At 71.6% G+C, this 115343-nt stretch carries 77 protein-coding genes and 1 pseudogene (2 of these 78 cut by a window edge); 30 read left to right on the top strand and 48 right to left on the bottom strand.

Annotated features, from left to right (window positions below):
• From N8I86_RS28930 to N8I86_RS28920, 3 genes are all read left to right on the top strand, one after another.
• A protein-coding gene (locus N8I86_RS28930; protein WP_263279048.1) for a DUF4142 domain-containing protein crosses the window boundary here: on the top strand, positions 1-604 show its 3' portion. Its footprint begins 140 nt before the window's first position; the window shows 604 of its 744 coding nt (coding positions 141-744); its start codon lies off the left edge, out of view; it ends in the stop codon at positions 602-604.
• A 99-nt stretch (positions 605-703) separates the two neighbouring features.
• Positions 704-1483 carry a TIGR04222 domain-containing membrane protein gene (locus tag N8I86_RS28925; protein WP_263279047.1) on the top strand — a complete coding sequence of 260 codons (780 nt, stop codon included), beginning with the start codon at positions 704-706 and terminating at the stop codon, positions 1481-1483.
• A gap of 149 nt (positions 1484-1632) precedes the next feature.
• Positions 1633-3297, top strand: coding sequence for an alpha/beta hydrolase (locus N8I86_RS28920; protein WP_263279046.1), 1665 nt, complete (start codon positions 1633-1635; stop codon positions 3295-3297).
• A gap of 1 nt (position 3298) precedes the next feature.
• Here N8I86_RS28920 and hemQ read toward each other — a convergent pair whose 3' ends face one another.
• Both hemQ and hemG read right to left on the bottom strand, forming a co-directional pair.
• Positions 3299-4030, bottom strand: coding sequence for a hydrogen peroxide-dependent heme synthase (gene hemQ, locus N8I86_RS28915; protein ID WP_073897431.1), 732 nt, complete (start codon positions 4028-4030; stop codon positions 3299-3301).
• Positions 4031-4035: 5 nt separating this feature from the next.
• On the bottom strand, positions 4036-5505 hold the full coding sequence (gene hemG, locus N8I86_RS28910; RefSeq protein WP_263279045.1) for a protoporphyrinogen oxidase: 1470 nt from the start codon (positions 5503-5505) through the stop codon (positions 4036-4038).
• 190 nt (positions 5506-5695) lie between these two features.
• On the opposite strand from hemG, the gene N8I86_RS28905 reads away from it, so the two are divergent.
• On the top strand, positions 5696-6670 hold the full coding sequence (locus N8I86_RS28905; protein ID WP_263279044.1) for a DUF4349 domain-containing protein: 975 nt from the start codon (positions 5696-5698) through the stop codon (positions 6668-6670).
• A gap of 27 nt (positions 6671-6697) precedes the next feature.
• Positions 6698-8122, top strand: coding sequence for an FAD-dependent oxidoreductase (locus N8I86_RS28900; protein WP_263279043.1), 1425 nt, complete (start codon positions 6698-6700; stop codon positions 8120-8122).
• On the opposite strand, the gene N8I86_RS28895 is transcribed toward N8I86_RS28900, so the two are convergent.
• The gene (locus N8I86_RS28895; RefSeq protein WP_073897440.1) at positions 8106-8393 is read right to left on the bottom strand and encodes a hypothetical protein; all 288 of its coding nucleotides are present in this window, start codon (positions 8391-8393) and stop codon (positions 8106-8108) included. The genes N8I86_RS28900 and N8I86_RS28895 overlap by 17 nt on opposite strands.
• Positions 8394-8478: 85 nt before the next feature.
• Between N8I86_RS28895 and N8I86_RS28890 the strand changes: the two genes are divergently transcribed.
• Positions 8479-9303, top strand: a complete 825-nt coding sequence (locus N8I86_RS28890) for a rhomboid family intramembrane serine protease (protein WP_073897442.1) — start codon at positions 8479-8481, stop codon at positions 9301-9303.
• Between the two features lies 1 nt (position 9304).
• Here N8I86_RS28890 and hemE read toward each other — a convergent pair whose 3' ends face one another.
• Positions 9305-10372, bottom strand: a complete 1068-nt coding sequence (hemE, locus tag N8I86_RS28885; RefSeq protein ID WP_073897444.1) for a uroporphyrinogen decarboxylase — start codon at positions 10370-10372, stop codon at positions 9305-9307.
• Positions 10373-10470: 98 nt separating this feature from the next.
• On the opposite strand from hemE, the gene N8I86_RS28880 reads away from it, so the two are divergent.
• The 5 genes from N8I86_RS28880 to N8I86_RS28860 all read left to right on the top strand — a co-directional run bounded on the left by N8I86_RS28880 (position 10471) and on the right by N8I86_RS28860 (position 17170).
• Positions 10471-11142: a DUF3000 domain-containing protein gene (locus N8I86_RS28880; RefSeq protein WP_263279042.1), complete on the top strand. Its 672-nt coding sequence runs from the start codon at positions 10471-10473 to the stop codon at positions 11140-11142.
• A gap of 281 nt (positions 11143-11423) precedes the next feature.
• Positions 11424-12083, top strand: coding sequence for a response regulator transcription factor (locus tag N8I86_RS28875; RefSeq protein ID WP_073897449.1), 660 nt, complete (start codon positions 11424-11426; stop codon positions 12081-12083).
• Positions 12084-12229: 146 nt separating this feature from the next.
• Positions 12230-13519 carry a ribonuclease D gene (locus N8I86_RS28870; RefSeq protein ID WP_263279041.1) on the top strand — a complete coding sequence of 430 codons (1290 nt, stop codon included), beginning with the start codon at positions 12230-12232 and terminating at the stop codon, positions 13517-13519.
• 304 nt (positions 13520-13823) lie between these two features.
• Entirely contained in the window at positions 13824-15044 is a 1221-nt protein-coding gene (locus tag N8I86_RS28865; protein ID WP_073897453.1) for a thiolase family protein, read from the top strand.
• On the top strand, positions 15041-17170 hold the full coding sequence (locus N8I86_RS28860) for a 3-hydroxyacyl-CoA dehydrogenase NAD-binding domain-containing protein (protein ID WP_073897455.1): 2130 nt from the start codon (positions 15041-15043) through the stop codon (positions 17168-17170). The genes N8I86_RS28865 and N8I86_RS28860 overlap by 4 nt, the downstream gene beginning before the upstream one ends.
• Positions 17171-17228: 58 nt before the next feature.
• Here N8I86_RS28860 and N8I86_RS28855 read toward each other — a convergent pair whose 3' ends face one another.
• A complete protein-coding gene (locus N8I86_RS28855) occupies positions 17229-18749 on the bottom strand; it encodes a hypothetical protein (RefSeq protein WP_263279040.1) in 1521 nt (506 codons plus the stop codon).
• 94 nt (positions 18750-18843) lie between these two features.
• Between N8I86_RS28855 and N8I86_RS28850 the strand changes: the two genes are divergently transcribed.
• A complete protein-coding gene (locus tag N8I86_RS28850; protein WP_317633653.1) occupies positions 18844-19749 on the top strand; it encodes an endonuclease/exonuclease/phosphatase family protein in 906 nt (301 codons plus the stop codon).
• Positions 19750-20199: 450 nt separating this feature from the next.
• Here N8I86_RS28850 and N8I86_RS28845 read toward each other — a convergent pair.
• Positions 20200-23748: pseudogene (locus N8I86_RS28845) on the bottom strand (bifunctional glycosyltransferase/CDP-glycerol:glycerophosphate glycerophosphotransferase); the annotation flags it as partial.
• Between the two features lie 375 nt (positions 23749-24123).
• Here N8I86_RS28845 and N8I86_RS28840 point away from each other — a divergent pair.
• Positions 24124-25215, top strand: a complete 1092-nt coding sequence (locus N8I86_RS28840; protein WP_073897463.1) for an LCP family protein — start codon at positions 24124-24126, stop codon at positions 25213-25215.
• A gap of 85 nt (positions 25216-25300) precedes the next feature.
• On the opposite strand, the gene N8I86_RS28835 is transcribed toward N8I86_RS28840, so the two are convergent.
• Positions 25301-26404 (bottom strand): PLL family lectin, encoded by a 1104-nt coding sequence (locus tag N8I86_RS28835; RefSeq protein WP_107423790.1) that lies wholly within the window; start codon positions 26402-26404, stop codon positions 25301-25303.
• 152 nt (positions 26405-26556) lie between these two features.
• Between N8I86_RS28835 and N8I86_RS28830 the strand changes: the two genes are divergently transcribed.
• Positions 26557-26949: a PIN domain-containing protein gene (locus N8I86_RS28830; RefSeq protein ID WP_263279039.1), complete on the top strand. Its 393-nt coding sequence runs from the start codon at positions 26557-26559 to the stop codon at positions 26947-26949.
• Positions 26950-27116: 167 nt separating this feature from the next.
• Here N8I86_RS28830 and N8I86_RS28825 read toward each other — a convergent pair whose 3' ends face one another.
• The 10 genes from N8I86_RS28825 to ngcE form a co-directional block, all read right to left on the bottom strand.
• The gene (locus N8I86_RS28825; RefSeq protein ID WP_263279038.1) at positions 27117-28565 is read right to left on the bottom strand and encodes an ArnT family glycosyltransferase; all 1449 of its coding nucleotides are present in this window, start codon (positions 28563-28565) and stop codon (positions 27117-27119) included.
• Between the two features lie 72 nt (positions 28566-28637).
• The gene (locus N8I86_RS28820) at positions 28638-30158 is read right to left on the bottom strand and encodes an amino acid permease (protein WP_073897467.1); all 1521 of its coding nucleotides are present in this window, start codon (positions 30156-30158) and stop codon (positions 28638-28640) included.
• Positions 30159-30309: 151 nt separating this feature from the next.
• Positions 30310-32238, bottom strand: a complete 1929-nt coding sequence (gene dxs, locus N8I86_RS28815) for a 1-deoxy-D-xylulose-5-phosphate synthase (RefSeq protein WP_073897469.1) — start codon at positions 32236-32238, stop codon at positions 30310-30312.
• A 129-nt stretch (positions 32239-32367) separates the two neighbouring features.
• The gene (locus N8I86_RS28810; protein WP_073897471.1) at positions 32368-33678 is read right to left on the bottom strand and encodes a sugar ABC transporter permease; all 1311 of its coding nucleotides are present in this window, start codon (positions 33676-33678) and stop codon (positions 32368-32370) included.
• Complete coding sequence (locus N8I86_RS28805) at positions 33675-34475, bottom strand: ATP-binding cassette domain-containing protein (RefSeq protein WP_073897473.1); 801 nt, start codon at positions 34473-34475, stop codon at positions 33675-33677. Before N8I86_RS28805 ends, N8I86_RS28810 begins: the two co-directional genes overlap by 4 nt.
• 185 nt (positions 34476-34660) lie before the next feature.
• Entirely contained in the window at positions 34661-35764 is a 1104-nt protein-coding gene (locus N8I86_RS28800; protein ID WP_263280164.1) for a substrate-binding domain-containing protein, read from the bottom strand.
• Between the two features lie 133 nt (positions 35765-35897).
• Positions 35898-37097 (bottom strand): ROK family transcriptional regulator, encoded by a 1200-nt coding sequence (locus N8I86_RS28795; RefSeq protein WP_073897477.1) that lies wholly within the window; start codon positions 37095-37097, stop codon positions 35898-35900.
• 199 nt (positions 37098-37296) lie between these two features.
• The gene (locus tag N8I86_RS28790; RefSeq protein WP_073897479.1) at positions 37297-38220 is read right to left on the bottom strand and encodes a carbohydrate ABC transporter permease; all 924 of its coding nucleotides are present in this window, start codon (positions 38218-38220) and stop codon (positions 37297-37299) included.
• A gap of 14 nt (positions 38221-38234) precedes the next feature.
• Positions 38235-39170: a carbohydrate ABC transporter permease gene (locus N8I86_RS28785; protein WP_073897481.1), complete on the bottom strand. Its 936-nt coding sequence runs from the start codon at positions 39168-39170 to the stop codon at positions 38235-38237.
• Between the two features lie 123 nt (positions 39171-39293).
• Positions 39294-40745 (bottom strand): N-acetylglucosamine/diacetylchitobiose ABC transporter substrate-binding protein, encoded by a 1452-nt coding sequence (gene ngcE / locus N8I86_RS28780; protein WP_073897483.1) that lies wholly within the window; start codon positions 40743-40745, stop codon positions 39294-39296.
• 381 nt (positions 40746-41126) lie between these two features.
• On the opposite strand from ngcE, the gene N8I86_RS28775 reads away from it, so the two are divergent.
• Positions 41127-44924 (top strand): GH92 family glycosyl hydrolase, encoded by a 3798-nt coding sequence (locus tag N8I86_RS28775; protein ID WP_263279037.1) that lies wholly within the window; start codon positions 41127-41129, stop codon positions 44922-44924.
• Positions 44925-44998: 74 nt separating this feature from the next.
• Here the strand turns inward: N8I86_RS28775 and N8I86_RS28770 are convergent, their stop codons facing one another.
• On the bottom strand, positions 44999-48268 hold the full coding sequence (locus N8I86_RS28770) for a GH92 family glycosyl hydrolase (protein WP_263279036.1): 3270 nt from the start codon (positions 48266-48268) through the stop codon (positions 44999-45001).
• 499 nt (positions 48269-48767) lie between these two features.
• Between N8I86_RS28770 and N8I86_RS28765 the strand changes: the two genes are divergently transcribed.
• Entirely contained in the window at positions 48768-51491 is a 2724-nt protein-coding gene (locus N8I86_RS28765; protein WP_263279035.1) for a SpoIIE family protein phosphatase, read from the top strand.
• Positions 51492-51689: 198 nt separating this feature from the next.
• Here the strand turns inward: N8I86_RS28765 and acnA are convergent, their stop codons facing one another.
• Positions 51690-54407, bottom strand: coding sequence for an aconitate hydratase AcnA (gene acnA / locus N8I86_RS28760; protein ID WP_073897881.1), 2718 nt, complete (start codon positions 54405-54407; stop codon positions 51690-51692).
• A gap of 404 nt (positions 54408-54811) precedes the next feature.
• Between acnA and N8I86_RS28755 the strand changes: the two genes are divergently transcribed.
• Together N8I86_RS28755 and N8I86_RS28750 are read left to right on the top strand one after the other, a co-directional pair.
• Complete coding sequence (locus N8I86_RS28755; protein WP_263279034.1) at positions 54812-55009, top strand: DUF4236 domain-containing protein; 198 nt, start codon at positions 54812-54814, stop codon at positions 55007-55009.
• 64 nt (positions 55010-55073) lie between these two features.
• Positions 55074-56603 (top strand): helix-turn-helix domain-containing protein, encoded by a 1530-nt coding sequence (locus N8I86_RS28750; RefSeq protein ID WP_073897490.1) that lies wholly within the window; start codon positions 55074-55076, stop codon positions 56601-56603.
• An 82-nt stretch (positions 56604-56685) separates the two neighbouring features.
• On the opposite strand, the gene N8I86_RS28745 is transcribed toward N8I86_RS28750, so the two are convergent.
• The 3 genes from N8I86_RS28745 to N8I86_RS28735 form a co-directional block, all read right to left on the bottom strand.
• Positions 56686-57138: a hypothetical protein gene (locus tag N8I86_RS28745; protein ID WP_263279033.1), complete on the bottom strand. Its 453-nt coding sequence runs from the start codon at positions 57136-57138 to the stop codon at positions 56686-56688.
• A gap of 128 nt (positions 57139-57266) precedes the next feature.
• A complete protein-coding gene (locus N8I86_RS28740; protein ID WP_263279032.1) occupies positions 57267-63662 on the bottom strand; it encodes an RHS repeat-associated core domain-containing protein in 6396 nt (2131 codons plus the stop codon).
• Between the two features lie 142 nt (positions 63663-63804).
• Positions 63805-68154: a LamG-like jellyroll fold domain-containing protein gene (locus tag N8I86_RS28735; RefSeq protein ID WP_263279031.1), complete on the bottom strand. Its 4350-nt coding sequence runs from the start codon at positions 68152-68154 to the stop codon at positions 63805-63807.
• 588 nt (positions 68155-68742) lie between these two features.
• On the opposite strand from N8I86_RS28735, the gene N8I86_RS28730 reads away from it, so the two are divergent.
• Genes N8I86_RS28730 through sbnA form a run of 5 tightly spaced genes read left to right on the top strand, consistent with a single transcriptional unit; the run spans position 68743 to position 77793 of the window.
• Positions 68743-71334: a Pls/PosA family non-ribosomal peptide synthetase gene (locus N8I86_RS28730; RefSeq protein WP_404830838.1), complete on the top strand. Its 2592-nt coding sequence runs from the start codon at positions 68743-68745 to the stop codon at positions 71332-71334.
• Between the two features lie 13 nt (positions 71335-71347).
• Entirely contained in the window at positions 71348-74602 is a 3255-nt protein-coding gene (locus tag N8I86_RS28725) for a non-ribosomal peptide synthetase (protein ID WP_263279029.1), read from the top strand.
• Positions 74603-74656: 54 nt separating this feature from the next.
• Positions 74657-75661, top strand: a complete 1005-nt coding sequence (locus tag N8I86_RS28720) for a TauD/TfdA family dioxygenase (protein WP_263279028.1) — start codon at positions 74657-74659, stop codon at positions 75659-75661.
• A complete protein-coding gene (gene sbnB, locus N8I86_RS28715) occupies positions 75658-76728 on the top strand; it encodes a 2,3-diaminopropionate biosynthesis protein SbnB (RefSeq protein WP_123440035.1) in 1071 nt (356 codons plus the stop codon). Before N8I86_RS28720 ends, sbnB begins: the two co-directional genes overlap by 4 nt.
• Positions 76729-76767: 39 nt before the next feature.
• Positions 76768-77793, top strand: a complete 1026-nt coding sequence (sbnA, locus tag N8I86_RS28710) for a 2,3-diaminopropionate biosynthesis protein SbnA (RefSeq protein WP_073897520.1) — start codon at positions 76768-76770, stop codon at positions 77791-77793.
• 41 nt (positions 77794-77834) lie between these two features.
• Here the strand turns inward: sbnA and N8I86_RS28705 are convergent, their stop codons facing one another.
• The 9 genes from N8I86_RS28705 to N8I86_RS28665 form a co-directional block, all read right to left on the bottom strand.
• Positions 77835-79031: an MFS transporter gene (locus N8I86_RS28705; RefSeq protein WP_263279027.1), complete on the bottom strand. Its 1197-nt coding sequence runs from the start codon at positions 79029-79031 to the stop codon at positions 77835-77837.
• Entirely contained in the window at positions 79031-79561 is a 531-nt protein-coding gene (locus N8I86_RS28700; RefSeq protein ID WP_263279026.1) for a GNAT family N-acetyltransferase, read from the bottom strand. The genes N8I86_RS28705 and N8I86_RS28700 overlap by 1 nt, the downstream gene beginning before the upstream one ends.
• Positions 79558-80781: a type III PLP-dependent enzyme domain-containing protein gene (locus N8I86_RS28695; RefSeq protein ID WP_263279025.1), complete on the bottom strand. Its 1224-nt coding sequence runs from the start codon at positions 80779-80781 to the stop codon at positions 79558-79560. Before N8I86_RS28695 ends, N8I86_RS28700 begins: the two co-directional genes overlap by 4 nt.
• Positions 80778-82067 (bottom strand): DUF6271 family protein, encoded by a 1290-nt coding sequence (locus N8I86_RS28690; protein ID WP_263279024.1) that lies wholly within the window; start codon positions 82065-82067, stop codon positions 80778-80780. Before N8I86_RS28690 ends, N8I86_RS28695 begins: the two co-directional genes overlap by 4 nt.
• On the bottom strand, positions 82064-83095 hold the full coding sequence (locus N8I86_RS28685) for a phytanoyl-CoA dioxygenase family protein (RefSeq protein ID WP_073897530.1): 1032 nt from the start codon (positions 83093-83095) through the stop codon (positions 82064-82066). The genes N8I86_RS28690 and N8I86_RS28685 overlap by 4 nt, the downstream gene beginning before the upstream one ends.
• Positions 83096-83334: 239 nt before the next feature.
• On the bottom strand, positions 83335-84822 hold the full coding sequence (locus tag N8I86_RS28680; protein WP_263279023.1) for a glycoside hydrolase family 3 protein: 1488 nt from the start codon (positions 84820-84822) through the stop codon (positions 83335-83337).
• 8 nt (positions 84823-84830) lie between these two features.
• Entirely contained in the window at positions 84831-85661 is an 831-nt protein-coding gene (locus N8I86_RS28675; RefSeq protein WP_073897534.1) for a carbohydrate ABC transporter permease, read from the bottom strand.
• Positions 85658-86656 carry a carbohydrate ABC transporter permease gene (locus N8I86_RS28670; protein ID WP_263279022.1) on the bottom strand — a complete coding sequence of 333 codons (999 nt, stop codon included), beginning with the start codon at positions 86654-86656 and terminating at the stop codon, positions 85658-85660. Before N8I86_RS28670 ends, N8I86_RS28675 begins: the two co-directional genes overlap by 4 nt.
• Positions 86657-86776: 120 nt before the next feature.
• Positions 86777-88057: an extracellular solute-binding protein gene (locus N8I86_RS28665; protein ID WP_123440028.1), complete on the bottom strand. Its 1281-nt coding sequence runs from the start codon at positions 88055-88057 to the stop codon at positions 86777-86779.
• Between the two features lie 301 nt (positions 88058-88358).
• Here N8I86_RS28665 and N8I86_RS28660 point away from each other — a divergent pair, with 301 nt between their 5' ends.
• Complete coding sequence (locus tag N8I86_RS28660; RefSeq protein WP_123440027.1) at positions 88359-89192, top strand: GntR family transcriptional regulator; 834 nt, start codon at positions 88359-88361, stop codon at positions 89190-89192.
• A 36-nt stretch (positions 89193-89228) separates the two neighbouring features.
• Here N8I86_RS28660 and N8I86_RS28655 read toward each other — a convergent pair whose 3' ends face one another.
• Complete coding sequence (locus N8I86_RS28655; RefSeq protein WP_263279021.1) at positions 89229-89651, bottom strand: DUF6299 family protein; 423 nt, start codon at positions 89649-89651, stop codon at positions 89229-89231.
• A 235-nt stretch (positions 89652-89886) separates the two neighbouring features.
• Here N8I86_RS28655 and N8I86_RS28650 point away from each other — a divergent pair, with 235 nt between their 5' ends.
• Positions 89887-90081: a DUF5999 family protein gene (locus N8I86_RS28650; protein WP_073897544.1), complete on the top strand. Its 195-nt coding sequence runs from the start codon at positions 89887-89889 to the stop codon at positions 90079-90081.
• Between the two features lie 10 nt (positions 90082-90091).
• Here the strand turns inward: N8I86_RS28650 and N8I86_RS28645 are convergent, their stop codons facing one another.
• The gene (locus N8I86_RS28645; protein ID WP_263279020.1) at positions 90092-90490 is read right to left on the bottom strand and encodes a RidA family protein; all 399 of its coding nucleotides are present in this window, start codon (positions 90488-90490) and stop codon (positions 90092-90094) included.
• Entirely contained in the window at positions 90487-91623 is a 1137-nt protein-coding gene (locus N8I86_RS28640) for an acyl-CoA dehydrogenase family protein (RefSeq protein WP_263279019.1), read from the bottom strand. Before N8I86_RS28640 ends, N8I86_RS28645 begins: the two co-directional genes overlap by 4 nt.
• A gap of 250 nt (positions 91624-91873) precedes the next feature.
• On the opposite strand from N8I86_RS28640, the gene N8I86_RS28635 reads away from it, so the two are divergent.
• Both N8I86_RS28635 and N8I86_RS28630 read left to right on the top strand, forming a co-directional pair.
• Positions 91874-93466: an AMP-binding protein gene (locus tag N8I86_RS28635; RefSeq protein ID WP_263279018.1), complete on the top strand. Its 1593-nt coding sequence runs from the start codon at positions 91874-91876 to the stop codon at positions 93464-93466.
• A gap of 15 nt (positions 93467-93481) precedes the next feature.
• Positions 93482-94309 carry a PaaX family transcriptional regulator gene (locus N8I86_RS28630; protein ID WP_073897552.1) on the top strand — a complete coding sequence of 276 codons (828 nt, stop codon included), beginning with the start codon at positions 93482-93484 and terminating at the stop codon, positions 94307-94309.
• A gap of 3 nt (positions 94310-94312) precedes the next feature.
• On the opposite strand, the gene N8I86_RS28625 is transcribed toward N8I86_RS28630, so the two are convergent.
• The 3 genes from N8I86_RS28625 to N8I86_RS28615 all read right to left on the bottom strand — a co-directional run bounded on the left by N8I86_RS28625 (position 94313) and on the right by N8I86_RS28615 (position 97973).
• On the bottom strand, positions 94313-94717 hold the full coding sequence (locus tag N8I86_RS28625) for a hypothetical protein (protein ID WP_263279017.1): 405 nt from the start codon (positions 94715-94717) through the stop codon (positions 94313-94315).
• 122 nt (positions 94718-94839) lie between these two features.
• The gene (locus tag N8I86_RS28620; RefSeq protein ID WP_263280163.1) at positions 94840-97143 is read right to left on the bottom strand and encodes a bifunctional salicylyl-CoA 5-hydroxylase/oxidoreductase; all 2304 of its coding nucleotides are present in this window, start codon (positions 97141-97143) and stop codon (positions 94840-94842) included.
• A 2-nt stretch (positions 97144-97145) separates the two neighbouring features.
• Complete coding sequence (locus N8I86_RS28615; RefSeq protein WP_073897555.1) at positions 97146-97973, bottom strand: enoyl-CoA hydratase family protein; 828 nt, start codon at positions 97971-97973, stop codon at positions 97146-97148.
• A gap of 316 nt (positions 97974-98289) precedes the next feature.
• Between N8I86_RS28615 and N8I86_RS28610 the strand changes: the two genes are divergently transcribed.
• Entirely contained in the window at positions 98290-98742 is a 453-nt protein-coding gene (locus N8I86_RS28610; protein ID WP_263279016.1) for an ATP-binding protein, read from the top strand.
• On the opposite strand, the gene N8I86_RS28605 is transcribed toward N8I86_RS28610, so the two are convergent.
• The 3 genes from N8I86_RS28605 to N8I86_RS28595 all read right to left on the bottom strand — a co-directional run bounded on the left by N8I86_RS28605 (position 98702) and on the right by N8I86_RS28595 (position 102630).
• Positions 98702-100147 (bottom strand): amino acid permease, encoded by a 1446-nt coding sequence (locus tag N8I86_RS28605; protein WP_073897559.1) that lies wholly within the window; start codon positions 100145-100147, stop codon positions 98702-98704. The genes N8I86_RS28610 and N8I86_RS28605 overlap by 41 nt on opposite strands.
• Before the next feature lie 139 nt (positions 100148-100286).
• Positions 100287-101294 carry an ornithine carbamoyltransferase gene (gene argF / locus N8I86_RS28600; protein ID WP_073897561.1) on the bottom strand — a complete coding sequence of 336 codons (1008 nt, stop codon included), beginning with the start codon at positions 101292-101294 and terminating at the stop codon, positions 100287-100289.
• A gap of 112 nt (positions 101295-101406) precedes the next feature.
• A complete protein-coding gene (locus N8I86_RS28595; protein WP_073897563.1) occupies positions 101407-102630 on the bottom strand; it encodes an arginine deiminase in 1224 nt (407 codons plus the stop codon).
• Between the two features lie 134 nt (positions 102631-102764).
• Between N8I86_RS28595 and N8I86_RS28590 the strand changes: the two genes are divergently transcribed.
• Both N8I86_RS28590 and N8I86_RS28585 read left to right on the top strand, forming a co-directional pair.
• The gene (locus N8I86_RS28590) at positions 102765-103907 is read left to right on the top strand and encodes an SPFH domain-containing protein (RefSeq protein ID WP_263279015.1); all 1143 of its coding nucleotides are present in this window, start codon (positions 102765-102767) and stop codon (positions 103905-103907) included.
• Complete coding sequence (locus tag N8I86_RS28585; RefSeq protein WP_263279014.1) at positions 103904-104794, top strand: hypothetical protein; 891 nt, start codon at positions 103904-103906, stop codon at positions 104792-104794. The genes N8I86_RS28590 and N8I86_RS28585 overlap by 4 nt, the downstream gene beginning before the upstream one ends.
• A 7-nt stretch (positions 104795-104801) precedes the next feature.
• Here N8I86_RS28585 and N8I86_RS28580 read toward each other — a convergent pair whose 3' ends face one another.
• The 8 genes from N8I86_RS28580 to N8I86_RS28545 form a co-directional block, all read right to left on the bottom strand.
• A complete protein-coding gene (locus tag N8I86_RS28580) occupies positions 104802-105341 on the bottom strand; it encodes a DUF5825 family protein (RefSeq protein ID WP_107423777.1) in 540 nt (179 codons plus the stop codon).
• Positions 105338-107185 carry a RiPP maturation radical SAM C-methyltransferase gene (locus N8I86_RS28575; RefSeq protein WP_263279013.1) on the bottom strand — a complete coding sequence of 616 codons (1848 nt, stop codon included), beginning with the start codon at positions 107183-107185 and terminating at the stop codon, positions 105338-105340. Before N8I86_RS28575 ends, N8I86_RS28580 begins: the two co-directional genes overlap by 4 nt.
• Before the next feature lie 204 nt (positions 107186-107389).
• Positions 107390-109933: a polynucleotide kinase-phosphatase gene (locus N8I86_RS28570; protein WP_263279012.1), complete on the bottom strand. Its 2544-nt coding sequence runs from the start codon at positions 109931-109933 to the stop codon at positions 107390-107392.
• Complete coding sequence (locus tag N8I86_RS28565) at positions 109930-111438, bottom strand: 3' terminal RNA ribose 2'-O-methyltransferase Hen1 (protein ID WP_263279011.1); 1509 nt, start codon at positions 111436-111438, stop codon at positions 109930-109932. The genes N8I86_RS28570 and N8I86_RS28565 overlap by 4 nt, the downstream gene beginning before the upstream one ends.
• 85 nt (positions 111439-111523) lie before the next feature.
• The gene (locus tag N8I86_RS28560; RefSeq protein ID WP_263279010.1) at positions 111524-112702 is read right to left on the bottom strand and encodes a DUF4232 domain-containing protein; all 1179 of its coding nucleotides are present in this window, start codon (positions 112700-112702) and stop codon (positions 111524-111526) included.
• Entirely contained in the window at positions 112699-113628 is a 930-nt protein-coding gene (locus N8I86_RS28555; RefSeq protein ID WP_241841206.1) for a hypothetical protein, read from the bottom strand. The genes N8I86_RS28560 and N8I86_RS28555 overlap by 4 nt, the downstream gene beginning before the upstream one ends.
• 157 nt (positions 113629-113785) lie before the next feature.
• Positions 113786-114727 (bottom strand): CbrC family protein, encoded by a 942-nt coding sequence (locus N8I86_RS28550; protein ID WP_263279009.1) that lies wholly within the window; start codon positions 114725-114727, stop codon positions 113786-113788.
• A 135-nt stretch (positions 114728-114862) separates the two neighbouring features.
• On the bottom strand, positions 114863-115343 hold the 3' portion of the coding sequence (locus N8I86_RS28545; protein ID WP_263279008.1) for an LLM class F420-dependent oxidoreductase. 443 nt of this gene lie beyond the right edge of the window; the window shows 481 of its 924 coding nt (coding positions 444-924); its start codon lies off the right edge, out of view — the gene reads right to left on this strand; the stop codon is at positions 114863-114865.

The raw sequence follows: 115343 nt of genomic DNA, 5'->3' as shown, positions 1-115343 counted from the left end.
CGTGCTGAGCGCACGGACCGTCACCACCCCGTTCGGCCCGCTGTCCGAGCAGGACCGGGACTTCATCACCAAGGTCCGGCTCGCCGGCCTGTGGGAGCTGCCCGCCGGCGAACTGGCGGAGCGCGAGGGGACCAGCCCGGCCGTCCGCACCGCCGGAACGCACCTCGTCGACGGCCACAGCTCCCTCGACGCCCATGTGCGGACCGTCGCCACCCAGCTCGGCATCCCGCTGCCCAACGAGCCGAACGAGCAGCAGAAGCAGTGGCTGGCCACCCTGGGCGCGGCCCGCGGGCAGGACTTCGACCGCCGGTTCGCGGGCATCCTGCGCCTGGCGCACGGCCGGGTGTTCTCGCTGGTCGCCCAGGTGCGGGCGGGCACCCAGAACTCCCTGGTGCGCGACCTCGCCGACGACGCCAACGCCACCGTCCTCGACCACATCAAGATCCTGGAGGCGACGGGGTACGTCGACTTCGCCGCGCTGTCCCGGGATCTCGCCGCCTCCGCGCCCCCGGTCCCCCCGCCCCCGGCCGTCGCGCCGGGCGCCGCCGTCCCGGTGACGCCCCCGCCCTCGGTCACCGGCGCACCGCCGACGAGCAGCCCCTGACCTGCGCGGGAAACGGAACGTCACGTACCCGCAACGCTCGGAGTTCGAATACTGAACAGGGCATGGCGTTCGCACGGGCCCCTGGCATACAAACACGTCATGTTCTGGGTCCTTCTTCTCCTTCTGGCCTGGGCGTTCGCCGGCCTCGCGTGCACCCGGCTGTGCCTGGCGGCGGTCCGCGCGGCGGCCTCGGACGCGGGCGGCACCGCACCGGACGGGGCGCACGCGCTGACGCTGTACGAGGCGGCCTTCCTGTCCGGCGGCCCGGCCCGGGTCGCCGACGTCACCCTGGTCTCGATGGCCCGGCAGCGGCGGCTGCTGCTCGCGCACACGGGCTGGGCGACAGTGGTCGACCCGCGGGGCCGTGACGAGATGGAACGGTCCGTCATAGGGGCGATAGGCCCCGAGGGTCAGTCCCGGATCGCCCCGGTGCGGGCCCGCGCGGCCGGTGCCGAGTCCGTGCGCCGGCTGGCGGACGGACTGGTGCGCGCGGGTCTCGCGGTGCCCGACGGCTCGGGTGCGACCGTGGGCGCGGCCGTGCGCCAGGTGCGGGCCGCCGCGCTGACCGTCGTCGTGCTGGGCGCGGCCGCGCTGGCGCTGCCCGTCCAGACGGGGACGCCCCGGCTGCTGGTCGCCCTGTGGTTCGCGCTGCCCCTGACGCTGTCGCTGAGCTGTCTCGCCATCGCCCGGTTCGAGGTGCACCCGTACTCGCGCTGGGCCTCCCCGGCCGGTCAGCGGCTGCTGGGCGCGCTCACCCGGGGTCCGGCCGGCGACGAGCGGTCGTTCCTCACCTCGGTCGCCGTGCGCGGCATCCGCGCGATCGGCGAGCCGGAACTGCGCGCGGCCTTCGCCCATCGCGACCAGCCCTGGCGGGAGTGAGGGCACCCTCGGGGGCGCACAGGGGGCATTGACGCCGACACCGGCCGGGTGGTGCTTGCCTTCACCGACGGCCGCCCGAAACATCCCTTGTTGGTGTCGCCGGGCCGTGGCAGCCGTGCCATCGCCGCCGCGCACCGGAGGGAAACGCGATGAGAGCTGCCGCCCTGTACTCGGCCGCCGGGTCCTTGCTGCTGGCCGGGCTGGCCGCGGCCCCCGCGGGCGGCGCGCCCGCCGCTCCCGGGGCGCCCGACGCCTCCGGCGCGGCCGAACTGCGCGGCACCGCCGTGGCCGCGGCGCGCGCCCGGGCGGCCGGTGTCGACTTCGGCGCGTGCTCCGCCGCCGACGTCCCGGAGGCGCCCGGCGGCCTGCGCTGCGGCACGGTGAGCGTCCCGCTGGACTACGCCCACCCGGACGGCAAGCAGATCAGGCTCACCGTCAGCCGGATGCGGGCCTCGCAGAAGGACCCCCACAACAGCAAGCGGAAGGTCCCCCGGCAGGGTGTCCTCGTGTACAACCCGGGCGGTCCCGGCGCCTCCGGCATGTACTTCCCGCTGATCGGCATGGTCCCGGAGTGGAAGCGGATCGCCGCCGCGTACGACCTGGTCGGCTACGCGCCGCGCGGCGTCGGCCGTTCCGCGCCGCTGTCCTGCGAGGACCCCCGGCGGTACTTCAAGGCGCCCACCGCGTCGCCGACGCATCCGTCGGAGGCGTACAAGCGCGAACGCGTCGCGGCGGCGAAGGCGTACGCGCGCGGGTGCGCCCAGCGGTCGGGCAGCGGGCTGCGCCACTACACCTCCCTCAACAACGCCCGTGACCTCGACGTCCTGCGGGCCGCGCTGGGCGAGGACCGGCTGACGTTCATGGGCGCGTCGTACGGCACCTACTTCGGCGCGCTGTACGCGTCGATGTTCCCCTCGCACGTGCGGCGGATGGTGCTGGACTCGGCGGTCGACCCGGACCCGGCGAAGATCTGGTACCGCAGCAACCTGGACCAGTCGGCCGCGTTCGAGGAGCGCTGGACGGACTTCCGCGAGTGGATCGCCCGCCACGACGACGCCTACCGGCTCGGGAACACGCCCGCGAAGGTGCAGCGCGGTTACGACACCGCGCGGGAGCGGCTGGCCGGGAAGGCGGCGGGCGGCAAGGTCGGGCCGGGCCAGCTGCAGAACGCGTTCCTGGCGGCCGGGTACTACGACGACTTCTGGCCGAGCCGGGCCGCGGCCCTGTCGGCGTACCTGCACGGGGATCCGCAGCCGCTGGTCCGGCTGGCGGCCCCGATGGCGGAGACGGCCGCGGAGGCGGAGAACAGCAGCGCGGTGTACACGGCCGTGGAGTGCAACGACGCGCCCTGGCCCACGGACTTCGCCGTGTGGGACCGCGACAACACCCGGCTCGCCCGGGTCGCGCCCTTCGAGACCTGGGACAACGCCTGGCTGAACCTGCCGTGCGCCTACTGGCAGGCACCCCGCCGGCAGCCGGTCGACGTGCGCACCGGCCCGGGTGAGCTGCCGCCGGTGCTGATCCTGGCGGCCGAGAGGGACGCGGCCGCGCCCTACTCGGGTTCCGTGGAGATGCAGCGGCGGCTGGCCGGCTCGGTGCTGGTGACCGAGCGGGACGCGGGCACGCACGGCGTCGCCGGCGGCCCGAACCGCTGCGTCAACGCCTACTTCGACGCCTACCTGCTGGAGGGGCGCCTCCCGGCGCGGCACGCGTCCTGCGCGCCGCGCCAGGAACCGAAGCCGGACGCCTCCGTCGGACGGACCGCCGTGGAGGTCCGGCGGGACGGCGTCAAGGGCAGCAGCGGCCGGCGCTGACTCAGGCCAGGCCGGCGACCAGCTCCGCCACCGACTTGCGGCGGCCGGTGTAGAAGGGCACCTCCTCGCGGACGTGCCTGCGGGCCTCGGAGCCGCGCAGGTGACGCATGAGGTCGACGATGCGGTACAGCTCGTCGGCCTCGAAGGCCAGCACCCACTCGTAGTCGCCGAGGGAGAACGAGGCGACCGTGTTGGCGCGCACGTCCGGGTAGCCGCGGGCCATCTTGCCGTGGTCGGCGAGCATGCGGCGGCGGTCCTCGTCGGGGAGCAGGTACCAGTCGTAGGAGCGCACGAAGGGGTAGACGCTCACGTAGTTGCGGGGCGTCTCGTCGGCGAGGAACGCCGGGATGTGCGAGCGGTTGAACTCGGCGGGGCGGTGCAGCGCCATGTTCGACCAGACCGGCTCCAGCGCGCGGCCCAGCCTGGTGCGCCGGAAGAGGTTGTACGCCTCCTGGAGCTGGTCGCTGGTCTCGGCGTGCCACCAGATCATGAGGTCGGCGTCGGCGCGCAGACCGGAGACGTCGTAGGTGCCGCGGATCGTCACGTCCTTGGCGGCGAGCTGGTCGAACAGCTCCTGGACCTCGTCCGCGTATCCCGCGCGGTCCTCGGGCAGCACGTCCTTCAGCTTGAAGACCGACCAGAGGGTGTAGCGGATGACCTCGTTGAGGTCCTTGGCCAGCTTGCCCTTGTTCGGGATCCTGCCGGACTCGGTGGTGGAGGCGTCGTCACTCATGGTCCCTATTGTCCCGCGCCGCCGTGCAGGCTCTGCACCGGGTTGGCCGTCAGCTCGCGGACCGCGCGCAGGTCGCCGTCGAGCTGGTCCACCGCCGCGTTCGCGCTCGCGATGCAGGCGGGGATGCCGACGCCGTCGTACTGCGCGCCGCACACCGCGAGGGCCGGCAGCGCGGCCACGTGCGCGCGGATGCGGGCCACGCGCGCGTGGTGCCCGACGGGGTACTGGGGCAGGCCGTCGGTCCAGCGGGTGACGCGCGTCGCCACGGGCACCGCGTCCAGGCCGGTGGCCTCGCGCAGGTCGTGCCGGGAGATCTCCACGAGGCCGGCGTCGTCCCGCCCGAGGACCGCCGTCTCGCCGTGGCGGCCGACGGAGGTGCGGACCACGACCACGTCGGGGTCCTCCTCGGCGATCCACCCCCACTTCTGGGAGGCGAAGGTCGACGCCTTGATGGTGCGGCCGTCGACCGGCGGCACCAGGAAGCCGCTGCCCTCGGGCAGCCGCAGGCCGGCGCGCCGGTAGGCGAGGGTGACCAGGGCCATCGAGGCGTACTCGACGGCGGCGAGTTCGGCGGCGGCCGCCGGGGACTCGGCGCGCAGCAGGCCGGCGGCGGCGGGGGCGGGGACGGCGAGGACGACGGCGTCCGCGTGCAGTTCCCGGTCGCCGGCCAGGACGCGCCAGCCGGCGTCCGGGCGGTCCGCGGTGCCCGTCCGGCGCAGCTCCCGCACCCGCGTCCCGGTGCGGATCTCGCCCCCGCGGGCCCGCACCGACGCGGCCACCGACAGCGGCAGGGTGCCCACGCCGCCCTCGATGCCCATGAACACCGGGCCGGTCTGCGGGGCGGCGGCCGCCGTCGCCTGGATCTCGCGGACCGCCTCCGTCAAGGAGTCGTGGGTGAGGGCCGCCCGGTAGAGCTGCGGGACCGCGGAGCGCAGCGAGATGCGGTAGGCGTCGCCCGCGTAGACCCCGCCGAGCAGGGGGTCCACCAGCCGGTCGACGACCTCGCGGCCGAGCCGGGCCGCCACGTACTCCCCCACGGCCACGTCGTCGCCGACCTCGGTGCGGGGCAGGTCCGCGTCCCGTTCGATGCGGGCCAGGCCCTCGTCGGACAGGACGCCGGAGAGGGCGGCGGCGGTGCCGGGCACGCCCATCACATGGCCCTTGGGCATGGGGCGCAGGGCGCCGCGGGTCCAGATCGAGGCGGTCGCGGTGGCCGGGGTCCGCAGCCGCTCGGCGAGACCCACCTCGCGGGCCAGGGTGACGGCCTCGGGCCGGCGGGCGAGCATCGACTCGGCGCCCAGGTCGACCCGGGCGCCCGCGATCTCGCCGGCCAGCAGCTTGCCGCCGACCCGGTCGGCGGCCTCCAGCACGGTCACGCGCGCGCCCCGCCCGAGCAGCCGGTGGGCCGCGGCCAGCCCGGCGATACCGGCCCCGATGACGACGACGTGCCCCGCTCGCGTACCCGTTGTGCTCATGTCCCCACTCTCTCAGACCGCCTCGGCAGGCCCGCCGGGGCCCGGGGCGCCCCGCCGCACCGGCCCGGTGTCCGGGCCGAGTCCGGACCGTGACCGCTTCGGGACCGGCGGGCCCCAACGTTCCGGGCGCCCCCGCCGTCGAAGAAGCGTCACGGTCCCAATGAGTCCCAGCCATCGGGGGTTGCCGCCCATGCACACGCAACGATCCACCGGATCCGCACGGTCCGCGCGCTCCGTCCGGGCCCTCGCCGGGGTCCTGCTCGCCGCGTCCCTGGCGCTCGCCGGGTGCAGCGGCGCGAGCGACTCGGCCGGGGACGCGAAGTCCGCCGCGGGCGCCGAGGCCCGCCAGGACAGCGGCGCCGGCGCCACGGCCGACAAGGGGAAGGCCGCGCCCAGGACGGCCGACCTGGCCCCGAGCGCGATCATCCGCACCGCGTCCCTCACCGTCGAGGTGAAGGACGTGCCGAAGGCCCTGTCCGCGGCCCGGTCGGCGGCCGAGGGCGTGGGCGGCTTCGTCGGCGACGAGAGCACGACCCGGGACGCCGACGGCCACGAGAACACGCGGGTCGTGCTGCGCGTGCCCACCGAGAAGTACGACGAGGTCCTGACCTCGCTGCAGGGCACGGGCCGGCTCGTCGACCGCACGGCGAAGGCGGTGGACGTCACCGACCGGGTCGTGGACGTGGAGAGCCGGATCAGGTCGCAGCGGGCCAGTGTGAACCGGATCCGGGCGCTGATGGACCGGGCGGCGAAGCTGAGCGACGTGGTCACGCTGGAGGGCGAACTGAGCAGTCGGCAGGCGGATCTGGAGGCCCTGCTGGCCCGGCGGGCGTCCCTGAAGGACCGCACCGATCTGGCCACCATCACCCTGTCGCTGTCCGAGACACCCGTGAAGAAGGCCGCCCACGACGACACGCCCGGGATCGTGGACGCGCTGGCGGGCGGCTGGCACGTGTTCGTCACCATCCTGCGCTGGATCGTCCTCGCGCTCGGCGCCGCGCTGCCGTTCGCGGGGTTCGCGGCGCTGCTGGCGGTGGTGTGGCTGCGGGTCGTACGCCCCCGGCTGCCGCGCCGTGCCGGGCACGCGCCGGCGACGACCGCGGTGGGCCCGCTGCCCTCGGCCCGTCCGGCGCCGGAGACCGCGCGGGAGGCGGACCGGGACTGAAATGCCCGCGCCCCGTAGCGTGTTCCCATGAGCATGAGCGCTGCGCGGGGCGGGACGGAACGGCTGGTCGTGATCGGCGGCGATGCCGCGGGGATGTCCGCGGCATCGCAGGCACGCCGGCTGAGGGGCCCGGACGAACTGGAGATCGTGGCCTTCGAGCGCGGCCACTTCACCTCCTACTCGGCGTGCGGCATCCCGTACTGGGTGGGCGGCGAGGTCGGCGAGCGCGACCGGTTGATCGCGCGTGCGCCCGAGGAGCACCGGGCGCGCGGCATCGATCTGCGGCTGCGCACCGAGGTCGTCGGGATCGACGTGGCCGGGCGGCGGGTGCGGGCGCGTGACGTCGACTCCGGCGCCGAGTCCTGGACGCCGTACGACAAGCTGGTGATCGCCACCGGTGCCCGCCCGGTCCGCCCGGACCTGCCCGGTGTGGACGCCTTCGGGGTGCACGGTGTGCAGACGCTGGACGACGGCCAGGCCCTGCTCGACACGCTGGCCCGCACGCGCGGCCGCCGGGCGGTGGTCGTGGGCGCCGGGTACATCGGCGTGGAGATGGCCGAGGCGATGATCAACCGCGGTTTCGAGGTGACGGTCGTCAACCGCGGCCGGGAGCCGATGTCGACGCTCGACCCGGACATGGGCCGCCTGGTGCACCGGGCCATGGAGGGCCTCGGCATCACCATGGTGAACGACGCCGAGGTCACCAAGCTGCTCACCGGCGAGGACGGCCGGGTCCGCGCGGTGGCCACCGAGGACGCCGAGTACCCGGCGGACCTGGTGATCCTCGGCATCGGCGTCCGTCCGGAGACGGCCCTCGCCCGGTCGGCGGGTCTGCCCCTCGGCGCCCACGGCGGCCTGCTCACCGACCTCGCGATGCGGGTGCGCGGCCACGAGGACATCTGGGCGGGCGGCGACTGCGTGGAGGTGCTGAACCTGGTGTCCGGCCAGGAGCAGTACGTCCCGCTCGGCACCCACGCCAACAAGCACGGCCAGGTCATCGGCACCAACGCGGGCGGCGGATACGCCACCTTCCCGGGTGTGGTCGGCACGGCCGTCAGCAAGGTCTGCGACCTGGAGATCGCCCGCACCGGACTGCGGGAGAAGGACGCGCACCGGGTGGGCCTGCGGTTCGAGACGGTCACCATCGAGTCGACGAGCCGGGCCGGCTACTACCCGGGCGCCTCCCCCATGACGGTCAAGATGCTCGCCGAGCGCCGCACGGGGCGGCTGCTCGGCGTCCAGATCGTCGGCCGGGAGGGGGCCGCCAAGCGCGTGGACATCGCCGCGGTGGCGCTGACCGCGCAGATGACGGTGGAACGGATGACGGCCCTGGACCTGGGCTACGCACCCCCGTTCTCACCGGTGTGGGACCCGGTCCTGGTGGCGGCGAGGAAGGCGACCTCCAAGGTGCGCGCGGCCGTCGCCGCGGACCCCCCTACGCCGTCCCGCTGATCCGCGGCAGCGAGGTGACCCCCGCGTTCGACGTCACGGCCGGGGGCTGCTCCGCGGAGGGCTTGGCGTGGGACGCGGACGGGCGGGTGGAGCGCAGGCGGTGGCCCACCGCCTCGTCCAGCGTCACGGGCCGCTGCATCTGCACGGCGAGCCGCCCCGCCTCCTGGCCGAGCCGCGCCACGTCCTCCCAGGGGAGGCGTACCACCAAGGACAGCTCTGCCTCGCCGTCGGGCAGAGCGTGCATGGCCGAAACCTGCGGAGCGTTCGTCATCGCCTGATCCTCACGTCGGTTGAGGAGGGATACGCACGCGCGCCCGCCGGCGTTCACCGGGCCCCGTCGCGGGCAGTACTCCTGTGTGGTCATCCCCGTCCATGACGTGAATCCGGTGCGCCGCACCCCCTGGGTGACGTACGCGCTCATCGCCGCCAACGTGCTCGTGTTCCTCAGCACGCCCGGCCTCGCCGGCTCCGTGGCCGGCGACGGTGAACTGGTGCGGCTGTGCCATCTCCAGGCCTTCATGGACCAGTACGCGGCGGTCCCGAAGGAGCTGATACACCATCAGCTGCCGCGGCTGGTGCCCACGGGCGAGGTGGGTGTGGGCCCGCACGGCCCGGGCTGCGTCGTCGGCCCGCCCGGGTACCACAAGTCACCGGCGCTGTCGGTCCTCACGGCGATGTTCCTGCACGGGGGCTGGCTGCATCTGCTGGGGAACATGCTGTTCCTGCTGATCTTCGGGAACAACGTCGAGGACCGGATGGGCCACGTCCGGTACTTCCTCTTCTACGTCGTCTGCGGCTACGCGGCCGGTTACGGCTTCGCGCTCCTCAACGCCTCCTCGGGCGACCCGCTGATCGGCGCCTCCGGTGCCGTGGCCGGCGTGCTCGGGGCCTATCTGGTGCTGTACCCGAGGGCCCGGGTGTGGGTGCTCGTGCCGTTCCTGGTCTTCCTGCCGCTCCGGCTGCCCGCCTGGATGGTGCTGGGCTTCTGGTTCGCGCTCCAGGCGGTGTACTCCTCCGGGCACGGCGTCTCCGGGGCCGGGACGGTGGCGTACGCGGCCCACGTGGTCGGCTTCGTGGTGGGCATGCTGCTGGCGTGGCCGCTCAAGCCGGGCACGCCCGCCCCGCCGGAGCCGCCCGGCCTGCTGTTCGGCAGGCGGGCGCGGCCGTACTACACCTGGTGAGTCAGCGCGCGGTGCGCGTGTGGACGTACTCGACCAGCCGGGTCAGCGCGTCCGGGTCGGTGTTCGGCATGACACCGTGGCCGAGGTTGAAGACGTGGCCCTCCAGACCGGCGGCCGCCCGGAGCACCTCGCCGGCCTTGGCCTCGACGGTGTCCTTGTCGGTGAACAGGACGGTCGGGTCGAGGTTGCCCTGGAGCGCCTTGCCGGGGCCGACGCGACGCACCGCCTCGTCCATCGGGACGCGCCAGTCGACACCGACGACGTCCGCGCCGGCCTCGCCCATGAGCCGCAGCAGCTCACCGGTGCCGACACCGAAGTGGATGCGCGGGACGCCGTACCCGGCGACCGCGTCGAACACCTTCGCGGAGGCGGGCATCACCGAGCGGCGGTAGTCCGCCGGCGCCAGCGAGCCGACCCAGGAGTCGAACAACTGGACCGCGCTCGCGCCGGCCTCGATCTGCACCTTCAGGAAGGCGGCCGTGATGTCGGCGAGCCGGTCGAGCAGGTCGGCCCAGAGCTCCGGGTCGCCGTACATCATCGCCTTGGCGTTCTCGTACGTGCGCGACGGGCCGCCCTCGACCAGGTAGCTCGCGAGGGTGAACGGGGCGCCCGCGAAACCGATCAGCGGGGTGGCGCCCAGCTCGCGGGTGAGCTGGCCGATCGCCTCGGTGACGTAGGGGACGTCCTCGGGGGTGAGGTCGCGCAGCCGGGCCAGGTCGGCGCGGGTGCGGATCGGCTGCTCGACGACCGGGCCCACACCGGGCTTGATGTCGAGGTCGATGCCGATGGCCTTGAGCGGGACGACGATGTCGCTGAAGTAGATCGCCGCGTCCACGTCGTGGCGGCGCACCGGCTGGAGCGTGATCTCGGTGACCAGCTCGGGCATCATGCAGGACTGGAGCATCGGAACGCCCTCGCGCACCTTGCGGTACTCGGGCAGCGAGCGGCCTGCCTGGCGCATGAACCACACGGGGGTGTGCGGTACGGCTTCGCGCCTGCACGCCTTGAGGAAGGCGCTGTCGTACGTCGCTGTCGGCTGCTGGCCCGAAGGGCTTCCGTTGGCACTCACGACGGCAAGTCTCCCACGGCCCGGGAAGGAGAAGTGCGCCTGCCCTTCGGGGGTGTCCCTCCCTGCGCAGGGGCCCTGTTCCCCTTACTCTTCCCCGCATGGCTGCGGCTCAGGGACGACTGTCGGACGGCGCTGACGGAATGGACGACGCGAAGGACACCGCGCAGGGGCGTGCGGGCGGTGCACTGCCGCCCGCGTTCCGGGCCGCGGTGGACGCGCTGCGCGCCGCGCGGGTGCGCTCGCAGGTCGAGGTGGAGCCGACACCCGCGCCGCAGCGGCTCGCCCCGCACGCGTACGCGCTGGAGGCGGTGGTGGTCGACGGCGAGCAGGAGCTCGCCGACGGGCGGCTGGTGCTGCTGCACGACCCGGCCGGGCACGACGCCTGGCAGGGGACGTTCCGGCTGGTGACGCTGGTGCGCGCGGAGCTGGAAGCGGAGATGGCGGCCGATCCGCTGCTGCCGGAGGTGTGCTGGTCGTGGCTGACCGGCGCGCTCCAGGGGCGGGGACTCGGCTACGGCGAGCCGAGCGGCACGATCACGCGTGCGAGTTCGCACTACTTCGGTGGCCTGGCCGAGCGGCCGGCCGCCTCGCAGATCGAGATCCGGGCGTCCTGGACACCCCGCGAGGGCATGGGCGGAGTGCCGGACACGGCCGCGCACCTGGCCGCCTGGTGCGATCTGCTGGCGCAGGTCGGCGGTCTGCCGCCGGCCGGTCCCGGTGACGCCTCCGTGGTGACCCTGCCGCAGCGCAGGGGCCCGCAGTCGCGGTGACCTGACCGCCCCGATCCGCCGACATCACTCCGACGGACGCCTTATTGACCCTCTCTTTGTCGATACGGCCACTTTCCGCACTCGAAGCGCATCCGCTCGAACCGACTCGATCTTCGGATGATCGATCGCGTGTCCGAATTGCACAGATTGTTACTCACTAGATCGTGATCATTCTCTAAAGGCGGACGAGTTTGCTGCCGAAGACGACTGTGACCTTGAAAGCACGGTTCGTCCCGGCTTCCTCCCCAAAGCCGGCCCCTTCCCCCCACCCAGGAGGCCTGGTGTCCGTTCTCCTCGAGCAGCCCGCAAGCCTGGTCGCCTACCGCCCGAACAAGCCGACCGCCATGGTGGTCGTGGCCGACCCGCGCGTCCGTTCCACCGTCACCCGCCATCTGTGGGCCCTCGGGGTGCGCGACGTCATCGAGGCCTCGTCCGTCGCGGAGGCCCGTCCCCGTATCGGCAACCCGCGCGACATCTGCGTCGCCGACGTCCACCTGCCCGACGGCTCCGGCCTGACCCTGCTGTCCGAGACCCGCGCCGCGGGCTGGCCCAACGGCCTGGCCCTCTCCGCCGCCGACGACATCGGCGCGGTCCGCAACGCCCTGGCCGGAGGGGTCAAGGGCTACGTCGTCACCGGCACCCGCACCAACATCGGGCTCCCCGCCCGTCCCGGTGCCGCTCCCCTCGGCGGCGCCGCCCGCATGCACCGCCGTCCCCCGGGTGCCCCGAGCCACCCGGGTGGCTACCGGGAGCTGTCCGGGCGCGAGGTCGAGGTGCTGCGGCTGGTCGCCGAAGGCCAGTCGAACAAGGCCATCGGCGTCTCCATGGGCCTGTCCGCCCTCACCGTCAAGAGCCACCTGGCCCGCATCGCCCGCAAGCTGGGCACCGGCGACCGCGCCGGCATGGTGGCGGTGGCCCTCCGTACCGGAATCATCCACTGACCCCACCGCATGCCCCGCTCGGCGGAACGCCGGTTCCCTCGTGTGAACCGGAAGTTTCACCGACCTGACTGGTTTACGACCCTCGGGCGCCCGTCGACGGAACGTTCCGGCGACGGGCGCCTTCCACACACCGATACCCTTGACAGGTGACCGACGCCCAAGACACCGCAGCAGACAGTTCCCTGCGCACCAGCGGAGGCACGCCTCCCGAAGACGCCGGATCTTCTGCGGTGGGGGCGCCGACACCGCTGCTCGAGCCCCGCGAGGGCATTCCGCCCGTGATCGCCGACGAGGCGGCCCTCGCCGAGGTGGTCGCCGCGTTCGCCGCCGGCACCGGCCCCGTGGCCGTGGACGCCGAGCGCGCCTCCGGCTACCGGTACGGCCAGCGCGCGTATCTGGTGCAGCTGCGCCGCGAGGGCGCCGGCAGCGCGCTGATCGACCCGGTCGCCTGCCCGGACCTGTCCGGCCTGGGCGCCGCGCTGTCCGGCGTGGAGTGGGTGCTGCACGCGGCCACCCAGGACCTGCCCTGCCTGCGCGAGATAGGCATGGTCCCGACCCGGATCTTCGACACCGAGCTGGCCGGCCGGCTCGCCGGCTTCCCCCGCGTCGGCCTCGGCGCCATGGTCGAGGGCGTCCTCGGCTACGTGCTGGAGAAGGGCCACTCGGCCGTCGACTGGTCGACCCGGCCGCTGCCCGAGCCCTGGCTGCGCTACGCCGCCCTGGACGTCGAGCTCCTCGTCGACCTGCGCGACGCCCTGGAGAAGGAGCTGGACCGGCAGGGCAAGCTGGAGTGGGCCCTGCAGGAGTTCGACGCGATCGCGGCGGCGCCGCCCGCCGAGCCGCGCAAGGACCCCTGGCGCCGGACGTCCGGGATGCACAAGGTGCGCCGGCGCAGGCAGCTGGGCGTCGTCCGGGAGCTGTGGCAGACCCGGGACCGCATCGCGCAGCGCAGGGACGTGTCGCCGGGCAAGGTGCTCAGCGACGCGGCGATCGTGGAGGCGGCGCTCGCCCTGCCCTCCGGCGTGCACGCGCTGTCCGCGCTGAACGGGTTCGGGCACCGGATGGGCCGCCGGCAGCTGGAGCAGTGGCAGGCCGCGGTCGACCGGGCCAAGGCCCTCCCCGACACCGCGCTGCCGCAGCCGGGCCAGCCGGTGACCGGCCCGCCGCCGCCGCGCGCGTGGGCCGACAAGGACCCGGCCGCCGCCGCTCGGCTGTCCGCCGCCCGGGCCGGGGTCTCGGCACTGGCCGAGGAGCTCGGCATGCCCCAGGAGAACCTGGTGTCCCCGGACACGGTCCGGCGGCTGTGCTGGGAGCCGCCCGCCGTCGCGGACGCCCCGGCCGTGCGGACGGCGCTGGCGGGCTACGGCGCCCGTCCGTGGCAGGTGGAGCAGGTGACTCCGGTGCTGGTCGCCGCATTGGCGACGAACGACGCCTGATCCACCGCGGGACCCGCCCCCCCCCCGGCGGCCGCGGGATCGTCATGGCAGGTCGCGGCGGTTTTCCGCGCCCTGCGGGGCGCACCGCCGGCGCCACCGGCGCATCGAGATCAGGCCATACCGGCGTACGCGGACCTCGCGCACGGCCGTCCCCCGCCGCCTTTCGGCACCGGCTCCCCGGTGTGACCTTCGCCGCTCCCTCCGGCAGGACTGTGCAGCTACGTTACTCATAAGTAGCATGGGTCCTGAGCGCGCGCTCAGCGCAACGCAGCAGTGCCATCCCGCACCCTGGAGGAGAGCCATCGTGCCTCGTACCGTCAGGGACGTCGTCTTCGTCGACGGCGTCCGCACCCCGTTCGGCAAGGCGGGCCCGAAGGGCATCTACCACGAGACCCGCGCCGACGACCTCGTCGTGAAGGCGATCCGGGAGCTGCTGCGCCGCAACCCCGGCCTGGACCCCAAGAAGATCGACGAGGTCGCCATCGCCGCGACCACGCAGATCGGTGACCAGGGCCTGACCATCGGCCGCACCGCCGGCATCCTCGCCGGTCTGCCGCAGTCCGTACCCGGTTACTCCATCGACCGCATGTGCGCCGGCGCCCTGACCGCCGTCACCGCGGTCGCCGGTTCCGTCGCGTTCGGCGCGTACGACGTCGCCGTCGCCGGCGGTGTCGAGCACATGGGCCGCCACCCGATGGGCGAGGGCGTCGACCCCAACCCGCGGTTCGTCAGCGAGAAGCTGGTCGACGAGTCGGCCCTGTTCATGGGCATGACGGCGGAGAACCTGCACGACCGGTACCCGCACATCACCAAGCAGCGCGCCGACGAGTACGCGGTGCGCTCGCAGGAGAAGGCCGCCAAGGCGTACGCCAACGGCAAGATCCAGCAGGACCTCGTGCCGATCTCGGTGCGCCGGACCAGCCCCGACGGCGGCGAGACCGGCTGGGGCCTCGTCACCGCCGACGAGCCGATGCGCCCGGGTACGACCCTGGAGAGCCTCTCGGGTCTCAAGACGCCGTTCCGCGTGCACGGCCGGGTCACCGCCGGCAACGCGGCCGGTCTGAACGACGGCGCCACCGCGTCGCTCATCGCGAGCGAGGACTTCGCCCGCGAGAACGGCCTGCCCGTCAAGATGCGCCTCGTCTCCTACTCCTTCGCGGGTGTGGAGCCCGAGGTCATGGGCTACGGCCCGATCCCGGCCACGGAGAAGGCGCTCGCCCAGGCGGGCCTGTCCATCTCCGACATCGGCCTGTTCGAGATCAACGAGGCCTTCGCCGTCCAGGTGCTGGCCTTCCTCGACCACTACGGCATCGCGGACGACGACGAGCGCGTCAACCAGTACGGCGGCGCGATCGCCTTCGGTCACCCGCTCGCCTCCTCCGGCGTCCGTCTGATGACGCAGCTGGCCCGCCAGTTCGAGGAGCAGCCGCAGGTCCGCTACGGCCTGACCACCATGTGCGTCGGCTTCGGCATGGGCGCGACGGTCATCTGGGAGAACCCGCACTTCGACGGAGGCGACAAGTGAGCACCACCGCTGAACTCCTGAAGGGCGCGGCCGAGCTGTTCCCGGACGAGGTCGTCACGCAGGCGCACGTCCGCCACTTCGACCTGCCCTTCGGTGCCGGCCGGTTCGCGCTGATCACGCTGGACAACGGCCTGGACCACACCAAGCCGACCACCTTCGGTCCGCAGTCGCTGGCGAACCTCAACGCCGCGATCGACCAGGTCGAGAAGGAGGCGGCCGACGGCACGATCGTCGGTGCCGGTGTCACCGGCAAGCCGTTCATCTTCGCCGTGGGCGCCGACCTCAAGGGCGTCGAGCTGCTGAAGCGGCACGAGGACGCGCTGGCCATCGGCAAGGGCGGCCACGAGGTCTTCAAGCGCCTCGCGTCCCTCGCGGTCCCGACCTTCGCCTACTACAACGGCGCGGCCATGGGCGGCGGCGTCGAGGTCGGCCTGCACTGCACCTACCGGACCGTCTCCAAGGCGATCCCGGCGTTCTCGCTGCCCGAGGTCTTCCTCGGTCTCGTCCCGGGCTGGGGCGGCTGCGCGCTGCTGCCGAACCTGATCGGTGCCGAGAAGGCCGTCTCGGTCATCATCGAGAACTCCCTGAACCAGAACAGGCAGCTCAAGGGCAAGCAGGTCTTCGACCTGGGCATCGCCGACGCCCTCTTCGAGGGTGCCGACTTCCTGGAGCAGTCGCTGATCTGGACCGCCCAGGTGCTCAAGGGCGACGTCAAGGTCGAGCGTCCCGCGATCGACCGCGGCGAGGGCTGGGACGAGGCCGTCGCCAAGGGCCGCTTCATCGCGGACTCCAAGGTGCACGGCGCGGCCCCGGCCGCCTACCGCGCCCTCGACATCATCGCGGCCGCCAAGGACGGCGACCTGCAGCAGGGCTTCGACGCCGAGGACCAGGCCCTCGCCGACCTGATCATGGGTGGCGAACTGCGCTCCGGCATCTACGCGTTCAACCTGGTGCAGAAGCGCGGCAAGCGTCCCGCGGGCGCCCCGGACAAGAACCTGGCCCGCCCGGTCACCAAGGTCGGTGTCGTCGGCGCCGGTCTGATGGCCTCCCAGCTCGCCCTGCTCTTCCTGCGCCGTCTCGAGGTGCCGGTCGTGCTGACCGACATCGACCAGGAGCGCGTCGACAAGGGTGTGGGTTACGTCCACGCCGAGATCGAGAAGCTGCTCGGCAAGGGCCGGATCAACCAGGACAAGGCCAACCGCCTCAAGGCGCTGGTGACCGGTGTCCTGGACAAGGCCGCGGGCTTCTCCGACGCCGACTTCGTCATCGAGGCCGTCTTCGAGGAGATCGGCGTCAAGCAGCAGGTGTTCGCGGAGGTCGAGGCGGTCGCCCCGGCGCACGCGATCTTCGCCACCAACACCTCCTCGCTGTCGGTGTCGGAGATGGCGTCGAAGCTGAAGAACCCCGAGCGGGTCGTCGGCTTCCACTTCTTCAACCCGGTCGCGGTGCTGCCGCTGCTGGAGATCGTCCGCGGCGAGCAGACCGACGACGCGTCGCTCGCGACCGCGTTCGCCGTCGCCAAGAAGCTGAAGAAGACCGCGGTCCTCACCAAGGACGCCCCGGCGTTCGTCGTGAACCGCATCCTGACCCGCTTCATGGGCGAGATCCAGAACGTCATCGACGAGGGCACCCCGGTCGAGGTCGCCGAGAAGGCCATCGAGCCGCTCGGTCTGCCGATGTCCCCGCTGGTGCTGCTGGAGCTGGTCGGACCGGCGATCGGTCTGCACGTCTCGGAGACCCTCAACCGGGCCTTCCCGGAGCGCTTCACGGTCTCGCCGAACCTCGCGGCCGTCGTCAAGGCGGGCAAGCGCGGCTTCTACGTCTACGACAGCGGCAAGCCGGAGCTGGACCCGGAGGTCGCCGCGCTGCTGAAGCAGGGCGACGTCGTGCTGACCGAGGAGCAGGTGCGGGCGCGGGTGCTCGACGCGGTGGCGCAGGAGATCGGGCTCATGCTCGACGAGGGTGTCGTCGCCGAGGCCCAGGACATCGACCTGTGCCTGATCACGGGCGCCGGCTGGCCCTTCCACCTGGGCGGCATCACGCCGTACCTGGACCGCGAGGGTGTCTCGGAGCGCGTGAACGGCAAGAAGTTCCTGGCTCCGGGCGTGGCGAGCGTCCCGGCGTAACGCCGATCGGTACCTGAGAGGGGGCCTCCGCCGCGGCGGAGGCCCCCTTTCGCGTCGCTCAGTAGGTGCCGCCGTAGTAGGGCACCGCGCCCGCTCCGGCCGGGACGTCCATGACGGTGAACGGCACCTGGGTCACGGCCGATTCGCCGCCCGCGGTGTCCACGGCGAAGACGTCGACGATGTGCACGCCGGGGCTCCACGGCCAGCCCGAGTCCCAGGACCAGCTGCCGTTCGCGGCGACCGCGGCGCCGCCCAGCAGCACCCCGTTCTCCCGGAACCCGATCTGCGCGGCGCCCGGGGCGGCCCCGCTGAAGACCACGCGGGCGTCCATCACCTGCTCGTGGGCGACGGGTGCGAGCACCATGGGCGCCGCCTCGCTGTGCCCGACCGTGGACACCCTGGCGTCCGGCATCCCCTGGCCGGAGGCGAAGGACGGGACGGCCGGTGCGTCCACCGCGGTGAACGGCACCTCGGACCGCTCGGAGTGGAAGCCCTCGGCGTTCACCGCGAAGAGTCTGACGAGGTGCTTGCCCTTGGTCCAGGAGCGGTTCAGCTCCCAGGACCACGTGCCGTCGGGGGCGACGGGCGGCGAGCCGAGGAACTTGCCGTGCTCCCACAGGCTCACCCGGACGGCGCCGGGCGCGACGCCGGTGAACACGGCGCCCGTCATGGGGACTTCGGCGTTGAAGGCGGGGCTCAGCACCGTCGGCGGCGGGAAGCTCTGCGAGTCCCTCACCATCGACGTGCCGGACAGGTAGGCGTTGATCCCGGACTTGTCGCGGTCGGGCTCCTCGTAGCCGTTGCGCACGAAGCCCAGGCGCGGTGGCATCCCGTCGGCCAGCAGGTTGACGATGCCCATGAGCGCGGGGACGTTGCGCCGGGTGACCTGGGTGTGGTCGGTGATGAACGGCGACTCGCTGTAGATGAAGTTGAAGTTCTCGTAGCCCTGGAAGAGGCCGAGGAAGGGTTCCACCTGGGCCGTGTACTGCTCGTCCTGCGGGGAGGAGAGCAGATAGATGTTGGCCTCCCTGTTGGTTCCCGACCGCACCAGCTCGGGCAGGATCGCGTCCACGGCGCGCACGTTCTCCTCGGGCACCCCCTCCCCCAGCATGAACGCGGCGACCTTGGGGTGGACGGTGGCGACGTACGTGCCGACGAGGAACTGCGGGACGATCGAGACGATGTTGCGGAAGCCGTACCGCAGCCCGAAGTAGAGGGCCGCGCTGCCGCCCTTGGAGCCGCCCCACATGGTGACGTCGTCGGGGGTGAGGGAGAGCGCCTTCATGACGTTGAAGATGAGCGTGGCGACGGACTGCTCCAGCGAGAAGTCCATGTCCTTGCACAGGTAGTAGCTGTTCATGCCCTGGAACCGGTCACGGATCCACAGGATGTTCGCCCTGACGTTGTCGAAGACGCCGTTGGACCAGCCGTAGTCGTCCGGCGCCGAGAAGTTGGCGAAGACGACGACCAGGTGCCTGTTGCCGTTCTTGGCGTGGGCGAACCGGTATTCGACGGGGAACGTCCCGGAGGCTTCGATCCCGTTGAGCAGTTGCCGCCCTGTCGCGGGGGATTTGGACATGTACGGACTCCACTCTCGGTTGTGCTTCGAAGTCGGTCGGGTGCGGCGTACCGGATGATTGGCCAATGATCAGCTGATCGGACATGATGTCCTGATGTTTCGGACCAGTTCCGCGTCGGCGGCCGGCTCCGGCGGCTTCCCGTGGCGCCCGGTGGCCGTCGCGGCGGCGCTGCTGGGCCTCGTGACGGCGGTGGCGTCGACCCGGCTGTCCGGGCCGGCGCGGTCCGCGGCGCCGGGACGGACCCTGACCGTGGCCACCTGGAACATGTGCGGTGTCGAGCAGTGGAACTGCCGGAGCACCGGGAGCCCCGCGGCCAAGCGGAACGCGCTCGTGGCGATGGCCTCCCGGTCCGGCGCGCGGGTGTTCTTCCTGCAGGAGGTCTGCGCCGGTGATCTGGACAGGGTGCGCGCGGACCTCGGCGCGTCCTGGCACACCGAGTTCCGGCCCTACACCTGGCGCGGTGTCACGGGGCGTACGACCACGGTGCGCTGCGCCGGAGCCGGGCAGGGTGCCGCCGGTGTCGCGCTGCTGTCGGCGTACCGGCTGTCGGCCGTCGCGCCGGTGGCGTCGCGGCAGCCCGCCGTGGGGCTGCGGCGCGGCATCCTCTGCGCCACGGTCGCGGACCGGGACGTCCGGGTGTGCACCGCTCATCTCAGCCGGCCCGGGGACGACCGCGCCCACCCGGACTGGGAGCTGCGCGACGACCAGTTGACGGCCCTGGCGACGGCGGTGCCGCGGCGCACGGTGTACGGCGGTGATCTCAACACCGACCCGCCGGGGCCGCGCGACCCCGACTCCTGGGTCTGGCCGGCCGGGCCCTACGGGGCCCAGCGGGAGTGCGATCAGGCGTCCGCGTCGTCCCGCTCCGGCCGGCCCACGCATGTCTCGGGGCACAAGATCGACTACCTGTTCACGGACCTGCCCCGCCTCGGCTGCTCGGTGCGCGGTACCGGCGCGTCCGACCACTACGCCCTGCTCCTGCGGGTCCGGACGCGCTGACGGGCGGCCGGCCCGGCGGGCGCGGACGGGCGCCTGCGGCTGGTTCACCGGCGAGGTCATGGCTGCCGGCAGCCGTTCGCCGTGGCACGGACCGGCGTCACACGACCACGCCCTCGTACGCCCGGCCGTCCGGGAGGCCGCGGCCGCCGGGAACTGCCCGGCCTGGGCTGTCCAGGCGCCGGGGTGGTGGGGCTGGCCGGGCACCGCGTCCACCAGGTGGGGGGCGGTTCCGGCCGGGGCCTGCTGGGCGGCCGCCCGCGGCGCGGCGAACCAGTTGTGGTCGTGCCACTGGTGGATCGGGGTGAGCGCCCGCATCGTGTGGCGGGTGTCGACGGTGCCCACCGCCGGGGCGTGCGCGTCCCCGGGCGCGAGGTCGCCGCCCGCGACCAGCATCCGGTCGGCGAGCCGCGCGGACGCGTAGCCGTCGTCCAGGTCGCAGAACTCGCGCTGGAACCAGCGGTAGCGCTCCGCGTAGTGCTCCTGGATCCGGTCGATCCCGCGGATGGCGGTCACCAGGTCCTCGGAGCGGTACAGCAGCGGGCCGGGAGCGCTGTTCTCGAAGTCGAAGTAGAAGCCGCGCAGCGTGTCGCGGTAGTGGTCCAGGTCGTAGGTGAAGAAGAGGATGGGCCGCCCGGTGTTGACGTAGTCGAACATCAGGGACGAGTAGTCCGTGATCATCACGTCCGTGATGAGGGACAGGTCGGCCATGTCGGGATAGTCGGAGACGTCGAAGACGAATCCGTCGCCGGCGCCCGGCACCGGGTCCACCACGTTCGGATGGCGGCGCACCAGGAGCACGTGGTCGGCGCCGAGTCGGGCGCGCGCGTCGTCGAGGTCGACCCGGAAGTCGAGCTTGTACTTGCCCGGCGCGTAGAACTGGTCGTCGCGCCAGGTCGGCGCGTACATCACCACGCGCTTGCCCTCGGGCAGACCGATGCGCCGCCGGATCTCCCGCTCCCGCTCCTCCATGCCTGCCCGGCGCAGGATGTCGTTGCGCGGGTAGCCCGACTCCACCATCTCCCCGGGGAAGCCGAACGCCCGCTTGAGGATCGGGGTGGAGAAGCTGTTGGGCGAGACCAGCATGTCCCAGTTCCGCACCTCCTTCTCCACCCGCTCCAGGTAGCGCTGGTCCGCGAAGTGGATGGCCTCGATGTCGTGGCCGATCTTCTTCAGCGGGGTGCCGTGCCAGGTCTGCACGACGACCTGGCCCTCGCGCTTCTGGAACCAGTCGGGCAGGTGGTTGTTGGCGACGACGTACCGGCTGCGCGCGAGGGCGTCGTACCACTCGGGCGACCACATGCGCACCGGCTTCGCCGTGGGCGGGACCTGGACCTGGTCGTCCCGTACGACGAAGAGGTGCTCGAGGTCCGTGCCGCGGCGGACGAGTTCCTCGTGCAGGGCCCGCGGGCTGTCGGAGTACTGGGTGCCCTTGAAGGCGTCGAAGAGGATCGCGGGACGCACCGGTGCGCGGCGCGCCGCCGGGTAGGCCCGGGTGCGCAGCTGCTTCTGGCGGTAGGGGCCGCGGGCGTGGTCGGGCATGGCCGAGTGGACCATCAGGGAGAGCCGGTCGTACGCCTCCGCCTGGATCTCGTAACGGCGCTCGCCGCGCTCGTAGTCCTGCGGGAACGCGCCGATGACGTCCTGGTGGAGCTTGACCATCAGGTCCTCGAGCCGGTCCTCGCGGGCGACCGCCGAGAGGTCCTGGCGGCGCAGGAAGAAGTCCCAGCGGCCGGCGGCGAGCGGGATCCGCCCGGCGAGGGTGCGCATGGCGGCGGGACTGAGGACCGCGCCGAACCGGGAGCCGTCCCAGACCAGCGGGACGGCGCGTTCCGCGCCGTGCGCACGCGAGCGCACCACCAGGTGCGCGTCCCGGTACTGCTCGGGCGTCAGGCGGTCGGCGGTGTCGTACCGGCCCTGGATCTCCAGCGAGCCGTCCTCCCGCCAGGCCACGTGCGTGGCCATCGGCAGGGCGGCGCGCTCGAACAGCACCAGGTAGCCGGAGCCGTTGCGGTGGACGACGACCTCCCGGTCGCCCTCGCGGGTCTGGAGCGCGGCGGGCATGCGGTAGAAGCCGTCCTCGGTGTCCTCCGCGACCACCGGGTAGATGGGCGCCTTGCGCCCCTCGACGTGGAAGGTGGTCTTCCAGCCGTTGCTGCCCATGCTCCAGGACTGCGGGATGTCCGTGCCCGCCTGCGCGTCGGCCCGGAACTTCGGGACCAGGTGGCGCAGCGGGATCCTGGCCGCGAAGGTGCACCAACCGTCGCCGCCCGGGGTGAACCACACCCGGCCGTCGTGCCGTCCGGCGCCGCTCATGCTGGTCACCCGGAGCTTGCCCCAGTCCGGGACCTTGGGACCGAGATAAACGCCGCGCAGCTCCAGCTGGTCGCCGACGAGGCGGTGGCTGGTGATCCGGCAGCGCACGACCTCCACGCGCAGCTTCAGCTTGTCCTGGAGGAACAGCGGCAGGATGCGGGTGTTCTTGTCGACGTACCGGTAGGGCGGGTTGGCGGCGCTGCCGGCGCCGCCGCGGTTGATGCCCCGGTAGCGGAAGAGGCCGCGGCTGAGGACGCCGGCCGCGACGTCCCAGGTGCCCTCGACCCATTTGCCCTTCTGCTTCAGGCGCGTCGTGTCGATTCGCGTCTCGAAGCCGGCCCAGTCGTAGCAGTAACGATTCTGCGCCGAGTTCTCGGTGGCCTGCGGTGCGTACGTGGTCTTCGCCGGCGTGACGACCATCCGGCCCTGCTTCTTGTTGCGCAGGGCGATCGCCTTCACCGACATGTGCTTCTTGTGCACGTTGATGTAGCGGACGTACGCGGTCCCGCTGAGCGTGAGCAGGTCCGAGTTCTCGCTCCAGCGCGCGGCGCTCAGGGCGCCGTGCAGGGAGAACTCCTTGTCCAGCCGGTACGCCTTCTTGTCGAGGCCGATCTCACGGTCCCCGAGGCCGGGGTAGTTCAGGTAGCGGTGGAAGCGGCGGTGCACGGGCAGCGGGCCGCCGCGGCGCTCGAACTCCAGGACCTCGAGGAGCTGCGGAAGCCGGTCCTCGCGCACCAGGAGCCACTTGACCCGGGCCTCCGCGGGCAGTTCGTCGATGACGGTGAGGTCCGCCTCGTCGAGGAACTCGTTCGCCCACCGCATGAACGACTCGCGGTACTCCTCGTCGGCGTCCGGGAGCACCTTCAGGTGCAGCAGCAGGTCGGACTTCAGGCACGCGAGGTCGTACTTGCGCTTGCTGTCCAGGTACTCCCGCGAGCCCTGCTCGGCGAGGAAGCGGCTGACCGTCTGCACGGCCGTGACGCGGTCGCGCAGGTTCGACAGCTCGGTGTACCGCTGGGTGATGGACGGGGCGGCTCCGCCCTCGCGGCGGCGCCAGTAGTAGACGACGTCCGTGACCACGTCGACCTTCTCGGCGCGGAAGTGGGCGTACATGTTGACCCAGGAGTCCTCGTACAGGACTCCCTCGGGGAACCGGATCCCGTTGCCGTCCCAGAAGGACCGCCGGAACACCTTGTTCCACACGGTGCGGTCGTAGATCAGGGCGTCGAACTTCGTGATGTGGGTGCCGCGCCGGTTCTTCTGCATCGGCCCCTTGTGCAGCGGTGACTGCCACTTCTTGGTGGAGTTCATCATCTGCACGTTGCCCGAGACGAAGTCCGCCGCGGATTCGTCGAGGGTGCGGATCAGCAGCTCGTAGGCGTATTCGGGAATGACGTCGTCGCCGTCCACGAACGCGAGGAACTCCGCGTGCGGGTGCAGGGAGCGCAGGCCCGCGTTCCGGGCGTGCCCGGGGCCGTGCGCGTGCTGGCGGATGAGCTTGAAGCGCGGGTCGGCGGCGCAGTAGTCGGCGGCGATGCGCACCGAACCGTCGCTGGAGCCGTCGTCGACGAGGATCACCTCGAAGTCGCGGAACGACTGACGGGCGATCGACTCCAGGCATTCGGCCAGGTAGTGCTCGACATCCTGAAAGGGAACGACAACACTCAGGCGCGGATGATCCGCCAACTCGCACTCCTACCCAGACATTTCGTCCACCGGGACATCGAACAGTCCCGTACCGGACGCCCCACCCTCAAAGCGGCCGTGCACCCGGGCCGACCCCCTTGCCGGCCGTGCACCACCCGCACCTGTGACCCCGGTAAAACCCCCTCCACCGTTGTTCACAGGTGAACCACATCTTATTTCACTCTTACCAGTGGTCAAGACTTGTTCATGTGCCATCCATCTCAATCCCCGGGTATCGTCACCCGCCCCCCAAATCCCCTCGGCGAGGTGCCTATAGTTCTCCCACTGCATCCACAGCATCAGTGGGCCGGCCTCCCCCCACCCGGGCCCCGATCCTCCGCATCGCGGAGCCCGTGAGGAGAGGAACCGAAGGCGATGACGCACAGCGCCACCACCGAGCCGCGGCGTGCCCGCCGGGGCGCGTCGAACGGCGGGCGGCGAAAGCCGCAGGGCGGCAAGAGGCGCTGGGGCCGCATCGTGCTGCTGTCCGTCCTGGTCCTGCTGCTCGCCGCGGGCGGTGTGGGCTACTGGCTCTACAGCGACCTCGACGACAACATCAAGGGCGTCGACATCGACAAGGCGATCGGTGACGACCGCCCGCGGAAGCTGCCGACGTCGGGTCAGAACATCCTGATCCTGGGGTCCGACTCACGGGCCGGCGCCAACGCGTCCCTGCACACGGGCAACGTCTCCGGCGCGCGCTCGGACACCGCGCTGGTGATGCACATACCCGAGGGCCGCACCAGGGCCGTCGCGGTCAGCATCCCCCGCGACACCCTGGTGACCCGGCCCGACTGCACGAAGACGGACGGCACCGAGGTGGCCTCCGCGAAGCGTGTGATGTTCAACTCCATCTACTCCCAGGTGGGTCCGGCCTGCGTGGTCAAGACCGTCGAGCAGATCTCGGGGGTCCGCATGGACCACTACGTCGAGATCGACTTCGCCGGCTTCAAGGGGCTGGTGGACGCGATAGGCGGTGTGGACGTCACCGTGGACCAGGACATCCACGACTCCTCCAGCGGCCTGGACCTGTCCGCCGGACCGCACCGGCTGGACGGCACGCAGGCGTTGCAGTTCGTCCGCACCCGGCACGGCATAGGCGACGGCAGCGACCTGGGCCGCATCGGACTGCAGCAGCAGTTCATGATCGCGCTGCTGTCCGAGATCAAGAAGCAGGACCTGCTGGGCAGCCCCACCAAGACCTACAAGATCGCCGACGAGCTCACCGCCGCGCTCACCACCGACTCCGACCTCGCCTCGCTCTCCAAGCTGGCGGAGTTCGGCCGCAGTCTGAACGGCGTCGACCCCTCCACCATGGAGACGATCATGCTGCCGGTGGCGTACGACAAGGTCGACCCCAACCGTGTCGTGGCGGCGGAGCCGCAGGCCACGCAGCTCTGGAAGGCCATCCGGTCCGACGCCGCGATCCCCGAGTCGGCGAAGAAGTCGCCCGCGACGGGCGGCTGACGACACGACGATGCCGGCCGGCCGCCGAGTCAGCGGCCGGCCGGCATCGTGCGTCCGTGCGCCGGAACACCGGCGCACCGGTGGGTCAGAGCCGGTGCCAGTGGGTCAGGGACAGTCCGGCGCCGTCCTCCTGACGGGCCACCTTGGGCGTGCCGTCGGGATCGATGAGCGCCATGACCACCCGGCCCCGGCCGTCCCGCGCCAGCGCCGGGCCGCCCTGGCAGGGCTCGGCCAGCGCGTACCACCAGAACCCGGCCTCCTCGTTCTCCGTGCCGCCCATCCCCAGCACGGGCGAGCCGTCCTGGTCCCGGTAGGCGAGGACGAGGCAGTCGTAGCCGTCCAGGTCGGTGCGCAGCACCGCGTACGGCCGCTCGGCCGCGGACCCGCCGAGCATGGCCGGCCAGCCGCCGATCCGCCAGGCCGCGGCGACACCGCTGTCCGCCTCCGTCCAGAAGAACGTGGCCCGGTCGGGCGCGGTCTCGGCGGCGGCGAGGGTGCCGGGCGCCGCGCGCAGCGAGAAGCCGCGCGGTCCGCCGAAGTCCCCGCCGGGCGCGGACTGACGCCAGATCAGCACGCCGGTCCCGGCCGCGGCGCAGACCTCCATCCGGCCGCTCGCCAGGACGACCACGGCTGGCGGCCCGTCGAGGCCGCCGCCGTGCAGGTCCTCCCACGCCCGCCACTTGCCGTTCGGGGCCTCGCGGCGCAGCATCAGGCCGCCGTGGCCGCCGCGCACGAAGACGTGCACCGTGCCGTCCTGCGCGACCGCGCCGGCCGGCCGGCCCACGTCACCGTCGGGGTGCGGGGTGCCGAGCGAACGCCAGTCGGTGAAGGCGAGGCCCGTCTGGTACTGGATGGCGTGCACGATGTCGACGTTCGGCGAGCCGTCGGCCTTGGTGCGCTCGCGGCGGCCGAGGAAGTGGACGTAGCCGTCGGCGCCCTGGACCACGGTCAGCTGGGTGAGCCCCGGCACGGCCACGAAGTGCGGGCCGCTCCAGTCGGGGCCGCCGGCCGTGGTCTCCGTCCAGCGCAGGAGTCCGCCGTCCGCGGGCGCGTAGAGGGTGAGCCGGCCGTCCTTGCCCCGGGTGAGCCAGTTGCCGTGAGCGACCCCGGACGCGACCCGTCCCTGTCCCTCACCTGAGCGCCCCACCGGGCGGGCGGCCTCCACGGGGCCCGCCTGCCTTCTCCGCATGGCCTCGTGCACCTTCCTGGAAGTCCGCCGCATCACGGCCACGGGAACCCTGAAACTCGGACCATCATATGCTCTTCGCGCAAACGTTCCCCAGCCTCCACCCCCCGGCCGCACAGGGGGCTGTGCCGCGGTCCCGCCTCTACCCTGGGGCCATGACCGACGCTCCCCGCTCCCCGGACGCGGACGACCCGCTGCTCGTCATCGTGGACGGCGCGAACGTCGTCGGATCGCGGCCCGACGGCTGGTGGCGCGACCGCCGGGGTGCCGCCGAACGCCTCCGCGACCGGCTGGCCGGTGCGGGACTGCCGGGACTGCCGGCGCCCGTGGAGATCGTGCTGGTGGTCGAGGGTGCGGCCCGTGGCGTGGAGTCGGTGCCGGGGGTACGGGTGGAGTCCGCGCCCGGCAGCGGCGACGACCGGATCGTGGAACTGGCCGCCGAGCACCGCGGCCGGCCCCGCCTCGTGATCACCGCCGACCGGGAGCTGCGCCGGCGGGTGACGGGCCTCGGCGCCGAGGTGGCGGGCCCGCGCACGGTCCTCGACTGACCCGGGCCGGGCTCACGCGCCGGTGGCGGCGGCCGTCTGCCCGGGCCGCCCCGGCACCCGGCCGCCCCCGAGCCCGCCCGCACCGCGACCCGCCGCCCCGTGTGCCCGTCCCGAGCGCCACGTCCCGGCGCGGCCGTGCGCGTCGTCGCCCGGCCGTCGCGGCGCGGCTACTCCCCCGGCAGCCGGGCGTACAGGACCGCGCCGTCCACCCGGGCGATCTCCTCGTAGCGCGACTCCAGCAGGCGGCGCAGGGTCGGCACGCGGTCGGGGGCGTACGGCCCGCCGCGGGAGTCGTCGACGACCAGGGCGGGGCTGTGGGCGCTCATCTCCCGCCGGAAGACCGGCCAGGTGCCCTCGACGGCGTACTTCTCGCCGACCTGCGGTCCGTCCCGGCCGCCGCTGTAGTTGGTGAGCAGGCCCGCGGTGAGGAAGCGGGTCGCGGGGGTGCGGCCGGCCAGCCAGTACGTCTCCGGGTGTATGCCCCAGACGAGGACGCGGTCGGCGGACTTGGTGCGGTGCTCCAGGGCGGTCGCGAGCCGCTGGGCGTGGGTGAGGTCGGCGCGGGCGGCGAAGAGGCCCCAGACCAGGAAACAGGCGCAGCAGCAGGCCGAGGTGAGCACGGCCCGCACGCGCCGTTCCCCAGGCAGGAGGTGCAGCGCCCGGGTGGCCAGCAGGGCGAGCGGCGGCGTGAGTTGCAGGTAGTAGTGACCGAAGAAGTGGAAGCCGAGGGCCACGGCGGCCGCCGAGGACGCCAGCCACAGCCAGAGGTCCGCCGCTCCGGAGCGCGCGGTGCGCAGGGCCCCTACGACGGGCGGGAGCAGCCCCGCCGAGGCGCCGGCCAGGATCGCGGTGTTGGTCAGCGCCCGGCCCAGGACGTGGAGTTCGGAGCCGGTGAAGGAGGCGTACGCGCCGGAACCGGTCACCGTCCAGAACAGGAACCCGGCCGGGTCGGTCAGGAGGGCCGCGCCGAGCACCGGCACGGTCAGCCCGGCCGCGAGCCGCAGCGGGCCCGCGCGCGAGGCGCCCCGCCGGTGCAGCAGCAGGGCCACCGGCAGCAGCACCGCACCGCCGGTCTGCTTGGTGAGGAACGCGGTGGCGACGGCGGCACCGGCCGCGCCCCAGCGCCCCCGGTCGGCGCACCACACGGCGGCGGCCGTGCAGGGCAGTATGAACACCTCGAACGTGGCGGCCTGCGCGTCCTCGGGGTTGAGCCCGACGGAGACCAGCAGGTACAGCACCCCGGCGGTGCGGCCCGCGCCGTCGCCCCAGCGGCGGCGGGCGATCGAGGCGAGCAGGACCGCGGTGAGCAGCTGGGCGAGGACCGCGAGCACCCGCAGCGGGGTGAGGGAGCCCGAGCCGCACAGCGCGAACGCGGCTTCGTACAGCCAGGGCAGCAGGGGCGGTTTGCGGTCCACGACGGTGTCGTAGAGGTGGCCGCCCTGGGTGAGCAGACGGGCCTGCACGGCGAGGTAGCCCTCGTCCGGGTTCCACAGCGGGCGGACGAAGGACGGCACCCGGGTGACGCAGGCCAGGACCGCCAGGAGGGGCAGCAGCCGCGTCCAGTACGCCGTCCGGGCAGGTGCGGTCCGGGCGGGGGCGAGCGCGGCGGCGGGCATGGGCAGCACGCTATCCGGCCCCGACGTCTCCGCCGAAGCGGGACATACGGGGCCGGGGTGACGAGGTGTGGGTTACGGGACGTTTCCGGCGGGCGGCGGGGGCGCCTTCTCCGGGGTCTGCCCGCTCGTGGCGAGGCGGCTGTGCTTGCGGCCGTAGAGGAAGTAGACGACGAAGCCGATCGCCATCCAGATGGCGAACCGCAGCCAGGTCTCGGCCGGCAGGTTGAGCATCAGCCACAGCGTGGCGCAGACGGACACGATCGGTACGAAGGGCACCCACGGGGTCCGGAAGGCGCGCGGCAGGTCCGGGCGGGTCTTGCGCAGGATGATCACGCTGATCGCGACGACCACGAAGGCGAACAGCGTGCCGATGTTCACCAGTTCCGCCAGCTCGCTCAGGCTGGTGAAGCCGGCGACGATCGCGATGATCACACCGAGCAGGATGGTCGGCCGGTGCGGGGTCTTGAACTTCGGGTGGACCCGCGAGAAGAAGCGCGGCAGCAGGCCGTCACGGCTCATCGCGAAGAACACCCGGGTCTGGCCCAGCAGCAGGATCAGGCACACGGTGGTCAGGCCGACGGCGGCGCCGAAGCTGATCACGCCCGCGTACCAGGGGTGCCCGATGGCCTTGAAGGCGTCGGCGAGGGGGGCCTCCACCGACAGCCGGGTGTACTTCTGCATGCCGGTGACGACGATGGACACGGCGACGTACAGCACGGTGCAGATGAGCAGCGAGCCCAGGATGCCGCGCGGCATGTCCCGCTGCGGGTTGCGGGTCTCCTCCGCGGCGGTGGCGACGATGTCGAAGCCGATGAAGGCGAAGAACACCACCGAGGCCGCGGTGAAGATGCCCATCACACCGAAGTTGGCCGGTGCCCAGCCGAACATCAGCTGCACGAGCGGGGCGCCCAGGTTGCCGCCCGCCTTGACCGGCTCGGCCGGCGGGACGAACGGCTTGTAGTTCTCGCCGCGGATGAAGAAGGCGCCGGCGATGATCACGATCAGCACGACGGCCACCTTGATGGCGACGACGACCGAGGTGATCCGCGCGGACAGCTTCATGCCGAGGACCAGGATGCCGGTGAGCGCCAGCACCAGGGCGGCGGCGAGGATGTCGAAGCCGAATCCGTGGGCGCCGTCCCGCCCGGCGAGGTACGCCGGCAGGTGCCAGCCGGCGTTGTCCAGCAGCGAGCGGATGTAGCCGGCCCAGCCGACCGCCACCACCGCCGTGCCCAGCGCGAACTCCAGCACCAGGTCCCAGCCGATGATCCAGGCGGGCAGCTCGCCGAGGGAGGCGTAGCTGAACGTGTACGCCGAGCCCGCCACGGGGACCGTGGAGGCGAACTCGGCGTAGCACAGGGCGGCGAGGGCGCAGACGACTCCGGCCGCGACGAAGGACAGGGCAACCGCCGGACCGGCGTTGTTCTTGGCGACCTGTCCGGTGAGGACGAAGATGCCGGTGCCGATGATGACCCCGACACCGAACACCGTCAGATCGAGCGCGGAGAGGGACTTCTTGAGCGAATGCTCCGGTTCCTCGGTGTCCCGGATGGACTGCTCGACGTTTTTCGTCCGGAAGAGCGCGCTGCTCACGTTCCTGCCTCCCACGCTTGTGAGGCCTCGATATGGCTCAACATGATCGAGAGGGTCGGGACTCGTATGCCCCGGCACAGGCAGGTTCACGCAGACGGGCCGGTTCCGCCACCGCAGAACGCGGCGGAACCGGCCCGGACGAGCGCTGTCCCTAGTCGCGCGCGGTCTCCACGGAATCCACCGCTTCCGCCGTTCGGTCGAACCGGCCGTCCAGCTTGGAGACCAGGCCGGTGACCTGACGGGCGATGTCCGGCGCGGTCAGCCCGATCTCGGCGAGCACCTCGGCGCGGGAGGCGTGGTCGAGGAAGCGCGGCGGGATGCCGAAGTCGCGCAGCGGGACGTCCACGCCGGCGTCGCGCAGGGCCTGGGCGACGGCCGAGCCGACACCGCCGACGCGGCTGTTGTCCTCGACGGTGACGACGACCCGGTGCCGCTCGGCGAGCGGGGCCATGGCCTCGTCGACGGGCTTGACCCAGCGCGGGTCGACCACGGTGGTGGAGATGCCCTGCTTGTCGAGCAGGCCGGCGATCTCCAGGCACATCGGGGCGAGCGCGCCCACGGAGACCAGCAGCACGTCCGGCTTGTCGGTGCCGGGCTCGCGCAGCACGTCCATGCCGCCGACGCGGCCCACGGCGGGTACGGCGGGGCCGACGGCGCCCTTGGAGAAGCGCACGACGGTCGGCGCGTCCTCGACGGCGACGGCCTCGCGCAGCTGGGCCCGTACCTGGTCGGCGTCGCGCGGCGCGGCGAGCCGCAGCCCCGGCACGACCTGGAGCAGCGACATGTCCCACATGCCGTTGTGCGAGGCGCCGTCGGTGCCGGTGACACCGGCCCGGTCCAGTACGAAGGTGACCCCGCACTTGTGCAGGGCGACGTCCATGAGGACCTGGTCGAAGGCGCGGTTGAGGAAGGTGGCGTAGACGGCGAAGACGGGGTGCACGCCGGCGTGCGCGAGGCCCGCGGCGGAGACGGCGCCGTGCTGCTCGGCGATCCCGACGTCGTACACCCGGTCGGGGAAGCGCTTGGCGAACCTGTCCAGGCCGACCGGCTGGAGCATGGCCGCGGTGATGGCGACGATGTCGTCGCGCTCCTCGCCGAGCCGGACCATCTCCTCGCCGAACACGGAGGTCCAGTCGGCGCCGGAGGACGCGATCGGCAGACCGGTGTCGGGGTGGATCTTGCCGACGGCGTGGAAGCGGTCGGCCTCGTCCTGCAGGGCGGGCTGGTAGCCGCGGCCCTTCTCGGTGAGGCAGTGCACGATGACCGGGCCGCCGAACCGCTTGGCCCGCGCCAGCGCCGACTCCAGCGCCTCGATGTCGTGGCCGTCGATGGGGCCGACGTACTTCAGGCCCAGGTCCTCGAACATGCCCTGCGGGGCGATGAAGTCCTTCAGCCCCTTCTTGGCGCCGTGCAGGGTCTCGTACAGCGGCCTGCCGACGACCGGGGTGCGGTCGAGGATGTCCTTCGTGCGGGCGAGGAAGCGCTCGTACCCGTCGGTGGTGCGCAGGGTCGCCAGGTGGTTCGCCAGGCCGCCGATGGTCGGCGCGTACGACCGCTCGTTGTCGTTGACGACGATGACCAGCGGGCGGTCCTTGGCCTCGGCGATGTTGTTCAGCGCCTCCCAGGCCATGCCGCCGGTCAGCGCGCCGTCACCGATGACGGCGACGACGCGGCTGTCCCGCTTGTGCAGCTCGTTGGCCTTGGCGATGCCGTCGGCCCAGCCGAGCACGGTCGAGGCGTGGCTGTTCTCGATGACGTCGTGCTCGGACTCGGCCTGCGAGGGGTAGCCGGACAGGCCGCCCTTCATCTTCAGCCGGGAGAAGTCCTGCCGGCCGGTGAGCAGCTTGTGCACGTACGACTGGTGGCCGGTGTCCCAGAGGACCTTGTCCTTCGGGGAGTGGAAGACGCGGTGCAGGGCGATGGTGAGCTCGACCACGCCCAGGTTGGGGCCGAGGTGGCCGCCGGTCTTGGAGACCGCGTCGACGAGGAAGGTCCGGATCTCCCCGGCCAGCTGGTCCAGCTCCTCCAGGCTGAGCCGGTCCAGATCGCGCGGTCCCCTGATGCGGGTCAGCATCGGCACCCGTGCCTCCTTGCAGTAGAGCTGATCGAGCTGTTGCCGGGCTTGTCGAGTCTAATGTTCGCGCTGTGCACGACACGACAGCGCCCGGCACCTTGTGAGTGCCGGGCGCTCGAGCAGGGACGGGATCGCTTACGCGCGACCCGCGGTCTTCTGCGTCTTGCGGGTGACCGAGTCGATGACGACCGTGGTCAGCAGCACAGCCGCGGTGATCATGTACTTCACCGGCTCGGCGATGGACTCCAGCTGGAGACCGTACTGGATGGACACGATCACCAGCACACCGAGGAGCGCGTTCCACGTGCGGCCGCGGCCGCCGAAGAGCGAGGTGCCACCGATGACGGCCGCGGCGATCGCGTTCATCAGCAGGTCACCGGTACCGGCGCTCTGGTTGGCGGAGGCGATCTTCGAGGCCAGGAAGAGACCGCCGATGGCGGCGAAGCCGCCGGAGATCGCGAAGACCGAGATGCGCACCGCGGTGACGTTGATGCCGGCACGCCGGGACGCCTCCACGCTGCCGCCGAGCGCGAAGATCTTGCGGCCGTACGGGGTGCGCCGGAGCACGAAGTCCGTGCCGACCAGGAAGGCGAGGAAGATCACCGTGGCCAGCGGCAGGCCCTTGTACTGGTTGTACAGGTAGGCCGCGGCGAAGGAGACGACGGCCAGCAGCACCGTGCGCAGGACCGTGTCGCTGAGCGGCCGGGACGGGACGCCCGCGGCCTCGCGGCGCCGGTTGCCGAGGAAGGAGCTGACGAAGAACAGCGCCACCACGACGACCGCCAGACCGTAGGCGGCGCCGACGTCCGTGAAGGTGTACGTGGTCAGCTTGCCGATCAGGCCGTCGCTGTCGAGGTTGATCGTGCCGTCCTCGCCCAGCACCTTCAGCATGAAGCCGAGCCAGAACAGCAGGCCGGCCAGGGTGACGGCGAAGGCGGGGGCGCCGAGCACCGCGAAGAAGAAGCCGTGCAGCGAGCCGATGACGGCACCGGCGGCGATGGCGACCAGTACGGCCACCCACTCGGGCCAGCCCTGGTTGACCGTGAGGACGGCGGCGAGGGCGCTGGCCGCGCCGCTGATCGAGCCGACGGACAGGTCGATCTCGCCGAGCAGCAGCACGAAGACGATGCCGACGGAGATCATGCCCGTGCCGACCATCGTGACCGTGATGTTGCTGATGTTCTGCGCGGAGAGGAACTCGGAGTTCAGGACCTGGAAGATGATGCAGATGATCGCGAGACCCAGGATGACCGGGAGGGAACCCAGCTCACCGGCCTTCATCTTCCGCTTGAACTCGCTCCAGTAGCCGAGCAGGCCCTGCTCGCGCACCAGGAGGCGCGGGTCGACCGCGGTGACGGCGGCGGCCGCGGCCTCGGGGTTCTCGACGACGTGCTCGCCCTCGCCGGGCGTCTTGTCGAGATTCGCGGAGGTCTTGTCGAGGCTCACTTGGAAACCTCCCCGTTCGTGCTGGACGTGCGCGCGGCACGGCGGGTCACGGCGTTGTCGGTGGCGCCGGTGATGGCGGAGATGATCTCCTCCTGCGAGGTCGTCTTGACCTCGAAGACGCCGTTGTTGCGGCCGAGGCGCAGGACCGCGACCTTGTCGGCCACCGCCTTCACGTCCGCCATGTTGTGGCTGATGAGGATGACGGCGTGGCCGCGCTCGCGCAGACGCTCCACCAGGTCGAGGACCTGGGCGGTCTGCTCGACGCCGAGGGCCGCGGTGGGCTCGTCGAGGATGACCAGCTTCGGGTCGCCGAGCATGGAGCGGGCGATGGCCACGGTCTGGCGCTGACCGCCGGAGAGCGAGGCGATCGGGATACGGACGCTCGGGATGCGGATCGAGAGCGTGGTGAGGAGCTCGCGGGCGCGGCGCTCCATCTCCACCTCGTCGAGCACGCCCCACTTCCTCAGCTCACGGCCGAGGAACAGGTTGCCGACGACGTCGATGTTGTCGCACAGCGCGAGGTCCTGGTAGACCGTCGCGATGCCCAGGGACTGGGCGTCGTGCGGGCGGCTGATGGAGACGGCCTCGCCGTTCCACTCGATAGCGCCCTCGTCGATGGGGTGCACGCCGGCGATCGTCTTGACCAGCGTGGACTTTCCGGCACCGTTGTCGCCCACCAGGGCGACCACCTCACCGGCGTGGACCTCAAGCTCTACGTCGGTGAGCGCCTGAACGGCACCGAACCGCTTGGAGACCCCGCGCAACGCCAGCACGGGCGTAGCGGACACGTGAACCATCTCCTTCGCCGCCTGACCCGGCGGGAGGTTGTGCAGAAGTTTGGGGGAGTTTCCGTCCGGCGCCCCGCGCCGAGCTTGCGGGGCTGTGTGATGCGCGGGGCACCGGAGGAGCCTTGGGCAGTCTGTCGCTTTTCGCGAGGGTGTTCACGGACGAACACCCGGGGCGGCAAGGGACTCGGGACTGCTTACTTCAGACCGAGCTTGCTGCAGGCGGCCTTGTACTTGCCGGTGCAGATCTCGTCGATCGTGTAGACGCCGTCCTTGACGACGGTGTCCTTGATGTTCTCCTTGGTCAGCGAGGTGACCGGGACGAGCACCGAGGGGACGTCCTGCGCGGAGCCCGAGGAGACCTTATCCTTGGCGACGGAGTCCAGGCTCTCGCCCTTGGCGAGCGCCACGGCCATCGCGGCGGCGGCGTCGGCCTCGGGGGCGTAGGGCTTGTAGACGCTCATGTACTGCTCACCGGAGACGATGCGCTGCACACCCGCGAGCTCGGCGTCCTGGCCGGTGACCGGGACCTTGACGCCCGCGGCGTTGAGGGCGGTGATGATACCGCCGGCCATGCCGTCGTTGGCGGAGTACACGCCCGCGATCTTGCCCTTGCCGACCGAGGAGATCGCCGCCTCCATCTCGGAGTTGGCGTTGTCCGGCGACCACTCCTTGGTGTCGTACTCCTTGGCGATGGTGACCTTGCCGTCGAGGACGGAGTGCGCGCCCTTCTTGAACTGGGCGGCGTTCGGGTCGGTGACCGAGCCGTTGACCATGACGATCTTGGAGGACTTGGTGGCCTTGCTGCCCAGCGCCTTCAGCAGGGCCTCGCCCTGGGTCTTGCCGACCTGCTCGTTGTCGAACGAGGTGTAGGCGCTGATCGGGCCCTCGGCGAGGCGGTCGTAGGCGACGACCTTGATGCCGGCGTCCTTGGCCTTCTGGACCGAGTTCTGGATGGCCTTGGCGTCGACCGCGTCCAGGATCAGGACGTCCACCTTGTTGGTGATCATGGTGTCGACCTGCTGCGCCTGCAGGTTCGCGTCCTGACGGGCGTTGTTGTACTGGACCTTCGCCTTGCCGTTCGTCAGCTCCTTGATCTTCTTCTCGATCAGCGGCTTGTCGAACTTCTCGTAACGAGCGGTCTTGTTCTCCGGCAGGAGCAGACCGACCGTGATGTCGTCGCCCTTCTTGGCCGACGCGGAGGAAGAGTCGTCGTTGCCCTTCGACTCCTTGGCGCTGCCACAAGCCGCGAGCGAGACGGCCATCGCACCGGCGGCAATGGCAACGGCGGCACGACGCATACGTGCGTTCACTTCACAAACCTCCCTGACGAGGCCGCGTCGTTGCGGCCGAGGTGGCTGGAAGTCAACTCGGCCACACGTGCGACGTCAAGAAGTAAATCCTTAACGAGATGGCAACGGTGCCATCCGTTCTCTAAGTGAAGGCAGGCGTGGCCATGGACAGAGATCCGTCCAAAAGGGTCGAATCACCCATCTCGCTGAGGGCGAGGGCAAGCGCCCCGAGCACCTCGGCACGGCCCCCGAGAGCCCCCGGGAGAACGGACAGTTGACGCGCCGCGCTGGGGATGGCGTAGCGGCCGACGGACTCCCTGATCGGCCCGAGCACCAGCTCACCGGCCTCGGCGAGATCACCGCCGAGGACCACCCTGCTCGGGTTCAGCAGATTGCAGAGATTGGCCACTCCACTGCCGATGTGGCGGCCGACGTCGGCGATCACCCGACGACAGCCCGGGTCTCCGTCCCTGGCCAGCCGTACGACACCCTCCATGGTCAGGTCGGGTCCGTGGCTGGGCTGGAGCAGCGGGAGCACGTACCGTGCGGCCGCGAACGTCTCCAGGCAGCCGCGGTTGCCGCAACGGCAGACCGGGCCGGATTCGTCGAGTGTAATATGTCCGATTTCGCCAGCGGTGCCGCCCGGCCCGCGATAGATCTTCCCCTCGATCACCAGACCGGCGCCGACACCGCTCGCGACCTTGATGTAAGCAAGATCACGTACGCCCTTGCCGCTGCCCCAGACGAGCTCGCCGAGGGCGCCGAGGTTGGCGTCGTTGTCCACGTGAACGGGCACGCCGAGCCGTTCCCGCAGCTCCTCCGCGGGCTTGGTGCCGCCCCAGCCGGGCAGGATCGCGGTGGACCCCAGCGTCCCCGACTCCACGTCGATCGGGCCCGGCACGCCGAGCCCCACGCCGGCCACCTTCGACCGGTCCACCCCCGTTGCTGCGATCAGGCGACCGACCAGCTCCTCGGCCCGGTCGAAGCCCTGCGCGGAGGACGCGTCGACGTCCAGCGGCTCGGACTCCTCGGCCAGCACCTGGTGGGCGAGGTTCCCGATCGCGACGCGCAGATGGGTGTGCCCGAAGTCGACGCCGATGACGATGCCGGCGTCACCGCTCAGGCTGACGCTGCGGGCCCGTCGGCCGCCCGCCGATGTGGGCGTGACCTCGACGGTTCCGCCGTCCTTGAGCTCCCGCACGATGTTGGAGACGGTCGCGGCGGACAGACCGGTCGTCCGCGCGATCTCCGCCTGCGTTAGGGACCCTGCCAGGCGTACGGCCCGGACGACCCGCTCCAGGTTGGCTCGGTGCAGCGATGACTGCGACCCTGGAGTCTCCACGACTGACCTCCTGAGCGCGGGGCCGCTTCGGCGAGGCCCCGTGTATGTCCAACTAGTGAACTCTAAGCTGAGCCGTTCGGGGTCACTTCCGTCAAGAGGTTGAACCGTTTCCGGGTCTCGGGACACACCCGTGCACGCCGCCCCGGAGACCGGGACGGCGTGCGTTCGAGGGTCGCGGAGCGCTTCCCGCGCGCCGTCGCTACTTCAGCGTCGCCGAGGTCAGACCCGCCTGCACCTGGCGCTGGAAGGACAGGTAGACGACCAGCATCGGGATCATCGCGATGGTCACGCCGGCGAAGAGAACAGGCAGGTCGGAGGCGTATCCCTGCTGCTGCTGGAGCTGGATCAGCCCCTGGGTGAGGACGTAGCGCTCGGGGTCGGAACCGCTCTGCGGCTGCATCAGCACCGTGGGCAGGATGAACTGGTTCCACTGCCCCAGCGTGTTGAAGATGCCCACGCTGATCAGACCGGGCTTCGCCATCGGCAGCATCACCTGAAAGAAGGTCCGGGTGTGCGAGGCACCGTCCAGGACCGCCGCCTCGAAGACCGCCGTGGGCAGGGTCCGGAAGAAGGAGTGCATGAAGAACACCGTGAACGGCATCGAGTAGGCGATGTAGACCAGGATCAGCCCCTGGTAGGTGTTCAGCATGTCCAGCCGTTTGACCATGAAGAACAGCGGGACGAGGGCCAGGAACACCGGGAACATGGCGCCGGCCACGAAGAAGTAGTAGAGCAGCCGGTTGCCCCAGAACCGGTACCTGGCCAGCACGTACGCGGCCATGGAGCCGAACAGCATGGTCAGCGGGACGGAGAACACCAGGACGATCACGGTGTTCAGGAAGTAGTCGCCGATGCCCTTGTCCCAGGCCCGGCTGAAGACGTCGAAGGACCAGCTGTGCGGCCAGCCGAAGGCCGAGCCGCCGATCTGGACGTCGGTCTTGAAGGAGCTGAGCACCAGCCACAGCAGGGGCAGCACGATCAGCAGGCCCCACAGGGCGAGGAAGCCGTGCGAGAAGACGTTCAGGACCACGCCCTCGCCACGCCGGTCGCCGGGGCGGACGGGGACCTTGTCCACGGGCCGCTCGGCGGGGACGGGGGCGGTCTCCTTGATGGGTGCGCTCATCCTCGGCACTCCGCTCAGAACTCGATGCGCTCGCGGCGGGTGGCGCGCAGCGTGACGACGGACAGGACCAGGGTGAGCAGCAGCATGATCACGCCCATGGCGCAGGCGTAGCCGCTCTTGCCGTAGTAGAGGAAGTTGCGCATCATCACCGTCGACATCACGTCGCTGTGGTGATCGGGCCCGCCGCCGTACGCGCCCATGTTCTGGGTCATGGAGGAGACCAGCACGAACATGTCCATGGCGACGATGCCGAGGTAGACCCAGGCTGTCTGCACGGTGTCCCACAGCAGCGGCAGGGTGATGCGGAAGAAGGACTGGTTGCGGTTGGCCCCGTCGATCAGGGCGGCCTCGTAGATGTCCCTCGGGATGGACTGCATGGCGGCGGAGAACAGCACCAGGTAGAAGCCGACGCCCTGCCAGACCACGGCCACCATCAGGGCCCACAGCACCAGGTTCGGCTCGTTCAGCCATTCCACCGGATTGTCGGCGTCCACCAGGCCGACCTTGATCAGCGCGCCGTTGAGCAGACCGCCGCCGTCACTGCGGTACACCGCGTTGAAGAGCACCGCGAGAATCGCCAGCGACAGCACCTGCGGAAAGAAGTAGACGACTTTGTAGACCTTCGACCCGGCCACGCCCTGCACTCCGCCGGCCCGGCTGCGGCCGCCCGCGTTCAGCATGAAGGCGAAGAACAGGGCGAGCAGAATGGTGATCACCGGGATGAAGACCAGGAACAGGATGTTGTGCCAGATGGCACTCAGGAAGACGTCGTCCTGGAACAGCGCCTGGTAATTGTCCAGACCCACGAAACTGAAGGTCTGCGACTGCCCCTTCCAGTCCGTCAGCGAATAGCCGAACGTCTGGATGTACGGCCAGATCACGAAGACCACGTAGAGCGCCACGGGGACGAGGAGAAACCCCGCGACGAACCGGTACTGCCCTTTGCGCATCGGCGTCCCTGCCCTTGATGTGTCCGGTCGCCACCGACACCCCGGGGTGCGGGGAACCGCGCGGCGGGCCCTGGCGGACCCGCACGGGCGGTCGCACCCGCACCCCGGAGACGGCCGGTGGACCTAGTCCCGGTGGTTCTTCTTCGACGCAGGGTCCTTCGCCTGCTTGTCCACCGCGGCCTGACAGCGCTTCAGCCATTCCTTCGGCTGGATGCGCTTGGCCATGAGCTCGTTGGACGCGGCCTCGATGGCGGTCCCCATCTCGCTGTACCACTCGGTGTACAGGAAGCGGAAGGTGTTGTCGCCGGCCGCCTTGGACGCCTCGACCGTGGACTGGGTGCCCGGCCGCAGCTTGACGCTCGGGTCCACGCCGTCCTTGAGGATGGTGAGCGAGTTCGCCTCCTTGGCGAAGAGCGTCGACCATTCCTTGGAGAGCATGCGCCGCATGAACTCCTTCGCCCCCGGCAGGTTGTGCGCCTTCGAGGGGATGATGAAGGGCTCGCCCGAACCGGCCCGGATCGCCTCGAACGGCAGCTTGCTGCCCGGCAGCAGCGGCATCGGCAGGAACTTCATGTCGAAGTCCGACGGGGTCTGCTTCAGCTGCTCGTTCTCCAGCCAGGAGCCGCAGGTGATGAACGCGGCCTTGTACTGGTTCCAGCGGGTCTGCGACTCGGTGTGCGTCAGGCCGTTCGTTCCGGGCATCAGATAGCCCTTCTCGACGACCTCGTAGATGGCCTCGACGCCGGCCTGCGCCGCCTCCGAACCCACGAACGCCTTGGGGTCCAGGTTGTCGATGGCCTTCATCGCGTCCAGACCGCCCTTCTTGGCGATCAGGTCCATGATGGCGACGTTGATGTAGTACGGGTACTTGCCCTGGTGGGCGAGACCGCCGATGCCCTCGGACTTGGCGTCCTTGCAGACGGCGAGGAAGTCCTCCCAGGTCTTGGGCTCCTCCCAGCCCTTCTCCTTGAAGAGCTTGCCGGAGTACCACAGGCCCCACACCGTGTAGATGTAGTTCAGCGCGACGACCTTGCCCTCCTGCATGCCCGGGTCGAGCGTGCCGGGGATCAGGGTGTCGCGGACCTTCTTGGAGGGGTCGTCGACCGAGGGCGAGTCCAGGACCTCCGCGAGGTCCAGCAGCTGCCCGTTCTTGTACAGGACGTCGACCTTGATCTGCTGGGCACCGGAGTCGTCCACGATGTCCGGCGGGTTGCCGCCGTTGAAGCGCGGCTGGAGCTTGCCGGTGATCTCCTGCGTGCCGGTGTGGGTGGAGGTGATGCCGAGCTTCTTGCCGAAGTCGGCCTCCCACGCCTTGGCGTAGTCGTCGCCGTAGCCGCCCTTGAAGACGACGACGTCGAGCTTGCTGCCCTTCTTGGCGCCGAAGGGGTTGTCCTTGGACTTCTCCCCCTTGGTGTCGCCGCCCCCGTCCGAGTCGCCGTCGCCGCCGCCGCTGGCGCAGGCGGACAGCAGGCTCATCGTCGGAACGCTGATCAGGCCGAGCGCGGCGGACCGCTTCATCAGATCGCGGCGGCCGACACCCGGGGAACCGGTGTTCCCGTCGGAAGTGGATCCCATGCTCAAGTCCTCGCCTTCTCCAGGACTCAGGCGGTGAACCGGATCCTCCCCGGCACCGCTGTCGGGTCAAGCTGGGTGGTGCAGGAAGTACTTCGTGCGTCTGGTACCGAGCGTGCATCTTGTACCGGGCGCCGACAGGTATAGTCCACTTCCGGCCGACGGAGCAAGATCGAATACAGGGTTCGCGGCCGGTCTTTTCCGAGTTGAGACCTCTTGGAAATATGAACGCCCTGTGGGTGACCTGGCGGAAAAAGTCGCGACATAAGTCCCTGAATGCCACGCCCAACACCCTTGACATCACCGGCCACTTGGCCACCTACTGGTTCTGCGAACCGAATTGACAACGTTGTCCACCGCGGTCGCAGGAGGGGAAATCCGTAGATGCAGCGGAGAACTCGGCACAGATGGGGTCCGGCGGTCGTCCTCACGGCCGCCTTTGTCATGGCCGTCGGCGCGCAGGGCGCGGCGGTCGCCCTGCCCGCCAAGGCTCCGGTCGCCGACCGGGAGTTCGCATCCTCGTTCGAGGCGGGCGACCCGGCGCCGGACTGGCTGAACACCGTCGACACCTCGGCGGACGGCGGCAAGCGCGCCTCCGGCGTCGACGGCGGCTACAGCACGGGCATCCCGGGCAATGTGAGCGACCATGTCACCGAGGTCCGGGCGAGCGGCGAGAACACCGGCGCGGGTGAGGTCGCGGAGAACCTCGTCGACGGCGAACCCGGCACCAAGTGGCTGGCCTTCGAGCCGACCGGCTGGGTGGAGTTCGACCTCGACAAGCCCGTCAAGCTGGTGACGTACGCGCTCACCTCGGCCAACGACTTCGACGGGCGCGACCCCAAGGACTGGACCCTGCTGGGCTCCACCGACGGCAAGGACTGGAAGACCGTCGACACCCGCTCGGGCGAGAACTTCACGGAGCGGTTCCAGACGAAGTCGTACGACCTGGCCGAGCCGGCCGAGTACCGGCACTTCCGGCTGGAGGTGACGAAGAACAACGGCGCGTCGGACATCCTGCAACTCGCCGACGTGCAGTTCTCCACCGGCGGCACGGGCGGACCGGTGCCGCAGGACATGCTGACACTCGTCGACAAGGGCCCGAACGGCTCCCCGACGGCCAAGGCGCGGGCGGGTTTCACCGGCAAGCGCGCCCTGCGCTACGCCGGCCGGCACACGGCGGGCGGCCGCGCGTACTCGTACAACAAGATCTTCGACGTGAACGTGCGGGTCGGGCGCGACACCCGGCTGTCCTACCGCGTCTTCCCGTCGATGGCCGACGGCGACCGCGACTACGACGCCACGAACGTCTCCGTCGACCTGGTCTTCACCGACGGCAGCTCGCTCAGCGGTCTGGGCGCGCAGGACGAGCACGGCTTCCCGCTGACACCGCGCGGGCAGGGCGCGTCCAAGACGCTGTACGTCAACCAGTGGAACAACGTGGCCTCCCGGATCGGCTCGGTCGCGGCCGGCCGGACGGTCGACCGGATCCTGGTGGCCTACGACTCCCCGGACGGCCCGGCGAAGTTCCGCGGCTGGGTGGACGACGTCTCCCTGAAGGAGACGGCCCCCGAGAAGCCGAAGGCGCACCTGGCGGACTATGCGCTGACCACCCGGGGCACCAACTCCAGCGGCAGCTTCTCACGCGGCAACAACTTCCCCGCGACGGCGCTCCCGCACGGCTTCAACTTCTGGACCCCGGTGACCAACGCGTCGTCGCTGAGCTGGCTGTACGAGTACGCGCGGGCGAACAACGACGACAACCTGCCGACCGTGCAGGCGTTCAGCGCGAGCCACGAGCCGAGCCCGTGGATGGGTGACCGGCAGACCTTCCAGCTGATGCCCTCAGTGGCCTCCGGCACCCCGGACACCGGCCGCGAGGCGCGCGAGCTGCCCTTCCGGCACGAGAACGAGACCGCACGCCCGTACTACTACGGGGTCCGGTTCGAGAACGGCCTCAAGGCCGAGATGACGCCGACCGACCACGCGGCGGTGCTGCGCTTCACGTATCCGGGCGACGACGCGAGCGTGGTGCTCGACAACGTCACCGAGCAGGCGGGCCTCACGCTCGACAAGGAGACCGGGACCGTCACCGGCTACTCGGACGTGAAGTCGGGCCTGTCCACGGGCGCGACCCGGCTGTTCGTGTACGGCCGCTTCGACAAGCCGGTCACGGACGGCACGTCGAGCGGGGTGAAGGGCTGGCTGCGCTTCGCCGCGGGCGCCGACCGCACGGTCACCCTGCGCCTCGCGACCTCGCTCATCAGCGTCGACCAGGCGAAGGACAACCTGCGCCAGGAGGTCGGCGGTGCCTCGTTCGACACCGTGAGGGGCCGTGCCCTGCGCGCCTGGGACAAGCTGCTCGGCAAGGTCGAGGTGGAGGGCGCCACCACCGACCAGCTGACCACTTTGTACTCCGGCCTCTACCGGCTGTACCTGTACCCCAACTCCGGCTTCGAGCAGGTCGACGGCAAGAGCCGGTACGCCTCCCCGTTCTCGGCGATGCCGAACCCGGACACCCCTACGCACACCGGCGCGAAGATCGTCGACGGTGAGGTGTACGTCAACAACGGGTTCTGGGACACCTACCGGACCACGTGGCCGGCGTACTCGTTCCTGACGCCGTCCCAGGCCGGTGAGATGGTCGACGGGTTCGTGCAGCAGTACAAGGACGGCGGCTGGACCTCCCGCTGGTCCTCCCCCGGCTACGCCGACCTGATGACCGGCACCTCCTCGGACGTGGCGTTCGCCGACGCCTACGTCAAGGGCGTGACGTTCGACGCGAAGGCGGCGTACGACGCGGCCGTGAAGAACGCGACCGTGGTCCCGCCGATGTCGGGCGTGGGCCGCAAGGGCATGACCACCTCGCCCTTCCTCGGCTACACCAGCACCGACACCCACGAGGGCCTGTCGTGGGCGATGGAGGGCTACGTCAACGACTACGGCATCGCCCGGATGGGCCAGGAGCTGTACCGCAGGACGGGCGAGAAGCGCTACCAGGAGGAGTCGGAGTACTTCCTCAACCGGGCCCGGGACTACGTGAAGCTGTTCGACTCCAAGGCCGGCTTCTTCCAGGGGCGGGACGCCAAGGGCGGCCGGCGCGTGGACTCCGCGAAGTACGACCCGCGCGTGTGGGGCTACGACTACACGGAGACCAACGGCTGGGGCTACGCCTTCACCGCCCCGCAGGACAGCCGGGGCCTGGCCAACCTGTACGGCGGCCGGCAGGCCCTCGGGGACAAGCTCGACGCGTACTTCGCGACACCGGAGACGGCGTCCCCGGACTACGTCGGTTCCTACGGCGGTGTCATCCACGAGATGACCGAGGCGCGGGACGTCCGGATGGGCATGTACGGCCACTCCAACCAGGTCGCCCACCACGTCATCTACATGTACGACGCGGCCGGCGAGCCCTGGAAGACGCAGGCGAACGTGCGCGAGGCGCTGTCCCGCCTCTACACGGGCAGCGAGATCGGGCAGGGCTACCACGGCGACGAGGACAACGGCGAGCAGTCGGGCTGGTACCTCTTCTCCGCGCTCGGCTTCTACCCGCTGGTCATGGGCAGTGGTGAGTACTCCATCGGCTCCCCGCTGTTCAAGAAGGTCACCGTGCACCTGGAGAACGGCCGGGACCTGGTGGTCAAGGCGCCGAGGAACAGCGCGAAGAACGTGTACGTCCAGGGCGTGACGTTCGACGGCCGTCCCTGGAAGTCCACCTCGCTCCCCCACTCCATGCTGTCCAAGGGCGGCGTGCTGGAGTTCCGTATGGGGGCCGAGCCGTCGACCTGGGGCACCGGCGAGGACGCGGCACCGGTCTCCGTCACCCGGGACGACAAGGTGCCGGACCCCCGCGCGGACGTCCTCAAGGGTGACGGCGCCCTGTTCGACGACACCTCGGCGACCAACGCGACGGTCACCTCGGTGGACCTGCCGGCCGGCGGTGCGGTGAAGCCGGTGCAGTACACGCTGACCTCGGCGGACCGCGCCAAGGCGCCGACCGGCTGGACCCTGCAGGGCTCCACGGACGGCACGCAGTGGAAGACCCTGGACCACCGCTCCGGCGAGACGTTCAGGTGGGACCGCCAGACACGTGCCTTCACGGTCGCTGCGCCCGGCACGTACACGAAGTACCGGCTGGTCCTGGACGGCGAGTCGACGCTGGCGGAGGTGGAGCTGCTGGCCTGACGCGGGCGGGGGCAGGGCGAAGGGGGCGGGCCGTCCGGGCCCGCCCCCTCGTCGTGCGCGAGTCGTGCGTGCGCTCAGCCGGTGGCCAGGGTGAACACGTGCAGGTCCGTGTTCCGCGGAAGCCGGACGCTCCTGATGGTCCGGCCGTCCGGTGCGGTGAAGGGCTTGGTGGCGAAGACGTACGTCGCCACCGGGTCCTTGCCGGCGCCGGCGACGTTGCGGTACGCGGTCTTGGCGACCACCTCGTTGCCGTACTGGACGGTGCCGCCCCCGCCGCCGACGGTCCAGTCGGTGAAGGACAGGTCTGCGGTGCCGGTCGTGCCGTCGGTGTACGTGACGGTCGCCTCGGCCCGCTGGTTGCCGTTGACGGCGCTGCCGATGAAGGACAACGACTTCGGGGCACCGGTCAGTTCGACGGTCTGACCGGCCGCCGAGGCGTTGTCGGGGCGGCCGGCGGGCGAGTCGGGCCAGGTGAAGCCGAGACCGCCGGCCGTTCCCCTGCCGCCGGGGGTCAGGCCGGCCGCGGCGAGGGCCTGGCGGGAGTAGCTCCAGCCGCCGCCGTCGAAGTCGGCCTCGTCGTGCTCGCCCCGGTCGTCGGAGACGCCGGTGTTGTCGTAGGCGGCCAGGAGGGTGCCGGGGGCGGCCACGGTGAGCGAGACGGGCTGCCGGTACGAGGTGTCGCCCGAGGTGACCGTGACCTTGACGTCGGCGAAGCCCTGGGCGGCGTCCTCCGCGGCGGTGAGGGTGATCTCCTGGGCGCCGTCGGTCACCGTGCCCTCGGCGGGCGCGGCCGTGACGCCGGCCGGGGTCTCGACGCGGAAGCGCACGTCGGGACCGGTGCCGCCGTTGAGCGACAGGGCACGGATGCCGATCTTCGTGCTGTCGCCGGGCGCGAGGGTGGCGGCGGTGGGTCCGACGCCGATCTGGTAGGGCTGCTCGCCCTCACGGAAGGACGGCGGCGGGCTGCCCGCGCCCCAGGCACGGTCCGGGGAGGCGGACAGGGTGTAGTCGAGACGGCCGCCGTCCCGGACGAAGGACGCGGGCAGCCAGGGCCGGTCGCTGCTTTGCCCGTCGACCTTCAGGGACCGGACGTAGGGGGCGCCGGCCGCCGCGCCCGCGGCCCGGACGGAGATGTCGTTCCCCTGGGGCCGCTGGATCTCGACCCGCTCGAACAGGGGTGAGGCCAGGACCAGTTCGGCACGGGAGGGCACCTGCGGGTACATGCCGAGCGCGGAGAAGACGTACCAGGCGGACATGGCGCCGAGGTCGTCGTTGCCGGGGATGCCGCCCGGCTCGGTGGACCACAGCTGCCGCATCGCCGCGCGGACGGTCTCCTGCGTCTTGTACGGGGCGCCCGCGTAGTCGTACAGGTAGGGCACGTTGATCGACGGCTCGTTGTCCAGCTCGGACTTGCCACCGCCGTGGCCGGTGAAGGCCCAGCCGCCCTTGTCGTCGTGGAAGAAGTCGTCCAGCCGCGCGAGCGCCCTGTCCCGGCCGCCGAGCGCGGCGAACAGACCGGCCGGGTCGTGCGGGACCATCCAGGTGTACTGGGCGGCCGAGCCCTCGACGAAGCCGTTGCCGGTGTCGGGGGTGAATCCGGTGACCCAGCTGCCGTCGGCCTTGCGGTTGGCCACGTAGCCGCCGCTCGGAGCGGCCGCGATGTTGAAGTTGTTCTGCCACCACTGGGCGCGGCGGGCGAAGGCCGCCCGGGTGTCCTTCTCCCCCGCGGCGGCCGCGAGCCGGGAGAGCGAGAAGTCCGCGGTCGACATCTCCAGGGTCTCGGCGGCGCCGCCCCAGGCGTTGGACACGCTCGGCATGTAGTGCAGGTCGAGGTACTTGTCGAGCGAGGGGCGCTGCCCCACGGAGAGCACCGGCTTGCCGGCCGCCGACAGGTCCTGCTCCGTGGGTACGGTCGCGGCCCGCACCAGGGAGTGCAGGGCGCCCTCGAGATCGAAGTCGGTGCCGCCGAAGGCGTGGATGCCGGCCAGGGCGGTCGCCGCGGGGTCGCCGTTCATGACGTGGGTGCCGCTCGCGCCGTGCAGCCAGCGGTCCCAGACCCCGCCGTTCTGCCGGGCGAGTCCGTACAGCGACTGGGCGATGTCGGAACCGGTGCGCGGGTCGAGCAGGGTGAGGAGCTGCACCTGGTCGCGGTAGACGTCCCAGCCGGAGAAGGTGCCGTACTGGGCGCGGTGGCCGCGGCCCACCCGGTGCTCCTCTCCGTCGCTGCCCCGGTAGCGGCCGTCGGCGTCGCTGATGACGTTCGGGTGCAGCAGCGCGTGGTACAGCGCGGTGTAGAAGGTGGTGCGCTCGGCGTCCGTGCCGCCGCCGACCCGGACGGCGCCCAGACGCTCGCGCCAGGCGCGGCGGGCCGCCTCCCGGACGGCGTCGAAGGTGCGGTGCGGCGGGTTCTCGGCGGCGAGGTTCGCCTCGGCGGCGGCCCGGCTGACGTAGGAGATGCCGACCTTGACGTTCACCGGTCCGTCGCCGGGTGCGAATTCCACGTAGCCGCCGGCTCCCTTGCCCGCGACGGGCCGGCCGCCCTGCAGGAAGCCGCCCGTGCCGCCGGACGCCCGGGTGCCGCCGGGGTCGAGCCGGCCGTCCTGCCAGGTGCCGGTGGCCTTGAAGGCGCGGTCGAAGCGGGCGGTGAAGTGCAGCGTGTAGTAGGAGCGGCGGCCCTCGGGGTCGAGGTAGCCGCAGAAGTTCCCGGAGGTGACGGAGCCGGAGATGGTCCGGGTGCCGGGGTCGATGGTGACCGTCGAGTCCTCGGAGCCCACCTCGGAGTTCGCGGTGCGCACCAGCAGCGAGGCGGGTCTGCCCGACGGGTAGGTGAAGCGGGCCGAGCCGGTGCGCGCGGTGGCGGTGAGGTCGGCGGTGACGCCGGAGGCGAGGCCGACCTTGTAGTGACCGGGTTCGGCGGTCTCGTCGGCGTGGGTGAAGTCGGAGGCGTAGACGGCGTCCTTGGTGTCGCTCGCCGGGGAGGTGGTGACCTCGCCGGCGTACGGGAAGAAGGGGATGTCGCCGCTGCCGCCCGCGCACCCGGTGCCGGACATGTGGGTGAGGCTGAAGCCGCGGACGCGGGTGGCGTCGTACTGGTAGCCGCCTGGCGCGGCGGTCCTGGTGGCGTCCCCGCGGGTGTTCTCCGGGCTCCAGGAGAGCATGCCGAACGGCACGACGGCGCCCGGGAAGACGTTCCCGCCGTTCCTGGTGCCGATCAGCGGATCGACGTACGGGGTGGGGTCCTTGACGAGGCCGGCGGGCGCGGCGTTGGCCGCCAGGGCGGGCGTTGCGGCGCCACCGGTCGCGAGCAGCGCGGCCAGCAGCAGGGACAGGGGTCTGAAACGCATGACGCGGCCCTCTCCTTACGGACGGGTCGCGCACCACAGGTCGCACAAGCCGCAGGGACAGTAACGTGCGCCACCGGTACCACGGAAGACCGCGTGCCCTTGCGCGGGCGCACGCCGCCATCACCCGGTCGGGCTACCCAAGTGGGTTGACATCGTTGTCGATTGAGGCGGTAAAGTCATGTACAGACCATCAGACAACGTTGTCGCGCACGCGTCGACGTACAAGCCACGCAGTACCCGCTCAGGTCCACCCCCCTCCGGGCAGGCGTTCACCCCCCTCACCTGCCCGGCTCGCGGACCCGGTGCGCGATGCCACCGGGTCCGCCCGGAGCACCCCCGTCACGGACACCCGCGTCAGCGCGGACGCACATGACATCGAGGCCTCCGGGTGACTCCCCGGAGTCGGGCGCTCCACGCACCGCGAGAATCGGGGGCGAAAGTGGTCCATGTCGTGGACCGGCCATAGCCATCCGGGAATCACCGGTGCTACAAATGCGGCATGTTGGACGCATGCGCCCGATTCAGGCGTCTTGCATGGCGCACCGTGATCGGCAAGAGCCCTCGAAGCGTCGCCGGACAGGTGTTCCTGCTCCAGGTGGCGCTCGTCGTGCTGCTCGTGCTCTGCGCCGTCGTGGCTCTGGTACTGCAGTCGAGGCGGGACACCACGACCGAGGCCAAACGCCGTTCGATCGCCGTCGCGGAGACCTTCGCCCACTCGCCCGGCGTCCTCCAGGCGCTCAACGGCCCCGACCCGTCGAAGGTCCTCCAGCCGCTCACCGAGGCGGGCCGCAAGAGCGCCGGCGTCGACTTCATCGTCGTCATGGACAAGAAGGGCATCCGCTACACCCACCCGATCCCGAGCAAGATCGGCCAGCGGTTCGTCGGCCGGATCGGGCCGTCGCTGAACGGGCAGATCTACACGGAGAGCGTGCACGGTCCGCTGGGCCACGAGGTGCAGGCCACCGTCCCCATCGACGACGCCCGGGGCAAGGTGGTCGCCCTGGTCTCGGCCGGCCTGAAGGTCAAGAACGTCACCAGCGAGCTCGACAAGCAGCTGCCCATCATCCTGGCCGCGGGCGCGGGCGCCCTCGTGGTCTCGACGGGCGGCACGGCCCTGGTGGGCAGGAGGCTGCGCCGGCAGACGCACAGCCTGGCCCCGGACGAGATGACCCGCATGTACGAGCACCACGACACGGTGCTGCACTCGGTACGGGAGGGCGTGCTCATCGTCGGCGACGACGGACGGCTGCTGCTCGCCAACGACGAGGCCCGGCGCCTGCTGGAGCTGCCGCCCGAGGCCGAGGGACACCACGTGCGGGACCTGTCCGGACTCGACCCCGCGACGGTCGAGCTGCTGGTCTCCGGGCGCGAGGCGACCGACGAGGTGCACTTCACCGGCGGCCGGCTGCTGGCGGTCAACCAGCGTCCCACGGGCGCCTCGGGAGGCCCCAGCGGCACCGTGGTGACCCTCCGCGACTCCACCGAGCTCCAGGCGGTGTCCGGCCGGGCGGAGGTCACCCGGGAACGGCTGGAGCTGCTGTACGACGCCGGTCTCGGCATAGGCACCACCCTCGACGTGGTGCGCACGGCCGACGAGCTGGCGCAGGTCGCCGTCCCCCGGTTCGCGGACTTCGTCACCGTGGACGTGGCCGACGCGGTGCTGCACGGCGAGGAGCCGGCCCCCACGGCCACGGACATGCGGCGCGTCGCCGTCGGCGGCATCCGGGACGACCACCCGCTGTACGAGAAGGGCCGGCTGATCGACTTCCTGCCCTCCACCCCACAGGCGCGCGGCTACGACGCCGGGCACTCCGAGCTGGTCACCGACCTGTCCACCGCCGAGGGCTGGCACGCCCAGGACCCCGAGCGCACCCGGCAGATCCTGGACTACGGCATCCACTCGCTGATCGCCGCACCGATCCAGGCCCGGGGTGTGGTGCTCGGCATGGCCAACTTCTGGCGGGCCAAACGGGAGCCCTTCGACGAGGAGGAGCTGTCGCTGGCGGAGGAGCTGGTGGCCCGGGCCGCGGTCAGCATCGACAACGCCCGCCGGTACGCCCGTGAGCACGCCCTGGCGGTCACCCTGCAGCGCAGCCTGCTGCCACGGGCCCTGCCCGAGCAGAGCGCCCTCGACGTCGGTTACCGCTACCTCCCCGCCCAGTCGGGCGTGAGCGGCGACTGGTTCGACGTGATCCCCCTGCCGGGCAGCCGGGTGGCGCTGGTCGTGGGCGACGTGGTCGGACACGGTCTGCACGCCGCCGCCACCATGGGCCGGCTGCGGACCGCGGTGCACAACTTCTCCACGCTGGACCTGCCGCCCGACGAGCTGCTCGGTCATCTGGACGACCTGGTCGGCCGCATCGACCAGGACGAGTCGTGCCCGGAGAACCCCGGCGAGATCGTCGGCGCCACCTGCCTGTACGCGATCTACGACCCGGTGACGCGCCGCTGCACCATGGCCCGGGCGGGCCATCTGGCGCCCGCGCTGGTCTCGCCGGACGGCAGCGTCGAGTTCCCCGACCTGCCGGCCGGGCCGCCGCTGGGCCTGGGCGGCCTGCCCTTCCAGACGGCCGAGCTGGAGCTGGCCGAGGGCAGCCAGCTGGTCCTGTACACCGACGGCCTGATCGAGGACCGCAGGCGCGACCTGGACGAGGGCATGGAGCGGCTGCGCCGTGCCCTGGCGGGTCACCCCGGCCGGTCGCCGGAGGACAGCTGCGGGGCGGTGCTGGAGGAGCTGCTGCCCGAGCGCCCCGCGGACGACGTCGCCCTGCTCATCGCGCGGACCCGGGCACTGCCGGCCGACCGGGTCGCCGACTGGGACGTGCCGCGCGATCCGGCCGCCGTGTCGGGGATGCGGCTCGCCGTCTCCGAGAAGCTCGCGGAGTGGGGCCTCACCGAGCTGGGCTTCGGCATGGAGCTCGTGCTGAGCGAGCTGATCACGAACGCCATCCGCTACGGCTCCGATCCGGTCCGGGTACGGCTGATCCGAGACCGCACGCTGATCTGCGAGGTGGCCGACGGCAGCAGCACCTCCCCGCACCTGCGGTACGCGGCGACGACCGACGAGGGCGGCCGCGGCCTGTTCCTGGTCTCGCAGCTCACCGAGCGCTGGGGCACCCGGTACACCCCGCACGGCAAGGTGATCTGGGCCGAGCTGGCGCTCCCCGGCGCCGCCGGCCCGCCCCCGGACCCCCTGTCGATGTTCCCGGACCTCGACGACTGACGCCGCGGCCGCCCGGCGGGGGCGTGGCGGCGTCGTGAGCCGCGTCCGGGAAGCCGCGGGCAGCCCGGGGTCCGAGCGGGCCGGTACCCGCCGGTGGGGGCCGTACCGGCGCGCTGGGAGCCGGGGAGGGCGTACGGCGGAGGGCCGCACCCCCGGGGTGGGGGTGCGGCCCTCCTGCGTGCCGTGTGCCTCGATCGGCTACTTGCGGATCAGGCTGCGCAGCACGTACTGCATGATGCCGCCGTTGCGGTAGTAGTCGGCCTCACCGGGGGTGTCGATGCGGACGACCGCGTCGAAGTCGACACCGGTGTCGGTGGTGACCTTGACCGTGCGCGGCGTGGTGCCGTTGTTGAGCTCCTCGACGCCGGTGAAGGAGAAGGTCTCCTCGCCGGTCAGGCCGAGGGAGGCGGCGGACTGGCCCTCCGGGAACTGCAGCGGCAGGACGCCCATGCCGATGAGGTTCGAGCGGTGGATGCGCTCGTACGACTCGGCGATGACGGCCTTCACGCCGAGCAGCGCGGTGCCCTTGGCCGCCCAGTCGCGGGACGAGCCGGAGCCGTACTCCTTGCCGGCCAGGACGACCAGCGGGATGCCCTGCTCGATGTAGTTGCGCGAGGCGTCGTAGATGAACGACACCGGCGCGTCGGCCTGGGTGAAGTCGCGGGTGTAGCCGCCCTCGGTGCCCGGCGCGATCTGGTTGCGCAGGCGGATGTTGGCGAACGTGCCGCGGATCATGACCTCGTGGTTGCCGCGGCGCGAGCCGTAGCTGTTGAAGTCACGACGCTCCACACCGTGCTCGGTGAGGTACTTGCCGGCGGGGGTGTCGGCCTTGATGGCACCGGCCGGGGAGATGTGGTCGGTGGTGACCGAGTCGCCCAGCTTGGCGAGCACGCGGGCGCCGGCGATGTCGCTGACCGGGGCCGGCTCCATCTCCATGCCCTCGAAGTACGGGGGCTTGCGGACGTAGGTCGACTCGGTGTCCCACTCGAAGGTGTTGCCGGTCGGGACCGGGAGCGACTGCCACTGGGCGTCGCCCGCGAAGACGTCGCTGTAGGACTTCGAGAACATGTCCTCGCCGATGGCGTTGGCGACGACGTCGTTGACCTCGGCCTCGGAGGGCCAGATGTCCTTCAGGAAGACCGGGTTGCCGTCCTGGTCGGTGCCCAGGGCGTCACGGGTGACGTCGACCTTCATGGAGCCCGCGAGGGCGTAGGCGACGACCAGCGGCGGGGACGCCAGGTAGTTCATCTTGACGTCGGGGTTGATACGGCCCTCGAAGTTCCGGTTGCCGGAGAGGACCGAGGTGACCGCGAGGTCGTGGTCGTTGACGGCCTTGGAGACCTCCTCCGGCAGCGGGCCGGAGTTGCCGATGCAGGTGGTGCAGCCGTAGCCGACGAGGTTGAAGCCGACCTTGTCGAGGTAGGGGGTCAGGCCCGCCTTCTCGAAGTAGTCGGTGACGACCTTCGAACCCGGGGCGAGGGTGGTCTTGACCCACGGCTTGCGGGTCAGGCCCTTCTCGACCGCCTTCTTGGCCACCAGGGCGGCGGCGACCATGACGTACGGGTTGGAGGTGTTGGTGCAGGAGGTGATGGCCGCGACCGTCACCGCACCGTGGTCCAGCTCGTAGGTGGTGCCGTCGGGGGCGGTGACCTGCACCGGGTTGCTCGGCGCGCCGTTCGGGGCGACGGCCGGGGCGTCGGAGGCCGGGAAGGACTCCTGGCCCGCCTCGTCCACGACGTCGACGTAGTTGCGGACGTCGCTCTTGAACTGCTCGGCGGCGTTCGCGAGGACGATGCGGTCCTGCGGGCGCTTCGGGCCGGCGATGGAGGGGACGACCGTGGACAGGTCCAGCTCGAGCTTCTCGGAGAAGTCCGGCTCGGCCTTCGGGTCCAGCCAGAGGCCCTGCTCCTTGGCGTAGGCCTCGACGAGCGCGACCTGCTGCTGCGAACGGCCGGTCAGGCGCAGGTAGTTCAGGGTCTCGTCGTCGATCGGGAAGATCGCGGCGGTGGAGCCGAACTCCGGCGACATGTTGCCGATGGTGGCGCGGTTGGCGAGCGAGGTGGCGGCGACGCCCTCGCCGTAGAACTCGACGAACTTGCCGACCACACCGTGCTTGCGGAGCATCTCGGTGATGGTGAGCACGAGGTCGGTGGCGGTGGTGCCGGGCCGCAGCTCACCGGTGAGCTTGAAGCCGACGACGCGCGGGATCAGCATGGAGACCGGCTGGCCGAGCATGGCGGCCTCGGCCTCGATGCCGCCGACGCCCCAGCCGAGCACACCGAGGCCGTTGACCATGGTGGTGTGCGAGTCGGTGCCGACCAGCGTGTCGGGGTAGGCCTGGCCACCGCGGACCATGACCGTGCGCGCCAGGTGCTCGATGTTCACCTGGTGGACGATGCCGGTGCCGGGCGGGACGACCTTGAACTCGTCGAAGGCGGTCTGGCCCCAGCGCAGGAACTGGTAGCGCTCCTTGTTGCGGCCGTACTCCAGCTCGACGTTCTGCTTGAAGGCGTCGTGGGTGCCGAACTTGTCGGCGATGACGGAGTGGTCGATGACCAGCTCGGCCGGGGCCAGCGGGTTGATCTTGGCGGGGTCGCCGCCGAGCTCCTTCACGGCCTCACGCATGGTCGCGAGGTCCACGACGCAGGGCACGCCGGTGAAGTCCTGCATGATCACGCGGGCCGGCGTGAACTGGATCTCCTGGCTGGGCTGGGCCTGCGAGTCCCAGCCGCCGAGGGCACGGATGTGGTCGGCGGTGATGTTCGCGCCGTCCTCCGTGCGGAGCAGGTTCTCGAGCAGGACCTTGAGGCTGTACGGCAGGCGGGCCGAGCCCTCCACCTTGTCCAGCCGGAAGATCTCGTACGACTCGTCGCCCACCTGCAGCGTGCTGCGGGCGTCGAAGCTGTTCGCCGACACGACAGTCTCCTTCATTGATGTGCGCGTACCACCGTCAATCCTGCCGCCACGCCGGCTTGGCCGATCCGCTAAGGTAAGGCTAAGTTAGGTAACCCTTACTTGGGTGGCGGCTGCGGTGCGCCTCGGCAGATATCTCGATGTCGAGATAACTCTAGTACATGGCCGCTGGATGGTCATGCCCGGACGGGCCCCGGCATGCCGACATCCGGTGGCGTAGGCCACACACCGGGCCGCCGACCGGCACATGGGCGACAAACCCCCCGGTGTACCGCACCCCCGGCCCGACCCGCCTCCCCCGCCCGGCGCCCGGCGCCCGCAGGACCGCCACACGGCGCCCATCAGTCCGCGCGCACGGGGTATCCGATCTGAGCGGCACTCAGATCCGACAGACAGAGGAGGCGGTCATGCCGCTCACCTTCCGCAAGAGCTTCCGGATACTCCCCGGGGTCCGGCTGAACATCAACCGGCACTCCTGGTCCATCACGACCGGCGGCGGGAACGGCCCGCGCCACACCCACAGCAGCACCGGACGACGTACGACATCGGTGGATTTGCCCGGACCTTTCGGGTGGCGTCGGACCCGTACGACCAGGGGACGTTGACACGCCGTCACCCGAATGGACCCCCCAACGGGCGCCATCTCATATCTGAGATAACCTCAACCCCATGGCAGACGATTACCTCGTACGCATCGGCAAGCTCATCCGTGACGCCCGGCAACACCGTGGCTGGACGCAGGCCCAGCTCGCGGAGGCGCTCGGTACCAGCCAGAGCGCGGTCAACCGCATCGAGCGCGGGAACCAGAACATCAGCCTTGAGATGATCGCCCGTATCGGTGAGGCCCTGGACAGCGAGATCGTGTCGCTGGGCTACGCGGGTCCGATGCATCTGCGAGTCGTCGGCGGCCGCCGGCTGTCCGGCGCCATCGACGTGAAGACCAGCAAGAACGCCTGCGTCGCCCTGCTGTGCGGCTCGCTGCTGAACAAGGGCCGCACGGTGCTGCGGCGGGTCGCGCGCATCGAGGAGGTGTACCGCCTTCTGGAGGTACTGAACTCCATCGGCGTGCGCACCCGCTGGATCAACGACGGCGTCGACCTGGAACTGGTGCCGCCCGCCGAGCTGGACATGACCGCGATCGACGCGGACGCGGCGGTGCGGACCCGGTCCATCATCATGTTCCTCGGCCCGCTGCTGCACCGCATGGACCACTTCAAGCTGCCCTACGCCGGCGGCTGCGACCTGGGCACGCGGACCATCGAGCCGCACATGATCGCGCTGCGCCGGTTCGGCCTCGACATCGCGGCCACCGAGGGCCAGTACCACGCCCAGGTGGACCGCAAGGTCCGCCCCGACCGGCCGATCGTGCTGACCGAGCGCGGCGACACGGTGACCGAGAACGCGCTGCTGGCCGCCGCCCGGCACGACGGCGTGACCGTCATCCGCAACGCCTCCTCCAACTACATGGTCCAGGACCTCTGCTTCTTCCTGGAGGCGCTCGGCGTCCGGGTCGAGGGCATCGGCACCACCACGCTCACCGTGCACGGCGTGCCGAACATCGACGTCGACGTCGACTACTCCCCCTCCGAGGACCCGGTCGAGGCGATGAGCCTGCTGGCCGCCGCCGTGGTGACCGAGTCCGAGCTGACGGTGCGGCGGGTGCCGATCGAGTTCCTGGAGATCGAGCTCGCGGTCCTGGAGGAGATGGGCCTCGACCACGACCGCAGCGCCGAGTACTTCGCGGACAACGGCCGCACGCGGCTGATCGACCTCACGGTCCGGCCCTCCAAGCTGGAGGCGCCGATCGACAAGATCCACCCGATGCCGTTCCCGGGCCTGAACATCGACAACGTCCCGTTCTTCGCGGCCATCGCGGCGGTCGCCTCGGGCCAGACCCTCATCCACGACTGGGTCTACGACAACCGCGCGATCTACCTGACCGACCTCAACCGCCTCGGCGGCCGGCTCCAGCTCCTGGACCCGCACCGGGTGCTGGTCGAGGGCCCGACCCGCTGGCGCGCCGCCGAGATGATGTGCCCGCCGGCCCTGCGTCCCGCGGTGGTCGTCCTGCTGGCGATGATGGCGGCCGAGGGCACGTCGGTGCTGCGCAACGTCTACGTCATCAACCGGGGCTACGAGGACCTCGCCGAACGCCTGAACTCGGTCGGCGCGCAGATCGAGATCTTCCGGGACATCTGACGCACGGATGCCGCCGCACTCCGTTCGGCCTGCGACGGTCACGACGGGGTGCGGCGGCGTTCCTGTTCCGGAAGTTCTCGTCTCAGCGCCGGTTGATGCCGGGCAGGCGTACGTCGTAGCCGTCCAGCATCTGCAGGGTGTGCGCCCGCGTCCGCTCCTTCATGTAGGGCCAGGCGGCCTCGACCAGCCCTTCGGCGTTCAGGAGCTGTTCGAGCACCTCGAAGTAGACGGCGCCGCTCACATGCTCACTCGGGTGGGCGACGATGGTTTCCACGAAGTCCCAGCAGCGGCCGAGCAGCTCGGCGTCGGGGCTGGCGCTCTCCAACTCGGGCATCAGCACGGGCGTCGTGAAGCACTCGGCCAGCAGCTTGTACAGCCGCACCCACGCGTCCTCGGTCACCACGGCCGTTTCCGCGGGACGGTCGTACGTCTCGGCGATCGAGTCGGCGGATTCCGGGATCATTCGCAGCAGCAGCGAGGGGATCTCCTCGGTGGCGATTTCGGGCCGGCTCCCGTCGGCGGGTAGGTCGCTCATGTCTTCCTGTCGGATAGGTGCGGTCATGGACCCGGGGCCCGCCGTGCGAGGTGCACGGCGGGCCCCGTCCTCATGGCCGAGCACGGCTGAGGGGGCTCATTGTCCCGCTCAGCATCCCGGGCCGCCAGTCAGGCCCAGTTCTCGGACGTGCTCGGTTCCAGCGCCTCGTGGAACCCGAACGGGTCCACGGTGTCCTTGAGCATCTCCCACGCGCCCTCCTTCCAGCCGTACTCGCGGACGTAGGACGGAGCCTGGGCGACCGTCACGACGCCACCGACGATTCCGAGGGTCCTGGGGAACCCGCGCAGTCGGGTCGGCTGGCCGATCGGCTCGGGGCTCTTGTACTTGACCGGTCGGAACTCCGTTCCCGTGAGGTCCTTCACGGAGGGTGTCTTGGCCACCTCGTCGAAGTTCGTCTTGACGGCGGTCTTCATGTCGGCGTCGGCGTTCATCCGCTTGTTGATGTTGCCGGTGACGTCGCGTGAGTTCAGGGCGTCCCACAGTTCCTGGGCCTCGGCCTTGGCCACCTTCTGGTCGCTGTCGGACAGCCGAGGGGTCTTCTTGGTGTCCCTACCCGTCTCCCGGGCCTTGCGGTCGTTCTCCAGGATTTCCGAGAGGGCGTTCATCGTCTCCCAGCCCTTCTGCAGATGCAGCTGGGTCTTGGACGGCAGGGGCTTGCCCGTGTTGAACTCGTGGATGAGGGCCGTGGACAGCTTTCCGTTACCGAAGACGTGCTTGGCCTGCGCCTTCGGGTAGATCTGCTGAAGCGCTCCGCGCAGCTTGCCGTTGCTCACCGCCGGCGCGGGAGTACGGCGCTGCATGAAGCCCGGGTTCTTGTTCGGAACCTTGTTGAGGAAGTACGCGATCGTCTTCTTCAACAGCTTGAACATCTCCAGGAAGCCGAAGAACTTCCCGTCCGGGTCGGCGTACACCAGCGGGTTGTTGTTGCCGTAGGTGTAGCCGTTCATCTGCTGCGGGTCGGCCAGGTCCATGATCGGGTCCACGGAGAGGAACCGGCCGGTCTGGGCGTCGTACTCGCGGGCCCCCAGGTGGGTGAGGCCGGTGTCCTTGCTCTCGTCGATGCCGCCGACGAAGCCCTTGGTCCCGGGCCAGGCGGTCGGTGCCGTTCCCCGGCTCTCGCCGAAGGGCGTGACGCGGCGCTGGGTGAGGGCCAGGTCGGTGGCGGCGACGGCCAGCAGACCGGTGCCGTGGTGGTCGGCCAGAGTGAAGGAGAAGCTGCCGTCGTCGGCCCGGACGGCCTGGTGGCCGCTGCCGAGATCGAAGTAGCGGGTCGCCTTCGCCTTGGTCGCGCCCTTGTCGAGGGTGACGTCGGTGTGCCCGAGGTGCAGCGTGGTCCGGTCGCCCGTGCGGTCGATGAGCCGGTTGCCGTTGGCGTCGTACAGGTAGTCGGTGACCTTGGCCGGCTTGCCGTCGACGGGTTCGGTGACCTTGGCCAGCAGCCCCTCGGCGTCCCAGTCCAGGTGCTGCTTGCCTCGGTCGGTGGTGTTGCCGGTCTCGTCGTAGACGTAGTCGGTCCGGCTGGTTCCCGCCGGTCCCCGCGTGGTCAGCGACGACAGTTGGTGCGCCTTGGGTCCGCCCGCGGGCGGGTATTCGTAGGTGTGCTTGACGTCCTTGGCGGTGTCGCCTCCGATGTCGTGCCGGGTGTCGGTCAGCCGGTCGCCGGCCTTGTCGTAGGTGTACGACTGCCAGTACGGAGCCGGACCGCCGAGCTTGCTCGCGGCAGGGGCGTCGGCGCAGGTCTGGTCGCCCTGGGTCCACGCCTCCGTCAGCCGGCGCAGGTAGTCGTAGGTGAAGCACTGGTTGTCGGTGCCGGTACGGGAGACGTCCCGCAGGGAGAGGACGTTGCCGGCCTCGTCGTAGCGGAAGGTGACGTTCTGGTCGACGCCCGCCTGTCCCTCGCGGTCGACGCGGGTGGTCGCCAGGCGCTGGGTGCCGAACTCGTAGGTGTTGGTGACCTGCGTCTTCTTCCCGCCGCTGGTCAGACCGAAGCTGTACACCAGCGGCTTGCCGGTCTGGCTGTAGGTGGCGGTCGAGGTCATGCCCTGGCCGTAGACGGAGATCGGCCGAAGGGTCTGGTCCTCGTAGGTGTAGTTGACGGATCCGCCCGGCAGGGAGCCGGCGGCGGAATAGCTCAGCGAGGCGACCAGGCCGGAGGGCTTGTAGGCGGTACCGGACTGGTAGGTGCCGGCCAGCGCGCCCTCGGCGGCGGGGATCACGGTCGCCGTCTTCGTGGGCCGGTACAGCTTGTCGTAGGCGGTCACCGCGGTGGTGTACGCCTGGCCGTCCACGTACCGGATCGACTCGGCGAGCTGGCCCTTGGCACCGGAGACGGTGTCGTACGTCCACTTGACCCGCAGCTTGCCGGTGGCGGAGCCCTCGCGCAGCTCGGTCTTGCGGCCCAGTCCGTCGTAGGTGCTGAACAGGGTGGTGCCGCGCTGGTCGGTGCTGGAGATCACCTGACCGTGGTCGTCGTACTTGGTGTCGGTGCGGCCCCGGTCCGGGTCGCTGAAGGACGTCTGGTGGCCGAGCTGGTCGTAGGTGTAGCTCCAGCTGTTGCCGGCCGGGTCGGTGACCTTCAGCAGGTCACCCGACGGGGTGTGGTCGTAGGTGGTGGTGTCGTAGGCGGACTCGGGGTCGCGGGTGTGGTGCTGGCGCAGTTCGGTGATGTTGCCGCGCGCGTCGACCAGGGAGGTGACGGTGGTGTCGCCCACCGGAGGTATCAGGGTGGTGCGGTCGCCGCCGTAGATCGTCTTCTTGGTGGACAGGACCGTGCCGCCGTCGCCGTTGCCGGCGATCTGCCGCTCCTCGGTCTGACGGCCGAGGCCGTCGTAGGAGGTGCGGGTCTGGGTCTCGACGCCCAGCGCGTCGGCGGGCTTGAACAGCTCGGCGACGGGGCCGCCGTCGGCGTAGTAGGGGGCGAAGGTCTTGGTGGTCAGGCCGCGCTCGTCGTAGAAGACGTCGGAGATGATCCGGCCGCCGTCCGGGCCGGGAGCCTGGGACTGCCGCTCGCGCAGGAAGCCGTCGTACAGCTTGTACGACGTGATCTGGCCGCCCTCGTTGTTCAGCAGCTTGGTGGCCACCGTGACGGGCTTGCCCTCGGCGACCGAGTAGGCGTACTCGTAGGTCGGCACGCCGGTCGTGGCGCGGTCCGCGAGCCACACCTTGGTGGAACGGCCGAGGGCGTCGTAGGCGTAGTTGGTGACGTTGTTGTTGGTGTCGGTCTGCTTCAGCAGCAGCCCGCGCAGCGGGTCCAGGTCCTTGACGGTGGTCTGCGCGCTCGCCGGGGTGTTCGGATCGGCGGGAGGCGTGGTCGTCTTGGTCTGGGTGGGCAGGCCGGTGGCCGGGAGGTAGGTCGTGGTGGTGGTACGGCCGTCGGTCCGGGCGGTGCGCACGGGATCGCCGGTGCCGGTCACGGTCACATCGGCCGCCAGATCGGTGGCGGTGAGTTCGCGACCGTAGTCGTCGTAGGTGGCACCGGCCTCCAGGTACGTCGCCTTCGTGCCGCTGTCGCTCTTGAGCGGGGACGTGGCCGTCGGGTCGCCCTTGGTCGGCGCCGCGCCGTAGGCGCCGCCGTCGTAGGCGGTACGGACGTCGTCGATGACGTCCTTGGTCCGGTCGACGGTGGCGTCACACGCCTTGGCGACGGTCTCGACCCGGGAGGGCAGCAGCAGGATGTTCTTGTCGGTGTTGGTGGCGTAGGTCGTACGGGTGCACTGGTCGTCGTCCGCCGTGGAGGTGTCGCCGAGGTCCTCCTCACGGATGGGCCGGCCGGCGACGCTGTCGTAGCTGGTCGAGCTGGTGGTGGTGCGCCACTTGTCGCCGGCGCCGTCGTCCAGGGAGGTGTAGGCCTTCGTCTCGGCGGTGCCGGTGAAGTCGGCGGTGACCGTGCCCCAGTCGCGGACCTTCTTGGCCGTCTCGTGGTGCCAGGGCCGGTTCACGGTCTTCTGCAGTACCTTGCCGCCGGGCCGGTCGAAGACGAGGGTGCGGTACTCGAAGCCCGCGGTCGCCTCGTCGTCGGTGATCGCGTCGCCCTCGCCGGCGCCGAGCGCGACGGTGACGGACTTGGTCCCGCCCGTCGTCGTCTTGCGGTCGCCGTCCATGCCGCGCAGGAAGTAGTGGTCCTGCTGCGTCTTCATGGCGGCGGCGCCGCCCTGCCCGCCGGTCTGGACGCGCACGTGACCGTAACCGCGCCACTGCGACCAGGTCTTGTACTTCTCCTTGGTCAGCCCGTCGTCGTCGAAGTGCCAGGCGGCACCGTCGAGGTAGTCGTAGGCGGCGACCTGGTCCGGGGCGCCGCCGGTACGGTCGGTGGCCGTCACCGAGGTGACGACGTACTTGTTGAACCACTCGCGGTCCGGGGCGTCGCTGCTGTCACCACCGATGTACTGGGGGAAGCAGCGGGTGGTGTTGGTCTCCGGGGTCGGCAGCGCGTCCGCGTCGCAGGCCGGAGCCGAGTAGTTGACGTCGATCTGCCCGCCGGACTCGTCCGCGACGGTGGACAGCCGTGCCTTGATGAACGGGGCGTAGCCGTCCCCGGTGCGGTCCAGCCGGTTGGCCAGCTGGGTGTAGGCGAAGGTGGTCTTCGGCAGCGTGATCGACGGGGAGGCGGTGTGGCCGGTGTGCTGCACGCTGTCCAGCAGCAGCTGGTAGTCGGTGTCGGCCATGCCCCAGCGGTGGGTGAGCTGCCAGGAGTCGGCCTTGCCGTAGGAGCCGTCGGACTTCAGGAGCTGGGTGGTGACCGTGGTCAGCCGCTTGCGGGTCCAGAACGACGGCGTCAGCCGGCCGCTGTCGCATTTGGTGCCGGCCTTGCAGTTCAGGTCCCAGGGCGTGTCGTACCAGTAGTACGACTTGCTGTCGATGGTGTCGGCCGCGCAGGTGACGCCGTCCTGGGGAAGGCAGCGCTCCGCGCTGTCGAAGACGACCTGGGCCAGCGGCTTGTCGGCGAACATGCGCGAGGAGCGCAGGCCGTAGTCGATGCGCTGGAGGTAGCCGCCGCGGGTGTAGGGCGTGTCGGCGTCGGCCTTGAGGTTGCGGCCGTAGGAGTTGGTCTCCTTGGCGTAGTGGTAGCCCATGGCGTTGCTGTGGGTGTCCACCACGTAGTCCAGGTTCCACCGCCATGCCTGCTGGCACCAGGAGTCGGCGAAGGTGCTCGCGTGGCAGGGCTCGCCCGTGTTGTTGCCGAAGACCGGCACGGTCCACGTCGAGTCGGTGGTCTCCTTGCCGTCGGCCCAGCCGGGCAGGCGGTGGTAGCCGAAGTAGTAGCGGGTGCCGTCGGGGGTGGTCAGCCGCCAGTACTCGCCGTCGTTGTCGCCGTTGCCTCGTTCGGTGCTGGTCAGGTGGGCGACGCGGGTGCCGTCGTCCTGCTGGAGCTTGAACTCGTCGTTGCCGATGGGAACGAGTTCGCCGCCCTTGCCGTTGAAGGTGAGGTAGGCGTTGTCGTAGGCCCAGCACAGGTCGCCGGGCTTGTTGCCGTCGGCGTTCTTCTCCCCGTCGTCGGCGCACGGCTTGTAGCGGCGCTCGATGAAGCCGGGCGACAGTTCGAAGCCGTCGCCGGCCCAGGAGCCCTGGTTGTTGGTGGCGCCGGTGCGGCCGTCGATCGAGCTCGAGGAGTAGTCCAGGCCGACCTCGGGGGCGAGGTCACCGGGGACGTCCGGCACCGGCATGTCGTAGGACCAGGTGAAGTCACCGGTGTTGAGCTGGGTGCTCCAGGTCGCCGACGGCGAGAGGGAGGTCGCCTTGAAGTCGCCCTTCTCGCCCCCGGTCTCCGCCTCGGCGGCCAGCACGGTCGCAGCCGAGGAACGCAGGCTCACCGCGTTCGCGGTCAGGGTGCGGCTGCCGGCGTCGTTGCGCGTGGCGAGCGGGGTGCTCTTGCGGCAGGCGTCCTTGGCGGGCGTGGTCAGGGCGCAGGCGGGCAGTTCGACCAGGTGCAGCCGTGCGGCGTAGCCGCCGCCGTATGCCTGGGCGAAGCCGGAGTAGTCGACGGTGACGGCGACCTTGCCCGAGCCGGGCGTGGCGGCCGCCTTGCCCGAGCCGGCCACGGGGGCCTTCTTGGGGTGGTCCTTGGCCTTGAGGGTGAACAGCAGTCCGTCGACGCCGGCGCGTTCGGCCTGGGCGCGGCTCTGCAGGCGGGCCTCGACGGCGCCTGTGGCGGCGCCCTTGCGCGTCTTCGGCAGGGCGATGCGCAGCGGCAGCTCACCGGCGCGGCCGGAGCCGTGCCCGGGTATCTCCACCGTGGCGGTACCGGGCTCCGGCCAGGAGCGCCTGGGCGGCTGCGACGGTGTCCGCGGGCCCTTGCTCAGCGTGCGGGGCTTGGCCTTGAGGCCGTTCGCTCCGGGCACCGGCTTGTCGGCCTTGGGCACGCCCGGCAGCGGGTGTCCGGAGGCCGCCTGGGCGGGTGAGGCGGCGGCCTGGATCAGACCGCCGAGCAGCAGTGCGGACATGACCAGGGAGACCGGCCGGTGCAGCGCTGTCGCGGAAAGGCGTGGTGGGGGTTTGCGTCTCATGCGTGATGCCGTCCATGGCTGAGTGGCGTGCCGGTGCGCGTGTCGTCGCACACCGGCATCGCCGTGCGATAGGGGCGGATGTGAAAAGTGGCACCGGCGGTGGGGTACGCGGCGGTCCGCGCACCCCACCTGCCGGCGGGCGTCAGCTGCCGGCCGGGACCTCGGTGGGCACGTCGAACCAGGAGCCGGCGAGTTCCTCGACCTGGCTGTCGTTGAGCGCGCCCTGGATGAACCAGACGTCGTCGATCAGGCCGGGGAAGTACTCGGCCGCCGTGCTCCCGGTCTTCGTCCGGCCGACCTGGAGCGACTTGCCCGCCTTGGTGGTCAGGACGTTCTCGCCCCAGGCGATCAGGTCCTGGCAGGAGGCCTTGTCCGCCTGGCCGTCACCGTCGGCGTCCTCGCACGGCACCTCCTGGAGGATGCCGTTGACGTACAGGCGGGCCTGCTTGGCGAAGCCGTCGTACACCAGCGCCAGGTGGTTCCAGTCGGTCACGCTGCTGAACTCCGTGCTGGCCAGGCGCACGGTCGTGGCATCGGTGCCGTCCTTGTTCGGCAGAGCCAGCTCCCAGCTGCCCAGGCCGTCCGGATTCGCCGGATCGGGGACGAAGCGCACGGCGAAGGGACTCTGGGTGGTGCCCTCTGCGCTGACCACCGTCGCGTTCTGTGCGGGGGTCGAGGCCGCCTGGGCCCAGGCGGTCACCGTGAAGCTGGCGCTCGTGTCGACCGGTACGGCCGGCGCGCTGGCGTAGCCCGCGCTGCCGTCGAGTTCCAGGCCGCCGTCCATGAAGCCGGTGCCGATCTTCGCGCCGCCCTGCAGGGAGAGGGCGGGCGCACGGCCGGCGTCGTCCGGCGAGGCGGAGCCGCTGTCGGTGTCCAGCTTCCAGCGCGCGTTGAGCAGCGGGCGCTGCTGGAACAGCTGGCGTACCTCGTCGGCCGACACGGGCCGGTCGAAGAAGCGGACGTCGTCGATCTGCCCGGGGAAGAAGGAGTCGGGCTTGCCGTCGTAGTTGCCGGCGCCGATCTGCACCGCCCCGCCCGCGTACCAGTCGGCCTCGATGTCCGTCGAACCCGCCTCGACGCCGTTGACGTAGAGGATGAGCTTGTCGGCGACGGTGTCGTGCACGCCGACCAGGTGGGTCCAGGTGTCGCCGTACGCGGTCTGGCCCTCGGCCTGCATGGCGCGGATCGGGGTGGCGCCCGCCGCGTCGGCCGAGTACTGGTTGAACACCCAGCGGTCGTATGCCTTGCTGTAGTACAGCTCCATGCCCGGTCTGTGCTCACCGGTCTGGGTGGCGATGATCGCGGTGTGGTCCGGCTTGGTCCTCGGCAGCTTCGCCCAGGCCGAGACGGCGAAGCTGCGCTGGTTGTTCAGCAGCGGCCGGCCGGTGCCGGCGTAGTCGTCCGTTCCGTCCAGGGTCAGTGCCTTGCCGGCGATGCCCGGGGCGCCCGCGGTCATACCGCCGGAGAACTTGGCATCCGGTACCTCGGCCACGCCGGTGAGCCGGGTGGCGTCGGCGGCTTCGTCCATGGAGAACACCGCACGGGCCGGCCGGCCGGAGATGATCGACTCCTTGCCGTAGAGCCGGGTCACCTCACCGACGGCGAGCGGCTTGTCGAAGATCTGCACCTCGTCGATGTCGCCGGGGAAGAAGGAGTCGGGCTTGCCGCTGTAGGAGCCGGCGCCGATCTGCAGTCCGCGTCGGGCGTTCCACGGCGAGGTGTACGTGGTGGTGCCGACGAGGGTGCCGTTCACGTACAGGCACAGCTGGTCACTGCTCGCGCTGAAGGTGCCCACCAGGTGGGTCCACTGTCCGGCCTTGGCTCCGCCCGCGGTGGCCGGCATGGCCCGCACGACGCTCGCGTCGGGGCTGTCCGCGCTGTACTGGTTGAACACCCAGCGGTTGTAGCTCGCCGAGTAGTAGAGCTCGAAGCCCGGGGAGTGGTTGCCGGGCTGGGCCGCGATGATGGCGGCGTGGTCCGGCACGGTGGACAGCTTCGCCCACGCCGAGACGGAGAAGCCGGTGGAGGTGTCCACGGTGGGGATGTCGGTGACCGCGTAGTCGTCGACGCCGTCGAAGGAGACCGCGGTGCCCTTGGCGCCCTCGACGTGCGGGGTGGGGCCGCCGCGGAGTTCGGCGGTGCGCTGGGGGGCCTGTCCCTTGGCGGCGTCGGATCCGGCGGCGTCGTCGAGCTGCCAGACCGCGCGTTCGGGCTGTCCGGCCTTGACGCGGAACTGGTAGGTGCGGATCTCACCGGCGTTGCCCGCCGTGTCGAACGCCCGGGCGGTGACGAAGTTGAGGCCGGGCCTGGCTGGCAGCATCCGGGCGACCTTGGCCGCGCCTGCCGCGGTGGTGATGGTGTTCTTGGAGCTCGGGTCGCCGTTGATGCCGAACCAGTACTTCGTGACGTCGGTGTCGGCGGCCTTCAGCGTGAACGAACCGTACTGGCCCACTCCGTCGTACCAGGGGTCCTCCGGGTCCTCCGGATCGGAGGCCGGGTAGTCACCCGAGACGATCGACGGAGCCTTGGGCACCTTGGTGTCGTAGGTGAAGTAGCAACCCGTCGGGTCACCGGCGTTGGACCAGGGTGAGTACTGCGCGCCGTCGTAGCTGCGGACGTACCAGTTGATCTGCTTGTTCTCCGGTATGGAGGAGGGCAGGCCGATAGCGAAGTCAGAGCCGGACTTCTTGTAGCCGGTGCGCGCCGGCTTCCAGTGGGCGATGTTGCCCTTGCCGTCGCCCGCGTCCCAGCCCGCCTGGAACTCCACGGCTATGTTGTCGCCGTCGGGATCGGTGATGTTGTTGGCGTAGATCTTGCCGAGGCTACGCACGCGTGCGGCGTCGGCCGGCTTCTTGCAGGTGCCGCCGTACTCCATGGTCAGCTGCGACATCTTGACCTGCGAGGGCGGGCGGTTGTACTTCACCCGCAGATAGGCCTTGTCGGAGAAGCGCTTCCAGCCGTAGATGTCGGTCTCGCTGGATGCCTGCATGCCGAACGTCATCGTCGAGGACTTGGCGTCGGCCGCCGACTGCACCGCCGACTTGACGTCGAACTCGGCGTCCTTGGCCGAGCAGCCCTCGAAGCCGTAGGCGAAGGAGTCCGTCTTCAGCTTGTCGATCCAGAAACCGCTCGCCGTCTGGGAGTTCCAGGTGGTCGACGAGGAGATGTCCTTGGTCCGCCACAACTCCACGCTGCGTGCGCTGCAGGACGCCGACCAGACGTTGCGGACCACGAACTCGGCTTCGAGGATGGACTTGCCCGCGAACTTCGAGACCGGGATGCGGTAGAAGAGCCGCTTGGTGTCGTACGGCTTGCAGTAGTACCAGCCGCAGTAGCCGAGGCCCGCGTTGTCCTCGCCGTTGAACTTGTACTGCGGCGACGAGGCCCAGTACTTGGAGACCATCGTCCAGGCCGAAGCTCGCGGCGAGTACCACTGGGGGTCGATGAAGACCGGGTAGACGGTGTCCTTGCCCTTCAGCACGTCCGTGTCCGGGGTCAGCACGAGTTCCTTGCCCCCCGTGGGGACGTCCACCGCGACCGGGGCGAGCTTCGCCGAGTCGCCCGCCGCGGGCTCGTCGCCCGGACCGGCGGCCGGCTCGTCCGCCGACGCCGTGCGCGCGGCGGTGCCCGCGGGCGCGGCCGGACCGGCGGCACTCGCGCCGCCCGACGACGACTTCGCCGCGGCCGGTCTCACCGAAGCGGCCCGGGCCTCCGACGGCTTGGCGGTGGCGGACTGCTTCGCGGTGCCCCCGTCGCCTGCGGGGCCGGTACTGGAGTCCCACATCACCGGCCGGGGCGCCTCGAACACGGCGTTCTTCGCCCCCTGGTCGACGGCTTCCAGGCCGCCCTGTGCGGTCTCCCGCACGTCCATGCCATCGGCGGAGAGCTTCAGGCGCAGTTCGGCCAGTTCCCCACTCGCCGCCGCCTTGGCGGATTTGACGACGAGCAGTTGGGTGAAGCCGTCCTCCTGAGCGCCCATCCGCAGGTCGACGTCCGGGAGCACGTTCTCGTAGGTGGCGGTCGCGCCGTCGAGAACCGGAGCGGGCAGCTTGCCCGGCCAGGACAGGGTCAGGTCGCGGCCCGCCTTCTCCATACGCACCAGTGGGGCGTCTCCGCCGGCGGAGAACTCCAGGCCGACCGTGGTGGCACCGGGAGCCACCGTCCCGTGAGACGTACTGGCCAGGTCGGTGTCGACCGGCTTCCACGTGCCGTCCACCCGGGTCCGGACGGGACGCAGATACTCGCGTGCCTCCAGATTTCCGTCAGGTGTGGCGTACACGTCGGCGCTCTCGGAGCGGAGCGAGTCCACCTCGACGCTCCGGCCGGTTCTCCTGGCCTCGGCCAGAGCCTCGTCCGTGGTCGTCGACGCCGTCGGATCGTTCCCCTTCCCGGTGGCCTCGCCCGTCCGGAGCGGGACCGCTCCGGAGAGTGCGGCCGCCGAGGCCGCCGGCACGACTCCCGCGGCCGTCACCAGCGTCAGTGCCAAAGCCATTACTCGGCCACGTCTTCGCGTCAACACGCGCCCCCGCATGCAAGCCCCTTGGTGAGAAGTCAGTGAAGAGTCCCTGACAAGTTGGTCAACGCGCGCATGCTACGTAAGAAAAAAGTTAAGATCCACTTCAAGTTTCCGACATATCGGGTTGCTCGGGGTTGCCGGTAATGAGCATCGACACCTTGACGGAGGCGTCCGCGCTGCCGACCGATCAAGGGCGGACCACCTGAGCTCGCCCCCTCGCGCCCAACACCGGCGGGGCCGTCGGCGACGCTTCGATGTGCCCGGAAATTTTTCGGGCGCGCCGCATTGGAGCAGCGCCGAAACGCACCCTCCGCCGGCGGGCTCACGGCCCGCTCGCCACCACCGGCCTGACCCGCACGAATGGCCGCCGTTCGAGTGAAACGAAGGGCGTGCTCAACCTGTGCGGGGCCTATGAATACGGACTCGTGGAGGATTTTCCGGGGGAACGGCGCGCTGCCCTAAGTGGCAACCTCCTGTCTGCCTGGCCAGACTGAACGTGGCGGTACGTGATCGGAGCAAACCGTCCACTCGGGGCCATTGGCGATCCACACGTCAGGAGATCGAATGGTGGAGCAGTCCTCCGAGGTCCCCATATCCGGGTCGGGTAAACCCGTTGTCGCCATGAGCGACCGGGCACCGGCCGGAACGGACACCGAGCAGGAACTCGCGGCGGCGCTGGCCGAGCTCACAGGCGCCGACCGGGTAGCGCTCGACAGCGACTTCTTCACCGACCTCGGCGCGAATTCCCTGGTCATGGCCCAGTTCTGCGCGCGGGTACGCAAGCGGGCCGACCTGCCCTCCCCCTCCATGCGGGACATCTACCGGCATCCCACGATCCGCCGGCTGGCCGCCGCGCTCGTCGAGGCCGATCCGGTCGACGCCCAGCCCGCCGCCCCCGAGGCGCCCGTGCCGGTACCGGTGGCACCGGCGGTGCCGCTCACCCCGGTGGGCCGGTTCGGTCATTTCCTCTGCGGGACTTTCCAGCTCGCCGTATTCCTCGTGTACTCCCTGGTCTCCGGATATGTCACGGCGTACGGATACGAGTGGATCGCCGCCGGATCGGGTGCGAGCAGCATCTATCTGCGGGCGCTCGTGTTCGGAAGCGTCGCTTTCGTCGCTCTCTGTGCATTCCCGGTCGCTGCGAAATGGATTCTGATCGGCCGCTGGAAAGAGCGTGAATTCCCCGTCTGGGGACCGACGTATGCGCGCTTCTGGCTGGTCAAGGTGCTGCTGCACGCGAATCCGATGGTCTTTCTCACCGGGACGCCGCTCTATGTGCTCTATCTGCGGGCCCTCGGCGCACGGGTCGGCAAGGGAGTCACGATCCTCTCCCGCTCCGTCCCGGTCTGCACCGATCTGCTGACCGTCGGCGCCGGCACGCTGATCCGCAAGGACTCCTTCCTCCTCTGCTACCGGGCGGAGGCGGGACGCATCCAGACCGGCCCGGTCACGCTCGGCCGCGACGTGTTCGTCGGCGAGAAGACCGTCCTGGACATCGGCACCACGATGGGCGACGGCGCGCAGCTCGGCCACTCCTCGTCGCTGCACCGCGGCCAGGTGATCCCCGACGGTGAGCACTGGCACGGCTCCCCCGCGGAGCCGACGCCGGTCGACTACGTGCGGGTGGCACCCACCCGCTGCGGCACCGGGCGCCGGTTCCGGTACGGGCTGGGCACGCTTCTGCAGCTGTTCTTCCTCTACATTCCGCTGACCCTCGGCGGGGTGTACATCCTGTTCACCGAGGTACCGGCGATCGGCAAGCGGCTCGACCCGCAGACGGCGGCGCTGTCGCGCCCGGAGCTGATCGACGACGCGCTGGTCCTCTCCCTCGTCGCGTTCGCCGGATTCCTGGTCCTCGGCATGGTGGCCCTGCGCACCCTCCCGCGTCTGATCGGCCTGGTCGTGAAGCCCGACCGGGTCTATCCGCTCTACGGCGTCCACTACGCGCTGCACCGCGCCACGACCCGCATGACGAACATCAAGTTCTTCGGCTGGCTCTTCGGTGACAGCTCGTACGTCGTGAACTACCTGCGCGGCCTCGGGTACGACCTCTCCCAGGTCGAGCAGACCGGGTCGAACTTCGGCACCGAGGTGCAGCACGAGACCCCGCTGCTGGTCACCGTGGGCACCGGCACGATGGTGGCCGACGGGCTCTCGGTGGTGAACGCGGAGTACTCGGGTACGTCGTTCCGGCTGTCCCGCGTGTCCATCGGGGCACGCAACTTCCTGGGCAACAACATCGCCTACCCCGTCGGCGGCAGGACGGGGGAGAACTGCCTGCTGGCGACCAAGGTGATGGTCCCCCTGGACGGCGAGGTCCGGGAGGGCGTGGGGCTGCTCGGCTCGCCCTGCTTCGAGATCCCGCGCTCGGTGGAGCGCGACGCCCGGTTCGACCACCTGCGCACGGGCGACGAACTGCGCGGCCGGCTGCGCGCGAAGAACCGCTTCAACCTGCGCTCGATGGCCCTGATGCTCACCGTGCGCTGGCTGCACGTCTTCCTGCTCACCCTGCTGGCCCTCACCTCCGTGGACCTGTACGGCGTGGTCGGGCACGTGGTGATCGGCGGCTACGTGGCGATCACCCTCGCCCTGTCCACCGCCTACTACGTCCTGGTGGAGCGCTGTCTGACGTCGTTCCGCGCCCTGCGGCCCCAGCTGTGCTCCATCTACGACCGGGCCTTCTGGCGGCACGAGCGGCTGTGGAAGGTCCCCACCCAGTTCCTCAACCTGTTCAACGGAACTCCCTACAAAAGCCTCGTGTGGCGGCTGATGGGGGTGCGCATGGGCCGGATGGTCTTCGACGACGGCTGCTACATCACCGATCGCACGCTGGCCACCGTCGGCGACGAGTGCACCCTCAACATGGGGTGCAAGATCCAGTGCCACTCGCAGGAGGACGGCACCTTCAAGTCGGCCGGCACCGCGCTCGGCGCCCGCACCACGCTCGGCGTCGCCGCCCACGTGCACTACGGCGTGACCCTGGGCGAGGGCTCGTTGCTGGTGGCCGACTCCTTCCTGATGAAGGGCGAGGAAGTGCCCCCGGACGCGCGGTGGGGTGGCAATCCGGCCGTGGAGATGCCCGGGACCGCCGTCCGGTCCGGCAGCCCGGACCGGGCCCTGGCGACGACCAACGCCTCCGCTACGACGACCAGTTGAGGAAGGCCATTCGATGGACACGCGCGTGGAAGCGGACCGTGGGTACTGGAGCCGGGTGCTGACCGCCGGCGGCACCACCGCGGTGCCCCGGTGGGTGGGGCGCCCGGAGCCGGGAGCGGCCGAGCAGGAGGCGGCGGTCCCGGACGACGTGGCCGACGCGGTACGCGATCTGGTACGGCGGTCGGGCGTGCCGATCAGCGCGCTGCTGCTCGCGGCGCACGCCAAGGTGCTGGCCGCCCTGTCCGGTGAGCGGGACGTGGTGACCGGGTACAGCGCCGGAGTGCGGGGCGAGCCGCTGCCGTGCCGTCTGTCCGTCACCCCGGGCTCCTGGTTCGCGCTGGTGTCGGCGGCGGAGCGGGCCGAGGCGGAGCTGCTGGCCCACCGGGAGTTCCCGGTCGCCCGGCTCCGTGCGGAGCTGGGGGTGACCGAGCCGTCGTACGAGGTGGTGTTCGGCCCCCTGGGAGCCGAGGAGGCGCACGTCGGCGAGGGTGTGCTGCACGTGCGCTGGTCGGACCTGGGCGGCCGGCTGAAGCTGCGCCTGCGCTACCGCACGGACGTGCTGGACGCCGAGAGCGCGGCCCGGATCGGGGGCTACCACCTCAAGGCGCTGCGGCTGATGGTGTCCGGCCCGGACGCGTCCCACGACCGGCAGAGCCTGCTGTCGGACGACGAGGTCCGCGAGCAGCTGGAAGGGCTGGCCGGTCCGCACAGGCCGCTGCCGGACGCCCGGGCCCACGAGCTGTTCGAACGGCGTGCGCGGGCGCATCCGCAGGCCGTCGCGGCGGTGCAGGGCGAGCGCGAGTGGACGTACGGGGAGCTCGACGCGCGCGCCAACCGGCTGGCGCGGGCACTGCTGGCGCGCGGTCTGGGCCGGGAGGACGTGGTGGCCGTCGTCACCGAACGCAACCTGGACTGGCTGGCGGCGACGCTGGCCGTGTTCAAGGCGGGCGGCGCGTACCTGCCGATCGAGCCGCATTTCCCGGCCGGCCGGGTCGCGGCGACGCTCGAGCGGGCCGGGTGCCGGCTGGTGCTCACCGAGTCCGGCAGCACCGGGACGCTCGACGAGGCGCTGGCCGGCCTGCCCGCGACCGAGAAGCTGCTGGTCGAGACGGCGTACGCGGAACCGCACGAGGACAGTTCCCCCGGCGTGCGGGTCGACGCCGACCAGCTGGCGTACATCTACTTCACCTCCGGCTCCACCGGCGAGCCGAAGGGCGCGATGTGCGAGCACGCGGGCCTGCTCAACCATCTCCACGCCAAGATCGACGACCTGGGCATCGGCGAGGGGTCGGTGGTGGCGCAGACGGCGCCGCAGTGCTTCGACATCTCGCTCTGGCAGCTGGTGTCCGCGCTGCTGGTCGGCGGGCGGACCCTGCTGGTCGGCCAGGACGTCGTCGTGGACGTGGAGCGGTTCGTCGACACGCTGGAGCGCGGCCGGGTCGCGGTGGCGCAGGTCGTGCCCTCCTACCTGGAGGTCGTGGTCTCGTACCTGGAGCGGCACCCGCGGGCCCTGCCGGACCTGCGGTGCGTGTCGGTGACCGGTGAGGCGCTGAAACGGGAGCTGGTCCAGCGCTGGTTCGCGGTCCAGCCGGGGATCCGGCTGCTCAACGCCTACGGACTCACGGAGACCTCGGACGACACCAACCACGAGGTCCTGGACGGCGTGCCCGACCGGGTGCTGCTCGGTCGGGCGGTCAACAACGTGCGGGTGTACGTGGTGGACGAGCAGATGTCCCTGGTGCCGCTGGGCGCCCCCGGACTGATCGCGTTCTCCGGCGTCTGCGTGGGCCGCGGCTACGTCAACGACCCCGAACGCACCCGTGAGGCCTACCGCACGGACCCGTTCCGGCCCGGGGAACGGCTCTACCTGGGCGGTGACTGGGGCCGCTGGCACCCGGGCGGGAAACTGGAGTTCCTGGGCCGCCGGGACAACCAGGTCAAGATCCGCGGCTTCCGGATCGAGATCGGCGAGATCGAGAACACCCTGCTGCGGGTGGACGGGGTGCGGGACGGTGCGGTGGTCGTCGCCGAGCGGGCCGGCGGGAGCAAGCACCTGATCGCCTTCTACAGCGGCACGCGTCAGCGGCCGGACGCCCTGAGCGCGGAGCTCGCCGCCGTGCTGCCCGCCTACATGGTCCCCTCGGCCTTCCACTGGCAGGACGGCCTCCCGCTGACCGCCAACGGCAAGATCGACCGCAAGGCGCTGACCGCGCTGGCCGAGCGGGCGGCACCGGACGCCGGGGAGGACGCGGCGGGAGCGGACGAGCTGAGCCCGGCCGAGCGGAGGCTGGCGGCCGCCTGGGCGGAGCTGCTGGGCGTGCCCGAGCACCGGATCCGCCGGACGGACCACTTCTTCGACTCCGGCGGCACCTCCCTGACGGCCGTGAAGCTCACCCTCGCGCTGGACCGGGCGGTGTCCCTGAAGGACATCACCCGGCACCCGGTCCTCGCCGACCTGGCCGCTCTCCTCGACGGGGCCGCCGGCCGGCGCCGGGAGCTGCTCCAGCCGGTGTCGGAGGCGGACGGCACCCCCGAGAGCGCGCTGGTGTGCTTCCCCTACGCGGGCGGCAACGCGGTCAACTACCAGCCGATGGCCCGGGAGCTGGCGGGCCGCGGCCCGGCGGTGTTCGCGGTGGACCTGCCCGGTCACGACCTGGCCGGCTCGCCCGAGCCGTTCGCGTCGATCACGCGGGTGGCCGAGCGGGTCGCCGACGAGATCACGGCACGCGGCCTGACCCGGGTCATGCTCTGGGGCCACTCCTCGGGCACCGCGCCGGCCCTGGAGACGGCCCGGCTGCTGCGGGAGCGGGGCGTGCGGGTGACACGGGTGTTCCTGGCCGCGCAGCTGCTCGGCACCGCGGCCGAACGCGACGCCGCCGTCGCCGCGCTGGCCGGCCGGAGCGACGCGGAGATCGCGGCCGGGCTGGCCGCGGACGGCGGCCACCCGGAACTCGCCGAGCTCAACGAGCGGCACGCCGCGCACATCGGCGCCGCCTACCGGCACGACTGCCTGCAGGCGCACCGCTACTTCCGGGCGGTCCTCGACTCCCCGCCGCCGGTGAAGCTCTCCGCTCCGGTCTCGGTGGTCGTCGCCGCCGACGACCCGTACACCGCCGACCACGTCCACCGGTACCGGGACTGGCTGCTCGTGGCCGAGCACGTCGAACTGCACGAGCTGCCCGACGGCGGCCACCACTTCCTGCGCACCCGTCCGGCCGAGGCGGCACAGGCCGTCGTGAACACCGCTCTGCCGCTGGCCTCCACCTGATCCCCGTCCGATCCCCCCGGGCCGACCGGGCGGGCGACCGAAAGGAAAACCGAGATGACGTCCTCATCCCTGGCAGCACCGCTAGAGGTGGAGCTGCGGCCGGACAAACCCCCGATCCTGCACGTCGATCCGCCGGGTGACGCGCCGGGCTGGGCGGCCGCGCACCGGGAGGCGCTGCGGGCGCAGGTCACCGAGCACGGGGCGCTGCTCGTCCGCGGCCTCGGGCTGCGGGACGCGGACCGGATCGGTGCCGTCCTCACCCGTCTGTCCGGCGGGCTCATGACGGAGCGGGAGGCGTTCGCGCCCCGCGAGTCCCACGGCCATGGGCTGTACTCCTCCACCACCTGGCCGGCGAACCAGCCGATGTGCATGCACCACGAGCTGAGCTACACCCTGGAGGTGCCCGGGCTGATGCTGTTCGCCTGTCCGACCGCGCCCGAGCAGGGCGGGGCGACGGCGGTGGCCGACGCGGAGCAGGTCCTCAAGGCGCTGCCCGCCGGTCTGACCGACCGGTTCGAGCGTGAGGGCTGGATGCTGACCCGCAGCTACAACGACGAGATCGGGGCCTCCCTGGAGGAGTCGTTCGGCACCGCCGACCGCACCGCGATCGAGAGCTACTGCCGGGCCAACGCCATCGACTTCAGCTGGCAGGCCGACGGTTCGCTGCGCACCCGGCAGCGCCGCAGCGCCGTGGTGCGGCACCCGCTCACGGGCCGCCGCTGCTGGTTCAACCAGATCGCCTTCCTCAACGAGTGGACGCTGGCCCCCGAGGTGCGCGAGTACCTGGTGGACGAGTACGGCGAGGACGGTCTGCCGTTCAACACCCGCTACGGGGACGGCAGCCCGATCGGCGAGGACGTGGTGGAGCAGCTCAACAGCACGTACGAGGCGCACACCCGGCGCGAGCCCTGGATTTCCGGTGACCTGCTGCTCGTGGACAACATCCGCACCGCGCACAGCCGGGAGCCCTTCACCGGGGACCGGCAGGTGCTGGTCGGCATGGGTGAGCCGCGGCGGCTGGCCGACGGCTGCCCGACCCCGGAGGCGAGCGAACGATGACCGATCTGCTGTCGACCGCCGCCCACCGGGCCGTGCCCGGGGGCCCCTCGGTGCCGACGTTCGCCGTGATCTCCGGTGAGCAGGTGCAGCAGGCCCTCGGCGGGCGCGAGAAGGAACTCGTGGGGCTGGTCGAGGCCACCTACCGGCTGCACGGCGCGGGGGACTCGGTCAACCCGCCGTCGTACTTCCTGCGGTTCCCGGACCGGCCCAGCTCGCGGATCATCGCGCTGCCCGCCTCCATCGGCGGGTCGGTCCGGGTGGACGGCATGAAGTGGATCTCCAGCTTCCCGGAGAACGTGGACAGCGGACTGCCACGGGCCTCCGCGGTGCTGATCCTCAACGACCACGACACCGGGTATCCGTTCGCCTGCCTGGAGAGCTCCATCATCAGCGCGACCAGGACGGCGGCGTCGGCGGCACTGGCGGCCGACGTGCTCAGCCGCAACCGGACCCGTCCCCGCCGGGTGGGCTTCTTCGGCACGGGTCTGATCGCCCGGTACATCCACACCTTCCTGGCCGGCACGGGCTGGTCCTTCGACGCGATCGGCGTGCACGACGTGTCCGCCGACAGCGCCGCCGGCTTCCGCGGCTATCTGGAGCAGGCGGGTGTGACCGGCGAGGTCACCGTGCACGAGCGCGCCGAGGACCTCGTCCGCGGCAGCGACCTGGTGGTCTTCGCCACCGTCGCCGGCCGGCCGCACGTCACCACACCGGCCTGGTTCGCCCACAACCCCGTGGTCCTGCACGTGTCCCTGCGCGACCTCGCCCCGGAGGTCCTGCTCGGCGCCGCCAACTTCGTCGACGACGTCGAGCACTGCCTGAAGGCGGACACGTCCCCCCACCTCGTGGAACAGCGCACCGGGAACCGCGACTTCCTGAACGGGACCCTGTGCGACGTGATGCTGGGGCGCGCCGCGCCTCCGGCCGACCGGCCGGTGATCTTCTCGCCGTTCGGACTCGGCGTCCTCGACCTCGCCGTGGGCAAGTTCGTCTACGACGAAGTGGGCCGGGCGGGAAACCTCCGCGTCATCGACGACTTCTTCCACGACCTGCGCCGGTACGGCTGAGGCCGTCCACGTCCTTCGCCCGGCACCAGGAGGCCCGCAGTGCCTGTCATTTCCGCTCCCTACGCCTTCAACGAGGGGCATCTCTTCGTCGACCTCGAGTCGACCTGCGGATACCCGCTCTACCTGAAGTGCGAGGGCTTCAACTTCGCCGGCTCCATCAAGCTGAAGGCCGCGAACGAGATGGTGGAGAGCGCCGAGCGTGACGGAATCCTGACGTCGGACTCCGTCCTCGTCGAGTCCTCGTCCGGAAACCTGGGTGTCGCGCTCAGCATGATCGCCGCGAGCAAGGGTTACCGGTTCCTGTGTGTGACCGACTCCCGCTGCAACCTGTCGACCAGGCTGCTGATGGAGGCGCTCGGCAGCGAAGTCCACGTCGTGGCCGACCAGGACTCCAACGGCGGGTTCCTCGGTATGCGCATCGAGTACGTCCGTGCGCTGTGCGCCTCCGACTCCCGCTACGTCTGGCTGAGCCAGTACACCAACGCGGGCAACTGGCGGGCGCACTACCGCACCACGGCCCCGGAGATCGCCGCCGAGTTCCCGGAGCTGGACGTCGTGTTCATCGGGGCGGGCACCACCGGGACCCTGATGGGCTGCGCCCGGTGGTTCCAGGAGTGGCACCGTCCGGTGCACGTGGTCGCCGTGGACGCCGTGGGCTCGGTGGCCTTCGGCGGTGAGCCGGGGCCCCGGATGATCCCCGGTCTGGGCATGAGCATGCGCCCGCCGCTGCTGGACGAGTCCTTCGTGGACGAGGTGGTCCGGGTCGAGGAGGCGGACACCATCCGGATGTGTCACCGGATGGCCCGGCGGGGCTTCCTGTTCGGCGGCTCCACGGGGACGGTGGTCAGCGGCGCGGCGGACTGGCTGGCGCGGCACGACACCCGCGGGCTCACCGCCGTGGCCATCGCGCCGGACCTCGGCGAGCGCTACCTGGACACCGTCTACCAGACCAACTGGCTGCAGGATCTGTACGGCGCCCACGTGCTCGACTCCATCGAGGTGGGCATCCCCGCGCGGGAGCCGAAGCCCGCGTCCCGGGCGCCGGGCCGGCGGCGCAGACGGTAGCGGCGCGTGCCGGGTGCGGGCCCGGGACGCCGGGGCTCGGGTCAGGACCCGGGCACGGCGGCCCGGGCCCGCCACGGTATCCGCAGGGCGGTCAGCGTGACGACGAGGGCCGAGGCCGCCACCGTGGCCATGCCCAGCGTCAGGTTCGCCGCGGCCGCGACGAAGCCGATGAGGGCGGGGCCGGCCAGGAGGCCGGTGGTGCCCGTCGCCGCGACCAGGGCCAGGGCGTCCGGGCCGCGTTCGGCCGCGGCGACGTACACGCACGGGGTGATGGCGGCGGCGCCGAGGCCGACACAGGCGAAGCCGAGGAGGGTGGGCACGACTCCTCCGGCGAGCAGCGCGAGGCCCAGTCCGGCGGCGGCCACGGCGCTGCCCGTGCGGACCACACGGCCGTCGCCCCAGCGGGTGCGCCAGCGGTCGGCGCACGCCCGGGCCAGCAGCATCGTCACGGAGACGACGGCGATGCCCAGGGGGGCCACCGTCGCGGACGCCTCGACGACGTCCCGCAGATAGAGCGTGGACCAGTCGTTCATGGCGCCCTCGGTGATCGTGCCGAACGCCATGGCGCAGCCCAGGAGCAGGGTCGCGGCGGAGGGCGGCACTAGCCGGCGGGGCCGCTTCGGTCCGGCCGGACCGGCGGGCGGGGTGTCCGTGCCCGGGTCCGTCAGCAGGCCCGGGCGGGCCGCGGTGAGCAGGAGCAGCAGCAGGGCGCCGGCCACCGCGAAGTGGGCCCGGACGGACGCGGTCACCGTGGTCGCGCCGGAGGTCAGCAGGGCCGCCGCGAGCAGGCCGGCGCTGAACGTGGCGTGGAGCTGGGACATGGCGGTGCGGTCGTGGGCCTTCTCCAGCGCGGCGCCCTGGGCGTTCATCGCGACGTTGAGGCAGCCGACCGCGACACCGTCGGCGCACACGGTAAGGAGGGCCAGGGGGTAGTCCGGTACGGCGGGCAGCGCGGCCAGGACGCCGACGAGGCACAGGGCGGAGACGAGGGACAGCCGCCGGGAGCCGAGCCGGCGCATCAGGAGGGCGACGAGCGGGAACGAGGCCGCCGCGCCCGCCCCGCAGGCCATCAGCAGCAGGCCCACCTCGCCGGCCCCGAGGTCCAGCCGGGTCCGCAGCGCCGGGAGGCGGGAGATCCAGGTGCCGTACTGGAAGCCGAGGAAGCAGAACAGCGCCGCGATGGACCATTTGGCCCGGGCGAACCCGGGCGGGCCGGCGGGGGTGGGGTGTCCGGGCATCAGACCGCTCTCCGGGCTTCGCCGGGCCGGGCCGCGGCCACCTGGGCCGACATGTAGACGGCGTCCGCGCCGTAGCCCGGTGGGAGGTGGGCCTCGGGGTGGGCCCGGTAGCCGTGGGCCTGCCAGAACCGCTCCTTGCCGGCGACCGCGACGAGGGACGTGGTCGCGAAGCCGCGGGCGCGGGCGACGCCGCTCAGATGGCGTACGAGCCGGCTGCCGAGCCCTCTTCGGCGCAGCGGCGCGCTGACGACGAGGTCGTGCAGGTGGAGGTTGGCCGAGTGGTGGACGACCCGTTCGGGGCGGCTCAGGTCCGGGCAGCGGAAGGGGGGGTAGGGCAGCGCGAGGACGTAGCCCGCGATCGCGCCGTCGAGGTCGAGGACGAAGCAGGTGCCGGCCGAGATGCGGGCGCGGGAGCGCAGTGTCTCCTCGCCCTCGGTGAGGGAGAGGTCGACGTAGGCCGCCGTCTCCAGGGCCGCGATCCGGGGCCAGTCGGTCTCGGCGATGCCCCGTATGCGCAGGGTGTGGTTCATGTCAGTGCCGTTCGTCGGGGGTCCGTGAGCCCGGCGGTGCCGCGTGTGCAGACGGCCGGCAGCGGGTGGATGCCGTTGAACCCCTGGGTCATGTAGCTGGTGGCGTAGGCGCCGGCGGAGAGGATCCGGACCGGGTCGCCGGAGGCGAGGGCCCGGGGCACGCGCACCGGGTGCCGGCCGCCGCCGTAGGCGTCGTCGCTGTCGCAGGTCGGTCCCGCGACGATCGCGGGGACGTGGTCCTCGGTCTCGGACCGGCCGGGGAAGACGAAGCGGTGCGTGACCTGGTCCATCTCGTACAGGCCGTTGTACTTGCCGCAGCTGAGGTACAGCCAGTGGGCGCAGGTGCCGTCGGGCTGCCGGCGCCGGGTGAGCCGGGAGACGTGGGCGTGGACGACGCCGTGGTCGGCGACCAGGTGGCGGCCGGGTTCCAGGACGACGTCCAGGGGTGCGGGGGTGAGGCCGCGCAGGCGCTCGACGCCCTCGCGCAGGACGGTGAGGATCTTGTCCAGGGGCGGTTCGAGGGCGTTGCCGCGGCGGTCCCGGTAGCCGAGCGCGGGCAGGCCGCCGCCGAGGTTGACGTGGTCGGGCACGATCCCGTGCGCGGCGAGCTCCGTCAGTGTCCCGGCGAGGGTGTCGAAGGCCTGCTGCCAGGCCTCGCCGGTCATCTGCTGGGAGCCGACGTGCACGGAGAGGCCCGCCGGGGTCAGGGCGGCGGCGCGGGCCGTGGCCAGCACGCGGACGGCGTCGCCCGGTGCGCAGCCGAACTTGCGGTTCAGTCCCCACAGGGCGCCCTCGCCGCTGGTGGCGAGGCGGCAGAACACCCGGGCGCCGGGGGCGTACCGGGCGATCGCGGTGACGTCCTCGGCGCTGTCGGTGGCGAAGGTGCGGACACCCAGGCGGTGGGCCGCGGCGATGTCGTGGTCGGACTTGACGGTGTTGCCGTAGTGGACGCGGTCGACGGGGACGCCGGTGCGGAGTGCCTGGGCGATCTCGGCGGGGCTCGCCGCGTCGAATCCCGCGCCGCGGGCGGCCAGGCAGCGCAGGACCTCGTCGACCGGGCAGGCCTTGAGGGCGAAGCGGATGTCCGCCCCGGGCAGTTCGGCCCGCAGGGAGTCGTACTGCCGCTCCACGCCGGTGAGGTCGTAGACGATGCGGTCGTCGGTGGAGGCGGTCAGGTGCCGGGCCGCCGGACGGGGCGCCGTCGGGTGCGGGGCGCTCATGCGCGGACCGCTTCCACGAGGGCCGGCCAGACTTCGGTCAGGTACGCGTAGTCCTCGATGTCCGCCTCGGCCTCGTCGAGCAAGCGGTCCCGTTCGGCCGCGAGGCGGTCGGCGAAGAGCGCGTACCGGCCGCCCAGTTTGCGGTAGGCGGTGTCGACGCGGTCCAGGCGCCACACGTTCTGAGCGCGATCCAGGCCGGCGCTCTCCCGGAGGAGGGCGGTGACCGTCCCGGGCCGCACCCGGTGCCGCTCGTCGAGCAGTGCGGCGCCCTCGGCGGCCATGCGGTCGTAGACGTGGTGGAAGTAGAGCATCGAGAGCAGGAACTTCACGAACCGCCGCTGGTAGGCCGCGAATCCGCTGTCGGTACGGCGTTCCGGGGTGTGGAAGTTCTCGATGTGCCGGTTGTGCAGGATGCCGGGCAGGCCGGCGTCGTGGACCAGGTGGAGCAGGAAGTAGTCGCTGCCGATGGTGTCGGTGGCGGGCGGCAGCGGCATCCGCTCGTACACCGCCCGGTCGAAGGCGACGTTGCACATGTCGACGCGCATGGGGTCGACCCGGGTGAGGGTCGCCCGGTCGCCGGTGAACGGTGCCGTCCCCGCGCCGGTGAAGGACTCCTCGACCAGTTGCCGGGTGCGTTCCTCCGGCCAGTCGCCGGGCGCCCACAGGCTCACGACGTCGTGGTAGATCCCCTCGTCCAGGTGCTGTATCTCCGCGATGTCCACGGAGAGTTCGCCGATGAAGGAGGCACCGGCGAGCGACACCGGGCGGTGCGCGTGGGCGGGGCCGAGGTCGGTGCGCAGTCCGCCGGCCGCGGCCTCGGCGGCGGGCCGGCCGAGCCAGGGCAGCTCGTGGTGGACGGGGAACACAGGTTGGCCGTCGTGGAGTTGGTAGGCGCTGTCGGAGTCGCGGCGGTGCAGCGAGGAGCAGCCGAGGGCGGCGGCCAGCAGGAAGGCGCGGTTGGTGCAGGCGCCGTAGGAGACGGCGGACGGCAGCATCAGGCGCAGCAGGCGCTCGGGCTCGGGCGGCCCGGCGCGTTCGACGGCCCGGCGCAGGAAGGCGCGCTGGGCGGACTCGTCGAGGTGGTGGACGGTGACGCCGGGGACGGGGCGGAGTCCGGCGACGACCCGGGTGTGCTCGGCGCGGGTGCGGTCGTCGGAGGAGTCGAGGACGAGCAGCTGGACGTCCGCGCCGTGGTCGCGGGCGGCGTGGGCGGCCTCCTCGTGGACGGCGGTGAGGGTGGCCGAGCAGGCCCGGTCGGTGGGCAGGCAGAGGCAGATGCGGTTCACTGTGCCTCTTCCGCGGCGGCCCAGGAGTCCAGTCCGAGCAGCTTCCTGCCGAGCCCGTTGAGCGCGGCCGGGCCGTAGCGGAGGGCCTCCGGTTCACGGGCGTCGCCGAGGAGGGTGCCGTTCCAGTCGGGGGTGGCCAGGGTGCGCCAGGAGTGCACGCGGGAGTCGCGCAGCGCGGTGTGTTCCTCCAGCGCGGGCATCATCGACAGGTACTGGACGGCCCTGACACCGTTGTCGGAGAGGTTCGGCGCGACGCCGTGCGCGAGCAGGCCGTTGAAGATCAGCAGGTCGCCGGCCTGGAGTTCGGGGCGGACGACCGGGAACTCGTCACGGTCGGTGCCGGGGCGGACCGGGTCGCGGTCGGACGGCCGGCCGAGGCGCCACTCCTCGAACCGGCGGAAGAGCTCGGGAGCGCACTGGAAGCCGCCGAGTTCGGGCCGGGTGTCGTTCAGCGCGATGATGCCCTGGACGCGCTGCGGGAGCACGGCGCGGGTGGTGTCGACGTCCCAGTGCAGCTCGATGTCGAAGCCGTCGTCCGTGGGCTCGATGAGGGAACGTGAACGGGTGCGCACGTTGGGCGGGTTGAGGTTGAGCCGGTCCAGGGTGACCCACAGTTCCTCGCAGTCCCAGATGTCCGCGAAGGCGTCGTGGACGCGGTGCGTCTGGCGGCTGTCCCAGATCAGCTGGTGGTGGTAGGCCTCGACGAAGCCGTAGATGTAGAGGTGCCGGTCCAGTTCGGAGCGGAACTCCGGTGCCTCGTACCAGGTTTCCGGGCGGTCGGGGTCGAGGCCCTGGAACTGCCAGGCGAAGTCGAGCAGGCCCTTGGCCTCGCCGGGGGTGATGGCCTCGCGTACGACGACGTAGCCGTAGCGCTGCCAGAAGGCGAAGTCCGCCGCGGACAGCACCTTGAGGGGCCGGGTCTTCTCGATGTCGCGCAGGGGTGTCGGGGCGAAGTAGGTCTCGCCGTCGGCGCTGAAGTAGGGGCGGTCGGTGGCCGCGCGATGGAGGCGGGGGAAGGGCGTCTGCATGCGATCACTCCGGGGTGTTGGTCGGGCACCTTCGGGTCGTGCGTGAGACATGTGCCGCCGGCATGGGCCAGGGCGTGGGGAACCGCCGGACGCGATGCGGCGGGGATACGGGGGCGCCGGATCCGGCGCTGAGGCGGGACCGCCGGACGCGGCGGGGAGTGAGGGACCGCCGGGATGGGCGGGGGGTGAGGGACCGGCCGCCCGCGGGGAGGAGGAGCGGGCGGCCGGGAGCCGTGCGGTCAGCCGACGACGACGGCCTCGGCCGCCGCCACGCCGCAGACGCGGGCGGCGCCGTACGTGGCGATGTGCGGGGCACCGCGCGGCGGGGCCTGCGGCAGGCCCATCTCCACCACGACGGTGTCGGGCCGGGCGTCGAGCAGGGTGTCCAGGGCGGAACCCATCCAGTCGTGCCGGTGCTCGTCGCGCACCACGGCGACGATCCGGCGGCCGTCGGCCGCGGCGAGCACGGCCTTGGCCGCGTCGGGGCCGGAGAAGGATCCGGACGTGCTGCCGGGCAGCAGCCGGCCCAGTTCGGCGGCCACGCCCCACGGGGTCTGGTCGCCGACGGCGATGTTGGGGGCCGGGTTGAACTGGGCGACGTACACCGGTGCGGTGACGGGTGCGGCGGCGCCGGCGCGGGTCACGGTGAGGGCGCGGCGGGCCGCGACCAGGCCGATCTCCGGGTCGGGTGCGGTCTTCTCCGCGTCGCCGCGGGCCGCTGCGGTCCAGGCGGCGAGGTCGCGCACCCGGGCGGCGGCGTCGGCCAGCCGCTCCTCGGGCAGTTCGCCGGAGCGTACGGCGGCCACGAGCGCGTCCCGCAGGGTGAGCACGGTGGCCTCGTCGCACAGGCCGCCGCCCACGCAGATGGCGTCGGCGCCGGCCGCGATCGCCAGGACCACGCCGTGCGCCAGGCCGTAGGTGCCGGATATCGCCCGCATCTCCATGCCGTCGGTGACGATCAGGCCCTGGTAGCCGAGTTCGCCGCGCAGCAGTTCGGTGAGGACGCGCCGGGAGAGGGTGCCGGGGCGGTCCGGGTCGAGGGCGGGCACCAGGATGTGCGCGCTCATGACGGCCCGGGTGCCGGCGGCCATCGCGGCCCGGAAGGGCGGCAGTTCGCGGGCGTAGAGGGTCTCGGCGTCGACGTCGATGCGCGGGACGGCGTGGTGGGAGTCGACGTTGGTGTCGCCGTGCCCGGGGAAGTGCTTGGTGCAGGCGGCGACGCCGGTGGACTGCAGGCCCTCCACCCAGGCCGCGGTGTGCCGGGCGACCAGGTCGGTGCTCGCGCCGAAGGAGCGGACGCCGATGACGGGGTTGTCGGGGTTGGCGTTGACGTCGGCGGACGGCGCCCAGTCGAAGTTGACGCCGCAGGCGGCCAGGCGGCGGCCCAGCTCGCGGGAGACGGCGCGGGTGAGGGCCGGGTCGTCGACGGCGCCGAGGGCGTGGTTGCCGGGGAAGGAGGAGCCGGTGCGCACGTCGAGGCGGGTGACGTCACCGCTCTCCTCGTCGATGGCGATGAGCAGGTCGTCCCGTTCGGCCCGCAACTGGGTGGTCAGAGAGGTGACTTGGGCCTCGCTGGCGACGTTGCGGCCGAACAGGGCGACGGAGGCCAGGCCCTCGCCGAGGCGGCGGCGCACCCAGTCGGGCGCGGTGGTGCCGTCGAACCCCGGCTGCAGCACCGCGAGGGCGTCCCGGGTGAGGGTGTCCGGGCCGGTGGCGAGTGTGGTCATCGGGGGCGTCATCCCTTCACGGCGCCGTCGGTGAGACCGCTGACAGCCTTGCGTTGCAGGAAGATGAAGAGGATCAGGATGGGCAGCGAGAACAGGGACGAGGCGGCCATGGTGGCACCCCAGTCGTCGCCGAAGGCGGTGCGGAACTGCGAGAGCCACAGCGGCAGGGTCTGCTTCTCGTTGGCCTTGTTGAGGATCAGGACCAGCGGGAACTCGTTCCAGGCGGTGATGAAGCCGAACAGCGAGGTCGCCATCAGTCCCGGCGCGAGCAGCGGGAAGATCACCTTGACGAAGGCCTGGAGGCGGTTGCAGCCGTCGACCATCGCCGACTCCTCCAGCTCCTTCGGCACGGCCGCGACGTAGCCGCGCAGCGTCAGGATGGTCAGCGGGAGCACCATCATCGTGTAGAAGACGGTGAGCGGGACGAGGCTGTCGAGCATGTCGTTGTCACGGACGATCATGTAGATGGCGATGATCATGACCTCCCAGGGGGCCATCTGCGCCAGCATGAAGGTCACGATGAGTCCGCGCCGGCCCTTGAACCGCATCCGGGTGAGGGCGAAGGCCGCCAGCAGGGCGATGACGAGCGAGAACACCACCGACAGGACGGTGACGGTGACCGAGTTGGCCACCAGTGTCCAGAAGTTGTCGGCGTCGACGGCCTTCTCGAAGTGGTCGAAGGTGACGTCGGTCGGGAACCACACCGGGTCGTCGGCGATGATGTCGCCGGCCGGCTTGAAGGCCGTGGCGAACATCCAGTAGACGGGGAACACGAAGCCGACGAAGAGGACGACGGCGGTCGCGTTGGGCCACAGACGGCCGAAGGCGGAACGCTTCACAGCTCGTCCTCCTCTTGCTTGAGCACCATGCGCAGGTAGTACGAGGTGAGCGCGATCAGCACCAGGATGGTCAGGAAGGAGATCGCCGCGCCGACCCCGAAGTGCTGGTTGCCGACGCCCTCGACGTAGGCGTAGATCGGCAGCGTCTCGGTGAGGTGGTCCGGGCCGCCCTCGTTGAGCGCGAAGATCTGGGCGAACGACTTGAAGACCCAGATCACTTCGAGGAACGTCGTCGCGTAGAGGAACGGCCGCAGGAAGGGCAGGGTCACCGAGGTGAAGCTCTTCCAGGTGTCGGCGCCGTCCAGCGCGGCGGCCTCGTACAGTTCCCGGGGGATGGTGGTGGTGGCGGCGTAGAGGTTGATCGCCACGAAGGGAACCGACTGCCAGACGATCAGCAGGGTGACCACGGCGAACGTGGAGAACTGGGTCTCCAGCCAGTTGTGGTCGGCCATGGAGTGCCAGCCGAGCTTGTCCAGCACCCAGTTGACGACGCCGAAGCGCTGCGCGAACAGCCACTGGTAGACGGTGGTGGCCGCGATGACGGGCATGGCCCAGGCGAGGACGAGGCCCACCAGGAGCAGCAGCCGCATCTTCTTGCCGAGGCGCGCCAGCAGCAGTCCCACCAGGGTGCCGAGGCCCATGATCAGGACGACGTTGGCGGCGGTGAAGAAGACCGAGCGCTCGGCGACGTGCCAGAACTCCGACTCGGTCAGGACGTCCCGGTAGTTGTCGAAACCGGTCCACTCGGTGAGGTGCTGGATGAGCTGCCGCGGGTTGAGGTTCTGGAACGACAGCAAGCCGTTCTTGACCAGGGGCCAGCCGAGCAGGACCGCGGTGGCCAGCAGCGCGGGCAGCAGGAGCAGATAGGGGGCGGCGGCGCCCCGGCGGGAGGGCGCCCGGGAGGTGCGGTCCTCACCTCGCGGCGGCGCCGGCACCCGGGCCTTGCGGACAGCGGGCTCCCCGGCCGTGTCCGTGCCTTCGGTCTGCACTGACATGAGTTGCCATCTCTTCCGTGGCCGTACGAACGACTTGCCCGGCCGCGCGCACGGCACCGGCGGCCGTCCGCACGACACAGGTGTGCCGGGGGTGCCCGTGCGGCACCCCCGGCGCGGGGTCTAGTTCTTCTGGGCCAGGCGCTTGTTGATCTCGCCCTCGACCTGCTTGGCGGCGTCCGCCGGGGACTTACCGTTGAGCACCGCGGTCATGTAGGACTTGATCGGGTTCGGGGTGTTCTCCACCGCGGCCCACTCGGGGATCAGCGGGGTGGTGCCACCGGCCGCGGCACCCGGGGCGGCGGCCTCGGCGGCGCCGTTGCCCTTGAGGTTGCTCTCCAGGGACTCCTTGTTCGGGATGACGCCGTTGAGCTTGGCGAGCTGGCCCTCGAACTGGTCGGAGAGGGCGATCTTCAGGAACTCCTTGGCCAGGGACTGCTTCTTGCTGTTCTGGGCGACCGCGAGGTTGGAGCCGCCGAGGAAGACGCCCTCGGGCTTGTCGGCCGTCTCGCCCGGGATGGTGAAGTAGCCGAGGTCCTTCTCGATGGCCTTGTTCGCCTGGATCGCCGTACCGGCCTCCCAGCCCATGCCGATGATGGCGCCGGTCTTGCCCTTGGCGAAGACGGTGGCCTGCTGCGGGGTGGCCTCGTCCTTGTCCTTGGGGGCCTCGGAGAAGGAGGCGTACTTCTTGTAGATCTCCATGGCGGCGCTCACCTTGGGGTCGCCGAGGTTGGAGACGTACTTGTCGCCGTCCTTCTTCACCAGGTCGGCGCCCTGGCCGATGGTCAGGCCGTCGAAGAAGTACCAGTTCTGGCCGGGCAGGTAGATCGGCTCGGCGTCGGTCTTCTTGCCTATGGCCTGAAGGTCCTTGAAGAACTCGTCCCGGGTCTTGGGGGTGTCCTTGATGCCGGCCTTGGCCCAGATCTTCTTGTTGTAGATGACGACGCGGTTGGCGAAGTACCACGGGGCGGCGTACTGCTTGCCGTCGTAGACGGAGGACTGGGAGACCGACTGGGTCCAGTCGGCGCCGATCTCCTGCTTGAGGTCGCCCAGTTCGGCGAGGCCGCCGGTGACCGCGTAGGCGGGGGTCTGGGTGTTGCCGACCTCGATGACGTCCGGCGGGGTCGACTCGGAGAGGGCGGTGGTGATCTTCTGCTGGATCCCGTCCCACTTCTGGATCTCGAACTTGACCTTGGCGCCGGTCTTCTTCGCGAAGGCGGCCTGGACGTCCTTGGTCCACTGCGGTGGCGCGGAACCGTCCATCGTCCAGACGGTGAGCGTCTGGCCCTTCCAGCTCGCCGGCCCCGCGTCCTTGCCACTGTCCTTGCCGTCGTCGCCGCCACACGCCGAGACGGAGACCATCATGCCCGCGATCACGATCGCGGCAGCAAGCTTGCGCTTCACGCCACCCTCCTCAGGGATGCCACTAACCCCCCACGCCCTCGGCGGTGACCTGCGTACGACGCTGTTGCACGTAGGGCTCGGGCCTGGTCACTAATGGTGTAGACCAGTACCCCGGAGCTTGGCCTAGACCTTTCGGGGTGTCAAGGGTGGTCAGGGAAGCCGATTACGGCCGTTACGAGAACGTCATCGGAGCGCGTCCATCCCCTTCGCCCGGGCTTCGCCCGAAGCGTTCAGTTGGACTAGACCATAAGGCAGTTGGTCGCTATAACGGGAGCCCACCGACACAGCCGGGAAGGCAGGCATGACCACCGACGTCAGCGGCGCACAGCCACGCGGCGGAGCGCCCGGCCGCATCGCGCGCGTGCCGAAGTACTACCGGATCAAGCAGCAGCTGCTCGCCATGGCCGAGACGCTCCTCCCCGGTGAGGCCATGCCCGCGGAACGCCTGCTCGCCGTCCGGTTCGGCACCTCGCGGACCACCGTCCGGCAGGCGCTGCAGGAACTCGTGGGCGAGGGCCGCCTGGACCGGATCCAGGGCAAGGGCACCTTCGTGTCGCAGCCCAAGCTGTACCGCACGCTCCGGCTCACCTCGCACACCGAGGACATGCGCGCCCAAGGGCTCACTCCGGCCTCGCGGACGCTGGACATCGGGGAGATCCCGGCGGACGAGAAACTGGCGGACCTGCTCGGCATCGCGATCGGCGGGCGGGTGCTGCGCATCGAGCGGCTGCGGCTGGCCGGCGGCGCGCCCATGGCCATCGAGACGACCCATCTGTCGGCGCTGCGCTTCCCCGGGCTGCGCCGGTCCCTGGCCGAATGCCCCTCCCTCTACACGGCGCTCGCCGACGTGTACGGCGTCCACCTCGCGGAGGCCGACGAGACCATCGAGACCTCGCTCTCCACCCCGCGCGAGGCACAACTCCTCGCCACCGACGTCGGGTTGCCGATGCTGCTGCTGTCCCGGCACTCACGGGACGCGGAGGGCACCCCGGTGGAGTGGGTGCGCTCGGTGTACCGCGGCTCCCGCTACAAGTTCGTGGCCGCCCTCCAGCGGCCGGACGGCCACCGCTCCCCCGCACCCGCCCGCCCGGGGAACACCCCGCCGGACCGGGAGCCGGGCCCGGCCCGGCCCTGACCGCAGCCGGGCGCCGGCCGGGCGGGGCGTGCGCGTTCAGTCCTGGGCGAGCGTGATGTCCTGCTCCGTGACCGCGTGGAAGGCCGGCAGCGGGACGATGCCCGTGGGGCGCAGCTCCAGAAGGGTGGCCTGCACATGGGCCGGGCCCGCCGTGAGCGCCTCCGAGGAGACGGTGCCGGAGTTCTGCCAGCGGTGCTCGGCGCCGTCGCAGCGGGCGCCGCTGCCGCCGATGCCGTGCTTGACGCGCGGGTCGGCCTGGCTGAGCGAGGAGCCGACGAACACCGGCCCGGTGCCCGGGGTGCAGCGGTAGGTGCCGGACAGGGTGATCGTGCCGTCCGGCGCGATCCGGCCGACGGGGTCGACGGTGAGGGTCTCGGAGGGGTCCGCGCCGGCCGGGCCGGCGGCGGTGCCGAGCATGGCGGCGGTGAGGGCCGCGAGGAGGACGGGACGTACGGGCATGGGGTCGTCTCCCGGTTCCGTGGGGGGTGGGGATCCCACTGGTACCGGGCGGCCGTGCCGAGACCCGTGATCCTCACCCCATCGGTGGCGCGTCATGGAACCGTGCGGTAGTTGTCCGCGTGTTGTCACGCTTCACGGCGGGCGGTTCCGGGGCGTTCACGGCGGGGGCATGGTCTAGGCATGCAGGGCGCGGACCGGATCCGCCGGTCCCCCGCATCCGATGTGGAGGTGCGCCATGTGCTCCCACCCGACTTCCCTCTCCTCGTCCGCCGCCCCCGCCCGGCACCCCGTGGCCGCCCACCCCGAGCAGGGCTGGACGCTGCTGTGCGACGGCTCGATCGTCTTCGACGACAGCGGCGAGCTGCACCCCGACGGCAGCGTGGTCCCGCCGTGCCGGGTGCCCGCGCGGCCGCTCGCGCCGGCCGCCTGACCGGCGTGCCCTACGGCAGCACGGCGAACCCGTCGAGCTCCACCAGGGCCCGCTCGTCCCACAGCCGTACGACCTCCACGACCGCCATCGCGGGGTAGTCCCGGCCCGCCGAGTCCCGCCAGACGCGGCCGAGTTCGCGGGCCCGGGCCCGGTAGTCGGCCACGTCCGTGGCGTACACGGTGACGCGGGCCAGGTCGGCGGGGGTGCCGCCGGCCGCGCGCAGGGCACCGAGGAGGTTGCCGAGCGCCTTCTCGAACTGCTCGGTCAGCGTCTCGCCGGTGATCTTGCCGTCGGAGTCGAGGGCGGTCTGCCCCGCGAGGAACACCACGCGGGAGCCGGTCGCGACGACCGCGTGGGAGAAGCCCGTGGGCGGGGACAGTTCGGGCGGGTTGACGCGCTCGGTCGTCATCGGGCCTCCCGGTCGTGGGTCGCGGCGTAGAGCTCCTTGGCGATGATGCCCCGCTGGACCTCGCTGGCGCCCTCGTAGACGCGGGGCGCGCGCACCTCGCGGTAGAGGTGTTCGAGGAGGTGGCCGCGGCGCAGGGCGCGGGCGCCGTGCAGCTGGACGGCGGTGTCGACGACGTACTGCGCGGTCTCGGTGGCGAGCAGCTTGGCCATCGCGGCGCGCCCCGGGACGTCGGCGGCGCCCTCGTCGTACGCCGTCGCCGCCGCGTAGACCATCAGCCGGGCCGCCTCCGTGCGCAGGGCCATCTCGGCGACCTGGTGGGACACCGCCTGGAGGTCCGCCAGGGTGCCGCCGAACGCCTCGCGCCCGCGAGTGTGGGCGACGGTGGTGTCTAGGGCCGCCTGCGCCATGCCGACCGCGAAGGCGCCGACGCTGGGCCGGAACAGGTTGAGCGTGCCCATGGCGACGGTGAAGCCGCGGTCGACCTCGCCCAGGACGTCGTCGGCGGTGACGGGCACGCCGTCGAAGTCGAGGGCGCCGACGGGGTGCGGGGAGATCATCTCCAGTGCGGTGCCGGTGAGTCCGGGCCGGTCCGCCGGGACCAGGAAGGCGGTCACCCCACGCGCTCCGGCGCCGGCCGTCGTACGGGCGAAGACGGTGTAGAAGTCGGCCTCGGGGGCGTTCGAGATCCAGCACTTGGCGCCGGTGAGCCGCCAGCCGCCGGTGCCGTCCTCCTCGGCGGCCAGGGACAGCGCGGCCGCGTCCGAGCCGGCCCCGGGCTCGCTCAGCGCGAAGGCCGCGACCGCGTCGCCCCGCGCGACGCCGGGCAGCCAGTGCTCGCGCTGGGCGGGAGTGCCGTGGGCGTGCACCGGATGGGCGCCGAGGCCCTGGAGGGCGAGGGCGGTCTCGGCCTCGGTGCAGGCCTGCGCGAGGGATTCACGCATCAGGCACAGATCGAGCGCACCGGAGCTGAACAGCCGTGCCAGCAGGCCGAGTTGTCCGAGCTCCGCGAGGAGCGGACGGTTGACGCGGCCGGGTTCGCCCTTGTCGGCGAGCAGGCGCAGCCGTTCGGCGGCCAGGGTGCGCAGCTCGGCGCACCAGGCGGTCTGCTCCGGTTCGAGTGAGAATGCGGGCACTGCCGGACCTCCCTTCCGGGGACGGCCGGCACGGCGGTCCCGTCACCTTCCGGGCCGCGCCCACCACGGCGCGCCCGGGCCCTGCGGAGGCGGCCGCGGCGGCCTGCCGCCACTCCGTCCCGAACCGACGTTATCGCGCACAGTTGACTGCCGTCACCAACACGATACGCTCGAACCGCGATCCCACCAGGACGCCGGTGCCACCACGACGCCCGACTCGACGCCTGTCACGGCAAGGGGGCGAACCGCCATGCACCTCTCGGCCCACGTCGACACCTTCGCGCGCGACCATCTGCCCCCGCCGGACGAGTGGCCCGAGCTGCGGTTCGACCTGCCGGAGCTGAACTACCCCGACCGGCTGAACTGTGCCACCGAACTACTGGCCGGCGGCGCCGCGGACCGCCCGGCCCTGCGGACGCCGGCCGGGACCGTCTGGACGTACGGCGAGCTGCGCGGGCACGTCGACCGGATCGCCCACGTGCTCACCGCCGACCTGGGCGTGGTCCCGGGCAACCGGGTGCTGCTGCGCGGCCCCACCACGCCCTGGCTCGCGGCCTGCTGGCTGGCCGTGCTGCGGGCGGGCGCGGTCGCGGTCACCGTGCTGGCCCAGCAACGCCCGCACGAGCTGTCGACGATCTGCGGGATCGCCCGGGTACGGCACGCGCTGTGCGACATCCGGTCGGTGGACGACCTGGCGAAGGCCGAGATACCCGGGCTGCGGACCGCGACCTTCGGCGGTGACGCGCCCGACGACCTGCTGCGCCGCCCGGCGCCCGACGCGCCCTTCCCGGCCGTCGACACCGCGGCCGACGACGTCGCCCTGATCGCCTTCACCTCGGGCACCACGGGCCGTCCGAAGGGCTGCATGCACTTCCACCGGGACGTGCTCGCCATCGCCGACACCTTCTCCCGGCACGTGCTGCGCCCCCACGAGAACGACGTGTTCACCGGCAGTCCCCCGCTCGGCTTCACCTTCGGCCTCGGCGGTCTGCTGGTCTTCCCGATGCGGGCGGGCGCGAGCACCCTGCTGCTGGAGCAGGCCGGACCCCGGCAGCTGCTCCCGGCGATCGCGGAGCACCGGGTCTCGGTCCTGTTCACCGCCCCGACGGCGTACCGGGCGATGCTGGACCAGCTGGATGGCCACGACGTCTCCTCGCTGCGGCGGTGCGTGTCGGCGGGCGAGAACCTGCCCGCGGCCACCTGGCGAGCCTGGCAGGAGCGCACGGGCCTGCGCGTCATCAACGGCATCGGAGCGACGGAGCTGCTGCACATCTTCATCTCCGCCGCGGACGAGCGCGTCAGACCCGGCACGACGGGCCTGCCGGTGCCGGGCTGGCAGGCGCGGGTGCAGGACGCGGCCGGGGTGCCGGTGGCCGACGGCGAGCCCGGTCTGCTGGCGGTGCGCGGCCCGGTCGGCTGCCGCTACCTGGCCGACCCGCGCCAGCGCGAGTACGTGCGCGACGGCTGGAACATCACCGGGGACACCTACGTCCGCGAACCCGACGGCTACTTCCGTTACGTGGCACGCGCCGACGACATGATCATCTCCGCCGGGTACAACATCGCCGGACCGGAGGTGGAGGACGCGCTGCTGCGCCACCCGGACGTGGTGGAGACCGCGGTCGTGGGCCGTCCCGACGAGGCACGCGGCCAGGTGGCGGTGGCGTACGCCGTCCTGCGCGACGGGGCCGCACGGGATCCCGAGGCGCTCCGCGCCTTCCTCACCTCGGAACTGGCGCCCTACAAGTGCCCGCGCGAGTTCGTCTTCCTCGACTCGCTCCCCCGCACGGCCACCGGCAAGCTGCAGCGGTTCCGGCTGCGCGGCCGGGGTGACCGGCCATGACACCGACGACTTAACATGATCAACGTGTCCGACCAGCACGCCCCCAGGTCCCTCATCGTCACGCTCTACGGCGCGTACGGCCGCTTCATGCCCGGCCCGGTGCCCGTCGCGGAGCTGATCCGGCTGCTCGCCGCGGTGGGGGTGGACGCCCCCTCCGTGCGCTCCTCGGTGTCCCGGCTCAAGCGCCGCGGCCTGCTGCTGCCCGCGCGTACGGCGTCCGGCGCGGCCGGGTACGAACTCTCCGCGGAGGCGCGCCAGTTGCTGGAGGACGGCGACCGCCGTATCTACGCGACGGCGCCGCCCCGGGACGAGGGCTGGGTGCTCGCGGTCTTCTCCGTCCCCGAGTCGGAGCGCCAGAAGCGGCATGTGCTGCGGTCCCGGCTGGCGGGGCTCGGCTTCGGCACGGCGGCCCCGGGCGTGTGGATCGCGCCGGCCCGCCTGTACGAGGAGACCCGGCACGCCCTGCGCCGTCTGCAGCTGGACCCGTACGTCGACTTCTTCCGCGGCGAGCACCTGGGCTTCGCGCCCACCGCCGAGTCGGTCGCCCGCTGGTGGGACCTGGCCGCGACGGCCAAGGAGCACGAGCGTTTCCTGGACGTGCACGCCCCGGTGCTGCACGCCTGGGAGCAGCGCGCGGACACCCCGCCCGAGGAGGCCTACCGGGACTACCTCCTCGCCCTGGACTCCTGGCGCCACCTGCCCTACACGGACCCGGGCCTGCCCACCCACCTGCTGCCCGCCGACTGGCCGGGCGTCCGCTCGGCGGAGGTCTTCACGGCCCTCCACGAGCGGCTGCGGGACGCGGGCGCGGAGTTCGCGGGGGCGGGATCCGCGGGGGCGTGAGCCTCAGAAGCGGCGCAGCCGTGCCGCGATGCCGTGCCCGGCCAGGACGTAGACCACCGCGGGCAGCCCGTAGTCGAGGAGCACCCGCAGGTTCTCCGTGTCCATGGTGAAGACGTCCTGCGACCACCAGGCCAGCGCGTCGGCGACGTCCTGCACGAACCGCACGAAGACGTTCGCGTGGTTGGCCTCCAGCAGGTGCAGCAGGATCCACAGCCCGAGGAAGGCCGCGGCGACGTCGGCGACCGTGTGGACGACCAGTGCGGTGCGCCGGGTGCCGGAGCCGTCACGACGGCGTTCCCGGCCGGCGCCGGCGGACCGGTACGGGTCCGCCGGCCCCTGCGGGGCGGGTGCCACCGGCCGACCGTAGTCGTAGCCGTGGTGCTCGGGCCGGGGTGTGGTGTCACTCATGGCGGTACCGGTCTCTTTCCGTCTTCGGCAGGGCTCGAAAGAACCTAGCCAGCTGACCGGAAACAGACGGTTCAGAAACGGTGCGAATCGAGTGGAAGGGGTGTGACCGAACGACGCGGGTCTCAGCCGCCGAGGGAGAGACGGGGCTTGGGGGCGTCGGTACGGCCGGTCTGCGGGCGCCTGCTGCCCGCGCGGTAGGGGTCGGGCCAGGGCGCGCCGGGGCCCTCGTACCCCTGCTCGGCCGCCGCGTGCAGGGTCCAGTGCGGGTCGTACAGATGCGGGCGGGCCAGCGCGCACAGGTCGGTACGCCCGGCCAGGATCAGGGAGTTGACGTCGTCCCACGAGGAGATCGCACCGACCGCGACCACCGGGACGCCGACCTCGTGCCGGATGCGGTCGGCGAACGGCGTCTGGTACGACCGCCCGAACTCCGGCCGCTCCTCGGCCACCACCTGCCCGGTGGAGACGTCGATGGCGTCGGCGCCGTGCGCGGCGAAGGCCCGGGCGATGCCTACGGCGTCCTCGGCGGTGGTGCCGCCCTCCGCCCAGTCCGTGGCCGAGATGCGCACGGTCATCGGCCGTTCCGCCGGCCACACCGCGCGCACCGCGTCGAAGACCTCCAGCGGGAACCGCAGCCGCTTCTCCAGCGAGCCGCCGTAGGCGTCCGTGCGCCGGTTGGTGAGCGGGGAGAGGAACCCGGAGAGCAGATAACCGTGGGCACAGTGCAGTTCGAGCAGGTCGAAGCCGGCCCGCGCGGCCCGCCAGGCGGCCGAGGCGAACTGCTCGCGGATGTCGGTGAGCTGGGCCCGGGAGAGGTGGCGCGGGGTCTGGCCGCCCGGCTTGTAGGGCAGCGGGGAGGCGGCGACGAGCGGCCAGTTGCCCTCCGGGAGCGGCTCGTCCATGCCCTCCCACATCAGCTTCGTGGAGCCCTTGCGGCCGGAGTGCCCGAGCTGCACACCGATCGCGGTGCCCGGCGCCCCGGTGTGCACGAAGTCGGTGATCCGCCGCCACGCCTCGGCCTGCCGGCCGGTGTAGAGGCCGGCACAGCCTGGGGTGATGCGGCCCTCCTCGCTCACGCAGACCATCTCGGTCATCACCAGGCCCGCGCCGCCGAGCGCGCGGGCGCCCAGGTGGACGAGGTGGAAGTCGCCGGGAACGCCGTCGGTGGCGGAGTACATGTCCATCGGCGAGACCACCACCCGGTTGCGCAGGGTCAGTCCGCGCAGCCGGAACGGGGTGAACATCGGCGGTGTGCCGGGCGGGCAGCCGAACTCGCGCTCCACGGACCCGGTGAAGTGGGCGTCGCGCAGCCGGAGGTTGTCGTGGGTGACACGGCGGCTGCGGGTGAGCAGGTTGAAGGCGAACTGACGCGGCGGCTGGTCCAGGTACAGTCCCAGGTTCTCGAACCACTCCAGGCTGGCCCGGGCGGCCCGCTGGGTGGAGGCCACGACGGGCCTGCGCTCCTCCTCGTAGGCGCCGAGCGCGCTCGGCACGTCCGGCTGTTCCTCCAGGCACGCGGCCAGGGCCAGGGCGTCCTCCACGGCGAGCTTGGTGCCGGAGCCGATGGAGAAGTGGGCGGTGTGGGCGGCGTCCCCGAGGAGGACGACGTTGCCGTGCGACCAGTGGGAGTTGACCACGGTGCGGAAGGTCGTCCAGGCGGAGTTGTTGGAGCGCAGGGGCCGGCCGCGCAGCGCGTCGGCGAAGATCTTGGCGCAGCGCTCGATCGATTCGGGCGCGCCGAGTTCGTCGAAGCCGGCCGCCCGCCAGACCTCCTCGCGCATCTCGACGATGACGGTGGAGGCGTCGGCGGCGTAGGGGTAGCCGTGCAGCTGCATGACGCCGTGCTCGGTCTCGGCGATCTCGAAGCGGAAGGCGTCGAGGGCGAAGTCGGCGGCGAGCCAGATGTAGCGGCAGCGGTGTTCGGTCACCCGCGGCCCGAACGCCTCGGCGCGGGTCTCGCGGGTGGCGCTGTGCACGCCGTCGGCCGCGATCACGAGGTCGTGGTCGGCCGCGAGCCGGTCCAGGGCCGGGGCCCGGGTGCGGAAGTGGATCCGCACTCCGAGGGAGCGGCAGCGTTCGTGCAGGATCTCCAGCAGCCGGCGCCGGCCGAGTGCGGCGAATCCGTGCCCCCCGGAGGTGTGCCGGGTGCCCCGGTGGACGATGTCGATGTCGTCCCAGCGGACGAAGTCCTCCTGCAGGGCCGCGTAGACCACGGGGTCGGCGTGTTCGATGCCGCCGAGGGTCTCGTCGGACAGGACCACGCCGAAGCCGAAGGTCTCGTCCGGGGCGTTGCGCTCCCAGACGGTGACGTCCCGTTCGGGGTCGAGGCGTTTCAGCAGGGCGGCCGCGTACAGGCCGCCCGGGCCGCCGCCGACGACGGCGATGCGCCGCGCCCGTTCGTTCCTCCCCTCGGCCTGGGCCGCCATGGTCACCGCCCCCGCCACTTCGGCGGGCGCTTCTCGGTGAAGGCCGCGTGGAACTCGGCGTAGTCCTCGCCGTTCATCAGCAGTGCCTGGGTGGCGGCGTCCAGCTCGATCGAGGCCGCGAGGGGCATGTCCAGCTCGGCGGTCAGCAGCGCCTTTGTCTGGGCGTACGCCAGTGCCGGGCCGTCGGCCAGCCGGCGGGCGAGCTCGCGGGCCGCCTCGTCCGCCCGGCCCTCGTCGGCCAGCTCGCTGATCAGCCCGATGCGCTCCGCCTCCGGGGCGCGGACCGGTTCGCCGAGCATGAGCAGACGGGTGGCGTGGCCGAGGCCGACGACCCGCGGCAGCAGGTAGGCGGCGCCCATGTCGCCGCCGGACAGGCCGACGCGGGTGAAGAGGAAGGCGAAGCGGGCGGAGGGGTCCGCCACCCGGAAGTCGGCGGCGAGGGCGAGGACGGCTCCCGCGCCCGCCGCGACCCCGTGCACGGCGGCGATCACCGGGAACGGGCACTCCCGGACAGCCCGCACCACCTGCCCGGTCATCCGGTTGAAGTCGAGCAGTTGGGCGGTGTCCATGGACAGGGTGGCGCCGATGATCTCGTCGACGTCGCCGCCGGAGCAGAAGCCCCGTCCCTCGCCGGTCAGGACGAGGGCGCGTACGGCCCGCTCCCGGGACAGCTCGGCCAGCAGGTCGCGCAGGTCGGCGTAGGCGCCGAAGGTGAGCGCGTTGAGCCGGTCGGGGCGGGCGAGGGTGACGGTGGCGACTCCGTCGGCGATCGCGACCCGCAGATGCTCCCAGTCCTGGGTGCGGGCGGCGGATCCGGTGAAGGGACTCATGACGTGCGGCCTCCTAGGGCGGCGGTGCCTCACGCAGCGGTGGGCGGTGCCTCACGGTGCTCCACCTCACGAAGCTATCACCTGTTTGTGACTGTCGTCACGGGCACGCGACAACCGCGCGTCGATCGGCCGGATCCGGTCACGGGCGTCACCACTCCTCGACGGCGCCGTAACAGTGGGCACCGCGGTGCGAGGCGGACCGTTCGGCGGGGTAAGCCGCTCGGTACCGGGGCCTCGGTCCCGGGCGAAGCCCGTCGACGGTCCTCGTGGCCGGGCCCGTACCATTCCTACAGTCGAAAGCAGGACAGCCTGCTCCATGAACGGACTCGCCTTGCACGAACGCCCCGCCGGACCGGCCTCCTGGCGCATCGCACTGCCGCACACCGCGGCGGCCGTGCCGGTGGCGCGCGCCCTCGTGCGCACGGCCATCGCCGGGGTGGAGCACCCCGCCGACTGCGACACCGCCGAGCTGCTGACGGCCGAGCTGGTGGCCAACGCGGTGGAGCACACCGCCGGGCGCGGGCCGATAGAGCTGGTGGTGGAGCTGCTCCCGACCGGCTGCCAGGTCGAGGTGCACGACCCGGACCCGGCGCCGCCCGGTCATCTCACCCGGCCGGTGATCGAGGAGCCCGACCCCTGGCAGGAGGGCGGGCGCGGCCTCCTGCTCATCCGCGCCCTCAGCCAGTCCTGCGGTCACCGCCCCACCCCGTCGGGCAAGGCGGTGTGGTTCAGACTGCCTGCAATTCCCGCTCAGCGTCGTCCGGCGTGACCCCGGGGGCCGTGCGGCCCAGCGTGGAGTGCCGGCGCCCGTAGGCGACGTAGACCAGCAGGCCCACCGCGAGGAACACGGCGAACTGGAGCCAGGTCCGCCAGCCCGTCTCGTACATCAGGTACAGGCAGAAGGCGACGCCGAGCAGCGGACCGACGGGGTAGAGCGGCACCCGGAAGCTGCGGGTGAGGCCGGGTTCGCGGCGGCGCAGGGCGATCACCACGACGTTGACGACGGCCATGATGGCCAGCGTGCCGATGGTGCACAGGTTCATCACGGCGTCGAGGGAGGCGAAGGCCGCCGGGAGCGCGAAGACGACCGCGACGATCAGCGTGCCGGCGACCGGCGTGGAGGTCTTCGGCGAGACCTTCTCGAAGACGCGCGGGATCAGGCCGTCCCGGGACATCGACATCAGGATGCGGGTCTGGCCGTACATCACGGCGAGCACCACGGAGGCGATGGCGACGACCGCGCCGAAGGCGATGACCCCGCCGCCGACGGTGGAGCCGGTGACCGCGTTGACGACGTACGACAGCGCGGCCGGACGGCCGGCCACCTCGTCGCTGCCGATGGCGCCGATCGCGGCGACCGCGACCGCGCAGTACAGCAGGGTGACCAGGCCCATGCAGACCATGATCGCCACGGGGATGTCCCGGCGCGGGTTCTTGGCCTCCTCGCCGGCGGTGGTGATGGCGTCGAAGCCGATGTAGGAGAAGAAGGCGGCGGTGGTGCCCGCGCCGATGCCGCCGAGGCCGGCCGGGGAGAACGGGGTGAGGTTGCCGTCCTTGAAGGCGCTGTAGCCGATGGCGCAGAACGCCAGCAGGATGACCAGCTTCACGGCGGCCATGGCGGCGGTCGCCCGGGCGCTCTCCCGCACCCCGCGCACCAGCAGCACGGAGGCCATGGCGATGACGACCACGGCGGGGAGGTTCACGATCCCGCCGTCGCCCGGGCCCGCGGACAGCGCGGTCGGCAGCTGGAGGCCGGTGAGGCTGTGCAGCAGCTCGTTGACGTACTGGCTCCAGCCGACGGCGACCGCCGAGATCGAGATGCCGTACTCCAGCAGCAGGCACCAGCCGACCAGGAAGGCGGTGGACTCGCCGAGACCGGCGTAGGCGAAGGAGTACGAGGAGCCGGAGACCGGGATCGCGCCGCCCAGCTCCGCGAAGGAGAAGGCGGTGAAGACGCAGGTGATCGCGGCGAGGATGTAGGAGACGACGACGGCGGGACCGGCCTGTGCGACGGAGTCGGAGAGGCCGACGAAGATGCCGGTGCCGACGATGGCGCCGACGCCGAAGCAGATGAGCTGGAAGAGGCCCATCGTGCGCTTGAGGCCGTGTCCGTCACGGTCGGCGCCGGATTCGGCGACCAGCAGGTGGGGGGACTTGATGCGGGAAGCGGGCATTGCGGGTGGTGCTCGTTTCTGGTGGTGCGGGCGACCGTCGTACGGTCGCGGCGGTGGTACCGGAAGAGGGGTGGTTCCGGGCCGCCGGTCAGGATAAGGCCTGCTGAGCCCTGGAGGGCAAGGCTGCGGGGGGGGCGGGTCAGGCGAGGGTGGCGACCAGCACCGCCTTGATGGTGTGCAGGCGGTTCTCGGCCTCGTCGAAGACGACGGAGTGCGCGGACTCGAAGACCTCGTCCGTCACCTCCAGGGACCGCAGTCCGTAAGCCTCGTGGATCTCCTGTCCGACCTTGGTGCCCAGGTCGTGGAAGGCCGGCAGGCAGTGCAGGAACCTCACGTCCGGGTTGCCGGTGGCGCGCAGGACGTCCATGGTCACGGCGTAGGGCGCGAGGGCTCTGATCCGCTCGCCCCAGACCTCCTTGGGCTCGCCCATCGAGACCCAGACGTCGGTGGCGACGAAGTCGGCGCCGGCGACCCCCTCGGTCACGTCCTCGGTGAGGGTGATCCGGGCGCCGCCGGCCTCGGCCAGCTTGCGGGCCCGGGCGACGACGTCCTCGGCCGGCCAGTAGGCCCGGGGGGCGACGATCCGGACGTCCATGCCGAGCAGCGCGCCGGTGATCAGGTAGGAGTTGCCCATGTTGAAGCGGGCGTCCCCCAGGTAGGCGAAGGCGATGTCCGTCAGCGGCTTGTCGCTGTGCTCGGTCATGGTGAGCACGTCGGCGAGCATCTGGGTGGGGTGCCAGTCGTCGGTCAGACCGTTGAAGACGGGCACTCCGGCGAACGCGGCCAGCTCCTCCACCTTGGCCTGGCTGTCCCCGCGGTATTCGATACCGTCGAACATCCGGCCGAGGACGCGCGCGGTGTCCTTGACGGACTCCTTGTGCCCGATCTGGGAGCCGGCGGGGTCGAGGTAGGTCGTGTGGGCGCCCTGGTCGGCGGCGGCGACCTCGAACGCGCAGCGGGTGCGCGTCGAGGTCTTCTCGAAGACCAGCGCGATGTTCTTCCCCCGCAGGTACGGCGTCTCGGTGCCCGCCCGCTTGGCCGCCTTCAGCTCGGCGGCCAGCTCGACCAGGCCGCGGAACTCTTCCTCGGTGAAGTCGAGCTCCTTGAGGAAGTGACGGCCGGCGAGGGCGGTCGGGACTGTCGCCATGGGGGCGCTCCAGGGGTGCGACGGGCGGGGACCATGGAATTCTATACGATATTTTGCATTTCTATGCGGCTGCTCGGGTCCGCTCCGTCACACCCCTTCCCCGCCGGCCCTCTCAGACCGCCTCGCGCTCGACCGGACAGCTCATGCAGCGCGGCCCGCCCCGGCCCCGCCCCAGCTCGCTGCCCGGGATCTCGATCACCTCGATGCCCTGCTTGCGCAGATGCGTGTTGGTGGTCGAGTTCCGCTCGTAGGCGACGACGACTCCGGGCTCGACGGCGAGGACGTTGCAGCCGTCGTCCCACTGCTCCCGCTCGGCGGCGTGCACGTCCTGGGTGGCGGTCAGCACCCGGATCTCGCCGAGGCCGAGGGCGGCGGCGATCGCGCGATGCATGTGCTCCGGGGGATGGTCGGTGACCTTCAGCTCGCGCTCCCCGACCCCGGGCTCGATGGTGTACGAGCGCAGCATGCCGAGCCCGGCGTACTGGGTGAAGGTGTCGCCGTCGACCATCGTCATGACCGTGTCGAGATGCATGAAGGCCCGCCGCTTGGGCATGTCCAGGGCCACGATGGTGCGCGCCGAGCCCGCGGCGAACAGCTTGTGCGCCAGCATCTCCACGGCCTGCGGGGTGGTGCGCTCGCTCATGCCGATCAGCACGGCGCCGTTGCCGATCACCAGGACGTCGCCGCCCTCGATGGTGGAGGGGAAGTCGGCCTGCCCCCGGGACCAGACGTGGAACATCTCCGCGCGGAACAGCGGGTGGTGCCGGTAGATCGCCTCGAAGTGGACGGTCTCCCGCTGCCGGGCGGGCCAGCGCATGGCGTTGATGGAGACGCCGTCGTAGATCCACGCCGAGGTGTCGCGGGTGAAGAGGTGGTTGGGCAGCGGGCGGAGCAGGAAGTCGTCCAGGTCCATGACGTGGAAGCGGACGGAGGTCGGTTCGGCGTGGCCGTCCAGGAACTCCCTCTTGGTCATCCCGCCGACCAGGGCCTCGGCCAGCTCGCCCGGGGTCATCCGGTCGAAGGCGGCACGCAGGTGGTCGGTGGCGAGGGGCCCGTACTCCTTCTCGTCGAAGACCCGGTCCAGGACGAGGGTCCGCGCCTCGGGGAGGGCCAATGTCTCGGTGAGCAGTTCACCGAAGAGATGGACGGTGACGCCGCGGTCGCGCAGGACGTCGGCGAACCCGTCGTGCTCGGCGCGCGCCCGGCGCACCCAGAGCACGTCGTCGAAGAGGAGGGCGTCCTTGTTGCTGGGGGTGAGCCTTTTGAGCTCGAGATCCGGCCGGTGAAGGATGACGCGGCGCAGCCGCCCGGCCTCGGAGTCGACATGGAATGCCATGCCTCCATCCTGACCATCGCACCGCGGCTTCACCCCCGTCTCGGCGGATTCCGCGCCTCCCAGTTTTCGTCCCCTTGACGACAAGCGAGGTGGCCGGTTATCGTCTCCCTGACGAAAAAGATCGAGGGGGGCCCATGGCCGACATCACCCGGCGCCTCGGCTGGCGCCATCTGCGCGGCGCACCGACGGCGCACGTCCGACACCACCGCTCAGGCCGGCTCGTGCACGACGGCACCGGGCTCAGCTTCTGGTTCCGTTCGCTGACCGCTGCCCTCTCCGAGGTCCCCGTGGACGACCACGAGCTGACCATGACCTTCCACGCCCGCACGGCCGACTTCCAGGACGTGACGGTGCAGGCCACCGTGACCTACCGGATCGCCGACCCCGCGCTCGCCGCGGGCCGTCTGGACTTCTCCATCGACCCGGACACCGGTGCCTGGCGCGGCACCCCGCTGGAACAGCTGGGCACCCTGCTCACCGAGACGGCGCAGCAGCACGCGCTGGACGTCCTCGCCCGTACGCCGCTGTCGGCGGCGCTCGTCGACGGAGTGGCCGAGGTGCGCGAGCGGGTCGCGGCGGGCCTCGGCGGCGAACCGCGGCTGCCGGCCACCGGCATCGAGGTGGTGGCCGTACGCGTGATGGCGCTGCGGCCGGAGCCGGAGGTGGAGCGCGCCCTGCGCACCCCGGCCCGGGAGCAGATCCAGCAGGACGCCGACCGCGCCACCTACGAGCGGCGGGCCGTGGCGGTGGAACGGGAGCGCGCCATCGCCGAGAACGAACTGGCCAGCAAGATCGAACTGGCCCGCCGCGAGGAGCGGTTGGTCGACCAGCGCGGCACCAACGCCCGGCGTGAGGCGGAGGAGCAGGCGGCCGCGGACGCGGTGCGCGCGGAGGCCGAGGCGGCGCGGTCGGTGAAGCTCGCGGAGGCCGAGGCCGCACGGTCGGTGAAGCTCGCCGAGGCGGAGGCCACGCGGACGGCGGCCCTCACCGAGGCCGAGGCGGCCCGTACCCTCAGGCTCGCCGAGGCGGAGGCGGCCAGGGCGGTGCGGCTCGCCCGCGCGGAGGCCGAGCGGGCCCGCGAGGTGGGCGAGGCGGAGGCAGCGGCACGGGCGGCCTGGCTGCGGGTGCACGCCGAGACCGACGAGGCGACCCTGCACGCCCTCGCCGGGATGCGCCTCGCCGAGAACGTGCCGCACATCGACAGCGTGACCATCTCGCCCGACGTGCTGACCGGGCTGCTGGCGAAGCTCGGCGGCCCCGCCGAGGGCCGGGCGTGAGCCTCGCCCCGCGCGCGGTGCTGGTCCACCGGACCACTGAGTACGAGGAGCTGGTGGCCCGGCACGGCACGCACGGCCAGGCCGCCTTCTTCCTCGCCTCCCGCGGCCGGGACATCGCGGAGATCGCCGACCGCCACCACCGCGCCCACCGCGCCCTGGCCGAGGTGACGGCGGCGATCCCGCCGGCCTGGCGCCAGGCCCGGGTGGAGCGGAGCGACCTGGACCGGTTCCTGTTCGCGCCCGAGGACGTGGTCGTGGTGGTGGGCCAGGACGGGCTGGTCGCCAACGTCGCCAAGTACCTGACGGGACAGCCGGTGATCGGCATCGACGCCGACCCCGGCCGCAACCCCGGTGTGCTGGTACGGCACCGCCCCCGCGACACGGCGAAGCTGCTCGCGGCGGACACCGGGTGCGAGGAGCTGACCATGGTCGAGGCGGTGGCCGACGACACGCAGCGGCTGGTCGCGCTCAACGAGATCTACCTGGGCACGCCGGGCCACCAGACCGCCCGCTACCGCCTGGGCCTCGACGGCGACGGGGGTGTCGTCGAGGCCCAGGCCTCCTCGGGGGTACTGGTGGGGACCGGTACCGGTGCGACCGGCTGGCTCCGCTCGGTGTGGCAGGAGCGCGGCGGCCGGTTCGCGCTGCCCTCCCCCACCGAGGAGCGGCTGGTGTGGTTCGTCCGCGAGGCCTGGCCGTCACCGGCCACCGGTACCAGCCTGTTGGCGGGCGAACTGGGCACCTCGGGCGGCCTGACACTCACCGTGGAGTCCGACCGCCTCATCGCCTTCGGTGACGGCATGGAGACGGACGCCCTCCAGCTCACCTGGGGCCAGACGGTCCGCGTGGGGGTGTGCGGGGAGCGGCTGCGGCTGGCGGGACGGTGAGGTGGGGTCAGATCGCCGTGCAGGGGACCGGCCACTGCCGGACGCGTGGAGGGAGGGTGACCGCCCAGCCACCGGTGACGAGGACCAGCCGCTCGGCGGCGAGGAGGTCCGCGGCCTCGCGCTGGGTGGGGCCGAGCGCGTCGAGGGGGGCGGGTGTGAGGAGCCGGAGGAAGGTGGCGTGGAGATCGGGGTGGTCGAGGGTGAGCCGGACCGCCGTGCCCTCCTGCCTGCGGTCCAGGACGGTCACGAAGCCGGGGCCGCGCCGGTGGTAGAGGGTGCCGAAGGAGTACCCGCCGCGCCAGCGCGCCAACTCCGAGGGGCAGCAGAAAAGCTCCGCCGGTGGTGGCAGGTGGCGCAGTACGCCGAGGTCGTAGGACGGGCTGCCGGTGGCCCGCCAGTCGACGCCCAGTCCGAGGCCCTGGCATTCGCGCAGGAACCCGACCGCCTCCGCCGTCCCCCGGCCCTCGCCGCCGAGGTCCAGGGGCTCCGTCACCTCGATGCATCGCCCGGCGAGCCGGTACGGCACGGTCGCCGGCAGCCCGCTCACCCGGCCCCCTCGGCCAGCCGGACCGGCTCGCCCCACGTCGGCAGGGCCACGTAGGTGGCCCCGTCACGGAACAGCAGGGCCGAGGAGAAGGCCTGACGCACCCAGTCCCCCAGAGCCTCCACCGTCACCTCGTGGCCGTCGGCGGCCAGCAGCCGGTGCAGGGCGGGCAGGGTGCGGCCGTCCTCCAGCAGCCGCAGCGCGGCGGCCCGCCAGCCGGTGAGCCGGTGGGTGGCCGGCGGCCGTCCGTGCCGCCGGTCGTGCACCAGCAGCTCCGCGCCGTCCTCCTCGAACAGCAGCCGGGAGTGCGCGTACCCGGACCGCCACGCGGCGACGGCCTCCCGCAGCCGTCGCTCGGCCGGCCCCGAGATGCCCGCGTCCTCGGTGTCGAACAGATAGACCAGGTCGGTGAGTTCACCCTCGGGCAGGTCGTAGACGTGCTGGTACATCTCGGCCGGGCGGCGCTTGCCGAAGCCCCGTCCCGGGTCCGTGAAGTGCGGGCTGAACCGCTCCAGCTGGATGCGGTGGGCACCGCTCGGCGGCTGGAGGTGCACCAGGGCGGGCAGCTGCTCGACGACGGGCGTGTAGTCCTCGGCGGTCTCGCCGGGAAAGCCGTAGAGCAGGTTCCACGAGCAGGTCAGCGCGTGGTTCTCGCACTCGCGCAGGGTGCGCACGTTCCGGGCGCCGGTGACGCCCTTGTCCATGAGGTCCAGGACGCGGCTGCCCAGGCTCTCGATACCGGGCTGGATGTGCACCGTGCCGGACGCGCCGAGGAGTTGGAGCTGCGCGGGGGTGAGGTTCGACTTGACCTCGTAGTGCAGCCGCAGGTCCCAGCCGCTGTCGGCGACACGGGGCAGGAAGTCCCGGAAGTACGCCATGTCGATGATGTTGTCGACCGTGACCACGTCGAGGATGCGGTGCCAGCGCACCAGCCGGTCGATCTCCGTCCACAGCCGCTCTCCCGGCTTGGCGCGGAAGGCCATCGCGGAGCCGTTGAGGCCGCAGAAGGTGCAGTGGTGCTTCTCGCCCCACCAGCAGCCACGGGCCCCCTCCACGACCAGTTTCGGGTGGACGTACTCCTGGACCGGGGAGGCGTCCAGGGCCGTCTGCCACTGGTCGTAGTCGGGCGCGGGGATGTCGGCGGGTGCCACGGTGCGCCGGCTCTCCGCGTTGGCCCGCGACCTTGTGCCGTCCCACCAGCACAGCCCCGGCACGTCGTCGGGCGCGGTGCCCGCCTCCAGGTGGCCGAGCAGGGCGGGGAAGGCGTACTCGGCCTCGCCGCGCACCACATGGTCGACGAAGGGGTGGTTGCGGTGCAGGGCGTGCCCCATCGGGCCGTCGCAGTTGCTGCCACCGAAGACGACCGTCAACCCGGGCCGTCTGCGCTTGAGTTCGCGGGCCAGGGCGAGGGAGGGGACGTTCTGCATGAAGGTACTGGTGAACCCGACCACGTCCGGCCCGGCGGCCAGCACCTCGTCGGCGCACCGGGCGACGAAGTCCGCGGCGTACGGCCGCATGGCCACGGCGGTGTCGACGAAGACGTCCCGGGCGGCCGCGTAGTCCCGCAGCCGGGCCAGGCCCCAGTTGGGGTCGTCGTACAGGACACCGGAGAAGACCCAGTCGCCGAGGCCGTGGAAGATCGCGTCGCTGCCGACGGCCGTGTAGTCACCCGGCCGCAGCCGGCCGTCCGAGTGCTCCAGCAGGAACTCCGCCCAGCGGAGCGACCCGTGGAACTCGGTCACCTCGTCCCCGGGACGGCTGCGCCGCACGATCCGGTTCAGCAGCCCCAGTTGGAGCGAGGGCAGGTCGATCGGATGCCACGGCATCGTGACCAGGTGGACGCGCATGGTCAGCGGGTCGGCCGCTTCTCCAGGATCGCCGGCCGACGGCCGGTGCCGGGCTGGTCCTCCCGGACGACGACCTTCTTGATCTCCATCTCGACTCCCCCTCGCACCCGTGCGATCACCCTTGCGCCGCACGGCCGTCCACCATATGGACGAAGGTGTGCGGGACACAAGGGCGTTCTGTGACGACGGGGTGCCGGGCGGGGCCTAGAGACGCGGGTCCACCGGTTCCGACTCCAGGGCCAGGACTCCGAACACCGCCTCGTGGACCCGCCACAGCGGTTCTCCGTCGGCGAGGCGGTCCAGGGCCTCCAGGCCGAGGGCGTACTCGCGCAGGGCGAGGGACCGCTTGTGGTTCAGGAACCGGTGGCGGAGCCGGGCGAGGTTGTCCGGCCGGGTGTACTCGGGTCCGTAGATGATCCGCAGGTACTCGCGGCCCCGGCACTTGATGCCCGGCTGGACCAGCCGGCCCTCCGGGTTGCGGACCAGCGCGCCGGCCGGCTTGACGACCATGCCCTCGCCGCCGCGGCCGGTCATCTCCAGCCACCAGTCCACGCCCGCGCGCACCGACTCCGGGTCGCCGGTGTCGACATAGAGCCGCCGGGTGGTCCGGAGCAGGCCGCTGCCGTCGTGCTCGACGAGCCGGTCGAGCAGGGCGAGCTGCTCGTCGTGCGGCAGGGCGGCGAGGCTGCGGCCCTGGACCGCCAGGATCTGGAAGGGTGCGAGGCGCACGCCGTCCAGGCCCTGTGTCGGCCAGCAGTAGCGGCGGTAGGCGTCGGTGAACGCGGCCGCGTCCGCCGCGCGTTCCCGCTGGTGGGCCAGCAGACCGGCCACCTCGACACCGCGTGCCGCGGCGCCCTCCAGTGCGGCGAGCGCGTCCGGGAACACGGCCCCCGAGGCGGCACCGACGGCCGCGTACTGACTGCGCAGCAGCCCGGACGCCTTGAGCGACCACGGCAGCAGCTCGGCGTCCAGCAGCAGCCAGTCGGTGGCGAGTTCGTCCCACAGTCCGGCCTCGCCGACCGCCGTGCGGATGCGGCCGAGGATCTCCTCGGTCACCGACCCGTCGTCGAAGAAGGGACGCCCGGTGCGCGTGTACAGGGAGCCGGTCGGGCCGTCGACGCCGAACCGCCGCCGTGCCGCCTCCGCGTCACGGCACACCAGGGCCACGGCCCGCGAGCCCATGTGCTTCTCCTCGCACACGACCCGGGCCACCCCGTCCCGGGCGTAGCTCGCGAAGGCCTCCTCCGGGTGCTCCAGGTAGCCGTCGGCCTGCGAGGTCGCGGTGGGCGCCATGGTCGGCGGCAGGTACGGCAGCAGGCGCGGGTCGATCGCGAAGCGGCTCATGACCTCCAGGGCCGCCGCCGCGTTCTCCTCGCGGACCGCCACCATCCCGGCGTGCCTGGTCTCCACGGCCCGGCGGCCGTGCACGTCGGCCAGGGCCAGCGGGCGTCCGTCGTGCCCGCCGGGCGCCTCGGAGCGCAGCGGCCTCGCCGGTTCGTACCAGACCCGCTCGGCCGGTACGTCGACCAGCTCGCGCTCCGGCCAGCGCAGCGCGGTCAGCTTGCCGCCGAAGACCGCGCCGGTGTCCAGGCAGATGGTGTTGTTGAGCCAGGTGGCCTCCGGGACGGGGGTGTGGCCGTAGACCACGGCTGCCCGGCCGCGGTAGTCCTCGGCCCACGGGTAGCGCACCGGCAGCCCGAACTCGTCCGTCTCGCCGGTCGTCTCGCCGTACAGGGCGTGCGAGCGGACCCGGCCGGAGGTGCGGCCGTGGTACTTCTCGGGCAGTCCGGCGTGGCAGACCACGAGCCGTCCGCCGTCGAGGACGTAGTGGCTGACCAGCCCGTCGAGGAACGCGCGGACCTCGGCCTTGAACTCCTCGCTCTCGCCCTCCATCTGCGCGATCGTCTCGGCGAGCCCGTGGGTGTGCTGGACCTTGCGGCCCTTGAGGTGACGGCCGTACTTGTTCTCGTGGTTGCCCGGTACGCACAGCGCGTCGCCCGACTTCACCATCGACATCACCCGGCGCAGCACGCCCGGGGTGTCCGGCCCGCGGTCGACCAGGTCGCCGACGAACACGGCGGTACGGCCCTCGGGGTGCACGCCGTCCACGTACCCCAGCCTGGCCAGCAGCGACTCCAGTTCAAAGGCGCAGCCGTGGATGTCGCCGACGATGTCGAAGGGGCCCGTGAGGTGGGTCAGGTCGTTGAAGCGCTTCTCGGTGACGACGGTGGCGTGCTCGGCCTCCTCCGGCCCGCGCAGCACGTGCACCTTGCGGAAGCCCTCGCGCTCCAGGTGCCGCAGGGAGCGCCGCAGTTCGCGGATGTGCCGCTGGATGACCCGGCGGGGCATGTCGGCGCGGTCGGTGCGGGCCGCGTTGCGCTCGGCGCACACCTCCTCGGGCATGTCCAGCACGATGGCGATGGGCAGCACGTCGTACCGCCTGGCCAGCTCGACGAGTTGCTTGCGGGCGTCCGACTGCACGCTGGTGGCGTCGACGACCGTGCGCCGGCCGGCGGCCAGCCGCTTGCCCGCGATGTAGTGCAGGACGTCGAAGGCGTCGCGTGTCGCGCTCTGGTCGTTCTCGTCGTCGGAGACCAGGCCGCGGCAGAAGTCGGACGAGATCACCTCGGTCGGCTTGAAGTTCCGGCGGGCGAAGGTCGACTTGCCGGAGCCGGAGGCGCCGACGAGGATGACGAGGGAGAGGTCGGTGACGGGGAGGACCCGCCCCTGGTGCTGTGTGCCGGTCATGCCGCCGTCGCCTCCTTCTCCGTCTTCTCGGTCTTCTCGGTCTTCTCGGTCTTCTCGGTCTTCTCGGTCCGCAGGGTGAACACGGCCATCTGGGTGGGCGGTCCGACCTCCGGGTCGTCGAGGCCCACCGGTACGAACTCCACCGCGTACCCGTGCCGTTCGGCCACGGTCCGCGCCCAGGTGCGGAACTCCTCGCGGGTCCATTCGAACCGGTGGTCGCCGTGCCGGACGTGGCCGGCCGGGAGGGACTCCCAGCGGACGTTGTACTCGACGTTCGGGGTGGTGACGAGGACCGTGCGCGGGCGGGCGTGCCCGAACACGGCGTACTCCAGGGCGGGCAGCCGCGGCAGGTCGAGGTGCTCGACGACCTCGCTGAGCACGGCGGCGTCGTACCCCTTGAGCCGGTTGTCGGTGTACGCGAGCGAGCCCTGGAGGAGCTTGACGCGCGAGGCCTGCCGCTCCCCCATGCGGTCCAGCTTCAGCCGCCGGGAGGCGATGGTCAGGGCCCGCATCGACACGTCGACGCCGACGATCTCGGTGAACCGGACATCCTTGAGCAGGGCCTGCACCAGCTGGCCCTGTCCGCAGCCGAGGTCCAGGACCCGGGCCGCGCCGGCCGCCTGCAGGGCCGCGATGATCGCGTCCCGGCGCTGCACGGCGAGCGGGGTCGGCTTCTCCTCCGCCGCGGTCTCCGCCTCCACGGCGTTGTCGATGTCCTCGACCTCGCTGTCGTCCGCCTCCGCGAGCCGCACCAGCTCCAGCCGCTCCATCGCCTCCCGGGTCAGCGACCAGCGGCGCGAGAGGTAGCGGCTGGTGATCAGCTTCTGCTCGGGGTGCTCGGGCAACCAGCCCTCACCGGCGCGCAGCAGCTTGTCGACCTCGTCGGGGGCGACCCAGTAGTGCTTGGCGTCGTCGAGGACGGGGAGCAGCACGTAGAGGTGGCGCAGCGCCTCGGCGACGGTCAGCGTCCCGGACTCCAGGACGAGGCGCACGTACCGCGAGTCGCCCCACTCGGGGAACCGCGTGTCCAGCGGCACCCGTTCGGCGCCCACCTTCCAGCCCAGCGGCTCGAAGAGGCTCCGTACGAGGTCCGGGCCGCCGCGGGCGGGCAGCGCGGGTACCTCGACGCGCAGCGGACGGGGCCGCCCCGGCAGTTCGGGCCTGGCGTGGCAGGTGCCCTTCATGGCGCTGGAGAACACGCTGCTCAGCGCGACCGCGAGCAGCGAGGAGGCCGCGTAGGGACGGTCGTTGACGTACTGGGCGAGCGCCGCGTCGGGCGCGCCCCCGCGGCCCTTGCCCTTCCCCCGCCGGACCAGCGCCACGGGGTCGGTCTCCAGCAGCAGCGCGGCCGTGCAGTGCCGTTCGTCCGCCTGCGGGTAGAACACATGGGCGGTGCCGTAGGAGGTGGAGAACCGCTGCGCGTTGTCCGGGTGCTTGTGCAGCAGGAACCCGAGGTCGGTGGCCGGCTGGGCGGCATCGCCGCGCATGGAGATCGTCAGGAACACATGACCGAGTCTCCCGGCCTCCGGACCCGTTGACCACCGGATTTCGCCGACGGCCCACTCATTTCGCCCCGGGCCGCGGTGCGGCTCAGCGGCCGGTGTTCTCCTCCTTCTTCCACGGGCCGACGCCGAGCTTCCCGGTGGTGCCGAGGTCGAGTTCCGGGGTCACCAGCACCGGCCGGGCTCCCGGCGCGGGCCACACACGTACGTAGGGCGCGTCGACGGCGGTGCCGGCCTGGGTGGTGTTGCGCCAGGTGAGGACGGCGAGGGCGCGCTCGCCGGGGTGGAGGGCGAGCGGGCGGGGGGTGCCGTCGGCGCCGGTGCCGGTCGCGATGTCCTCGCCTCGGACGATACTCACGCCGGTGACCGGTTTCCGGTCCGCGTCGAGGATCCGGAGCCTGGGGCGGCCGTCGAGACGGTAGGTACCGGGGCCGCAGTTCTCCAGGTGCAGGCCCACCACGCGCAGCCCCATGGCGGCGTCGCCCTGGTCGGCGTACAGGCGCACTCCGGAGGCGGGGCACGGTCCGTCTCCGTTCGCGGGGGCCTCCGTGGCGGGGACACCCCTCACCTTCATGATCGACACACCGGCCACCGCCGGGGGGTCGCCGGGCACGGCCCCGAGTTCGGCGGCGCTCCGCACCGTCCGCCCCGGCCCGACCCCGACGACGGTCCGCTCCGCGGTGCCGACGGCGCCTCCGGAGGAGGACAGGAAGCCGAGGGTGACCGTGTAGGTCATGGCCGAGGGTTCGTGATTGGTGACGGCGAAGTCGGCGGAGAAGAGGGCGGGGGTGCAGCCGTGGCGGTCGCGGGAGCGGCCGTCGTCGCGGGTGCGATCGTCGATGCCGGAGTGTTCGCCGTCGCGGGTGGGTCCCTCGGCGCTGGACCGGCTCTCCTGACCGGAGCCGTCGACGAGGGCGGTGAGGGCGGTGATGCGCACGCCGTCCCGGGCGGCCGCGGTGCCGGTCGGGAGCGGAAGCGGTCTCCGGGACATCGGGGAGGCCGGTGAGGCCGGTGAGGCCGGTGAGGCAGTGGTGTTCCGGGGCGGGCGGGGGACGGTGCCCGCGGAGGGGTCGTCCGTCGGGGCGGCGCCGTACCGGGGTTCGCCGGACGGGCAGAGCGGGTCGGCGGTGACCGACGACGGGCCGCCGCCGGTGCGGGTCCCACCGGCGGCGGGGCCGGCCTGCTCCGAGCCGCAGCCGGTGAGGAGGAGAACCGCCGTCACGGCGACGGCGACCGCGGCTCCCCGGGCGGGCACCGCCCCGTTCACGCCTGCTTTCCGATGATGGTGCGGGCGTTGCCGACGGCCCGCTCGTCCGCCGCGCGCATGTCGTCCAGGTCCTTCTTGTGCCGACGGATGACGGTCTTCTGCGCGCCGGACTCGATGGCGTGCACGGTGGCGATGTAATCGGTGTCGAGCTTGCACTGCGCGTCGGCGGCCGCGGTCTTCTTCTCCTTGCCCGACGGCCCCCCGCCGCGGAACCAGGCCGAGTCGAGCGATGCCTTGTCCGGGTCGGGGTAGTGGAAGCCCTCCTTCTTCATGCACGCCGACCAGTCGCGGTCGGCCTTCTTCCAGTCGGGATCCTTCCGCGCCTTCTTGTTGGACTCGTACCAGAGTTCGAGGGCGAGCGAGTAGTAGCCGCTGAGCTTCACGCCGTTGACCTTCGTCGCCTTCGGCGGGGCGCCGTAGATCTTCCGGGTGGCCTGCCCCAGGCAGCCGCCCTCGGGGATGGCGTGACCATGGGCGGAGCGGCTGTCGCCGGAGCCGAAGGAGCCGGTCAGCGCGACGTACTGGTCGGCCGGCCACTCCATCGGCTGGGAGGAGTCGTCCGTCCGCCGGTTGTGGTAGCCGTGCTCGGCGGCCCGCTCGGGATCGTCGACCCCGTAGGGGCTGTCGTCACCGGCCCGGTCGCCGCCCGCGAGCGTTCCCTGACGGACCGGGTACGTCGACTCCACGGTCCGGGTCTGGAGTGTCCTGAAGCCGGAGAAGTCGAGCCGGACCATGCACTGCTTCGCGAGGATCCACTGCGCCTTGCCTATGGACTTCCCGCCGTCCGACGCGGGGTCCGGGATGTAGGCGTGCAGCGGGAACGACTGCATGGCGTTGAGGCGGTGGGCCTCGCCCGCGGGGTCGTCCTGACCGGCCAACTGGCAGGCCGACAGGGCCAGCAGGCCCGTGAGAGTGAGAGGGAGCACTTTACGCACCTGATCATCCGACCAGGCCGGGACCGGGTGCGCTGTGATGGAGCCCACAGTTCCGGCACAAGATGAACACAAGTGCGACACATGGTCCGGTTCCGGTAGGGGAGTTCGCGTTCGCTCCGTACCGCCGGCCCGCCCACCGGGCGACGGGTCAGGTGAAGTCGGCGTGGGCGAAGGGGGTGTCGCAGACACGGCACCGGAAGAGGTAGCCGGTCGGCCCGCCGTCCTTGTCGAGGGCGCCGACGAACCCCTCGGTCCTCTCCGTCCCCCAGCCCCACTCGGCGCACTGGCGGCGCAGGTGGTCGAGTGCCTGCGGGTGGGACCGCAGTTCCCCCGCGCCGACCGCGCCGAGGAACACCCCGCCGTCGCCGCAGTGCGCCGGCCAGTCCCAGTCCTGCCAGGTGGCGAAGTTCGGGGTGCGCTCGCGGATCCGCCGGGCCGCGTCGTCAGGTATCCGGCGCGCCTCGACCTCGTTGAAGAACGCGCCGTACCGCTCGGCCGCGGTGCCGAACGCGACGCAGTACGGGCAGACCCGGCCGTCGGGCACGTCCGCGCCGTACACCGGTCCGGTGCAGATCCAGCCCTGGTCGTGGCCGCAGCACACGCAGGTCTCGGCGGCGGCGATCACCGAGCCGGTGGCGACCGGATCCGGGTGGTAGGGGAACGGCGGCAGTGCGGGCCTCGGGCGGGGCTCCGGCAGGGGCCTGATGACCTGTTGGATCGTCGCGCCGGTCAGGACGGAGGACGGGGCGACGACGGCGGTCCCACGGAGATCCTCCGGCAGGTGCGCCCGGTCCTCCTCGGAGGTCACGATCGCCGCGGCCGGGTCCCCGAGCAGCAGCACGGCGGCACGGGTACGGCGGGCCACCTCGGCGATCGGGTACAGCACACCGGGGCCCGGCCGGTCGAACGTCACCCCGTGGTCCAGGTACACCTCGGCCTCACTGCCGTCGGCCGCCCGCACCCATTCGACGGACTCCCCGTCCGGCACGTCGTAGGGCGCGTACGGCTCCAGCACCTCCCGCACCACCGAGGCGTCGACGGGGACGATGTCCCCCTCGCGGAACTTGTGGACACGGATCGCGAATCCCATGAGGCCCACTGCACCACGAGGCACTGACAACCGGGGCCGGCCGGTCGCGGACCAGGGGGAGCCGGGCGGGGAGGCGGGGAACGGCTGGGCGGGGAGCGGGTTCGCCACGGCACGCCGGGCGAACCCGCCCACCGGCTACGACAGCTGCGACTGGACCTCGGCGGAGATCAGTTCCAGGTGGTCGAGGTCGTGCAGGTCCAGGACCTGGAGGTAGATCCGGCTGGAGCCGATCTCGGCGTACCGGCCGATCCGGTCGACGACCTCGGCGGGGGAACCGGCCAGCCCGTTGGCCTTCAGCTCGTCGACCTCACGGCCGATCGCGGCGGCACGCCTGGCGACCTCCTGGTCGTCCTTGCCCACGCAGACCACGAGCGCGTTGGAGTACGTCAGGTCGTCCGCGGCACGGCCCACCTCCTGCGCGGCGGAGCGGACCCGGCCGAACTGCCGCTCGCTGTCCTCGACGGAGGCGAAGGGGATGTTGAACTCGTCGGCGTACCGCGCGGCGAGCCTCGGGGTGCGGGTCGCGCCGTGACCGCCGATGAGCACCGGCACCTTCCGCTGGGCCGGCTTGGGCAGCGCGGGCGAGTCGGTGAGGTCGTAGTACGTGCCGTGGAAG

The sequence above is a fragment of the Streptomyces albidicamelliae genome (assembly GCF_025642175.1).
In the GTDB taxonomy this organism is placed as follows: domain Bacteria; phylum Actinomycetota; class Actinomycetes; order Streptomycetales; family Streptomycetaceae; genus Streptomyces; species Streptomyces albidocamelliae.
The sequence above is the reverse complement of the archived record's forward strand: the minus strand, read 5'-3'. Positions and strand labels throughout refer to the sequence as shown.

Excerpts from the sequence above, each read along its gene's own strand:
- N8I86_RS28925 (WP_263279047.1), top strand. The coding sequence starts at position 704 with ATGTTCTGGGTCCTTCTTCTCCTTCTGGCCTGGGCGTTCGCCGGCCTC.
- N8I86_RS28920 (WP_263279046.1), top strand. The coding sequence starts at position 1,633 with ATGAGAGCTGCCGCCCTGTACTCGGCCGCCGGGTCCTTGCTGCTGGCC.
- hemQ (WP_073897431.1), bottom strand. The coding sequence starts at position 4,030 with ATGAGTGACGACGCCTCCACCACCGAGTCCGGCAGGATCCCGAACAAG.
- hemG (WP_263279045.1), bottom strand. The coding sequence starts at position 5,505 with ATGAGCACAACGGGTACGCGAGCGGGGCACGTCGTCGTCATCGGGGCC.
- N8I86_RS28905 (WP_263279044.1), top strand. The coding sequence starts at position 5,696 with ATGCACACGCAACGATCCACCGGATCCGCACGGTCCGCGCGCTCCGTC.
- N8I86_RS28900 (WP_263279043.1), top strand. The coding sequence starts at position 6,698 with ATGAGCATGAGCGCTGCGCGGGGCGGGACGGAACGGCTGGTCGTGATC.
- N8I86_RS28895 (WP_073897440.1), bottom strand. The coding sequence starts at position 8,393 with ATGACGAACGCTCCGCAGGTTTCGGCCATGCACGCTCTGCCCGACGGC.
- N8I86_RS28880 (WP_263279042.1), top strand. The coding sequence starts at position 10,471 with ATGGCTGCGGCTCAGGGACGACTGTCGGACGGCGCTGACGGAATGGAC.
- N8I86_RS28855 (WP_263279040.1), bottom strand. The coding sequence starts at position 18,749 with ATGTCCAAATCCCCCGCGACAGGGCGGCAACTGCTCAACGGGATCGAA.
- N8I86_RS28850 (WP_317633653.1), top strand. The coding sequence starts at position 18,844 with ATGTTTCGGACCAGTTCCGCGTCGGCGGCCGGCTCCGGCGGCTTCCCG.
- N8I86_RS28840 (WP_073897463.1), top strand. The coding sequence starts at position 24,124 with ATGACGCACAGCGCCACCACCGAGCCGCGGCGTGCCCGCCGGGGCGCG.
- N8I86_RS28835 (WP_107423790.1), bottom strand. The coding sequence starts at position 26,404 with ATGCGGAGAAGGCAGGCGGGCCCCGTGGAGGCCGCCCGCCCGGTGGGG.
- N8I86_RS28830 (WP_263279039.1), top strand. The coding sequence starts at position 26,557 with ATGACCGACGCTCCCCGCTCCCCGGACGCGGACGACCCGCTGCTCGTC.
- N8I86_RS28825 (WP_263279038.1), bottom strand. The coding sequence starts at position 28,565 with ATGCCCGCCGCCGCGCTCGCCCCCGCCCGGACCGCACCTGCCCGGACG.
- N8I86_RS28805 (WP_073897473.1), bottom strand. The coding sequence starts at position 34,475 with ATGGTTCACGTGTCCGCTACGCCCGTGCTGGCGTTGCGCGGGGTCTCC.
- N8I86_RS28800 (WP_263280164.1), bottom strand. The coding sequence starts at position 35,764 with ATGCGTCGTGCCGCCGTTGCCATTGCCGCCGGTGCGATGGCCGTCTCG.
- N8I86_RS28790 (WP_073897479.1), bottom strand. The coding sequence starts at position 38,220 with ATGAGCGCACCCATCAAGGAGACCGCCCCCGTCCCCGCCGAGCGGCCC.
- N8I86_RS28785 (WP_073897481.1), bottom strand. The coding sequence starts at position 39,170 with ATGCGCAAAGGGCAGTACCGGTTCGTCGCGGGGTTTCTCCTCGTCCCC.
- ngcE (WP_073897483.1), bottom strand. The coding sequence starts at position 40,745 with ATGGGATCCACTTCCGACGGGAACACCGGTTCCCCGGGTGTCGGCCGC.
- N8I86_RS28775 (WP_263279037.1), top strand. The coding sequence starts at position 41,127 with ATGCAGCGGAGAACTCGGCACAGATGGGGTCCGGCGGTCGTCCTCACG.
- N8I86_RS28770 (WP_263279036.1), bottom strand. The coding sequence starts at position 48,268 with ATGCGTTTCAGACCCCTGTCCCTGCTGCTGGCCGCGCTGCTCGCGACC.
- N8I86_RS28765 (WP_263279035.1), top strand. The coding sequence starts at position 48,768 with ATGTTGGACGCATGCGCCCGATTCAGGCGTCTTGCATGGCGCACCGTG.
- N8I86_RS28755 (WP_263279034.1), top strand. The coding sequence starts at position 54,812 with ATGCCGCTCACCTTCCGCAAGAGCTTCCGGATACTCCCCGGGGTCCGG.
- N8I86_RS28750 (WP_073897490.1), top strand. The coding sequence starts at position 55,074 with ATGGCAGACGATTACCTCGTACGCATCGGCAAGCTCATCCGTGACGCC.
- N8I86_RS28745 (WP_263279033.1), bottom strand. The coding sequence starts at position 57,138 with ATGAGCGACCTACCCGCCGACGGGAGCCGGCCCGAAATCGCCACCGAG.
- N8I86_RS28740 (WP_263279032.1), bottom strand. The coding sequence starts at position 63,662 with ATGAGACGCAAACCCCCACCACGCCTTTCCGCGACAGCGCTGCACCGG.
- N8I86_RS28735 (WP_263279031.1), bottom strand. The coding sequence starts at position 68,154 with ATGGCTTTGGCACTGACGCTGGTGACGGCCGCGGGAGTCGTGCCGGCG.
- N8I86_RS28730 (WP_404830838.1), top strand. The coding sequence starts at position 68,743 with ATGGTGGAGCAGTCCTCCGAGGTCCCCATATCCGGGTCGGGTAAACCC.
- N8I86_RS28725 (WP_263279029.1), top strand. The coding sequence starts at position 71,348 with ATGGACACGCGCGTGGAAGCGGACCGTGGGTACTGGAGCCGGGTGCTG.
- N8I86_RS28720 (WP_263279028.1), top strand. The coding sequence starts at position 74,657 with ATGACGTCCTCATCCCTGGCAGCACCGCTAGAGGTGGAGCTGCGGCCG.
- sbnB (WP_123440035.1), top strand. The coding sequence starts at position 75,658 with ATGACCGATCTGCTGTCGACCGCCGCCCACCGGGCCGTGCCCGGGGGC.
- N8I86_RS28705 (WP_263279027.1), bottom strand. The coding sequence starts at position 79,031 with ATGCCCGGACACCCCACCCCCGCCGGCCCGCCCGGGTTCGCCCGGGCC.
- N8I86_RS28700 (WP_263279026.1), bottom strand. The coding sequence starts at position 79,561 with ATGAACCACACCCTGCGCATACGGGGCATCGCCGAGACCGACTGGCCC.
- N8I86_RS28695 (WP_263279025.1), bottom strand. The coding sequence starts at position 80,781 with ATGAGCGCCCCGCACCCGACGGCGCCCCGTCCGGCGGCCCGGCACCTG.
- N8I86_RS28685 (WP_073897530.1), bottom strand. The coding sequence starts at position 83,095 with ATGCAGACGCCCTTCCCCCGCCTCCATCGCGCGGCCACCGACCGCCCC.
- N8I86_RS28680 (WP_263279023.1), bottom strand. The coding sequence starts at position 84,822 with ATGACCACACTCGCCACCGGCCCGGACACCCTCACCCGGGACGCCCTC.
- N8I86_RS28670 (WP_263279022.1), bottom strand. The coding sequence starts at position 86,656 with ATGTCAGTGCAGACCGAAGGCACGGACACGGCCGGGGAGCCCGCTGTC.
- N8I86_RS28660 (WP_123440027.1), top strand. The coding sequence starts at position 88,359 with ATGACCACCGACGTCAGCGGCGCACAGCCACGCGGCGGAGCGCCCGGC.
- N8I86_RS28655 (WP_263279021.1), bottom strand. The coding sequence starts at position 89,651 with ATGCCCGTACGTCCCGTCCTCCTCGCGGCCCTCACCGCCGCCATGCTC.
- N8I86_RS28650 (WP_073897544.1), top strand. The coding sequence starts at position 89,887 with ATGTGCTCCCACCCGACTTCCCTCTCCTCGTCCGCCGCCCCCGCCCGG.
- N8I86_RS28645 (WP_263279020.1), bottom strand. The coding sequence starts at position 90,490 with ATGACGACCGAGCGCGTCAACCCGCCCGAACTGTCCCCGCCCACGGGC.
- N8I86_RS28635 (WP_263279018.1), top strand. The coding sequence starts at position 91,874 with ATGCACCTCTCGGCCCACGTCGACACCTTCGCGCGCGACCATCTGCCC.
- N8I86_RS28630 (WP_073897552.1), top strand. The coding sequence starts at position 93,482 with ATGATCAACGTGTCCGACCAGCACGCCCCCAGGTCCCTCATCGTCACG.
- N8I86_RS28625 (WP_263279017.1), bottom strand. The coding sequence starts at position 94,717 with ATGAGTGACACCACACCCCGGCCCGAGCACCACGGCTACGACTACGGT.
- N8I86_RS28620 (WP_263280163.1), bottom strand. The coding sequence starts at position 97,143 with ATGGCGGCCCAGGCCGAGGGGAGGAACGAACGGGCGCGGCGCATCGCC.
- N8I86_RS28615 (WP_073897555.1), bottom strand. The coding sequence starts at position 97,973 with ATGAGTCCCTTCACCGGATCCGCCGCCCGCACCCAGGACTGGGAGCAT.
- N8I86_RS28610 (WP_263279016.1), top strand. The coding sequence starts at position 98,290 with ATGAACGGACTCGCCTTGCACGAACGCCCCGCCGGACCGGCCTCCTGG.
- N8I86_RS28605 (WP_073897559.1), bottom strand. The coding sequence starts at position 100,147 with ATGCCCGCTTCCCGCATCAAGTCCCCCCACCTGCTGGTCGCCGAATCC.
- argF (WP_073897561.1), bottom strand. The coding sequence starts at position 101,294 with ATGGCGACAGTCCCGACCGCCCTCGCCGGCCGTCACTTCCTCAAGGAG.
- N8I86_RS28595 (WP_073897563.1), bottom strand. The coding sequence starts at position 102,630 with ATGGCATTCCATGTCGACTCCGAGGCCGGGCGGCTGCGCCGCGTCATC.
- N8I86_RS28590 (WP_263279015.1), top strand. The coding sequence starts at position 102,765 with ATGGCCGACATCACCCGGCGCCTCGGCTGGCGCCATCTGCGCGGCGCA.
- N8I86_RS28575 (WP_263279013.1), bottom strand. The coding sequence starts at position 107,185 with ATGCGCGTCCACCTGGTCACGATGCCGTGGCATCCGATCGACCTGCCC.
- N8I86_RS28570 (WP_263279012.1), bottom strand. The coding sequence starts at position 109,933 with ATGACCGGCACACAGCACCAGGGGCGGGTCCTCCCCGTCACCGACCTC.
- N8I86_RS28550 (WP_263279009.1), bottom strand. The coding sequence starts at position 114,727 with ATGGGATTCGCGATCCGTGTCCACAAGTTCCGCGAGGGGGACATCGTC.